This is a genomic window from Rhizobium sp. WSM409 (assembly GCF_057653825.1).
Genome location: NZ_JBYGKP010000003.1, coordinates 168062 through 277752, shown reverse-complemented (window position 1 = coordinate 277752; position 109691 = coordinate 168062). Strand labels below are relative to the sequence as shown.

Here is a 109691-nt window from a genome sequence, read left to right as displayed (position 1 = left end):
GTCGTTCCCACACCGAAAGCTTCCGGCGAGGCGCCGCCGCCGAGTGGCGAGACGTTCGGGTCGACGACTTCGTCGTCCCAGTAGAACATGATGTCGTCGGCGTTGAACGGCGCGCCGTCGGACCATTTGGCGCCTTCGACCAGGTGCATGGTCAGCTTATGGCCGTCTTGCGACCAATCCCAGCTCTTGGCGAGGTTCGGCAGCGGCTCGGTGTCGGAGGCCTGCACCTGGAACAGCGGCGCGGTGCGCGTCAGGCATTCGGAGAGACCGATATCGATGCCGCCCCAGCCCTGCGTCTGGCCGGCGCCATAGTTCCAGCCTTCAGGCCGGCCGCCAATGACGTGACGCATCGTATCGCCGTAGACGCCGATGCCGTCGGGCATATTGCCTGTCTTGAAGACCATCGGCTCCTTCGGCAGGCGATCCTTGACCGGCGGCAGCTTGCCGGTGGCGACGAAATTCTTCGTGACCCAGTCGGGCTCGTGATATTCGGGCAGCGCCTTGAACTCCAGAATGGAGTCGCGCGCCACATAGTTGATCTTGCCTTCGGCCGGAAAGTCCGCCGGCGCCGGCGGAACGGTTGCCTCGGAGGCATATGCATTCAGCGCCGCGGCTGAGACGCTGAGCGCCAGTCCGGCCAGAATGCCTGCGTTACGGAAATTCATCATCGTTTCTCCCTCTTGTTCCGGAGCACGGCTCACGCGGCTCCTTTTTCCTCGAACGACATGAAAGCGGGCCTGACGTCATGGATTTCCCTCCCGGAAACCCATGACGACCCATCTTTCACGAAAATCAGACGGCCTGTTTCAGCGCCGCCTTTTCCGCGCGCAGCTCCTCGATCGAGCGGACGTTGCGGCGTGCGGCCCCCGCCCAGTCGCGGGTCTGCACCTTCGATTTCGACAGCCGCTCCTTGGCGGCCGGCACGGCATGCGCATATTGCGGCAGCCAGCGCGCCTGGGCAACGACCATCTCGTCGACCATCTGCCAGACCTCTTCGGGCGTCGAGACGGCGCCGACCAGCGGGTCGTGCAGCACGGCAAGCTTCAGGAGGTCGATGTCGCCCGATATCGCCGCGTGCACCGACATGCGCTGGACGTTGATCGAGGCGATGCAGGTGGCCGCGCAGGCTTCCGGCAGGGTGACGCCGGAGACCATGTTGATGCCGAAGCGATCGACGAAGCCCGGCGATTCGATGATCGCATCGGACGGCAGGTTGGTGATGACGCCATTGTTCTTGACGTTGAAATGGCCGCGATAGACCCGGTTCGTCTCCAGCGCCTCGAGGATATGGCTGGCATGTTCGTTCGAGCGCTTGGCGGGATCGATCGGCTTTGCGGCGGATTCCAAAAATTGCGGATATTCCGTCTCGAACCAGTTGCGCGTTTCAGTGGAATGGCGGAGATAGCCGCCGGTCTCGCCGTGGATCCAGTCGGACATGTCGATCCAGCGGGTGATTTCGTCCGGCCGCTTGCGATACCAGGGCAGGTATTCCGAGAGATGGCCGTTGCTTTCCGTGGAATAGACGCCGAAACGCTTCAGCACGTCGATGCGCAATTTCTCCTGCTGCGAATAGACCGGATGCGCCTCGAAGGCGGCGATGAGCTCGTCCTTGCCGATCCTGCGGCCGTTGAGGCGCAGGTCGATGAACCAGGTTTGGTGGTTGATGCCGGAGCAAATATAGTCGAGCTCGCTCAGCGACTTGGCGCCGAGCACCTCGGCGATCTGTTCGGCGCCATGCTGGACGCCGTGGCAGAGGCCGACGGTGTCAACCTTGCCATATTCGATCGCCGCCCAGGTGTTCATCGCCATCGGGTTGGCATAGTTCAGGAATTTCGCGCCGGGCTCGGCGACTTCGCGGATATCCTTGCAGAAGTCGAGGATGACCGGGATGTTGCGCTGGCCATAGAGGATGCCGCCGGCACAGATCGTATCGCCGACACACTGGTCGATGCCGTATTTCAGCGGAATTCCGATATCGTCGGCATAGGCCTCGAGCCCACCGACCCGGACGCAGCTGATGATGTAACGCGCGCCTTCCAGCGCCTGGCGCCGGTTGGTGGTCGCCGTCACCTTCGTCGGCAGCCCGTTCGCCTCGACGACGCGGTCGAGGATCGCCTTGATCATTTCGAGATTGTGTTCGCTGAGATCCGTCAGCGCGAATTCGACGTCGCGAAACTCGGGAACGCACAATATATCGGTAAACAGCTTCTTGGTGAAACCGACGCTGCCCGCACCGATGATAGCGATTTTGAAACTCATGATCTTCACCTCGACCCAATCGAATGCTAAGGAAAAGAAGGTTATGGAGGATCAGGCCGCATGCTGACGCATGTGGCTGAAAACACCGTAAAATCTGCCTTTTTCCTCCCGGCCGCTCTATCGGCCGTGGTCTCTTCCTCTTGTCGGCCGGGATTATGCCCGAAATCGACAGGGCGACCAGAGAAGGATTATGCTTTCAGGGGTAATTTTGTGCTGCAGGATTTGATCGCCAACGGACAGTCGATGAGGACGGTTTCGCTACCCCGGGGCCGCCAGCGATTGCACGCCATGCCGACCAGCGCCGGCTATGAAGTGCGCGAGAACGAGAGCTACGACTGGGACGGCCGCCGGCGCGGCCAAACCCCCTTCACCGTGCTGCAGCACACGATCAGCGGCAGCGGCCAGCTGCGCTACCAGCACCGCAATTATCGCCTTCAAGGCGGCGACACGCTGCTCGTTCTCGTGCCGCACAATCATCGCTACTGGCTGGAGAAGGGCGACCGATGGGAATATTTCTGGATCTCGATGAATGGCGAGGAAACGCTGCGCATCCACCAGATGGTACTGTCGACCGCCGGGCCGGTGCTGAAGCTCCAGCCCTCGACCATCGATCATCTCGCCGATTGCAGCCTGCGCCTCGTCAAGGGCGCAACGTCGCCGGGTGCCGCCTCGGCGATTGCCTATGAAGCGGCGATGGCGCTTTACGACGACGTCTTCGGTTCGCCGGCCTTCGCCGCCGAGCTCAGCCTGATGCAGCCGGTGATCGACCATATCAACACCAATCTCGAAAAGTCGCTGCCGGTCAGCGAGCTTGCCGGCATCGTCGGCCTCAGCCGCGCGCATTTCTCGCGCAGCTTTGCCGAGAGCGAGGGTATGCCGCCGGCCGAATTCGTGCTGCAGCAACGCCTGCAGCGCGCCGTCAAGCTTCTGACCAAGGCCGACTTTCTGCCGGTCAAGGAAGTCGCCATCATGTGCGGCTTCGAGGACCCCAACTATTTTTCCAAGGTCTTCCGCCGTGTCTACGGCACAAACCCGACCGAATTCCGCACGACCGGCATGTATGCCAGCATCGGAAAACTGAGATAGCTGCTCGTCCCGATCGGCGGGACCTGGCTTCAGGCCCGGACTTCGAACACCATGTTGAACGGCGTTTCCGTGGCGCGACGGAAATGCGTGAACCCGGCGTCGAGCGCGACCTTTCGAAGCTTCATTTCTCCCGCCTGGGCGCCGAGCCCGAGCCCAACCTCCTGGGAGAGCGATGCCGGCGTGCAGATCATCGTCGACGCGCCGTAATAGACGCGGCCGACCGGATTGAGATTGTCCTTAAGATGGTCATGGGCAAAGGGCTCGACGATGAGCCACGTGCCGTTCGGCCCAAGCGTGTCCTTGACATGCCGGCCGGCGCCGACCGGATCGCCCATGTCGTGAAGGCAATCGAACATGGCGACCATGTCGTAGCCGCGCCCCGGAAATTCCGCCGCCGAGCCCTGCTCGAAGCTCACACGGTCGGAAACACCCGCTTCCTTGGCGGCGGCGTTTGCCCTTTCGATCGACGGGCCGTGATAGTCGAAGCCGGTGAAGCGGGAGGCGGGATAGGCCTGCGCCATCAGGATGGTCGATGCCCCATGACCGCAGCCGACATCGGCGACACTGGCGCCGGCCTTGAGCTTTTCTTCGACCCCGCCAAGGGCCGGAATCCATTCATTGACGAGATGGCTGTTATAGCCCGGACGAAAGAACCGCTCGGTTCCCCGAAACAGGCAGGTGCTGTGCTCATGCCAGCCGAGACCCTTCCCCGTGCGGAAGGCTTCGGCGACCTTGGGCTCGTCCATCCACATGGATTGCACGACCTCGAAGGCGCCGACGAAGAAGGCCGGGCTGTTTTCCTCGCCAAAGACCATCGCCTGCTCCGGCGTCAGGCTGAAACGAGCGGTCTTTTCATCGTAAGCGACATAGTCGGCCGCCGCCTGGGCGCTCAGCCATTCCCTGAGATAGCGCTCCTTGATCCCCGTCTTCTTGGCAAGATCCTGGACGCTCATCGGCGTTCCGTCGGCCATCGCCTTGTAGATTCCGACCTGGTCGCCAAGCACGACCAAGGCCCCTGACATGGCGGCGCCGACGTCCCCAACAAGACGACCGACAAGCGCATCGAGTTTTTGCATATCTGGCTCACGCATTGTTACCTCCCGGGTGCGTGATAAAGGTAAGCTAAATTAGGCTTTAATAATATTCAGTCAATCAACCTTGTCGTTCGATGGACGGGCGTGGAGTACTGAAGGTCGAAAGAATGGCATAGGGGTGCACTTGCGGGCTTCGAAGTCTCCACTCCTACTCACCCCGAGGGTTGCCATGAAGGACGGCAGGGATGCCTTTTGCCACGTGGCGGAAGTTTGATTTCACTTCCACGCAGCCGAGGAGTACCGTGATTGCGCCGATGTTCGATCCACCTCCCCAGTGCCTCTACGCATCACGGCGATGGCCTTCAGGCGCAGGCTGGTAGCAAAAACAGCTAATCGAGCTGTCGAGAAAAGATCTCGCTTTTGGGAATCAGTGCGCAACCTCCCGGCGTTTTTCGAGGGGCTGCCTCCAAGGAGGCATGCAATGACGCTCGCCACATCAACAGTATTCCTGATCGCACTTGGGGCGATCTCCATCTGCACTATCGTTCGAACCGACGCCCATGAAGCGAAGAGCGGCTGGACCTATCCTCCGGCGTGCTGCAAAGCTCAGGGTTTGGTTGGAGATTGTGAGGCCATTCCCGCTCAGGACATCCGTCGAGGGCCCCGCGGGTTTTCCGTCCTCCTGCATGCCGGCGACCACCACCTCGTGACGAAACCACACCTGTTCTTCATTCCGTATGGGGACGAAATTCCCTCCGGCGATGGCCGATATCATATCTGCCTTCATCCGACGGAAAACGACGTGAACTGTTTCTTCTCGCCGCCTGACAGTAGCTAACCACCCTTGCAAGCCAGGGCCGCCGCTAGCTTGCGTGATTCCCGCCTACGAGATGGAAAAGGTAGGCACCTGGAGGCCCGACAAGACGGACTGCTCGCTGCTCTCGCTTGATGACCGGACACGGTCGCGCCACGGGCAATGTGGTAGCGGCCGTTCGTTGACGACGGGCACCATGGGAACATGTTCTATCGAGATCACCATGTAAGAGATGCCGATTTCGCCAGTGCATGCGGCCCGGGCACGTTCTTCTTGATGACGTAATGTGGGCACGTTGTATGGTAAGCCCGGAACGCAGGTCTAAAATCTAATAAAGAAAATAAAACCCGGTCCACGCTGGCGCCGGGCGCTCACCTCGCTTGTATCGAGATTGCGTTTTTAATATAATCTGCCCGAGGCAGAATCACACTTTTGATGCAAGGTTATCGTTTTGTGCCTATCATCCGCTCAATGTCGCGCTGCTCGCGCCCTTTTGGCATGGTCTCAGGACGATCTCTCGTCGGCCTCGAAGGTCGCCAAGGCGACGATCGCTAATTTCGAGGCGGCAAAGCGCTCTCCCTACGAACGAACGCTTCAGGATATGAAGCACGCCCTGGAAGGCGCGGGTGTAATTTTCATCCCCGAAAATGGCGGGGGTGCGGGCGTTCGCCTGGCAAAACGCGCTGATGCCTCGATCGACACGAATGAGACCGAGACGGTTCAATATGAAGAATATCTCGAAAACGACGCACCGCCCGGTGCGGGTGGCTGAATGATGGCAAAAAAAGAAAAGCTCGAACACTCCGAACTGGCGGGAGAATTCACCGACGACGGGATCACCGTGCTCGTCGATATCTTCCGCACATCGGGCAGCAATGAAGACTGGACGATGGAAGTGGTCACGCAAGGGGAAGATCTGATCCGCTGGGACGAGCCATTTCCGACCGACAGGGATGCCTTCGACGAATTCCTGGCCGTCGTCGCCCGCGACGGCATTCGATCGTTTCTCGAGGATGAAGAGCCGTCCGTGCATTGAGGGATATTCCGTGAAGAGCATCAACGATCTGGTCGCATCGGCGAAAACCGTCTGCGATCGATACCGGGCCGGGCGGATGGAGCGCGAGACCGTACGGGAATGGGTTCTCGGACTTGGCGCCTATCCGTCGCCGCATGGAGATCGGGTGCGGGAAGCTGCCGAATGGTTCCGGCTGCACAATCGCGAGCCTGTTTCCGAGGACATCGTGCTGGTCGACATCGACCGGCTTGCAGCTATTTCAGCGCCGTGACCCCGGGGCGTGCGAGCGGATAGGCTGTCTGCAATGGCCAGCCATATCCGATGCTCACCAGTCTTTTTCAGATCGTTCGATGCGGGACGGATCGCCGGGGCGCCGGCGCTGTTTGGCGGTTGCCTCGCCGCCTCGATGCGCACTGGCGCAATTACGCCGTTACTAGGCGGCGTAGGACCACTGACGATCATGAGCCTTATGCATAATACCCTCATCGCAGCTTCCATGCTGAGCGGTCAGGGGGTTCCGCTGCTTCGGCAAATGTGACACCTCTTACGAGGCTGGCATGGCTCCTGCATCTCACGCGCGAAGCGTACGTCAAGCGCGGGTAGGGTATTTTGATTCGTGCGATAAATAGAAGGAACAGCACGTGGCAGCATTTCCGGAAAAGGCAAAGGTCGTCATCATCGGTCTCGGCGGCATCGTCGGCGCCTCCATCGCCCATCATCTCGTCGAGCGGGGATGGGACGATATTGTCGGCATCGATAAGTCGGGCATACCGACCGATATCGGCTCGACAGCCCATGCCTCGGACTTCTGTTACACCACGAGCCACGACTATCTGTCGGTCTGGACGACGCAATATTCGATCGATTTCTACGAGAAGATGGGCCATTACGCCCGCATTGGCGGCCTCGAAGTGGCCCGCACCGGCGACGATGCCTGGATGGAGGAAATCAAGCGCAAGCTATCCTCGGCACGCGCTTTCGGCACCCGCGCTCATTATGTCAGCCCTTCCGAGATCAAGGAGAAGTTCCCGCTGATCGAGGAAGATCAGGTGATGGGCGGCCTTTACGATCCGGATGCCGGCCTCGTCATTCCGCGCTCGCAAACCGTTGCCGGCAAGCTGGTCGATGCCGCCGAAAAGGCCGGCAAGCTTAAGGTGTTCGGCAACACGCCGGCGAAGTCGCTGATCGTCGAAGGCGGTCGCATCAAGGGTGTGGTCACCCATCGCGGCACGATCATGGCCGACCACGTCATCGTCTGTGCCGGCCTCTGGGGGCGCCTGATCGCGGAGATGGTCGGCGAAGACCTGCCGGTCATGCCGGTCGACCACCCGCTCACCTTTTTCGGTCCGTATAACGAATTCGAAGGCACCGGTAAGGAAATCGGCTTCCCGCTGCTGCGCGATCAGGGCAACTCCGCCTATATGCGCGATACCGGCGACCCGGCGACGACGGAGGGCGGCCAGATCGAGTGGGGCTATTACGAAGCCACCAATCCGCGCATGTGCCACCCGCGCGACATTCTCGAAAAACACGAGGCGCGCCTGTCGCCTTCGCAGCGCGACCTCGAGATGGAACAGATCATCGAGCCGCTCGAGCGCGCCATGGAACTGACGCCGATCCTCGGCGAGCTCGGCTATAACGAAGGTCACTCCTTCAACGGCCTGCTGCAAGTATCGGCAGGCGGCGGCGCATCCTGCGGCGAGAGCCAGAAGGTGCGCGGTCTCTGGTACTGCGTTGCCATCTGGGTCAAGGACGGCCCGGGCTACGGCAAGCTGATCGCCGACTGGATGACCGATGGCCGGACTGAAATCGATCACAACAGCATCGACTATGCCCGCTTCTATCCGCATCAGCTGACGGAAGAGTTCATCGAGGGCCGCTGCTACGAAGCCGCCCAGAAGATCTATTTCCCGGCTGTTCACACCCGCGAACCCTATGCATCCGGCCGCAACGCCAAGCGCTCGCCCTTCTACGAGCGCGAAAAGGAGCTCGGCGGCTACTTCATGGAACTCGGCGGCTGGGAGCGTGCGCACGGCTACGCCGCCAACGAGCACCTTCTGGAGAAATACGCCGACCGCGTCCCGGTCCGCGAGAACGAATGGGACAGTCGCCATTTCTGGCGCGTGTCGAATGCCGAGCACCTGGCGATGAGCGAGGATTGCGGCATCGTCAATCTCAGCCACTTCCACATGGTCGATATCGAGGGACCTGACCATGTCGAACTGATGGAATGGCTGTGCGCCGCCAAGATCGGCGGCGATGCAAACATCGGCAAGGGCATTTACACCCACTTTCTCGACGACGAAGGCATGGTGCGCGCTGACTTCACCGTCTTCCGCATGGCCGACCGGTGCCGCCTCGTCAACGGCGCCGATGCCGGCCCGCGCGACCTTCACTACATGAAGCGGGTCGCCGAAGACCGCGGCCTCGACGTGATCATCACCGACGTCTCGGAAAAATTCGTGACGATCGGCATCTGGGGTCCGAACGCGCGCGACACGCTGAAGAAGACTGTCGCCGATCCGGCCGGGCTCGATCAGGAAAACTTCGCCTTCGCGGCGATCAAGCCGATCGAAATCGCCGGCAAGCCCGTCACCGCCTTCCGCATCTCCTATGTCGGCGAGCAGGGCTGGGAACTGCACATGAAGTACGAAGACGGCCTCGCCGTCTGGGACGCGCTGCGCGCGACCGGCGTGATGGCCTTCGGCGTAGAGACCTATGCGAACTCGCGCCGCATGGAAAAGAGCCTGCGCCTGCAGAACGGCGACCTCCTGACCCAGTACAACCTGATCGAAGCCGATCTCGCCCGTCCGAAAGTCAAAGAAGCCGATTTCCGCGGCAAGGCAAAGCACCTGGAATACAAGGCGCGCGAACACCAGCCGGCCATGCTCTGCACGCTTGTGATGACCGAGAATACCGACAAGTCGGGCGTGAAGCGTTATCCCGTCGGCAACATGCCGGTTGTCGATCCCGCCACGGGCGAGGTCCTGGTCGACGAGCTTGGCCGTCGGTCCTACACGACCTCGGTCGCCTACGGCCCGACGGTCGGAAAGAACATTGCGCTAGCCTATCTGCCCTGGTCGCATTGCCAGGTCGGACGCAGGCTAAATGTCGAGTATTTCGCCGAGACTTATCCGGTCGAGGTCGTCGGCGTCGGATACAAGCCGATCTATGACCCAGAAAATCTGAAGCCGCGCACTTAGCAGGCAAGCGCTTGTGGCGCCCCAAGCAATGGGGCGCCATCATCCGATTGCCTTATGCCTTCGGCGTCTAGAGAAGCTTTACCGCCATGTCCGCGGGCAAGCCTCCAGTTCCTGCCGAGTGCCTCGTCGAAATCGACTGGCGAGGCAGTTCGCTTGCCTTGCCCTCGGCCCACATCCCACGCAGCTCGATGTCTCCACTGCGCTTCTACCATTTGGCGGACCAGTCGCGCATCGCTTCGCGGATGACTTGGCTGGCACCGCCTGCGACCGCGTCGCGCAGCAGGTTGGCATGTTGGAGCTACGCTTGTCGGAAGAATTATTGCCCGCCTGACACTCTGCGAAGAATATTTCGACGCAATTTCGCCGACGCTTATCTTCTTGCGCGACGCCAGCCTGCAGCGCGGGCTTCAGCCTCCGAGCAAAACCACCTCTCCCCATACCGAGGGGAAATGTTGGTTTTCTCGTAGTACTCTTGGCCTGGCAGATGGTAGATGCGCTCGTGGCTGCCGATGCTCACATTGCCTTTGATCGTACAGCCGACGCCATGGTTGGCGAATGAAGCACCCGCTGCTTCGACGCCAAGGTATCCGGCGACCCCTGCTCCGATAATCGCGAGATAGAATGCCTCCATCGTGAACCGTGGGCGGGCCCGTTTCTTGGTTGTATATCTGGGCGAAAATGAGCGGTGGGTCGGCATAGGCCATCAAGTGCGAATCCTGCGCACCATCGCAAGCCCTGGTTGAATAGCTGGTTAATCCCTCTCCGCGCAGATCGTTAAAAATGCACCGGTATGGATTGCTTCAAGCAGCCAGTCGAGAGGCAGGCGGTGCCGCTCCCGGCTTCAGCTCGTTAATGGATACACGCATCATCACAGATGTTACATCTTACGAAATCGGTCCCGACGTCACAGGGATGTCACCCAACCGCCGCGTACCCGGCGTTTCGTCAATAAGCGAATCTGATAGATCATGACGCGTGTAGAATTCGATAGTGAGGCATGATGTCGTCCGAAATTCGCTCACCCTTTTCGGCATCATGCTCTGGCAAGTGGACAATCGATGCTTGAAACTCTCACATGGTCCGGAGTGCTTGCCGATCCTGTCGTCCAGGCCGGGACGCTGGCCGTGGTCGGCGCGATCGTCACGCGCATAGCGCTTCGGCCCTTCCCGAGCTGGAGGCTCGCCGGCCAGGTGTTCTTCTTCGCGGCGCTGACCGTCCTGCTGCTCTATCATGACATCGTGCCCTATCAGGTCGGGCCGACAACGGCATCGACCTTCGAACGCGTCTTCATCGCCCTTGCCAAGGTTGTCTGGTGGATCAACGCGGCCTGGGCGTTGATCGCCTTCGTCCGCGTCTTCCTGATCTTCGAGCGCCAACCGCGCGAAGGCCGCCTCGTTCAGGATCTGGTCATCGGCCTGATCTATCTCGGCGCGATCCTCTCGGTGGTCGCCTATGTCTTCAGCTTTCCCGTCGGCACGCTGATCGCCACGTCTGGCGTCCTTGCCGTCATTCTCGGTCTGGCGATGCAGAGCACCCTGAGCGACGTCTTTTCCGGCATAGCGCTCAATCTCGGCCGGCCCTACGCGATCGGCGACTGGATCGTGCTGAATGACGGCGTCGAAGGCCGTGTCGTCGAAACCAACTGGCGCTCCACCCATCTGCTGAACGGCTCGAACGACCTCGTCGTCCTGCCCAACAGTTTTCTGGCCAAGGTCGGGCTGACCAATCTCAGTAGTCCTGACCGCAGTCACGGCGCGACGCTGACGGTCCGCGTCGTGCCGACAATCGGGCCGTCGGCGATCATCGACGTCATGCGCGCCGTGCTCTTGAGCAGCGACTCGATCCTGACTGAGCCGAAACCCGGCGTGCAGATCAAATCACTGACGTCGGACGCAATCGAGGTGGAGCTCTCCTTCCGCGTCCGGGATATCGGCCAGGCGGGGCCGGCGAAAAACGAAATATTCGACCTGATCTACCGCCATGTCAAAGCCGCGGGTCTCACCTTGGCGCGACCGCTCGACGCCGCCGGCCCACCGCCCGAGCAATTGCAGCCCGAGGAGATGGCAAAGCCGCACCGGCCGACGCCGCTCAAGCTTCTCGACGCCATCCCGCTGTTTTCCTCACTGACCGAGGACGAGAAGGAAACGCTCGCAGCCTCGATGACGCGGCGGACCTACAAGAAGGATACCATCCTCATCGAGCAGGGCGATACGGTCGCATCGCTGATGATCGTGCGCAGCGGCGCCCTCGTCGCCACACGGAGGGAAGGCCACAAGGAAATCGAACTCGGCCGGCTGGCGCCGGGCGATTATTTCGGCGAAAGCGGGCTGCTGATTGGCGTCGGCGAGGCCGCCAGCCTGCGGGCGTTGACCTTCGTCGTCGTCTACGAGATTGCCCAGGCAAGCCTGACGCCGCTGCTGCACGACCGGCCCGGCATCGCCGAAGAGCTTGCCGCCACTTTGTCGCGCCGCATCGAAACCGGCCGGCATTCCTTCGCGGCCGACGGCGCCACGCTGAACGGCGGCTCGGTTGGCTCGCTGGTGACGCGCATCCGTCATCTGTTCCAGGTGCCGCAGTAGCGTTCCAGGGCAATGGTCGCGCGAGGCCTTTTACAGCTGGGATCATATCCGCTTCAATGCGAACCCCGAGAATGAGGTACGCTCCGTCCCGGCGAACGAGGAGCTGATGGCTTGCTACGTTTCGCCCAGAGCGGCCCGGCAGGAGGTTGGCAAGGCGCTAGGCGCCTCACTGAGAAAAAGCGGGGACCCCTTCGGTTGGACTCATCTTGAGCGCTCACCCCTTTTAGAAGCCATGGACTATCGGGCTGGTAGTTGACAGGACGTCTATCGCGCAACGCGCTTGTAGAAACAATCAACTCATCATATATGACATTATAAGTAACTTTATCGGCCATATCTGGGATGACTGCCATGGGATCGCCCAAATCGAAACCTGCCCTCCAAAGGCTCGGACACGACGTCCGCGGCGCTCGTTTGCGGCGCAGCATGGCCGTGGTCGATCTGGCGGTGCGGGCGGGCACGTCGCCGAGCACCGTCGCGCGCTTGGAAAAGGGAGATCCTGGTGTCGGGATAGGCACGCTCGCCGATGTTCTCGTTGTGCTTGGCCTCGTCGACCGGTTGGGCGACCTGGTCGACATCCGGAAAGACGATCTGGGTCTGGCGTTGACCGCCGAACGCCAGCCACGTCGCGGACGGTCTTTTGCGACTACGCTGCGCAGGCAGAGGGCCAAGGGTAAGACGGCACAGGAGGATCCGGATGTCGTTGATCCAGACGGCGCTTCATTCTGATGCCTGAGTTCAACGCCCATGTCGTTCTCGGCGAGAGCCTGACACCCGTTGGCCAGTTGCGTATCCGATCCAAGCTCTTGAGGAGGCGCTCCCGCGAGAGAACGACGCGGAAGGCGGACGGCTGAATAGAGGAAAATTGAGGGTCGCCGTGCGACGTTGCTCCGCCGATCGAGGTCCAAAAGGCCTTCTTGAGAGCGCCCGCCAAACTCCGTTCTCACAGTTCGGTGCGGGGTTTGGTCCCGTCACCATTCTGTGGCACACTGACGCCGGCGACAATTGACGGGCTCATCATGACCTCAGAACGTTTCTCCGAGTGCCTGCTGCATATCCGGTGGACGCCAATCAACATTGCCTCGGCACTGCAATGCGAGCTGTCGTGGATTGAATCAATGGAGGCCGGCAACGAAGAAATTCCGAATGTTCTGGCAACGTGGCTCGAAACACTGGCTCAAGCCCACGAAGCGCTTCCGCCTCCAACGACCTATCGCGGTCGAAGAGCATAGGAGTGACCGGCGAGACTGCCTAATGAACCTTAGCTTGCGCACCTCCTCGGCTGGTGACGCGCATCAGCCACCTGTTCAAGGTGCCGCAATAGCGTTCCGAGGCTATTTCCGCTGAAACCTCTTCCGCGCCGCGCGTGCCACGCTCTCGGCGAGGACCATCAGACAGCCGACGAGAAGCAGAGCAGCGCCGAGCAGCGCGTCGACATGCGCGAATTTCACCAGCACGCCGACGGCGGCGATCAATAGCAGCGCCAACAGCGCCAGCGCGCCGTCGTCGATGAACATGCCGAAGAACTCCCTGAAGACGACTTTAAGAATATTCATCATGCGGCGACCTCGGCATGGGTGTTGGAATAGCGGCGCAGCATCCGGACTGCGGCGAAGGAAAAGACGGCGAGCACGGCAAGGATCGCCAGAAGCGAAAGATCGGCGCCCGGCCAGTCGGCGCCAACGCCCTCGCCAATCCAGAATATGCCGAAGGCGCTGAGCAGCAGCCCGACGACGAATTTGAGGCTGTTCTCTGGAACCGCCGAGAGCGGTTTGTGCACGAAGATGCCGATGATCAGCACCAGCAGGCAGGCGGCGGCGGCCCCAAGGCTGGCATAACCCATCATGCCGTGTCCGGCGCCGGTGGCGATGACGATGAACACCACTTCGATCCCCTCGAGCAGAACCGCCTTGAAAGCCGCGATCCCTGCCAGGAAATTGGCACGGCGCTCGGCGGATTGGCGCCGCAGGCTGTCGGTCTCGGCCGCAAAGGCCTTGTCCTCGTCGTGCAGCGCGATGAAGCCCGAGGCCCGCAAGATCGCCTTGCGCAACCAGCGCAGGCCGAAAAGAACGAGCAACGTTCCGATGACGAACTGCATCAGCTCGATCGGAATGAGGCCGAGCAGCGGACCTAGAGCCAGCACGAGAAGAGCGAGAAGGGCGAGTGCAAGACCGGTGCCGATGAAGGCCGGACGCCAGCTCTGCGTGACGCCGACGGCGAGGATGATGGTGAAGGCTTCAACGACCTCGACGAAGGAGCCGAGAAACGCGGCCGTGACCGTCGAGGTGATCGTTGTCAAAGTTGTCATGGTTCTTGTCCGTTATGCCGGCGGAAATCACGTATCAGCCTGAACTGCTGTCTCCTCTTACCGTTTTCCGGCTTCGCCAACATCATCTGGAGCGCGGCTCGGAACGAATCGCTTCGAAATCAGCCAGCAGCCGAGCGCCCAGAGTGCACCGGCGCACCATCCAGCCAAGACGTCCGTGGGATAGTGGACGCCGAGGTAGATCCGGCTCAAACCGATGATGACGGCGAGGAAGACGCCGACGCCCATGACGAAGATCCGCGTCGACCGGTAGCGCTGTGTCCGGGCCAGCAGCGCCCCAAGCGTCAGATAGGTCACCGCCGAGACCATCGCGTGTCCGGAGGGAAAGCTGAGATCGCTCACCTCGACCAGGTGCGGCACGATATCGGGGCGCGGCCGGGCGACGAGGATCTTCAAGAGCGTGCTCGCCAGCCAGCCGGTCAGCACCGAGGAAAAGACGAAGATCGCGATCGGCCAGCGCCGGTCGAGCAGAAGATAGACGGTCACGAGAACCGTCATCAGCGAGAGAACGGTAATGCCGCCGAGGCTGGTTATGTCGCCGATGGCATGCGTCAGCCAGCCGGGTCCGATCGGCACGGCAAGTTCGCCAGGCCGTCGCAACGCCAGCAGGATCGCGTCATCGAAGCGGAACGTCTCGCCCTCAAGAACCTCGCTCGTCAATCGCTGCAGCACGAACAAGCCTCCCGCGATGGATGCCAGCATAATCAGCGTCAGCGGCTCATAGGCCGTTAGCCTCGTCAGAAAACCTCGTCGTTGAACCTCGGTCATGCCGCCGTCGAGCTCCCATTGCATCATGTCGGTCCTCGCGCAAATCGGCAACGCGACCTCGGGATTCAAGGCACCGCTGCATTCGAAACGTCCCTGAAGCACGTTTTTACGCCCGGCGTCGCCGCCGTCCATGATTCATCGACCCTGGCTCGCCCCGCGGCCTAGAAGGCGTCGACGCCTTGGAATGGCGTGAGCGGCACGCTCAACGCGGTGACCGACCTTATCAAGGCCTCATCCTGGTACGCCCATGGACGTGTCCCCGCCTTCGCTACTTATGACGATCCCAGTTTGATGGCTATCGGCGGTCTGAAAGAGGCAAAATGTTTCCATCATTAATCCTTTCGCAATGAGCGCGCATGTCGACGCGAAATGTGCTATGGTCTGTTGGTCGGCACCAAACATCGTTGCCGGCTATCGCCACTGCACATCAACAATGTCAGTGGCTTATGTGCGGTTTTGTCATAAACGCACACTTCCTCGGGACCTCTGGTCAAACCGACGGCCGTCCCGTAGTTTTTCACCACACCCACAGGCGTTTGGCTTGACATCCAAGCTCCCCACGCGGAGCTGCCATGCCCCACTTCGACCAATCGACCGTTGCAAATACCCTGCTGGAAAAGTTGAGCGCGGACCGCTTCGCACGCCTGTCGGAAGGGATGGAGCGCGTCGACCTGCCATTACGGCATGCTCTCGTCGATAACGACGTGCCGACCACGCATGTTTGTTTCCTGGAAAGGGGCCTGGCATCCATGGTTGTCAGCAGCATCGACGAAGAAGTTGTGGAAATTGGCCACATCGGGCGCGAAGGCGCATCCGGCATGCACGTCGTCCTGGCGGTAGAGACCACCCCCACGCGCACGTTCATGCAGGTCGCGGGGTCCGGAATTATGGTGCCGATGGAGACATTTCAGCGCGCGCTCGCCGATGATCCCGAGATGAAGGATTTCTTCCTTCGCTATGTTCACACAACCGTGCTGCAGCTCGCCCATTCGGCGCTCGCCAACGCCCGCTACAATATGCATGAGCGGCTGGCTCGATGGATCCTGATGTGTCACGACCGCCTCGAAGGCAACAACCTGGCAATTACCCATGAATTTCTGGCATTGATGCTTGGTGTCCGGCGTTCGGGCGTCACCAATGAACTACACGTGCTTGAGGGCGTCCAGGCCATCCGGTCGACCCGCGGAAACGTTAGAATTCTGGACAGGGAAAAATTGATCGAAATCGCCGGTGGCTGTTATGGAGTGCCGGAGCGCGAATACGAGAAGTTGCTGGGTCTTCCGCTCGGCGCCAGGTAGATCAGCCCATTGGCTTCACCGCTTCCGCAAAGGGCAACACGAGCAGGATATCGCCTGTTTCGTTTCTGATCTCGACGCTTCTTGACGAAATGTCATATCCAAGCAGCACGGCACTGCTCATCAATGCCCGCGCATCACGCACCGCTTCAACGCGAGCGGCATCCAAATCGGCAAGCTCGGTTCCTTCCCAGTCGTCGAGCGATCCTGCTTCAGACAGAATGTTGAAGTAGAAGCGTGGCATTCGAAATCCTTCAAAGCCCGGAAGGACAAGTCGCCTATCTTGCCGGTCCGCGGCGTTCAGATCAACAGCATTGGGCATGCCTTCGTCATCGGCGCCGATGCCCTTCCGGCCACTGTGCGCAACCGCACTGATGGTTGGCGACGAGGTGCCAATGGATTAAGTTTTCAACGCGAGCTTCAACTCAAGATTAATCTGGAGCGGCGACGCGTAGGAGGATGATATGATCGATCTCAATCTCTCGCTCCAGACGAAAGACGTGAACGTGCTTACGGAGGCGGTTCGAACCTGGTACCGGCATAACCGCGTCACGCCGACGGAACAAGCTACGGAATTGCTCTGTAGCGCGGCTGTCGATCTCTTTAGCCAAGGACATAGGACGCCGGAGGAACTGGTCACGCTGCTGATCATGAAGTTTGACAGCCCTCATTCGCTGAAGATCAACGCGGCGACGTCCACTGCTCATCACTAGCGAATTCGATTTCATCCCTTGGCATGACCGCAGGGCTGCTCCTATCGGATTTTGGAGGCATCGAAATGCTTCAGTCCCTCATTACCTTGTCCGATCAAGACATTGATATCGTCATCACCGCGGTTCGGCGGTGGTGCACGAAGAACCACTGTGAGATCGATAGCAACGAAGGCCGCCGCGCCCTGACCCTTGCCATCGATCTCGTTCAGCACTCCGCTCGAGACACGCTCCTCCAGAACCTAACCGAGCGCCTTGGGCCGCACCCGCCATCGGGGATCGACGCGGAAAGCTCCGGCGCTCACTCGTGGAGGTCAAGCTGAGGGCGGATTTGAAAGGCGAGGATTGAACCTTTCGAGGTTCGGCCGCCATCTCATTTTGGCCTGGCTTCTGTTGCCACTTGAATTTCGCGCGGCCTGCCTCGACGATACCCCGTCCCGCTTCGGCTGAGAGCCTGGATGCGCTACTTGGACATCATCCGGCAGAATGTTTATGAATCATCCGCGGGCAATACATCGGAAGCCCAGATGGCAAGTTGCTGTGTCGACGGGTTGCGCCATGCGCGCGGCGGGCCGGTAGCGGCGGCAATAATTGGGTGCGCAAAGATGTGAACCGCCTTTCATGACCTTGCGTGGAATGCTGATTTGCGGTTGGCGCGGATCATGGCTGTTGGAGAGTTCAGCGCCGACGGGATTCGAGATCGTGCAGCACGGGCTGTCGATCATGCCATGCTCTTGATACCAGTCGGTCGTCCATTCCCAGACATTGCCGGCCATATCGAACAAACCATAGCCGTTGGCCGGAAAACTCCCCACGGGAGATGTCCCCTCGAAACCGTCTTCCCGACTGTTCTGGACGGGAAACTCGCCCTGCCAGGTGTTGGCCATATGCCGGCCGCCGGGTAACATTTCCCCGCCCCAGACATAGTCCGCCGCCTCAAGCCCGCCGCGTGCGGCGAACTCCCATTCCGCTTCGGTCGGCAGTTCCTTGCCGGCCCAGGCCGCATAGGCTTTCGCGTCCTCGAACGCGACGTGGACAACCGGGTGCTCCAATAGCCCCTTGATCGTGCTTGCCGGTCCCCGCGGATGGCGCCAGTTCGCTCCGCGCACATATTTCCACCAGTTGTAGTGGTTCGTGAGATCAACGGGCGACTTCGGCTTGATGAAAACGACCGATGCTGGTGCCAGCATCTCCATGATCGCACCCGGATAATCCGCCGGGTTGGCCGGCCGCTCCGCCGTGGTGACATAGCCGCTCGCCTCGACAAAGGCGGAAAACGCCCAGTTCGTCACCGGGCATGTGTCCATCCAGAAACCGTCGACGCGAACCCTGTGTGCCGGGGCTTCCTCCGCATAGTGGCGATCCGAGCCCATCAGGAAATCGCCGCCGGGGATCCATGACATACCGCCGCTCGGAGGCGCTTTCGCAATCCGTGGTTCCACCATGGCGTCGCCTTGCGTTCGACCTTCACTTATCATTCATTCGCGGAGACCTTCACTCGATCGCCGCCGTGCTGTGTGCCTTCATCAACACGGACGAGAATTCGTCTTCGCCAATCGTTGTTTGCACCTACCGCACCTCGCGATGCTCAAAGAACAGACCCCAAAGCCTTCCTTTGCCGAGCGCCACTCCGAGTTCCCTCGAAGCCAGATAAGGGATCAAGATCAGTAGCATGATCGCGCTCATGGCCAGGAGTTCGGGTAACCTGCCGGCCATACCTGTGATCACAACCGAGAGCGTCCGGCCATGGAGCAACCCAACGACGCACTCTTCGGCGAGCGACATGACGAGGATCAGCGAAAGATAGAGTGCCGCCTTATATGCCACGACACCGACGAGTCTCGAACCGCCGGACCTCTCTCCCAGCCGGATCGTATGACCGAGCAGGATGAACTTTCCGAGAATGAGGGCCTTGAGCGCGGGTATACCGAACACAAGAAATTCCACACCCTGACCACCGAGCACTGCCATCTTGTAGAGGAGGACGGCAGCGAAGCAGACATAGAGATAGGCGCAGAGGAAGGCATACTCCTTTATCTCGTGCCTCGCTCGCTGGAGAATGGTCGTCGCTTGCCTGTTCTCATTCGCGATCATTGATCTTTTCCGATCCGAAAATTAACGGCGCATCCTTGCCTTTCGTCAAAGCGTGATCACTGTCCGCCACCCCGCTGGAGTTTCTCAAGCACATGGTCCATCGAGAAGCTTCCCGGCGCCTGGCGGGGCGGATATTTTACATAGGTTTGAAGATGTTTGGCCACATATGCCTGGGCCGGAACCAGCGCGAAGGCATGTTCTACACGCCATCTTGCATAGTCTCCCGCTGCATGCTGGGCAATTTCGAACGGATCGGCGCGCAGGTCGATTAATTTCGGAAATCTCAGTGTGATCAGAGGATCCTGCCACACGTCCAACCCCTCTGCTCGTTGTTCCATGAACACCAGCTTCCAGCGGTCGTAGCGCAATCCGGCCAGGCTTCCGTCATCAGTCCAGTAAAAATACTCCTTGCGCGCCCCAGGCCCTGTGCCATCAAGCAGTTTGCGTTGATTGTAGCCGTCAAGATGCACGTTGAATGTCTTGCCGGCCGCTTCATAGCCGTTCAGAAGCTTGGCTGCGATGTCCGGCTCGCCGGCTGCCGCAACCAAGGTCGGAAGCCAGTCTTCGTGGGAGACAATCTCGTTGATCTCGGTTCCCGGTTTGACAACGCCCGGCCAGCGCACCATCCCGGGCACGCGGTAGCCCCCCTCCCAATTTGTATTCTTTTCGCCATGGAACGGCGTTGTGCCCCCGTCAGGCCAGGAGAACACCTCTGCACCGTTATCGGTCGTCCAGACAACAATGGTGTTTTCGGCGATTCCAAGATCATCGAGCTGGTCGAGCAGCTGGCCAACCATACCGTCAAATTCGGCCATGCCGTCGGCAACGATCCCCAACCCCGTTTTGCCTTCCGACTCAGCCTTAAGATGCGTGTAGATATGCATCCGGGTCGAGTTGAACCAGCAAAAGAACGGTTTGTCGGCTTTGGCGCTGCGGTCGATGAAGTCCTTGGCAGCGCCTAGGAATTCCTCATCAACGGTTTCCATGCGTTTTCTATTGAGCGGTCCCGTATCCTCAATCGTCTGCTTGCCCACTCTTCCGAAACGCGGATCCTCGGTCGGATCGTCTGTCTCGCTTGCTTTGCATTTCAGCACGCCACGCGGTCCGAATTTTGCGAGAAACTGTGGATCCTTCGGGTAATCGGGGTTCTCCGGTTCTTCTTCGGCATTGAGGTGATAGAGGTTGCCAAAGAATTCATCGAAGCCATGGACCGTTGGCAGAAATTCGTTGCGATCGCCGAGATGGTTCTTGCCGAACTGGCCGGTAACGTACCCTTGTGGCTTGAGCAGTTCGGCGATTGTCGGATCCTTCTCAGACAGACCCTCCTTGGCTCCGGGAAGCCCGACTTTTAGCAGCCCCGTGCGAAAACAGCTTTGGCCTGTGATGAAGGCCGCCCGCCCCGCCGTGCAGGATTGCTGAGCGTAGAGATCGGTGAACATCGCACCTTCGTCGGCGATACGGTCGATATTTGGCGTCTGGTATCCCATCTGCCCGCGATTGTAAGCGCTGGTGTTCCACCAGCCGATGTCATCGCCGAAGATCACAAGGATGTTCGGTTTCTTTGCTCCTGCCTGGGCAAGCGCCGGGATGCTGGCGATCGGACAGAATGCCGTTAAAGCGATTGCCGAACCGCCGGCCAGCAGGATTTGGCGACGGGTGGCGTTGTAACCTTGCCGGTTGCTCTTGCTGCTCATCGTGGCGCTCCCGTTCACGTTATCGGCTGTTTGGCTGCTTCCAAAAATTTAGCGCAAATACGGTCCCGCGCTATTGCACTTAAGGGAGGGTCGGTGTGCTTTGCCCTGAGCAGGGCACTTTAGGCGCCAAGCTGTCAGCCCGCTCAATGGCCGCCTGTAAATTCACGGGCGGCTGCATCATAGATGTCTAAAGATTCAAATTGCAAATTACAAAGATCGGCAATCAACATCGGCAATTTTCTTGATTTTAGCATGTTAACTTATTGATTATAATAGTATTTTATAAATTATAAGGTCGGCAAAGCTGCCGCCGATGCGACGCCGACCGCCGTGCTGGGGAGCGCATGGTCTCCGGCTCTCAGGTCACAATCCCAATGCTTTGTTGATGGCCGCAATCAGCGCGGCTCCGGAAAACTGCTTCTGCAGATAAGCAACGCATCCCACCTTTTCCGCCTCTGCCTTCACGGAGGCGGTTTCCAGTGCCGTGATGAAAATCACTGGAAGGGTCGTCCCGTCGGCCTTCAGCCTGCGTTGCAGATCGATGCCGGACATGCCACCGAGGTCGATATCAAGGACAAGACAGTCTATCGCCGCTTTGGGATCGCGAGCGAGAAAGGCCTCGGCGGATGCAAACTCCATGGCCAGAAAACCGTAGGCGTTGAGCAGCCGCCCCAGGCTGCGCCGCAGGCTTGCGTCATCGTCGACGACAGCGACCGTGCGGCGAAGGTTCTCCACCTCATGCCCCCTCTTTCGAACCTATGAGAGACTAACGGTTGCCGGTCAAATTAGGCCGCTTAGAGGTCGATTGATATTGTCCTAAGGGGAAGGATATCGGATCAACCCGCTGACGATGCCGTATCCTGATCGATGAGACCGATATTCGCGGCGATCGACACGGCCTCGGCCAGCGAACGTACCCCAAGCTTTTCCATGACCTGATGGCGATGCACCTTCACCGTCCGCTCCGAGATGCCGAGCGCATGAGCGATCTGCTTGTTGAGACGGCCGCGAATGAGGAACCGGAACACTTCGGCCTCGCGCGGGCTAAGCCCCGCCACCAGCGACCGCTGGCCCTGGAGACGGTCGTGTTCGGCCCGCTGTCTTTCATATTGGATAAGAGCGCGATCGATCGCCCCCATCAATGTCGCCGCGGTAGAACTTTTCTCCAGAAAATCCTTGGCGCCCGCCTTCATCGCCTCGACGCTTGCCTTGATGTCTCCTTCCCCCGTCAGGAACACGACCGGAAATAGCGGCGCCAGCTCGCACAGCCGGCGTTGGATCTGCAGGCCGGATTGGCCAGGCATCTGGAGGTCGAGAAGAACGCAGCCCGGCTCGCAAGCGGAAAGTCGGGAAAGAAACTGATCTCCGGATTCATAGGCTTCGACCCTAAGGCCGTTTGCGGAAAGCAGCCTTGCGGTCGCCGTCCGGTAGGATTTGTCGTCATCGACGATATGGACAACCGGTTTCATCTCGATTGCTCCTCCCTGTGGGCGAGAGGCAGGGCCACGCGAAAGACCGCGCCTCCCTCGGGGCGGTTGTCGGCACGGATGGTACCGCCATAGGTCTCGAGAATGGCGCGGGCTATGGACAGACCCAGCCCCGTCCCCGCCTGCTTGGTGGTATAGAACGGTTCGAATATGCGGATCAGCCTCTCTTCCGGAATGCCGTCTCCGGTGTCGGAGACCCGCAGCTCCGCCTTCTCGTTCGCCAGTCCCGTCGCGAAGGTAAGAGTTCTCCCGGCCGGAACGGCGTCCAGCATGGCGTCCATCGCGTTGGTCGCCAGATTGAGAATGACCTGCTGCACGTGAACCTTGTCGGCACGCACCGGCAGTTCACCGGGCGGCTGGGTTGAGGTCAGCGTAATTCCGCGCCGTTCCGCCTCGCCGTGAATGATGTGGATTGCGCTCGATGTGACATCGTTCAGATCGAACTCCTGCCAATCGATCTCGCTTCTCTTCTTGAGCAACCCTCTCATCCGGCTGATAATATCGCCTGCGCGTTGATCGTCCTCCTGGATGTCGAGAAGAATCTGCTGGATCAGCCCGTGATCCGGGTTTGCACTCCGCAGCAGCACCGAGGCAGCCTCAGCGTTGTTTCGGATGGCCGATAGCGGCTGGTTCAGTTCGTGAGCGATCGACGAGGATAGTGCGCCGGCCGTCGCGGACTGGTTGAGATGGACAGCTTCAAGCAGGTGAAGCTGCGAGCTGCGCTCGGCGTCGCGGCGGCGCCTCCTCTCGAGCAGAAGCACCGAGATGATGCTGGCCTGCGCCAGCACGAGGCCGCCCCCCGCCACCAACACGATCCAATGTTCCTCCCAGAGACTCCTCTCCTTGTGCATCTGGATCGTGCCCGGCGGCAGATCCTTTTCGGCGAGCCCCCAGCGCTTGAGTTGCCGGGCATCGGCGACATAGGTCTGTGGCGCTTCGAGATCGGATACCGGCTTGCCGGCAATCGCATCGATGACGAGGTCACCGACGGTCCGGCCGAGCGCTTCGAATGTGACGGTATTGCCGCCGACGACGCCATGATCGATGTAGGTCTGATAAGGGCCGTAGACAGGCGCGCTGGCCGTCGACGCGATCTGTCTGATCGCGTCGCGCGGAATGAAGTTGCGCCCTGCCCGATCCTTGAAGACCGTCAATGCCAGGATGATGCTGTCGGGCGGTACGCGGGAAGCACGTTCGACCAATTCGTCGATCGTCAGATCTTCCAGATAGGTCGTCGTATCATAGGATTTGGAGAACTGTTTCAAATCCACGCGGGCCGTCGTCAGCCAGCTCCGGTCGAAGTCGGACGAGCCACCGACGACGTAGAGGTGGCGGGCATCGGGCTGCAGGCCGCGGGCCATCTCAGCCGTCTTCAGAATGTCGAAGGTCGAGAAGGCTCCGATAACGTCATCGGGCAGGTCGATCTTCTCGGCGGTGGCGGTGCCGAAACCGGCGGCGACGATTTTTGCGCCTGGAGCGATCGTGCCGCGGTTCGCGACGAAGAAGCTCGTCGATTCCCGGCCGAGGGCCACGACCACGTCGGGGCGGCGCGCCGCGTATTTCTCGCCCAGATAGCGTGCCATGCGCGCGACGTGGTCAACTTCCGGAAACCGCGAGAGATCCAGGAACTCGGAAAACAGGTCGATCTTGCCGTTTGTCGCCTCCAGCAAACGGCTCCGCAGCGCCTCTCCAGCAGCGGTCGTCGCCGCGATCCTCTCGTCATAGGGATAGAGGACGAGGACGCGGGGAACCCGGTCAATGATGGCGATAGAGGTGTCGGAGGCTGCTGCCTGACGACTGGACACAGTCAGGGCGACGACCGCCAACAAAAAGGCAGCGCAGCATAATCGACCTGACCATTCGCCCAAGCCCATCCGCTTTCCCCCCAAAGCCGGGGGACAATAACAGCTTCCCGCTGCGTCGTCATCTGCGCATCACTACTGTCGATTGCCACACATGAAGATTCCCTAAAGTACAATATCGAGAGAAGGCAGCATTCGCTAGGGTTCAGCACGCCGGGGCAGAGATGCGGCCGGTTTCGCAACCCGCCGGAGACAGTTCCGGCAGGATCTTCGTTTTCAAAGCAGTCTAGTTGAAGCGACGCATGCAATCGCAGGCCTTTGCCGCGAGCGGCTTCGTCATTCAAGAACGTCAACGGAGGGATTTAAAATGAACAGCAGAATCCTTACCCGCTGCATCGGAGCACTGGCTTCATCCACCATTCTTTGGTGTGCGGCCTCGCCCCTGCAAGCGCAGGACTCCCAACGAAAACCCAACATCCTTTTCATCGTTTCGGATGATACCGGCTACGGCGATCTCGGCCCCTATGGCGGAGGTGAAGGTCGCGGGATGCCTACCCCGAACATCGACAAGCTTGCTGAAGACGGCATGACCTTCTTCTCCTTCTACGCCCAGCCGAGTTGCACGCCCGGCCGTGCGGCCATGCAGACGGGGCGAATACCAAACCGCAGCGGCATGACGACTGTCGCCTTTCAAGGTCAGGGCGGTGGCTTGCCCGCGGCCGAATGGACACTTGCATCCGTGCTGAAACGTGGCGGCTATCACACCTATTTCACCGGCAAATGGCATCTCGGCGAAGCGGACTACGCCCTACCGACTGCGCAGGGTTATGATGAGATGCGGTACGCCGGCCTCTACCATTTGAATGCCTATACGTATGCCGATCCCACCTGGTTCCCGGACATGGATCCGAAGCTGCGGGAGATGTTCCAGAAGGTGACTAAGGGGGCTTTGTCCGCCAAGGCAGGAGGACCAGTGACCGAAGAATTCAAGGTCAATGGCCAATACGTCGACACACCCATGATCGACGGTAAGGAGGGCGTTGTCGGCATTCCGTTCTTCGACGGCTACGTCGAGAAAGCGGCACTGGGCTTTCTGGACGAGGCTGCCAAAGCACCGGACGAACCCTTCTTCATCAACGTGAACTTCATGAAGGTCCACCAGCCGAACATGCCGGCCCCGGAGTTCGAGCACAAGTCCATGTCGAAGTCGAAGTATGCGGACTCGATCGTGGAACTCGACACCCGCATTGGCCGAATCATGGACAAATTGCGGGAAACCGGCATGGACCGCAACACGCTGGTTTTCTACACCACCGACAATGGGGCATGGCAGGACGTCTATCCGGACGCCGGATACACCCCGTTCCGCGGAACCAAAGGCACCTTGCGAGAGGGCGGCAACCGTGTTCCTGCGATTGCGGTCTGGCCGGGAAAGATCAAACCCCGCACCAAGAACCACGACATCGTCGGTGGTCTCGATCTGATGGCGACATTCGCCGCCGTCGGCGCGGTTCCGCTACCCGACAAGGATCGCGAAGACAAACCGATCATATTCGATAGCTACGACATGTCGCCGATCTTGCTCGGCACCGGTAAATCGGAACGCAAGTCGTGGTTTTACTTTACTGAAAACGAGCTCTCGCCCGGTGCGATACGCGTCAACAACTACAAGTTCGCCTTTAATATCCGCGGGGATAACGGAGCCTCGACGGGCGGACTGGCGGTCGACACCAACCTCGGCTGGAAGGGTGAGGAGAAGTATGTCGCTACGGTGCCCCAAGTGTTCGATCTGTGGCAGGACCCGCAGGAACGCTACGACATTTTCATGAACAACTTCACCGAGCGGACCTGGATGGGCGTCGTCATGGGCGAAGAATTGAAGAAGATCATGGCCACCTACGTGGAGTACCCACCTCGCAAACCCCAGAGCCTGACCTACAATGGTCCCATCACGCTATCGGACTACAGTCGTTTTCAGTGGATCCGAGAATCGTTGGCGAAGGAAGGCGTGAGCATTCCTATGCCGACCGGAAACTAAGTCTTTGGCAGCCCCGGAGCGATCCGGGGCTGCCGTATAGTTCCGAGTTTTAGATTGCTGCAAGCTAGTCGTGGAGGATTTGCGATGATTTCGGCACGTAATTTCCGGTATTTTTCCCACGGCGTCGCGCTCGCCGCCGCAGTATGGCTTTTTGCCGCGGCGGCGGCGGTCGCTCAGACGGACGCACTGCCTTCGTGGAATGATACTGCGCCGAAGCAAGCGATTATCTCCTTCGTTGAGAAGGTGACAAAACCGGGTTCAGCCGAGTTCGTCCCGGAAGCGGCGCGTATCGCCGTTTTCGACAATGATGGAACCCTGTGGGTCGAGCATCCGATGTATACGCAGCTGGCGTTCGCCCTGGACCGAGTGAAGGGGCTTGCTCCGCAGCATCCGGAATGGAAGCAAACGCAGCCGTTCAAGGCCGTGCTCGAAGGCGATATGAGGACGCTCGCGGCATCCGGCGAAAAGGGCCTCGTCGAGCTTATCATGGCCACGCATGCCGGAATGACCAGCGACGATTTCCAGAAGGTCGTCACTGATTGGCTCGCTTCGGCGCGCGACCCTAAATTCAAGCGGCCATACACCGAACTCGTCTATCAGCCGATGGTCGAGCTTCTCGCCTATCTCCGCGCCAACGGCTTCAAGACCTTCATCGTGTCAGGCGGAGGCATCGAGTTCATGCGGCCATGGGTGGAGAAGGTCTACGGTGTCCCGCCGGAGCAGGTTATCGGCTCGTCGATCAAGACCGAATTCAGGATGCAGGACGACACGCCGACCCTCTTTCGCCTCCCCGAAGTCAATTTCATCGACGACAAGGCCGGTAAACCCGTCGGAATCAACCAGCAGATCGGCCGGCGGCCGATTGCCGCCTTCGGCAATTCCGACGGAGATCTCCAAATGCTGCAATGGACGACCATGGCGGGCGCACCTGCTAGGCTGGGCGTGCTGATCCATCATACCGATGCCGAGCGTGAATACGCCTACGACCGAGATACAGAGTTCGGCCGCCTCGACAAGGCGCTCGATGCAGCCGCGATCACCGGCTGGACCGTCGTCGATATGAAGGCCGACTGGAAGCAGGTCTTCAAGGACTAGGACCGCGCCCTCACGCCAGAGAGTTCAACCTGCGGCGGGACCTTGCAAAACGTCATATGGGAGTGATTGAGTGGCAGCGTCTGTTCGATCAGCAGCGGTGAGAGGAACACACCTCCTGTTCTTCCTGTTGCTCGCCTTTGCCGGTCGCAGCCTTGCGAGTGACGACATTTCGATACCCGCCTCCGATCCGCAGATATCGATCCACGAAGGTTTCGTGGACGAAAGGACGTGCGCATCCTGCCACGCCGATCAGGCGGCGGCTTTTTCGAAATCCCACCATGCAAAGGCCATGGCACTGGCCGACAACGGAACGGTGCGTGGCGATTTCGACAATAGCAGGTTCGAACATGACGGCGTCGTCACGACCTTCACCCGCCGCGCCGGCCGCTTCTTCGTTAACACCGAGGGAGCGGACGGCGGCCAGGCCGAGTTCGAAGTCAAATATACCTTTGCCTACGAACCACTGCAGCAATACCTCGTCGACATTGGAGGAGGGCGGCTGCAGGCTCTCGACATCGCCTGGGATACAGCCAGACGGCAGTGGTTCTGGCTCGGAAACGGCACCCCGGCCAAACCCGGATCGACCTATCATTGGACAGGTCCTTTCTACCGCTGGAACCGCACCTGTATCGATTGCCATTCGACCGATCCCCAAGCGGGGTTTCAACCGCAGACGAACGAATACAAGTCGACCTACGTCGCCACCAGCATCGGCTGTCAATCCTGTCACGGCCCGGGCGCAAAACACGTGGCTTTGGCGCGATCGGGCAACGCATCATCCTCGGTCAAGCCGGATACAGGTCTGCCGAAAGTCGATGCGGGCATCTGTTTGGCCTGCCATGCCAGGCGCACCAAACTGCTGGACGGCTATCAACCGGGAAAGCCCTTTCTTGATTATTTCTCCCCTGCCCTGCTCCGGCAGGATCTTTATTTCCCGGACGGACAGATACTCGACGAGGTCTTCGAATATGGCTCGTTTCAGCAAAGCAAGATGGCCAGGGCGGGCGTGACCTGTCTCGATTGTCATCGGCCGCACGAGGCCGGCCTCAAGGCGGAGGGCAATGCCCTGTGCACGCAATGCCATACCGAGACGAAGCCGGAGCGCTTCGTCAACCAGGATCCGAGCGGGCTGTTCGACACTCCCGCGCACACCCGCCATCAGGCCGGTTCGACTGGAGCACAATGCGCCAACTGCCACATGACCGAACGCACCTACATGAAGGTCGACCCGCGCCGCGACCACTCCTTCGTCATCCCCCGGCCCGACCTGTCGGCAACGCTTGGAACGCCGAATGCATGCACGACCTGCCATGTCGGCAAAACCGATGATTGGGCAGCCGATACGATGGACAAATGGTACGGAACGCAATGGCGCAAACGCGCGTCGATCGCCCATGCCTTCGCCGGAGCTGCGAACCGTGATCAAGCCGCGGCGGAGGCTCTGCGCGCCCTTGTCATTGACCAAAAGCAAGCAGGAATTGTCAGGGGCAGCGCCATCGCCGCAATGAGCCGAACTGGCGGCATCGACGTCACCGCCGACATTCGAACAGCCGCAACCGATGCAGATCCGCTTGTCAGGCTCGGTGCAGCGGAAGCGGCAGGCAATATTCCGCCGGAGCAGAGGCTGGATGCGATCGGCACCCTGCTCGGCGATGAAACGCGTGCGGTGCGCGTTGCTGCCGCCAATGCACTCGCCGGCACTCCTCCGCACCTCTTCGGCAATCAGCAAGGCAATTTCGAAGCCGCTGTCGCGGACCTGCGCGCCTATGTCGAAACGAACGCCGACGTCGCGGAAACACAAAGCAATTATGGCTTCTTCCTGTTCGCCCGGCAGGCGACGGCCGAGGCCGAAGCCGCCTTCCGGCAGGCGATCTCGCTCGACCCGACGCTGGTAACAATGCGCATCAATCTCGCCGAGTTCTACCGCGCCACCGGCCGAAACGAGAGGTCGGAGCAGACTTATGCCGAAGCGATCCAGATGGCGCCCGACCGCGCGGATCTGCGCTACGGACATGCGCTGTCCCTGGTACGCAAGCAGGCATTGCCCGAGGCGATAGCCGAACTCGAAGAAGCGGTGCGGCTCGATCCGCCAAACTCTCGGTACAAAACGACCTTTGCCGTCGCCCTCGATTCCGCTGGCCGAACGGGAGACGCCCTGGACAGGCTTGGTGGCTGGGCCACGGGCGGAGATCCCGACATCATTGGCCTGGCGCTCCAATACAGTCTCAAGCTTCGACGGCTGCCGGAGGCGCTGAAACACGCGGAGGATCTGGCGCGACTGAGACCTCAGGACCCGCAGATTTCAGGCCTCATCGGGCAGCTGAAGCAGGCGATCAACGGGAAATAGGTATTTTAGCTTGTCCAAATCTACTTCTCGCTGCACAGTGCCGACTCGGGACAGCAGTGCCGAGGCGACAAACGGGATCGGGGGATTCTCATGAAGGCCATATACTTGCGTGCCATTCTGTTACTGGCGGGCATTTCTGCAGCGTCGGGCGGCAACGCCGCCGATATCACGCCGCTCACGCCGGAAGCAAAAACAGTCGAGAGCCAGAGCGGCTGGGAATTCACCTTCGCTCCATATTTCTGGGCTGCCGGCTTATCCGGCGACATTGGGCAGTTCGGGCTTCCGGAAGTTCATGTCGACGCGGACTTCGGCGATATCCTCCAGAACCTCGACTTCGCTTTCATGGCGGCAGGCGAAGCAAGATATGATCGCTTCAGCATCGTCGGTGACGTGATCTACACCAAGCTCGGTGCCGACGCCGACACACCTGCCGGCATCCTTGCCGAGAGCGTCGATGTGACGTCGAAGACCTTCGCGGGATTTCTTGGCGTCGGTTACGCCGTGCTCGAAGACCAAAATGGCCATCTCGACGTGGTCGGCGGCATGAAGGTCTGGTCGGCCAAAACCGAGATTTCCTTCAATGGCGGCATTCTGGCCGGAGTGGATGTCGAAGACAGCGCCACATGGGTTGATGCCGTCGCCGGCGTCAGAGGAAACTACTTCTTCACGCCGGAAATCTATCTCACCGGATGGGGTCTGGTGGGTGCCGGCGGCGCCGACCTCGACTGGGACGTGGCATTGGGCCTCGGCTACAAGTTCAACGACAGCATCTCGGCGGTCGCCGGATATCGCGCACTCGGCGTCAATTACGACAATGACGGGTTCGTCTTCGACGTCGTCCAGCAGGGGCCGATCTTCGGGGTCGCCATTCGGTTCTAACGCCCGGACTGGCGAACTTCGTGCTGTTGGCGATTATCCATCCGATATGCTCGCCATTAAAGACCTGATGTTCTCCAGGAGCCGGAACAACGACGTCCCCCAGGAAGCAGAGAGCCGCCGTGAAAAGACAGCGGCTCACAGTTCGGTCTCCAGCAAGGCTCGATCCTGGGGATATCGTTTCACTTCGCAGAACGCAGGGCTGAATTCAATCGGATCATGGAGAACATTGATGACGAACGTCGCTTCTCGGATGGCACTGGTTGTCGCGGCACTCAGTCTCTGGGCAGGTACGGCAAGCGCTCAGTCGAGCGAAGAGCTTGCGAAGAAGTTGTCGAATCCAATCGCCTCGCTGATCAGTGTGCCGTTCCAGTTCAACTACGACCACGGCTATGGTCCCGAAGACGGCGACAAGGCAACGATGAACATCCAGCCTGTCATTCCGTTTTCTCTGAACGAGGACTGGAATCTCATTTCGAGGACCATCCTGCCGGTCACATGGCAGAACGACATCGCCGGACCCTCCGGCACGCAATTCGGCCTCGGCGACACAGTGCAGAGCTTCTTCCTCTCTCCTTCAAAGCCGACCGAGAGTGGCGTGGTCTGGGGTGCAGGACCCGTGTTCCTGCTTCCGACGGGCACGGATGAGCTTCTCGGAAGCGGTAAATGGGGAGCGGGTCCGACCGCGGTCGTCCTCAAGCAGGACGGTCCCTGGACCTACGGCATGCTCGGCAACCATATCTGGTCATTTGCCGGTCAGAGTGATCGTCGGGACGTGAGTTCGACGTTCATGCAACCCTTCATCTCCTACACCACCAAGGACGCCTGGACTTTCTCGCTGAATACCGAGTCCACCTATGACTGGGAAGCAAACGACTGGTCGGTGCCGATCAACTTCGCAGTCGCCAAGCTGATCACCATCGACAAACAGCCAATCAGCCTGACGGCGGGCATACGATATTGGGCGGCTGCTCCAGACAATGGCCCGGAAGGACTGGGCTTCCGCGTCGCGGTCACGTTCCTCTTTCCTAAGTGAATCCGCAGCCGACGACGCGCTCCGCCCAAACGTCTTGGAGCTCGGATCTACCAATCTTCGTGAATATAGGCTTGTCTGGCGTCCATCGCGAAATTTGCTCTAGGGTCAGGACCTATTAATCTGGCATCAACTGCCAACAGCCATTGATTGCGGGATAGGCGACGAACGGCAACTTCCCGCCATTATGAGATTTAGACCAAGGTCTCAAAGCCGCCATAAGCTGCCGTTTGCCAATGATGCTGCGAAGGCTCGACCCCGCCCTAAGCTACGGCCGCTATTTAAGGCGGACACTCGCTCCTTATGTGATGTAATTTATAATAATCTAATGTACAGTAGCGTACCTATCTCGGGCTGTGGTTTAGAGAATTCAACCGAACGTCGCCCCGCAACTGACACGCTAGTGCATGGTTTCTTAAATCGGAATCGATTTAAGAACAAAATTCTACAGAAATTCAAAGCGTTAAAGCCATATTTGCGCGTCTGAAAAGATGTGCGCAGTTGTAGGCTATTTCAACCGATGGAGGATGTCATGCAGCTGACCAGACGCGACTTCACGAGGGCTTCATTGTTAGCGGCAGGTCTTTTGGGACTTCGCTCCACTGGTGCCGCAGCCGACGATGTAACGGCAGAGGAGGCTCGCGCAATCGCCAAGGAGGCTTATATCTACGGCTTCCCAGCGGTGGACAGCTACCGGATCCAATACGCCTATTTCGTCGACGACAAGAACCCGGAATACAAGGCTCCGTGGAACCACCTCAAGAACATCCCCCGCGTCTACACGCCCGCAGATACGGCAATCCAGACGCCCAATTCCGACACGCCCTATTCCTTGATTGGCCTGGACCTGCGCGCTGAACCGATGGTCCTTACTGTGCCAGTGATCGAGAAGGACCGGTATTTCAGCATTCAGCTCATCGACGCTTATACGTTTAACTTCGACTATGCCGGCAGCCGCACGACCGGCAACGACGGCGGCAGCTTCCTGGTCGCGGGCCCAGAGTGGAAAGGCGAGATGCCTGCGGGCATCAAGAATGTGTTTCGCGCGGAGACCGATCTCGTTATTGGGGCTTATCGCACGCAGTTGTTCAACACCGACGACTTGGACAATGTGAAAAAGATCCAGGATGGCTACAAGGCTGAGCCGCTTTCGTCGTTTCTCGGCAAGCCCGCACCTGCGGCCGCTCCCGCAATCGACTTTATCAAGCCGGTTTCGCCGGACGACGAGCGCAAGTCGCTCGAGTTTTTCAACATCCTGAATTTCGTCCTGCGGTTCTGCTCGCTCAATCCATCCGAGACCGAGTTGATGGCGCGTTTTGCCAAGATCGGGATCGGTGCAGGCAAGACAATAGACGTTGCTGCGCTCTCGCCCGGGATGAAGACCGCCATGGAAAAGGGCATGGCCGACGCCTGGGCCGATCTTGGGATATTGAAAAAGCAGATCGACGCCGGCACGGTGACCTCGGGCGATATGTTCGGCACGCGCGAATACCTCAAGAACAACTATCTGTATCGCATGGCGGCGGCCGTTCTCGGAATTTACGGAAATTCAAAGCAGGAGGCGATGTACCCGGTCTACGCCATTGACACTGAGGGGCAGAAGCTCGACGGCGCCAACCGCTACACCGTCCACTTCGCAGCCGACGAGATGCCGCCGGTTCACGCCTTCTGGTCGCTGACGATGTATGATCTCCCGGCGAGCCTGCTGGTCGCCAATCCGATCAACCGATACCTGCTCAACAAGCCGATGCTGCCGCAATTCGTGAAGGATTCCGATGGCGGCTACACCTTCTATGTGCAGAATGGGTCGCCGGGCAAGGACAAGGAGCCGAATTGGCTGCCAGCGCCCAAAGGCCCCTTCTTCGTAGCGATGCGCCTCTACTGGCCAAAAGACGAGGCGCTCGACGGCACGTGGAAACATCCGCCCATGGCCAAGACATCATAGCCAGTCGGTTCAGTTCGCCGCGGCGTTCAGCCGAATCCTATCCGACTCACAGCAAGACGCGGCAAGCAGGAACAGCAGTTGAAACTGCTACAGCGTCCTTGCGTGTCTGAAAAGACCCGCGGCGCTGTAGTAGCAAAAGCTCAACCTTCTTTTGCTATTGCTGGAGCCGATTGCGTTGGAGATGGTTCGGCGATGAAAATTCCGACAGTGATGGTTCTGATGGCGGCCCTGTTGCAGCCGGTCTCTGCCTTCGGCGAGACCGAATGGATGGGCGGCGCAAGACAATGGTCGGTCGGCTTTTCCAACGAGAGCCCGCATCCCTATTGCCGCCTGCTGTGGGACAGCGAGATCGGCAAGACCATGGAATTCCGCCAGAGCGCGACCGAGACATTCTGGCTGGTCGCAAAGACCACATGGGACATTCCGGCCGGCACGAAGACCGAGGTGACGCTGACCGATCGTACGGTGACGAAAGTAATCGCTGCCGATTTCTTCGACAAGAACACGCTTCGCCTCTGGGGCCCGGCCAGCAAGGGGAGCGCCGGGCTGAAGAAGATCATCAAGAATTCCTTTGCCGGAATGCCTGACGTGCAGATCACATTCGCCGGCGACGAAGGCGACTGGATGCTGCCGCTCTCGCGGGTGGAGCAGCTTTACCCGACTTATCTCCAGTGCCTCAAGCGTCTCGAGGCCGGCGAAAAGCCAAAGAAGAATTCAGAAACTCAGCCGTTCTGACAGCCGACTATAGCGGCGGCGCAGTCTCGCGGATCAGGCTGCGGACAGCCTCGATATCGCCGTTGAGTGGCCGTTCGTCACCATAATGGGAAACACGTTCCCGCACGGCTTGATAGACGAGATCCGTGCCTGCGGCTCGCGGCGCCGTCGTCGCCAGGAAATCATGCGCCTGGGCAGCCGCCATCAGCTCGATCGCCAGGATATATTCGGCATTGTCGATGACCGCGAGCAGCTTGCCGGCGGCAGCTGTCGGATGCGCGAGAAAATCTTCCTGCAGGCCGGAGGTCAGCCCGCCGTCCATGGCCGCCGGTGCGGCAAGGCGGCGGTTCTCGTTGCTGAGTGCGGCGGCGGTATACTGAGCAATCATGAAGCCGGAATGGCTGCCGGCATCGCTCGCCAAAAACGGCGGCAGGCCGCTCACCAGCGGATTGACCAGCCGGTCCATGCGCCGCTCGCTGATCGCGCCGATCTGTGCGAGCGCAATCGCCAGGCTATCGGCCGCCTGCCCGAGCGCCGGGGCAACCGCATGGGCCTCGGAGGAGACGATCGGCTGTTCCGGCGTGCCAGAAACAGCCGGATTATCCGTCACCGAGGCAAGCTCCTGGTCGACGACCCGGGCGGAATTGTCGAAGACATCGCGGGCTGCGCCATGGGCATGCGGCACCGAACGAAGGCTGAGCGCATCCTGCGTGCGCCGGCCGAAGCCGGCGGCGACAAGACCGCTGCCCTGAAGCCGCGCGCGCAGGCTCGCTCCGACTTTTTTTATTCCCGCCGATGGGCGCAGCGCCAGCACGGCTTCGTCGAAGGCGCCGATCTGACAGCCCGCCGCTTCCAGCGTCAGGGCCGCGATCGCATCGGCCCAGTCGAGCAGCCGTTCGGCGCGCGATAGCGCGACAGTGGTCAGGCCGGTGGCGCAGGCCGTGCCGTTGACAAGGCTCAAGCCCTCCTTGGCGCCGAGCACCAAGGGCTCGAGGCCGATCGCGGCAAGCGTCTCTCGGCCGCTCATGCGCCGACCATCCAGGTGAGCGCTGCCTTCGCCGATCAGAACAAGGGCAATATGGGCATTGTGGACGAGATAACCGGCAGAGCCCTTGGACGGCACATCCGGTATGCAATCATGTTCCAACAGGGCTGTGAGATGCTCGACGATCTCGCGCCGCACCCCGGAATGGCCATGTGCGAAATTGGCGATCCCAGCGGCGATGATGGCGCGCACCTCGCGGGCGGCAAGCAACGGCCCAACGCCGCAGGCATGGCTGAGCACGATGCTGCGCGACAACAGGCTCTGCGAGGCGCGATCAACCACCGTATCGGCCAGCGCCCCGACGCCGGTGTTGATGCCATAGGCGCGCACACCGGTCTCGACGATGCGCGCAACGATGCGGCTTGCCTGCTCGACACGTGCAAAGGCGGCGGGCGACAGCGCAAGCTCTTCCCCGGCCGCAACGCGCGCGACTTCGCGCCAGGTGAGCCCCGCATCGATGGTGACCGTCATTGACCGCTTCCGAAATGGCCAATGAACTGGCGGAAGGCGGGGGTCGCGCCGCCGGTGAACATTTCCTCCGGCTTGCCGCTGCTTTCGATCAAGCCTTCGCGCATGAAGACGACGCGGTTCGAGACGTTGCGGGCAAAGCTCATCTCATGGGTGACGACGAGCATGGTCATGCCTTCCTCGGCAAGCGAGCGCATGACGCGCAGCACCTCGCCGACGAGCTCCGGATCGAGCGCCGAAGTCGGCTCGTCGAAGAGCATCACCTTCGGCTTCATTGCCAGCGCCCGGGCGATTGCGGCGCGCTGCTGCTGGCCGCCGGAGAGGTGGGCGGGATAGGCGTGGCGCTTGTCGGCGATACCGACCTTTTCGAGCAGCGCTTCGGCCTCGGCGATGCAGTCGGCCCGCGGCCGCTTCAGCACATGGATCGGGCCCTCGATGACGTTCTGCAGGATCGTCATGTGGGACCAGAGATTGAAGGACTGGAACACCATGCCGAGTTCAGAGCGGATATGGTCCACCTGCTTCTGGCTGGCCGGCTTGCTCCGGCCGTTCTTGTGCACCATGCGGATCTCCTCGCCGTCGACCCAGATTTCGCCGTCGCTGGCGGTTTCGAGCATGTTGATGCAGCGCAGAAAGGTCGATTTTCCGGAACCGGAGGCGCCGAGCAGCGAAATCACATCGCCGTCTTCAGCATCGAGGGAAATGCCGCGCAGCACCTCGTGCGTACCGAAGCTCTTGCGGATATTGCGGACCGATAGTCGGGTTACGCCTGGCATGGGTGCTCCAATCGGGTCAAAATGCTTACGCCTTCAGCGCCTGCGGGGCCGCGCGGCGATGTCGCGAGAGCGAATATTCGAGCAGAGCCATGCCCTGCAGGATGATGAAGTTGAGGACGAGATAGATGATCGCCGCACAGAGAAAGACTTCCATCGTGCGGTAGGTCTGCGAGATCAGCCGCTGGGCGACGCCGGTGACCTCCCAGACGGTGACGAGGCTTGCGAGCGCCGTCGACTTCATCATCAGCACGATCTCGGTGGAATAGGCCGGCAACGCGTGGCGAAAAGCGATCGGCGCCAGGATACGGCGGACCAGCAGGAAGCCGGACATGCCGATCGAGCGCGCCGCCTCGATCTCTTTCGGCGAGACGGCGCGAATGCCGCCGCGGAAGATCTCCGCCGTGTAGCCGGCGGTGCAGAGCGCCAGCGACAGCACGGCGCAGACCATCGGCTCGCGCAGGAACGGCCAGAGGAAGGAATAACGGATGAAGCCGAACTGGCCGAGGCCGTAGAATACCAGGAACATCTGGATCAGCAGCGGCGAGCCGCGGAAGATGAAGATGTAACCCTTGGCGAAGCTTGACAGCACCGGGTTGCCGCTGGTCCGCATCCAGACGATGACGAGCGCCAGCAGGCCACCGGTTAGGATCGACAGCGAAAACAGGATGAGCGTCGTCGGTACGGCCTTGAGCAGGGTGACCAAGGTCGAGGCGATGAAGGTGAAATCCATTGTCGCCTCCTTACGCCTGGCCCATGGCGGATGCCGGCATGCTGCGATTGGCGCGGCGCTCCGCCCCGTTGAAGATGCGGTCAGAAAGGCTGGTCAGGAGCAAATAGAGGCAGCCGCCGGCGATGAAGAACAGGAAATATTGCCGCGTCGAGCCCGCCGCCACCTGGCTGGTGCGCATCAGTTCGGCAAGGCCGGTGACGGAGATCAGCGCCGAATCCTTGAGACTGAGCTGCCAGACGTTACCGAGGCCGGGGATGGCGAGGCGAAACACCTGCGGCATGATGATGCGGCGAAGGCGCATGCCGCGATGCATGCCGATCGCCGAGGCTGCCTCGAGCTCGCCCTTGGAGATGGCGAGAAAAGCGCCGCGGAACACCTCCGCCTGATAGGCGCCGGAGATGATGCCGACGGCAAGCGCGCCCGCGATAAAGGAGGGCAGGCCGAGGAAACCTTCGTAACCCATCGCCTGGCCGATCGCGGTGACGGCCGAGGAGCCGCCGAAATAGATGAGATAGATGATCAGCAGCTCGGGCACGCCGCGAAACACAGTCGTATAGACGTTGCCGAGCGTGACGAGGACAAGATTACCGGAGAGTTTTGCCGCAGCGACGATCGCGCCGAGCACGGCGCCGATCGCGAGCGCTGTAGCCGTGACAGCCAGCGTCATCAAGGCAGCGGCAATGAGCAGCGCGCCCCATCCGGTCGAGCCGAAGCCGAGCAGTTCCAAGCTTGCCATATCGTCCGTTCCCCGTCCGTGGCAGTGTTTTGCGGATTGACACCAGAGCATGATGCCGAAAAGTGTGAGCGGCTTTCGGACGACATCATGCTCTAACTCTTTTCTTTAGAACAGGATCAGATTTTAGGCCGGCCGGGCCTGAAAACATCCTGTTCGAGCATGCTGTCTCCGGCGATAAAGCCGGAGACACCTGTATGAGGCCGAAAGGCCGAAACGCTTATTCCTGCGGGCTGACGTCGACCTGGAACCACTTCATCGACAGGTTCTTGACGGTTCCGTCGGCAAGCGTCGACTTGATCGCCTCGTTGAACTTGTCGCGCAGGTCGGTATCGGCCTTGCGGACGCCAAGGCCTTCGCCCTCGCCCCAGATCGAGCCGACGATCTCGGGGCCGGTGAAGTCGAGCGTGTCGTTGGCCGCCTTAAACGCGTTGGCGAAATAGACGGCGTCGTCGAAGCCAAGGTCGATACGGCCGTTCTGCAGGTCGAGGTCGCGGTCGGCGCCGGTCTTGTATTCGCGGATCTCGGCAATATCGCCGAAATTGTCATAGACGAACTTGGCATAGACGGTTGCCGCCTGGATGCCGATCGTCTTGCCCTTGAAGGCGGCCTTCAGCGCGTCGATCTCCTTCACGCCGGTCTGGCCGGGGGTCATCTTGATCGTGGCGCCGGTGCCGGCGGCCTTTGCCAGCGGGCTGTCCTTGGCGGTGGCGAAGGCAGCAGGAGTAGCGGCATAAGGAATGGTGAAACCGATCACCTGCTTGCGCTCCTCGGTGATCGACAGCGCATCCATGATGACGTCGAACTTGCCGGCATTGAGCGCCGGGATCATGCCATCCCAATCGGAGGCGACCAGCGTGCACTCGATCTTGGCGCGCTCGCAGAGCACCTTGGCGAGTTCCGGTTCGAAGCCGCCAAGCGTGCCGTCGGCATTGGTGAGGTTCCAGGGCGCGTAGGCACCTTCAAGTGTAATGGTCGCCTTTGTCCAGTCCTTGGAAAAGGCAGGGGCGGCGAAAGCGGAAAAAGCCGCCACGCCGCAAAACAGGATTGCGCTGAATTTCATTGATGAATTCTCCTCTGGAGTTGAAACAGACCTTGCGGCACCACGGCCGATCTTCGCCGGCTTGCCCTTTCCCGTCCTATTTCTGTTTCAAGGACCGATTGGGAGGTTGTATATGGTACCATATGAGATATTTTGTGTTATGCAAGAGGGAAAGTCGATTTATGTGGCGAATTGCATTCGTGCAAAAGGAATAGGCAATGAAACGTCCCGGCGAGATGAAGCGCGAACTGGCGGAAAATGATAGCACCCCGCTCTATGCCGGCGTCAAGCAGGTGATCCTCGACCGCATCCAGAGCGGCGAGTGGCCGCCGAAATACCGGGTGCCGTCGGAAAACGAGCTGGTCGTCGAACTCGGCGTCAGTAAGATGACCGCCAATCGGGCGCTGCGCGAACTTGCCAATGAGGGCGAACTTGTCCGCATTCAGGGCGTCGGCTCCTTCGTTGCCGAACGCAAGGGCTATTCGGCACTGTTCGAGGTCCGCAACATCGCCGAGGAAATCGCCGAACGCGGTCATGTCCACGAGGCCTCCGTCGTTGTTCTCGCCCAGGAAGCCGCCTCTCCCGAGGTTGCCGACGCGCTCGAACTGCCGATTGGCGCCGCGGTTTTCCACTCGTTGATCGTCCACAGCGAAAACGGTGTTCCCGTGCAGATCGAGGACCGTTTCGTCCATCCGGAGGCCGCGCCTGAATATCTCGACCAGGATTTTTCGACGCTGACGCCGAACGCCTATCTGACTGCCTCAGCCCCGCTCAGCGGCTCCGAGCATGTCGTCGAGGCGGCGATGCCGCAGGCCTGGGAATGCAAGCTCTTGACCATCATGAAGACCGAACCGTGCCTGACGATCCGCCGGCGCACATGGTCGGCGAAACAGGTGGTCTCGACCGCCCGCCTCGTCTATCCCGGCCACCGCTATCGGCTGGAAGCGCGCAGCGGCAAGATGTTCGAGGAATGAAAACGCTCGCGATGTTGTATATGGGACCGCGCAATACCATCGGCGGGAGTGAGGGGTGCGATCAGGTTCGGGAGGAACAACTTCCCGCTTGAGAGGTTAGGGGGGCCTTGTTGATGGAGCAAACGATGCCGAAGTATTTTTTCCACGTCCGCAGGAACGATGTCTTCAATGAAGATCTGGAAGGCATTGACCTAGCCACGCCCGAGCTGGCGTTCGAGGAAGCAACGGCCGCCGCCCGCGAAATCGTCGCGGAAAGGATCCGCATGGGCGATCCCACGGACGGAGACACTTTCGAGATCAGGACCGAAGACGGCTCGTTGGTCGCAACCGTTCCTTTCCGGTCGGCGGTTCAGTTGAACTAGGTCCATCGGCGTCGATGCTGAAAAGCCGCCTTATTGTCAAAATCAGACAGAGCGTGAACTCTCTGAACCATAGGAGTGGCGTCGCGTTGGTCACCAAAGCGGTGCTATCATGACAATAATCAGGCAGAGCGGGACTAAGAATAGGTTGCTGCGCCGGTTTCCGGAGGAAGCCTTCGGGCGTCTGGCGCCGTTCCTGGAACCCGTCGATCTTCCGGTCAAGCACGCGCTCGTGCTGCCGCGCAAGCCGATCGAGCATGTCTGCTTTCTTGAAAGCGGCCTCGCCTCGATGGTTGCGGAAAGCTCGGACGGCAAAAGCGTTGAAATCCGCCACATCGGGCGCGAAGGGATTGCCGGTTATCCCGTTGTGCTGGGCGTCGACCGAACCCCGAACAGTACCTTCATGCAGTTCCGATCCTTGAACACCCAGAGGTGCGGCAACTGCTGCTGCGTTATATTCATACCTGCGAATTGCAGCTTGCCCACAGCGCGCTGGCCGCCGCCAAATTCAACGTACATCAGCGGCTGGCGCGCTGGTTGCTCATGTGTCACGACCGTATCGACGGCAATGATCTGCCACTGACGCACGAATTCCTGGCGCTGATGCTTGGCGTCAGGCGGGCGGGCGTCACCGATGAGCTGCACATCCTTGAGGGCATCTACGCCATCAAATCGACACGCGGCAACGTCCGCATCCTGGATCGCGACATGCTGATCGAAATCGCCGATGGCTGCTACGGGGTGCCGGAGCAGGAGTACGAGCGGCTGATCGAGACGTCGGCGCGGCCGTCGGTACTTCCCGTCCATCCAAACGGAAATCCCCTTCACGGTATGCTTTGAGCAGTCTCCCGCGACCGCGCTGTGCTCGACCATTCGCCTCGATACCGCCGCCGCGGTCAGCTAATGCCGGCAAATTATCACCCAGCCCAGCCAAAGGTTGAGGCGCAAGCCACCCAACAGCGGCCGATCGCGTTCCGGCGGAAAGAACGCATGACTTTGGCCGCCTCCGCGACGTACCACTGATTTTTAGGGGTCCTGCTGATCACATGGCGGACGGTGACGCTGCCGGCGGCCCTCATGCCCAGCAGTTCCGACAGCCGGCCATGGGCGGATCCAGCTGGTTCGTCACCGGGCACCAGCCGGTTGGATCGCGCTCTCTATCACGATGCCGGCGTGAAACGCGCCACCAACGCGTGGCGATCGCCCGGATAGGTGAAGCGCACGTGCGTCACTGGGCCAGCATTGCTCCAGGTGCGGCGTTCGACCACGAGACAGGCGGTATTGCGCGCGATGTCCAGGACTGCGGCCACTTCGGCATTGGCCGAGACGGCATGGATCCGATGTTCGGCCGTGCTCCACGGCACTTGGTTCAGCAGCCAGGGGCCTGGCGCCGTCGTCAGGAAATCGGCATCGGCGGCTTCTGGAACCGTCGCAAGACTGATCAGCCGCTCCTCCAGGCAAAAGGGCCGCGCGCCGGCATTGTGGATGCAGACGACTTCGACGACCGAGGACGCCACAGGCAGTTCCAGCCTTCGACTGTCGTCCACCTTGGCCTTGCGGCTCACCTTCTTCGAAACCGCATAGGAATAGGGCAGGTTCAGCGACCGCACCTCGGCCTTGATATCGTGGATTTCAAGAATGGCCGATTGCGCCTGCGGCTGGGTGACGAAGCTGCCGGACTTCTTGCGGCGCTCGATCAGGCCGGCCTTGGCAAGCTGGGTCAGCACCTTGTTCACCGTCATGCGCGAGCAGTCATACTGCGTGGCGAGATCGACCTCGAAGGGAATGCGGTGCCCCGGCGGCCAATCGCCCGAGACGATACGGCCCTCGATGTCGCTAAGGATGCGCTGGTGCAAGGTGGGATCCTTGCTTTGGTTCATCGCCACGTTCCGTTTGGTCTCCCGCTATCTCTTTGTTTTTACGCAATCCCGGACGCGAACCGCTCCACACTTGCTGGAATTGCTCTAATTCGAATGCCTGGACAGGAAAAGCTCTTTTTCAGTCGGCCAGCAGTTCACCCATCGCAGCGAGGAAGCGCCGGTCGATGGCATCACGCTTGAGATGGCGACCGCCCTCCACCTGCTTGCGGCCATGCGCCCAGACGCAATCGACGGAAATGCCGCCTGCAAACAGCCAGTGATCGAGGATCTGGTCGCCTGCGAGATAAGGAACAGCCGTCGTATCGAGCGAAACGATATCGGCGTGATGGCCCTCAGCAAGACCCGCCGGTGCTTTCAGCGCAGCACCGCCGCCGGCAAACGCATGAGTGAACAGCGAAAGCGCCGTCGATCCGCCGGGTGCCGCGACGACGTTGCGGGCGCGAAGCGCCAGGCGCTGCGAATATTCGAGCTGGCGCAGTTCCTCCGGCACGGAGATCAGCACGTTGGAATCCGAACCGATGCCGTAACGCCCGCCCTCTTCGAGAAAGAGCGGCGCGGCGAAAGCGCCGTCGCCGAGATTGGCTTCGGTAATCGGGCAGAGGCCGGCGATCGCGCCGCTTTTCGCCATCCGCCGCGTTTCGTCCTCGGTCATGTGCGTCGCATGGATCAGGCACCAGCGCTCATCCATAGGCGCATGATCGAGCAGCCATTGCACAGGCCGCGCGCCGGACCAGGCAATGCAGTCCTCGACCTCCTTCACCTGCTCGGCGACATGGATATGGATGGGACCGTCGCCGGCCATCGGCACCAGCCTTGTGAGCTCCTCCGGTGTCGCCGCCCGCAGGCTGTGCGGCGCCAGCCCAAGCTCGGCGCCGTCGAGCCGGCCGGTGACTGCCCGGCATCCCTCCATCAGCCTTTCGAAGCTTTCGAGCGAATTGATGAAACGCCGCTGGCCGTCGATCGGGGCAGCGCCGCCGAAGCCGGAATGGGCATAGAAGACCGGCAGCAGTGTCAGGCCGATACCGGTCTCTTGACTTGCCGCGCCAATGCGTTCGGCAAGCTCGGCGATATTGGCGTAAGTGCCCCCATCCCTGTCGTGGTGGAGATAGTGGAACTCGCCGACGCGGGAAAAACCGGCCTCCAGCATTTCCGCATAAAGCTTGGCCGCGACCGCCTCGACATGATCAGGCGTCATCGCCAGGGCAAACTTGTACATGACCGTGCGCCAGCTCCAGAAGCTGTCATTGGCCGGGCCGCGCACTTCGGCAAGGCCGGCCATCGCCCGCTGGAAGGCGTGGCTATGCAGGTTTGCCATGGCGGGAACGAGGAGAGCATGACACTCGTCGCCGGGCTCGGGAGAAGTGCCGATTTCGACCCGCGTAATGTGCCCGGCCTTAAGCGTCAGCCGCACGTCCTTCTGCCAGCCCTGCGGTGTCAGCGCCGTGTCTGCGTGAAGTGTGGTCATGACCTTGCCTCTCCTCTTGCCGTGCCGCCGATCTTTCTTTTCCAGAAAAGCGCACAAAATTTCTCTTGTCACCTGTCGATTATGTATATACATGTTTCGGCATAAGGAAAGGCGCAAAGCTGATGACCGGGAACATTTTTTCAGAGGAAGCCCCATCTGCCGACACCCGCCTAGTGCTTTGGCGCAATGCGCGGCTGGCCACGCTGGCGCCTGGCAAAGAAGGGCTCGGCATCGTCGAAAAGGGCGCCGTGCTGGTCGAAAACGGCCGCATCGCCTTTGCCGGCGCCGAAAGCGAGCTGCCAGCATCGGCCATCGAACGCTCCGAAATCGTCGATCTCGAAGGCCGCTGGGTAACGCCCGGTCTCGTCGACTGCCACACCCATATCGTCCACGGCGGCAACCGCGCCCGCGAGTTCGAAATGCGCCTTGCAGGCGCGACTTATGAGGAGGTCGCGCGCGCCGGCGGCGGCATCGTCTCCTCGGTGAAGGCGACCAATGCGCTGTCGGTCGAGGAGCTCGTCGCGCAGGCTCTGCCGCGGCTCGACACGCTGCTTGCCGAAGGCGTGACGACGATCGAGGTCAAGTCCGGTTACGGGCTGAACCGGACCGGTGAAGTGAAGATGCTGCAGAGCGCCCGCCTGCTCGGCCATGTCCGTCCGGTCCGCGTCGCCACCAGCTATCTCGGCGCCCATGCGACGCCCGTGGAATATAAGGGGCGCAACGGCGATTATCTCGATGATGTCGTTCTGCCCGGTCTCGACGACATGCATGGCCTCGGTCTTGCCGATGCCGTCGACGGCTTCTGCGAGGGCATCGCTTTTTCGACCACCGAGATCGCCCGCGTCTTCGACAAGGCCAAGGCGCTCGGCCTGCCGGTCAAGCTGCATGCCGAGCAGCTCTCCAATCTTGGCGGCGCCAGGCTCGCCGCGTCATATGGCGCATTGTCGGCCGATCACCTCGAATATCTCGACGAAGATGGCGTGGCGGCGATGGCCGCGGCCGGCACCGTCGCCGTGCTGCTCCCCGGCGCCTTTTACGCCATCCATGAGAAGCAGAAGCCGCCGGTGGAGGCGCTGCGCCGGGCAGGCGTGCCGATCGCGATCGCCACCGATTGCAATCCCGGCACCTCGCCGCTCACCTCGATGTTGCTCACCATGAACATGTCGGCCACGCTTTTCGGCCTCACCGTCGAGGAATGCATCGCCGGCGCCACCCGCGAAGGCGCCCGCGCCCTTGGCCTGCTCGACAAGACGGGAACGCTCGAACCCGGCAAATCCGCCGATCTCGCCGTCTGGAATATCGAAAGCCTCGCCGAGCTCGTCTACCGCATCGGCTTCAATCCGATTCACGCACGCGTCTTCAAGGGCGAAAGGAACGGTCGATGACCATCACGCTCCACCCGGGCTCCGTCTCGCTCAAGGATCTCGAAACCATCTACTGGACCGGCGTGCCGGCAAGGCTCGACCCCGCCTTCGATGCCGGGATCGCCAAGGCCGCTGCCCGTATCGCCGAGATCGCCGCCGGCAACGCGCCGGTCTACGGCATCAATACCGGCTTCGGCAAACTCGCCTCGATCAAGATCGACAGCGCCGATGTGACCACCTTGCAGCGCAATCTTATCCTGTCGCATTGCTGCGGCGTCGGCGCGCCGTTGCCCGACAACATCGTGCGGCTGATCATGGCGCTCAAGCTGGTCTCGCTCGGGCGCGGCGCCTCCGGCGTGCGCCTGGAGCTGGTGCGGCTGATCGAAGGCATGCTGGAAAAGGGCGTCATTCCGCTGATCCCGGAAAAGGGCTCTGTCGGCGCCTCCGGCGATCTTGCTCCGCTTGCCCATATGGCGGCGGTGATGATGGGCGAGGCCGAAGCCTTCTTCGCCGGCGAACGGCTCTCCGGGGCGCAAGCCCTGGAAAGGGCCGGGCTGAAACCGGTGGTGCTCGCCGCCAAGGAGGGCCTGGCGCTGATCAACGGCACCCAGACCTCGACGGCGCTGGCGCTCGCCGGCCTCTTCCGCGCCCATCGCGCCGCGCAGGCAGCTCTCATCACCGGCGCCATGTCCACCGATGCCGCCATGGGCTCTTCGGCGCCCTTCCATCCGGATATTCACACCTTGCGTGGCCATAGGGGCCAGATCGACACGGCGGCGGCACTTCGGGCGCTCCTCGAAAACTCCATCATTCGCCAGAGCCACATCGAGGGCGACGAGCGCGTGCAGGATCCCTATTGCATCCGCTGCCAGCCGCAGGTCGACGGTGCCTGCCTTGATCTGCTGCGCTCGGTTGCCCGCACCCTCGAAATCGAGGCCAACGCGGTCACCGACAATCCGCTGGTGCTTTCGGACAATTCGGTCGTCTCCGGCGGCAATTTCCACGCCGAACCCGTCGCCTTCGCCGCCGACCAGATCGCGCTCGCCGTCTGCGAGATCGGCGCGATTTCGCAGCGCCGCATCGCGCTGCTCGTCGATCCGACCCTCTCCTACGGCCTGCCGGCCTTTCTCGCCAAGAAGCCGGGCCTGAACTCCGGCCTGATGATCGCCGAGGTGACGTCAGCGGCGCTGATGTCCGAAAACAAGCAGATGTCGCACCCGGCCTCGGTCGATTCGACCCCGACCTCGGCCAATCAGGAAGACCATGTCTCGATGGCCTGCCACGGCGCCCGTCGCCTGCTCGCCATGACCGAGAACCTGTTCGGCATCATCGGCATCGAGGCGCTGACCGCCGCCCAAGGCGTCGAACTGCGCGCGCCGCTGTCGACCAGCCCGGAGCTTGGCAAGGCGATCAGTGTCATCCGCACCAAGGTGGCGAGCCTTGACGTTGACCGCTACATGGCAAACGACCTCGCCGCCGCCGCCGAACTGGTGGCGACGGGTGCGCTGAACGCCTCGGTTTCCTCTGGGATCTTGCCGGTTCTGGAGAGCTGAAATGACGATCAAGGAAACAGTCTCCGCCCCGTGCGAAAGTCGCCAAGGCACCTCCCCCGTCATCCTCGGCTTGCCCCATACCGGCACCGAGGTGCCGCCCGAGATCGCCGACCGGCTCAACGACAATGGCAGGATGCTGGCCGACACCGATTGGCACATTGACCAGCTCTATGATGGCCTGCTCGACAATGTCACCACCGTGCGCGCCACCTTCCACCGCTACGTGATCGACGCCAACCGCGATCCGGCCGGCGTCAGCCTCTACCCCGGCCAAAACACCACCGGCCTCGTTCCCCAGACGGATTTCGACGGCAAGGCGATCTGGAAGGAAGGCGCGGCCCCCGACGAGGCCGACATCGCGGCGCGGCTCCGCGACTTTCATGCTCCCTATCATGCCGCACTTGCCGCCGAGATCGAGCGCGTGAGAGCAATCCATGGTGTCGCGATCCTCTACGACTGCCATTCGATCCGCTCGCACATTCCCTTCCTCTTCGAAGGCAAGCTGCCGGATTTCAATATCGGCACCGATATGGGCAAGACGTGCGACAGCGCGATCGAGCAGGCGACGCTTACCGTCGTCGAAGCCGCCGAGGGTTACGACAGCGTGCTCAACGGTCGTTTCAAGGGCGGCTGGACGACACGCCACTATGGTCGGCCCGAAACCGGCGTGCACGCGATCCAGATGGAGCTCGCGCAATCGACGCATCTGCAGAGCGAGGCGGCGCCCTTTGCCTATGACGCCGCCAAGGCGGACAGACTTCGCGTCCATCTCAAGAACATTCTGGTGCGCATCGAACAGATTGCGCCAGGCCTGAAACGATAACGATCTCTCGACAGGGGAACCGCCATGAGCAATCCACGCCACAATATCCGCGAAATCCGCGCGCCCCGCGGCAACGATCTCAATGCCAAGAGCTGGATGACCGAAGCGCCGCTGCGCATGCTGATGAACAATCTCGACCCCGACGTCGCCGAAAATCCGAACGAGCTCGTGGTCTATGGCGGCATCGGGCGCGCCGCCCGCACCTGGGAGGATTTCGATCGCATCGTCGCGACGCTGAAGACGCTGACGGAAGAAGAAACCCTGGTCGTGCAATCCGGCAAGCCGGTCGGCGTGTTCCGCACCCACAAGGATGCGCCGCGCGTGCTGATCGCCAATTCCAACCTCGTGCCGCACTGGGCGACCTGGGATCATTTCAACGAGTTGGATAAGAAGGGCCTTGCCATGTACGGCCAGATGACGGCCGGCTCGTGGATCTATATCGGCACCCAGGGCATCGTGCAGGGCACCTACGAGACCTTCGTCGAGGCCGGCCGCCAGCACTACGGCGGCAATCTCAAGGGCAAATGGATCCTGACCGGCGGCCTCGGCGGCATGGGCGGCGCCCAGCCGCTCGCCGCCGTCATGGCCGGCGCCTGCTGCCTTGCCGTCGAATGCAATCCCGATTCGATCGATTTCCGCCTGCGCACCCGCTATGTCGACGCCAAGGCCGAGACGCTCGATGAAGCGCTCGAGATGATCGACCGCTGGACCAAGGCCGGCGAGGCGAAATCCGTCGGCCTGCTCGGCAATGCTGCCGAAATCCTGCCGGAGATGGTCCGCCGCGGCATCCGCCCCGATATCGTCACCGACCAGACCTCGGCCCACGACCCGATCAACGGCTACCTGCCGAAGGGCTGGACGATGGCCGAATGGAAGGCCAAGCGCGAAAGCGACCCGAAGGCCGTGGAAAAGGCCGCGCGCGCCTCGATGCGCGAGCATGTAGAAGCGATGATCGCCTTCTGGAACGCCGGCGTGCCGACCCTCGATTATGGCAACAATATCCGCCAGGTCGCCAAGGATGAAGGCCTCGAAAACGCCTTTGCTTTCCCGGGCTTCGTGCCGGCCTATATCCGGCCGCTGTTTTGCCGCGGCATCGGCCCCTTCCGCTGGGCGGCCCTTTCCGGCGATCCGGAGGATATCTACAAGACCGATGCCAAGGTGAAGGAGCTGCTGCCTGACAACAAGCACCTGCATCATTGGCTCGACATGGCCAGGGAGCGCATCGCCTTCCAGGGCCTGCCGGCGCGCATCTGCTGGGTGGGCTTGGGCGACCGCCACAAGCTCGGCCTCGCCTTCAACGAGATGGTGAGAACAGGCGAGCTCTCCGCCCCGATCGTCATCGGTCGCGATCATCTGGACTCCGGCTCCGTTGCTTCGCCGAACCGCGAGACCGAAGCGATGAAGGACGGTTCCGACGCCGTCTCCGATTGGCCGCTGCTCAACGCCCTGCTCAACACGGCGTCGGGCGCCACCTGGGTGTCGCTGCATCACGGCGGCGGCGTCGGCATGGGCTTCTCGCAGCATTCCGGCATGGTCATTTGCGCCGATGGCACGGACGATGCCGCAAGACGCCTCGAGCGCGTGCTCTGGAACGACCCGGCGACCGGTGTCATGCGCCACGCCGATGCCGGTTACGAGATCGCCATCGACTGCGCCAAGGAAAAGGGCCTGCGCCTGCCCGGCATTCTCGGGAACTGAGCCCGGTGAGGATCCTGCGCGCCGGCGATCACAAACGCATGCCCTGGAAAAACGGCAAGGGAGAGACGGTGGAGATCGCCGTCTTTCCGCCCGGCGCGTCGATCAATGACTTCGACTGGCGCATCAGCATGGCAACGGTCGCAGAAGACGGTCCGTTTTCGATCTTTCCTGGCATCGACCGCACGCTGGCAATCCTTGATGGCAACGGCATGGTGCTCGATGTCGCAGGCAGCAAGCCCGTGGTTCTGACAATGGCAAGCGATCCGCTGGCCTTCCCGGCGGATATCCCGGTCGCAGCCAGGCTCGAGGACGGAGCCATCACGGATCTCAACGTGATGACGCGCCGCAACGGGCTTACCCATACGCTGATCCGCATCGACGTCGATGGCGGCAAGTCCGTGCCGCTTTCGCCCTCGACATGCCTGTTGCTTTGTCATTTCGGCGCACTCTCATTCCGGCGGGGCGGCGAGACCGGCGCGCTCGCGGCCGGCGATGCGCTACTGATCGAGGACGCGACTGCTACCGTGCTAAAAATCGATGGCGAAGCCACATGTTATCTGGCTTCGATCACCGCAGGCTGATCTTCGAACAACAAGTTGAAAACATTAAATAATCTAGGATTTGGCGGAGCATTGGCATAAACCATCGCCATCTCGGGCCATGGACGTCATTCCTCGTTTCGGTCTAAACTTCGCCCTTGTGATGCGGAAGAAGACCTAGACTGCCCGCAACGTGGCGGGGAGCAAGGGAGCAGGCGTGACGGATCCATACGATATTCTCGGCGTTGAACGCGATGCGGACGAGGCGCAGTTGAAGGCCGCCTATCGGCGCCTGGCAAAAGTTGCCCACCCCGATTCGGGCGGTGATTCGGACGCCTTTGCCCATCTGCAGAAAGCCTATGGGCTGCTTCTCGATCCGGTCCGGCGCAAGGTTTACGACGATACCGGCTACGACGTCGAATTTGCCGATGCGGCCGAATTGCAGGCGCTGGTGATGATCGAGAAGCTCGTCACCGACGCGGTGCTCGACGAGCGCGCGCCAGGAAGTTTCGATCCCGTTGCCGTCATGCAGGACAGCCTTTCCGAAGAACTGCGCAAGGCGCGTTTCAGCAAGAGTGAGCTCGAGCGCCACGCCTCGCGAATCGGCCTGCATCTGGAACGGCTCGAAAAACAGTCAGGCCGCGATGTGCTTGCCCACATGTTCCGCGCCCGCATCGAAGCGATCTCCAAGGCGGTCGCCGAAACCGAGGCGAAGATCAAGGCGACGGAACGCGCCGCCGACATGATCTCCGGCTATGTCTACGACATCGATCCGCCGCCGCTGCCGGATGCCGCCGTCACCAGCATCGAATGGGCCGAGCCCTCAAGAAACCGCTCCACCGGCTGACGGGCTACGACGCGGCTGATCTTAATAAGACAGCTTTGGATACCAGTCGGCCGGCCGGCCTTCGGGCGTCGAATCGATGACGGTCCAGAGCGGCATCAGGTCGGGCGCCCCGCGCGGATCCTCACCGGGATCTGCCGTCACCCCGCCCATCTCCTGGCTCCAGAAATGGCGGATGGTGCCGTCGCGCCGCGTGAAAACGTTGAAGGCCGCGTCGTCGCTGCCATCCTTGCCGATTGCGTGATAGTCGCGGCTGTAGTCGTCCGTCATGTCGGAATAAAGCGGCAGGTGATGCCAGCCACGCTCCTTCTTGAAGGCGAGCAGCTTTTCAATCGGCGAGCGGGCGACGACGGCCAAGGCTGCGCGCTGCTGAATGTCGGGCACCTCGCCGTCCCAGGACGATAGCAGCGAAGTGCACATCGGGCACGGGCGCTCGCGTTGCGGACCGAACATGTAGCTGTAGACGATCAGCGTCTCCTTGTCGGCGAAGAGTTCGCTAAAGGAGATCGGCCCGTCGCTGCCTTCGAAGCGGTAGTCTTTCGTCACCTCGCCGCCCGGCGGCAGCGCCCGGCGCTGTCTTGCCACGCGCTCGATGTGCCGGCGCAATTCGATCTCTTCGGCCAGCAGCGCGTCGCGGGCGCTGCGATACGCCTCGCTCTCATTGGGGAACCGGACGCCGTTCTTGGCCGCAAGCACGGCGGCAGCTACGAGATGCTGATTATCCATGACAATTGCTCCTTCTGTTGCCCGACGACGTGCTGAAGCCACGACCGCGGTGCCAGCACATCGTGATAAGGACGATCGGCCAAGGCGAAAATCGACAGTGCCGACGGAAAATATTCACGGAATGTAGCAAATGCCACAGGTTTCGAAGGCAGAAATAGTTACCTCCAACGCTGTCGAGGGAGTTGGGTTGCACGCAAGCGGCGTTATGGCCCCACCTTCTGGAACAGCGTGTGATTGTTGATGTTGTTGCCGAACGGGGCTTCGACATATGACGATTACATGATTTACACATAGCACCAGTTCAGACGTGCCGGCGCAGCGGTTTAAGGTTTTCACGGAAACTGGACGTCGGCGCGATTGGAGCGCTGTTTCAGCGTCCTGTGGAACTGATATTCGCGTGTAATTCCGCTTCAGGATTTCGACAAAAGCATCGGACATACCGTTCGAATGGAAGCGCAACTCTGTTGCGGCTGCGGATCAAAGCGGAGGGGTCAATGCCTCATCATCGAACTTCCGGATTTCAATTACTCCTAGTCCGGACTTAAGCTTGACCCCCCACGGCCCAATTCGCATTTTTACAATTCGTCCATCGTCATGCGTAATCCAAAAATCCACTTTAGAGACATGCGGTGCCTCATGACGGATAGCTGAATAGTGCTTTGCCGCGAGATCCGGGTGACTTTCATCACCCTTCAATACACAGTCAGTTATTTTTGGACCAAATCGGTCCGCTGGAACCCACTTTGTCTGTGGGTAACGGATCCATTGCTTTCGCGTTGAATCTTTCAGATAATTAGTACCTAACTGGGTTCGCAAATCGGCAATAAACACTAAAGATCCATCGTCCTGCTCGGCATAAGCCGTCACGCTCGACCGCGTAGCGTTCATGGTTGCCGCGTATGCAAGGTTGACGATTTCACAAGATGGGTCTTCGCCATTGTCACTGTTAGCTTCCGCCGGGTGAACTGCGCTAATGACGACCAAGGTCGCTCCCGCCAATCCCATCAAAAGTTCAGCAATGCACTTCATGAATCGCCCCATCTTGACGGCTTCATCATGTACTCAGATGACTCTGATGCAAAGCTAGATGAAGTGCAACGAAGCGGTGTGCCACTTGCACGTAGTCGGGTGGACTTTCGATTTGGTGGCAGCAACTCTGCGCCGTTAGGCGTCGTTCAAGCGGTTTGGGATGAGTTCCGCCTTCGCCCCATGGGTCTCTGTCTGGACATATCCTTCCCTGACATATTTCCCCACGCATTCAGGCATGGCATTCTCCGCGAAATCGCCCGCGGTCCTTGCCACAAAGCCCTGTTGCCTGTTCAGGTCCAGCGTTTTTGCCAGATCATCGAATAAACCTGGCCGGCAAGGACCACGATAAATAGTCGGAACGGGCTGGATGCTTGATTCCTCGAAGCGCGCCAGCGTCGGTATTGGCAGTTCGGCAGTCGCGAGAATGACGCCGCCCCTTAAACCCTATGGTCTACTTCACAAGATGATGTGCCAGTGGATTGCTGAGCACGACGCTCGGTCTCGCGCGCAAATGCGAAAAGACACCGGCAAGCCGTCGCCTCCGTCATGTGAGATGAGATCACCGACCTGTCGAACTGGCGGGGACTCAAACTCGTGCCGGCGGCTGATGGCCTGAAGACAGAACCAGGCCGCCGATAAGGGCGACAATGGCAACCAGGATGACGACTATGGGAAAGGTGGTCCCGATCCCTTGTCTTCATGGTGGATCATTGATCCCTCCTGCGGCCCCCGGCGGCGCAAGGACGCCGCCGGGAAGCGCGTGTTAGGCCTCGATGATGTAGACGATCGTGAGAGCATCGGGATCGACAATAACGATCCGGCCATCCGCAAGGATGAAGAAGCGGTAGCTTTCGTATTGCGGAACGATCTTCACGATGCGTGGCGGCAGCGGTTCGAGACGAACCTTCTTCGGGATCGTCGTTCCAACGGAAACCGTGAAGTTCACTTCCTTCACAGGTTCGACATGAACCTCTTTCACCACCTGGCGAATTTCGGTCTGCTGTTCAACGGAAATGTTGACGTTGGTCTTGGTGTTGGACGTCTGATTGTTCGTCGTGGCGTTGTTGTTGACGTTGGTTTCGGAAGAGCTTTTGTTGGTCGTGGACGTGTTCTGGTCGGTCGACTGCTTGGACGCATCGCCGCTTTGCGTGGTGGCGCCCTTGCCGGTGCCCTCCGCGGGCTTGGTTTCGGCGCTGCTCTTCGTGCCTGCTTTAGCCGAGCCGCTGGTATCGGTGCTGCCGGACTTGGCGGCCGGGGTCTGTTCGGTCGTGGTGCCACCGCTGGCGTCTTGGGATCCGGGCTTGGCTTCCGTCGAAGACTTGCCGGAGGAACTTCCGCTCGTCGAACTATCGGTCGAAGGCTGCTCGGCGCTCTTTTTCATGTCCGAACCCTGGTCCGATTTCTGCTGCGAAGATTGGCCCTTGCCTTGCGGGCAGGCACCCGACGCGTCGGGCGTGCAGTCGGTGCCAGTTCCGGTGGCCTTGGAGCCGGCCTGCGAAGTGGCGTCCGTGCCCGTCTGAGAACCGGACTGAGCCTGGCTGCCGCTCTTGGTGTCCTGCTGGGCTGCTGCTGGCAACGTGGCAAGCGGCGACACGCTGAGTGACAACGCTGCCACGAGCATGGCGAGATGGTTGCTTTTCATGATCAATCTCCAAAGTTTGGGCACGCGATGCCGCCCCGCATTCTCATGCGTCGCATGCTTGCCCTGATTGTTAAGCGGCGGCCAAAGCCGCCCGGAAGGTCACTGAATGACCTGGATGACCTTCCGAGAGGAAGGTTCGACGATCACACGCTGATCGTTAACGATAGCGTATGCGTACTTCGGGTCATCGGGAATGGGCGTGACGACCACGGTTTCCGGCAGAGGCTGTCCGACGACGACTTTCTCCTTCACCACGACGCGCTCGGTCGGGGCGGGAGCCTGTTGAACATAGGTCACCACCTTCTGCGGCGGCGGATCGATGACGCTACCCGCCACACCGCCAACGATGCCGCCGACAGCAGCACCGACCGGGCCGCCGACGACGGCACCCGTTGCGGCACCACCTGCTGCACCTGTCACCGTCGAAGACTGCGCAAAGGCAGAAGTCGATGCCAACAGGATGCTCGCGGCAATTCCTAGTGCCTTGATCTTCATCTGTTTTCCTCCTTGTATGTTTGATTCCGCTGGGGACCAAACCGCAGGATGGAGGAAGTGTTCCAGAAGTAGGACTTCAGACCGGGCCTCCTCAGACCTTGGTCCTAGCCCGCAGAACTCGGCAGCCTGTTGGGTTGGAAAGCGAAGCAGCATCCGGTCCTTGATTGGGGTTCGCTATGTTCTCGGGCGGCATGCCATGGCCGGCTAGAAAGCAGGTGGCAAAAGAGAAGATTCGAGAGGCCCACTCCAAAGACAGTTCGCAGCGCTTTTGCGGGAACAGCAGTTCGAGGTCACTGTCCCTGCCCCAAATTCGACCCCTGCGTGCGAAGCTGCCGATTGCGCCCGGTCGGGATCTGAAGGCGGCGTGAAGCCCGAGGCGCGATACGCGCCAGTCCCAGTCAACGGCAACCGGGACCCCTGGCCACCGGACGCCCGTTTTTAAGCAGAGGCAGCAACCTCGTGATCGGTGTCTGCCCATTCCACATCCAGAGGCGCGCTGATCAGGCAACGCAGGCCACCGTCGTCGTAAGCAAGTTCTGCACGGCCCTTGAGCTGTCCCGAGGACATCGCCTCGATCAAGCGCGACCCGAACCCCCGCCTTAAGGGAGGCTTAACTGGGGGGCCGCCGCTTTCACTCCACAGCAGTATGAGCGACGGGTCGGGTGAACCTTCCAACTTCCATGACACTGCGATTTTTCCGGACTCGGCTGATAAGGCACCGTATTTCGCGGCATTGGTGGCCAGCTCATGTACAATGAGCGCCAGCGCGACCACTGCTTTGGGCGAGATATTGAGATCCGGCCCGCTAATGTCGAGACGCTCCGCCGGATACGCTGACAGCGCCTCGGAAACCACATTTCCAAGGCTTGCCGCCTCCCAATTGCCATGGGTGAGCAAATCATGCGCTCTCGCCAGGCTTTGGAGCCTGGCGTCGAAAGCTGCCCTCGCCGCCTCGGCATCCGGCGCTCCCGCGAATGTCTGACGAGCGATCGCCGCAACCGTCGCCAAGATATTCTTGACCCTATGGTTCAACTCGGCGATCAGAACCTCCTGCACCCGCTCCGCTTCCTTGCGCGCCGTAATATCTCTCGCGATTTTCGAGGCGCCAACGATGCGTCCCTCTGCGTCATAGATCGGAGATACCGTAAGGGAGACGTCCAAGAGTTCTCCGCTCCTATGGCGCCTGATCGTCTCATGGGTCTCGATACGCTCCCCGGCCTTGATGCGCGCGATGATGCGCGCCTCCTCGTCCACGCGATTATCTGGAATAAGAACCGTCACCGACCGGCCGAGAATTTCGCTGGATGAATAGCCGTAGAGCTTTTCGGCTCCATCGTTCCAGTCGGTCACCATCATGGCGAGATCGATACCGAGGATTGCGTCTTCAGAGGAGGAAATGATCGATGCCAGGCGTTTGAGCTTAGCCTCGTAGCCGACCCGACCCGTCGTTTCGCTGACGATGCAAAAGACCGCCAGGACCCTGCCGTTTTCATCGAATACCGGCGAATAGGAAATATCGAAATAAACCGTTTCCGGCTTGTGATGCCTCTCGATATAGAAAGGCCTGTCCTTGGCGAAGACAGTCTCGCCGGTCTCCAAAACCTTGCGCAGCAGCGGCTCCAGATCATCCCACAGCTCGGCCCAGTTTTCCTTTGCCGGCTTTCCCAGCGCCGCCGGATGCTTTGCTCCAATCGTCGGTGCATAGGCGTCATTGTATATGGCGATGAATTCTGGGCCGCAGAACATGACGATCTGGGCACGCGAGGGAAGCGCTATATCAACCGCGCATCTGAGCTGGATCGGCCACGACGAAACCGGCCCGAGGCTGGTGTTTGCCCAATCATAGCGGAGGATGAGCGCGGCCAATTCGCCCTGATGGGGCACAGCGGGATTACTTTCGTGCATGAAACGGGCCTCGGTCTTTTCGTCATTCTTGAAAGTTCGCGGGCGGCAAGTCAACGGTGGAAAGGGAGCAAGACCGGCCAGGAGACATGTCGCTTGACGCGATCGCGGATTGAGATCGACTTAAAAAAAATCGAGGCGAATCCACTAGACTCCGTGGGGGAAAGCGCTAGGTCAAGTCTCCCAAACCTAGATCAACATCGCATGCAGGATACCGATCGATATCACAAAGAGGCTCGCCGCGCCGGCGACCGGCTGATTGCTAGGCACGTGAAGGAAGACCCCTTCGCGGCGGCATTCAAGGCGACGCGCATGCCGATGATCGTCACTGATCCCGCTCAGCATGATAATCCCATCATCTTCTGCAACGCGGCTTTCGAAAAAATGACGGGCTACTCGAATGATGAGCTCATCGGCCGCAACTGCCGCCTGCTCCAGGGGCCGGAGACAGACAGGCGGAGCGTAGGTTACATTCGCGACAGCGTCGCGCGAGGCCAAGACATCTCCGTCGACATCCTCAATTACCGAAAAGACGGCAGCACCTTTTGGAACGCGCTTTTCATCAGTCCGGTGCGCGATGACGAGGGAAGGATCATCTATTTTTTCGCCTCGCAGCTGGATTTCACAACCGTCAAAAGCCGTGAAGCGGAACTTGCATTGGCCCGACATCAAGCGGAAGAGGCAGTTGCAAGGAATATGGCGGAACTGAAATCGGCCCTTTTGGCAAAGACCCTTCTCATCCACGAAGTCGACCATCGGGTCAAAAACAATCTCCTGACCATGGCGTCGATCGTCAAACTGCAGGCGCGGTTCACGCAGGACACGGTCAAGAAGCAGACGCTGATGTCGGTGCTCAACAGGGTAGAAGCACTGAGTACCGTGCAGCGAAAACTTTTCACCCTCGACGACGTTGCCCGATTCGACGTCGCGGACTTCATCCGCGAGCTGGTCACCGACCTTGTCAGCGGCGTCGGACGGAATGACATCCGGCTGACGCTCGACCTAGCGCCGCTCCTCGTTCCGGCCGTCAAGGCGACACCCCTGTCGCTGATCGTCAACGAGCTCGTGGTGGACGCGGTCAACAGGGGTCTCAGCGACGGCGGCGGCGCGATCCACGTCGTCGTAAAACGGATGCACGGCCACTTTGTGATCCGGGTCGAGGACACGACGACTCCCGTCGAGCCGGACGCGGAAGCCGCCGAGTTCGGGCGGCTTCTCCTGGAAGCATCGGCCCGTCAACTCGCAGCCAGTGTCGAACGCAAGATCGAAGGCGACAAGACAGTGGTCGAGGTCATGCTGCTGATCGACGAACATCAGGAGAACGAGAATTGAAAGTCATGATCGTCGAGGACGAGATGCTGCTCGCCATGGAGCTTGAAATCGAGGTGGAAGCAGCCGGACACGAGGTCGCGGGCATCGCGATGAATAGCAGACAAGCGCACGATCTGCTGGCTGCGCAAAAACCGGATTTCGCTTTCGTCGACGTTCAACTGATGGACGGACCGACGGGAATCGAAGTCGGCCGCTCTTTAGCCGCTGCAGGCATTCCCTACGTCTTCGTTACAGGCAACATCAAGCGATTGCCGCCCGATTTCGTGGATGCGCTTGGCGCGATCGAAAAGCCCTACACGATGAACGGCATGAAAAACGCGTTAAATTACATCTCCGCCATCCTATCGGGAAACGAGGGGCCGGACATACCGCCAAATCTCGTGCTGGCCAACGATAGCCAGCCCCAGCCTGTCAACAACTAAACGAGGACCTACCTGGATTCCCGGGGCCCGACATTTGTGCATTGCCGCTGTCTAGGAGGTTAAGCTGCGGGGCAAGACCCCCTCTTTGGCCAGGGGGAGTTCGTCAATGTTTGCGAGAGCCCGTTCCTTGATGAGATACCGCCGAACATTTTCACGAAGGGAGTTCAACGGGAAAATCCCTTGTGCTGCCAGTCGGCGGGCTTTCACCAGCACCTCGTAGGTCATGCCTCGTCTTTCCGCCGGCCATTCATCAAGCAGGTCGAATAAGTCTTCCAGGCTTGCCACTTCCTGAATGTGGTGGCCCCGCTTAACGAAGAGCGGTCTGTCAAACAATGTGCTTGTCATCGCTGTCTCCTTTCTAAGCGTTTTGATCCCGACAATCTGGGAACGGTAAGTTGGATCTTCAAGCCTGAGCCTGGTGTGCCTTGAAGGCAATAAGTTCGCGGCGGCAGCGGGGCGAATCTCCAGAGATGAACCGAATTTCAAGCAAGCAGTCATAGACGAGACGGCGGGGCTTGTGTTCCTCGATGGCAGCCTCTCATTCAGCCTGAGATCGGAAGTCATGAAGATGCTCCGCTCATCAGCCTCATCGACCGAGCCAGGCCTCGCGAGTTCTTCGACACGAATGCCATCAAGCGTCCAGCCATGGGACAAGGCGATGGCGTTGAGTTCGGCGGCCGTCTGCGACAGCGCCACGTAGACGCAGCTTTCGGCCACTTCGACACCGGCGCGCAAAAACCGCGGTGCAGCAGTCGTCTTGCCGGATCCCCGAGCGCCCTGAAGCATATATAATTGGACGCGGGAAGGCCGCTGCGGAGGATTTCATTCAATCCTTATAATCCGGTGTTGACAACAGAGGGAGTTTTTCGTGTGGGCGTGGTCACCTTCCGTAGAATATCCGGGCGGCGCCCGCCGGTGCGGCCACCGACGCGTCAGGGATATGGAACACGCTATGTGGGCTCAGCACTGGTCTCGTTATTAGGCACGGCGCCGAACATCACGTTCGCCGCATCAGGCTTTCAGTGCAGCGCCAAGGGTCTGGCATCGCGGCTGCGTATTCGAAGAGCGTTTGAGGGTTATCGGCGATTTTCAGCGGAGGATGGATCCTTCCCGCCGCCCAAGTGTTACCGTGCTCGAGGCCATGCCAGAGATGCTGGCGGCCGGAACGGAGAGCGTTGAGGTGTCTGATATCGGCGCGGCGGTTCTTGTTGTTGAGGACGAGGTTCTCGTCCGCCTGGCCATCGTGATATCGCTCGAGGATGAGGGGTTCACGGTCTTCGAGGCCTCTGACGCGGACGCTGCGATAGAAATACTGAATGTCCACGCAGAGATCCGGCTGATGTTCACCGATATAGACATGCCAGGATCGATGGATGGTCTTAAACTCGCCGCGGCGGTACGGGACCGATGGCCCCCTGTCAAGATCATCGTGACATCAGGGCACCATGACCTAAGTGACGAGGTCCTGCCAGTCGAAGGCCGGTTCTTCAGCAAGCCATATGATCATAGTCGGGTTGTCGGCACCGTGAGAGAGATGGTCGCCGCCGTCTAAATGCGCGCGAAAACTCAATTGACCCAGATTGATTATTGACTCGCAGGGAGATGAGAACATAATAAGAACATAAGGCGCCGCGGCAGCCATTCTGAAAACCGAAGTACGGAGCACGGATATGCGAGAGCGGCCGATCGGCGAAGCCGTGGAAGACGATGAGCGTGCAAAGGTGATTGCCTACCACAGAGGCGATACGCACGCGGCCATAGACACCCTTCTGGAAGATATCCGTCACCTTCGCCGGCAGTTGGCATTGACCGAAGGCGCCATGAGCCGGGGCATGGCCCGCGGCTGGCGACCGAGCTACCATCGAGACTGATATGCCCAAGATCACCCATGAGCGAAAGCGACTGCGATGGCCGATCCGCGGTGTCGAACCCGAGACCAGGGCTGACACCTATGCTTGACCGTCCCCAACCAACGTCCGTGTCATTCGAAACCGCTCTGCGGGACTGGTGGTCGTCGCAGCCGCGGGCTTTCCGCGAGAGCGTTGGTCTGTCGGCCGCGCGCGCTTGCTTTCGCGCGGGATACACGGCAGGCAAGCAAACGACCGAACGGCGCTTCGTATTCAAAGCCGGCCGCATGCGCATCACTGTCTGGGCAGCGGGCATCATGGAAGCAAAGAAGAAAGCCGAAGCCGAGGCTGATTTCCGCGCGGCCCAGAAGGGGTGGCCGGTCCCGAAAGCCGGCTGGCAACTCCAGGAGGAAAGATAAGCGACACCGACAGACGGCCACTGACGGAAGCGCCGCGAATGCATGTCCACTATTGCGAGGAGAAGGGATGCGCCGAGTGGGGTGGCTGGGGCAACAGTCCTTCTCCGGCCGGGGCGACCCGCTGGTGGTGCTTCGAGCATTTCCCGCACAAGTCATACGAGCAGGAACAGGCACTCGGGCGGAAGCGGGAGGCGGCCGAGCGTGGAGATAGCGTTCAATGGTTGCTGGGCGGATCATCCGCGCATCTTTGACCATCGGCGACGGCGACACGGTAAAATGCGGCGGGCACAACATGCGGTTGCGGGAAAGGCGCTCCCTTCGTTTCTGCCATCGACCCGGCGGAATGTACGCGGAATACTGAAGGAACGGAAGCCGGCACTTGTCACCAAGGAGAGGCCAAAAGAGCTGCTGGCCGAGCGCGGGCTGAAAGTGATGTTCAGCGGCATGGACCCCGCGCATGCAGCGAACCGAGAGGGTTGTGTCACGAAAGGCGCCCGTGAACTCATTTCATTCGGCAGCGAAGCTCAGTGAACGACGGTGATCACCGGAATGCCAGCTTCGTCGGCGGCACGGATCAGCGCTTCTCGTGCGTCCTCGGCCGAGACGTCCCCATGAAGTGCATCCCGGCACGCCCTAATTGCCGTGAGATACTCTTCACCATCGTCGATGGGCCAGCAGGCCGTCAGCATATTGGCGGCCTCCCAAAGGGTTGCGACAAGTTTGTACTTTTCCGGCCCATTCACAACGAGCATCAAGGGACTAAACTCTCCGGATCTGTGCCATTTCATGACGTTAGGTCTCCCCACGATAAACATATTAGTAACCGTGCAAGAACCGTTCCGTGATCCCCTGGCATGCCAAAGCTCGTTTCGCGGGCCGCATAAGTGAGAGGACATAAACGCGCTTCGGGCGCCTTGGCATCGCCAGCGTCAGCTTGGGCCTTGGCAGGGTAAAACTCGCCAGCCTCCTCGCCCGCCATGCTGAAGCCAACAAGGCCGCCGACATGTTCGCGATGAAGTCGAACGCCCCGAATCATTCCGGAACGCCGACATCATCGAAATACCCCTTCATCCAAGAATGACCACGATTGCCCTTCGGACCAGCCCCTGCGCTGCTGCGTCGCCATGTTCACCATCATCAAGGCCGGCACCGATATCTCGATTGGCGAGCCATGGAGCCGCGGATACCATACTGCGTGCAGGATCCTCGGATCGTCTTATTCGTCTCTCCGCAAGAGCGCTGGTTTTTTTGACCTCGGACCCTTGCCGTTCCCTATCGAGGACTCGGTCAGTTCCCGAGCCCGTCGGCGGCGATCGGTTCGCTGCTCGAGAAAAGCATCTCTTCACGCCACCACCTCTTGAATAAATCGAGGGACACGCGAGTTCTCCCGGTTAGCAAGGAGGAAACCATGTCCGTGCCCAACGAGCCCATCGTTCCGCCGCCAGCGCCGCCGATCGGCAATCCCGAACCTGAGCGAGACCCTGGGGAGACTCCGCCGCCTATCGGCCCCGAGCCAGACGACGGCAACGATCCGATGACGCAAGCTCACGCCCAGGAGGCCCAACGACGCCCGACTTGGGGACTGCTCTGCCGCGGCGTTCAGGTGCATGCTGCTGACTGAGATCGTGGACGTGGGAGTGAGTTTCCCGGCCTTGGGTAGATCCGCTTGATCATTGCAGGCATAAGCGGGCGACGCTGCAAATCCAAAATGCTCTTAGAACGCGTTGGCTTCATCGAAGATTGCGTGAACCAGAAGGCCGCGATACCTCATGATACGGGCTGCCTATCCGGTACGCTGCACGCCTCCTGCAACAGCGCGGCTCCAATTCCTTTTCCCAGCCAGTTGCGATCGATAGCCAGACGGCCAGGACTGCCATGGGAACCGGGGTCGGGCACATGTTGCGCCGGATCGCTGCCGGCGCGTCCGCGACCGTCAGCGCTCCCGATGGGCAGTAGTATCCGACGACGCGCTCGCCCATCGCAAACCACATAAGTTCGCGATGCGCTGCTGACCTGATTGGCCCGCGACCGGCGCGCGGCCATTCATCGGGGCGGGTATGGGTATCAGTGGCGTTTTGCTGGTCATGGCCTTCTCCTTCAAGCATTACACCACAAACGCATACGACAATCTGTATCCACTTCTTGCCGTATTGCGGGGTGCCCAAAGGCTCCCTTTCAGCTTCCTTTGGACACGGGCGCTGATCCGAAGTCTGCCCATAGCCATAAAACGCGCCCCCAATGATGTGAAATGAAACGGCTACCAGACGACGTTTTAAACGTTCACGGAAGCAAACTGAGTGCAAGCCTCCATTCAAGATTTCACGATAGCGCCATTCATGGTTGACGATGGCGATCATGATCTGCAAGTCAATTCTGCTTGTCGCGTCTATAGGGCTCATACGCGAGGCGGCAACTATGCGCGTCTTAGGCTTGCATCGGCTACTTATTCTGCGGGCTTAAGAGTAGGCCGCTTTTGGTGGTGTCGACAGACCGGATTTCCGCAAGCTTTTTCGTCACTCGCCGAACAATAGATCTTCGTCGTCGTTAAGCTCCCGAAAGGAGTTTCCGATGTCAAAGACCACAAACGGCCTCAATGACCGCCCGAAGGATTCCACAATCGCCCAGAGCGGTCCCGGCCTTCCGGACGATTCAGGCCAACCCATCGAAGCGACCAACCAGGAAGTGGAACGTGTCCGCGCGAAGTTCGAAGGCGACGCCCGAAAGAAGCTGCAGGCGCAAATCGACGAGCAGGTCGAGAAGCCCCAACGCGGCACCGCATGAGTTCGCCGATGCCCGGAGCGTTCACTTCGATCAGCATATTCGCATTCGATCTCGATGATAGTGGGCAGCCGGTCCGGGCATGGGAAACGGTTTTCCACGGGGAAGAGGCAGGGGCTGTCGAAGAAGCTAGGGAGGCTGCAAGGACGCACGCTGGCGCCCTCGTCGTGAAACGGGAGGGACATCCTGCGGTGGGCGAAGTAGGCGATCCCGTCATACTCTTCCAGACCGGGAAGATCGGCGATTTCAACTAAGCAGGCGTCAAGTCCCGTCGTCACCCGGCCAATCGTTTGCGGGCTCCTGGAGCGGCGTCGTCGTCGGGCGGGTCAGGATCGCGTTCGAGCGCCTCGCGCAGGAGGCCCACCTGCTCAACGATCGCATTGAAGACGTCAAGCCTGCCTCGCGCCGTTCACCACGAAGCCGTCGACGACTCCGGCAGCTTCAGCGGATCCTTCCCTTACCAATCTTCATGGCTCACTTCGTCTTCCTCTTCTTCTTGACGAGCTCGTCCTGAAGCTCGATCCATACTGGGGCGTGATCACTGCTGTGGTCCCAGCCGCGGACGTGCTTGTCGACCTCCGCCTTCGTCAGCCGTCTGGCCGCCTCCGAACTTAGGATAAAGTGGTCGATGCGAAGGCCGGCGTCGCGCGCGAATGCGTTTCGGAAGTAGTCCCAGAACGTGTAGATGCGCTCGCCTGGATGCAGATGGCGAAGCGCGTCAGTCCAACCCTGCCCGACAAGCTTCTTGTAGGCCTCCCGGACCTCGACGCGGAAGAGGGCGTCGTTCGTCCAGCGTTCGGGTTTGTAGACGTCCAACTCGGTGGGCATGACGTTGTAGTCGCCGACGAGCACGACAGGCACCCCGAGCTCGAGCAGTTCGGCCGCGTAGTCGTGGAGACGGCGGAACCAGCGGAGCTTGTAGTCGAATTTCGGACCCGGATATTGGTTTCCGTTCGGCAAGTAGAGGCAACCGACTACGATGCCATCGACGATCGCTTCAATATGGCGGCTGTGCTCGTCCTCCGGCTCGCCGGGCAGACCCTTTCTAGTGAGATGCGGCTCCTTCCCCATGGTGAGGATGGCGACGCCGTTCCAGGACTTCTGGCCCTGCCAGACCGCCCCATAGCCGGCTGCCTCGATCGCTTTGATCGGGAACTTCTCTTGCGGGGCCTTCAGCTCCTGTAGGCAGACGACGTCCGGCTTGGCTTCATCAAGCCACCTCAGCAAGACTTCGAGGCGGCCGTTGACACCATTGACGTTGTAAGTCGCAAGCTTCACGGCTCAGTGCCGGCTTATTTCCGCCTCGACCTTTTTGCGAGAGTTCCCAGCCTTCTCCACGGCCCTATTGACCGTTTCCTTTGGAACGCCTTCCTTTTTCGCCTCGTAGCGAACCTCGTGATCCTGTCCGCCAGCGACCTTCGCGCGATCCTGAGCACGGCCCCTCGAAGTGGTTGCCATTTTCGTATCTCCTGATGATAACGGTCACTGGGAAACGGACACCGATTCAGGAAGTTCCGGCGTTCAGGCTGGTCTCGCCAATGAGCTGCACATTCTCGAGGCATGTATGCCATCGAATCGACACGCGGCAACGTCCACATCCTGGGACCGCGACAAGCTGATCGAGATCGCCGGCGGCTGCCGCCTTCAAATTCTCCGGCAGCTGTGGTCGCCGCGATCCTCTCGTCATGGGGATAAAGAACGAGGAAGCAGAGAACCCGGTCGACGATGGCGATCGAAGTGTCGGAGGCTGCTGCCTTATCGGCCGATATCAGGCAGAACCCCTACAAGGATCCGACCATCGGTGAAGTACGGATCGCCGCCACCGTTGCGACCATCTTTCGTCGCACCGACGCCTGCGCGCTCGTAGGTCATGGAGATCTGCCCGGCGCCCTTGAGGTCGCCGATCACCAGCTCGCGCTCGGCGTCGAGATCGGGTCCGATATGGTGGGTGATCTGCCCGGTGTCGTGGCTGACGCCGACGCCGCGGTCGAAGCTGGCGGAGCCCAGCCACAGCGGCTGGCCGTCGGCGCCGACCGTCGCCGTTTGCCAGAGACGTATGTGGTGGCGCTCGTCCGCGCTTCGCCCGACAGGCTTTTCGAATGCCAGATCCTGTTTCCGACCGTCGAAGAACAGCGGACTGACGGGCGCATCGAGATCCGGACGATCGAGCACCACGCTCAGGCCGATTTCGACCGAAGAGAGTAATGTTACTCTGTCGGCCGGATCCCAGCCCGAGGCGGCGAAGGCCCTGATCACCTGCTGCTTCGGGCCGACGAGCCCGACGTTGATTGGATCGCCCGGAATGTCGTCGCCGGTGGTCGTGACCATCCGGCTGAAATCGGCAACCGTACTCCGGTCACGGAAGATCCAAAGCTCCGGCATCACCAGGTAGCAGACGAGCAGATAGGCCAGGAGGACGGCGGCGAGAACGCCCGCAGCCGACCTCCATCCGCCTCGGCTGTTTCTCCCCAGCCTCATTGCGATATGCCGCTCCGATTTCAGTAGCAGGGCGGATACGGATAGTAGCCGCACGGGGGGTGATAGTAGTATGGCGCGGAGGCCGCCGCGGCACCGATGGCCGCGCCCGTCGCGACCGCGGCGCCGTAGCGGGCCGCCGGGTGCGCATACCAGCCGCCATGGAAGCCGACCGCACCCACGCCAACCACGCCGACGCGCCCCATTCCGGCGCGCGCCACGAACATGTCGATGAAAAGCGAAGCCGGGCCATTGGCCTTTGCGAGTTCGCCCTCGAGAACCTGGACGTCAAAGGTCAGCGTGCCGCCGTCCAGCTTCGGCTTGGTCAGGACCACGACCGCATCTTCGACAGCCGTCCCATCGCTGCTCATGACAGAGATCGTCGCGTTCGGCGGATCGACGGCGAAGCTGTCCTTGCCCTCGTCCCATTCCTTGATGAACTCGGTCGTGAGCACATGTCCGGCCGATCGTACGGGACGGTCGGCGAACACGATGGAATTCGCCGTGATCCCCGTCATCGTCAGCTTGCCGTCGGCCAGCGTCGCCCCGCCGGAATTGAGGACGGCGAGCGACGGCACCATCTTCCCGGCCGCGGTCGCTCCAATGGTCTTGGAAGCGGGTGCCGTGATCGCGTCTTCGGCCAACGTCGCTCCTGCGAACGACACCAGGCAGGCTACGGCGACTGTGCCGATCCGAATATGGCGTTTCATGGAGAATCCTCCTGGTTGCTACTTCACGAGACCGAGGTTGACGAGTTGGACGCGTCGATTGTCGGCGGCCTGCGGATTCGACGGATCCACGGGCCACTCCTCGCCGACGCCGATCGCGAACAAACGGTCCGGGGCGATGGAAAATGTCGTCGACAGCGCCTCCGTGATCGCGTTCGCCCGCTTCTGGCTGAGGTCCAGATTGTGCTTGGCGTCGCCCGTCGAGCTCGTGTGTCCGACGACAAGGAACTTGTAGCGCCGCAGGTTCGGATGATGCAGGGCGTCGGCGATCATGCCGACGGTGCGATAGGATTTCGGTTCGATGGCGATGGAGTCGTTCTCGAAGTCGATCTCGACGATGAGCTGCGACAGCTTCGAAAGCTTCTGCCAGTCGGGAAGCCCGGCGAGGCCCTTGCCTGCACTCGCCGCCGCTTCTTCCATAAGCAATGCGAGGTCAATGGCCGGAGCTCCGCCCTGCAATCTGTCGAGCGTGCGCACCACCTGCGGGCCGCTCAGTTCCTGCGCGAACGGGTGGCCGGCTGCCAGCAGCAGCCCGGCGGCGAACATCGTTGCGAGTCGAAAGCTCTTCATGATCCTGTGTCCCTTCAACATCGTTCACCGCCAGCCGGCGTCGGTGATGGCCTGGCCGCACTGGCCTTCGTTCACGCGCGTCGCCTTGTTCAGGCAGGAAAGAATGTTGCCCTCCCCCACCACGCCGCTGCAGAACTGCGCGACATAGTGCTTGCAGATTGTGGCGAATGACGACTGGGCGGCAAGGCGCTGCCCGATGGACGAGGTGACGCTCGCCAGTGTCGCCGTACAGGTCGGCGAAACTTTCGCGGCATGGGTCTCGAGGCAGTTCTGGATACGGCCGCTTCCAAGGTTCAGGCCCTTGCAGAACTTCTTGATGTCGGATCCGCAGTCGTTGGCGAGCGTGCTCACCGCGTCGGCGAAGCTGATGGTGTCGGCACGGGCCGCACCGCTGAGCGCCAGGAACGCGACCAGCGCCCCTCCTAACAGTCTGGTTCTCGTCGACATGCTTCCCCCCATCGTGAACGATTGATCGTCGGAGAAACTCCCCCGCACGCTTCTGGTGCGCCTTCGGTGGTGAGAAGGGAAGTATGTTACGGTTACACGGACCGTAGGAGACGGCGTTCAACGTGTCGCCGCAACGAGGGATGTGGAAGCTACTGGCCGCGGTCCGGCGGCCCGTCCTCTACGGCCTTTCCGAAGCGATCCAGTTCCAGCGAGTAGCAGAATAGTCCGAACAGCGTCGCCGCCACATACACGCTCTTCACGCACGCCTGAGCGAATGGCGGTAAGGCGTCGAGTTCCGGCAGATGCCTGAAGAAGATGGCCGAGAAGAGCGCGCCGCCGAAGAAGAAGCTGACACGGCTGGCGAAGAAGAGCAGATGCGCCACGAAGACGCTGTGAAACGGCGACGTCACCGGCACCCATTTCAACCGTATCCAGTAGAAGCAATGGAGCAGCGCGGCGCTGGCAACAATCCCGACCTGGTCCGAGAGAGCGAGCGTCCGCCGTTCGCCGAGGTGGGTGACCAAGCCATTAAAGATGGGGAACACAATCCAGAACAGGGTCAGGGCCGCGGCGGTCTGAGCTGCGAGGAGACCCGCGTATATCCATGGTGCCGATGGCGCTGATCTTGACGTCAAGCTCCGCCTCCCTGCAGTCCTGCTGATCCCTGCTATGGCGCACGAGCCAGAAGGCTCAAGGCGGCGCGGCTGATGCCGGCGGCGCACTCATGTTTTCCGGCCGCGCCGATCCGACACACCGGTCGGACCGGCATTGGAGTTCATGGCGTATTTGAGCGTCACTCGACAGGTTCGAACTCGCCTGGCTTCCAGGTCTTGTCGAACCATGGCTCCAAAGGCCCGTAGAGGCGAAGAAGGACGTTCCAACCCTTGCCCGGCACTGTCTGGACCCAGTTGGCCTCATGGCCTTTCGGCGCGGTCGGACCGAACCAGACGTCAACCGACGAGTCCGCGTTGATCACGATGTCCTTCTTGTCGCTGCCGATGCTAGGGAATTGCCGGTCCGTCTGCAACATCGAACGCGTCTGGTTGTCATACGCCACGAACGACCAGAATTCCTTTGCGGGAATGTTTGGCGGCATGTGAATCTTATAAGTCTTGCCGCCGTCGAACGGCTTGCCGTCCTTGTCGGTCGTTGCGCCGGCATATTGCGAACCAATGCCGACGCGCTTTATCGCCATGGCCGGCGTGATGCCCGTCGCGTAGTAGTGGAACAGGACGCGGGCATCGAGATAGCGAACGCCAGGCTGCAGCAGAAACTCGTAGCTCCCGCCGACAAAGCCGGTGAACCAGGCACTGTTCGGATAATAATAGGCATCCTTCATGCGCGTCTTGAAGGTGATGGTGCGCGCCGTCGCATTGCCGACGGCCACGGCTTCGGTGAGGATCTTCTTCATCCGCGCATCCGGCGCGAAGGGCTTGCCCTTTACGATGCCGATGGACGCGAGCTGTCCCAGCACTTCCGGATGATAGGCTTCGTTCGGCTCGTACTGGACGATGTCGTTCACTTCCTCGTAGAAATGGAAATTATTGGCATGGATCGTGTTGAACTCCTTGCCGGAGACGTTGACGATCTTCATCGGCGGCGGATCGCCGGCCTCCGAAAGCGGATAGACCTTGGCGAATTTCCTGGTGTTTTCGACGGCCGTCGTCGTGCTGCCGTTTTCGAGGAAGCCGCGCCAGAAGAACAGGTTCCCATAGGTCGAGGACCGCAATACGTCATAACCTTCGGGAACCACGCCCTCGTAGCCCGGCGGCAACAGCAGGTATTTTCCACCCTTGCCCTTGTCCGGACCGGCATTGCCGACATCGCCGACATATTCGAACCAGTGGTTATCAATCATGCCCAGGATGTTGGGCGGCGTCTCGATGACCAGCGGACCGGCCTTGGTATCCAGCCACATGAGATTGTAGATGCTTTCGGTGTTCCCGGTCAGGAACAGCGAATGCGAATCCATGAGATTTTCGAAGATCAGGATGGTCTGATTGTTGTCGGCGCCCTGGCCGGCCAGTCCAACCCGTAGGGCTTCGACGGAGGCACCCGGCATGGCGTTGAGAAAAGCGTCGACGCCGCGCATGAAATCGAGGTTGTCATAGATCTTTTCCGAAGTGGCGTCGTCCGGAAAGCCGTCGAAGAAATTCAGCTTGCCAATCCTGGTGTCGACGCTCTCCGGCGTGACGATCGAATCGGGTATCGGCGTCGCCATCTTGGTTTTCGGTGCTTCGGCGTACGCCGCCCCCCAGCCCATCAGCAGCACCGCGGCAGTAGCGTAAAACTGTCTCGTCGCGCGTTTCATTTCACTCTCCTTGTCGACCGCCCGTCGGCCGTTCTTCATGAGGTCGCCAATCTGTGTGCATTCGGGCGCGCGCGGCATGACGCGCAGCGAACTCGACCAGGCGATGAAGCCGTTCCGGCAGCGATTGCCGGAAATGATTGCCGCCGCAGTGATAGCCGATCACGGGGGAAACACCCGTATGTTACCGTATCCGCTTGTTCCCCCGGACTATTGGCGTGACCACTTCTGCGACTCGCAGACGACCTTCATCACACAGCCTTTGAGGGTAACCGTGTCGCCGGAGACGCTGATGGTGCCGTCGTAGGTCTTGTTCGCGTCGGGGTCGGTGATCCTGCCGGAATAGCTGCCGCCGTTGCCCTCGAACGCGCCGATCTTCTCGCCGGAATGCTTGCCGCTCTTCAGCGTGATGCAGAAACCGCCGCCGCACGGCTCGATCGCGGCGGTGTCTCCGAGCGTCGTCTTCCAGTTTCCGACGATCGGCTCGGCTGCGCTCGCCAGTCCGGTCGACATCAGCAGCGCTGCGACGGAGACTAGAATGGGCTTCATGGTAAGGTCCTCGCATGGCTGGCCCGCCGCCGGGCCGGTGACCGAATGGACCACACATGCGCTGCCGACCGCAAGAAACTCGCGGTGTGTTACTGTAACCTACATGGTGTCGGCCGGGTTCTGTGCCATCTTCACGGCGACTACGCGGATGTGCGGGAGCCTTCGCCTCGCCTGGGCGGGAGCGATGCAATGCAATATGACACGGAGTTCGCCAAGCGCAGGTTTCCCGAGCAGGCGCTGGAGATCGAAGCGCTCGCCTCCCGCAATGAAAGCTTCCGGGAACTGTGCCACGACTTTTCCATCGCGGACCAGCTCGTGCGGGACTGGGAGTCGTCGACGGCCCCGGGGCAACATGAACGTTACGCCGAGGCGCTCGAACTCATGGATTGGCTCGGCAAGGAAATTCACACCATGCTGGATCTTGCCAAGGTCGTGCCATTCCCTGCAGCCCGATGAAGTCGCGATCTCCCCGTCGTGGTGGCACGGCGGCTACAGGAAAGGAACAACATGCCTCGACTGATGGCGATCATCTTGATCTTCGCGGTCGCCCTGATCGTGGCGGCTTTGACAGCCTGGGGCTCCTTGGCGTTCTGGTATCGCCTGCCCCTGCCCGATGCCGGCCGGGCGATCGGCGCCTGCGTCTTCCTCGCCTTCGGTCTCCTCACAGTAGCGGCGCTTGCCAGCCGGCTGCGCAGGAGAGCCATCCTTTCATTTGCGGTCGCCTTCGCGCTGGTTCTCTTCTGGTGGAGCTCGATCAAGCCGGAAGCCAACGCCGCATGGGCTCCTGACGTCGCCCGCCAGGTCACGGGTCGCATCGACGGAAATTCGCTGACCTTGACCGATGTCCGGGACTTCGAGTGGCGAAGCAACTCCGACTTTACCGAGCGCTGGACGACGCGAACCTACGATGTGAGCAAGGTGAGGACGGTCGACCTGTTCATGTCATACTGGGCGGGGCCGAAGATCGCGCATGTCATCTTCAGCTTCGGCTTCGAAGGCGGCGAACAGCTCGCCTGGTCGATCGAGGTGCGCCACAAGGTCGGCGGCGGGTTTTCTCCCCTTGCCGACCTCTTCAAGAACGACCCGCTGGTGGTTGTTGCCGCGGACGAACGCGACGTCGTCGGCGTCCGTTCCAACGTGCGTGGCGAGGACGTCCAGATCTACCGGCTGAGAGCCAGTCCCGAGCAGGCGCGCAACCTGCTGCTCGAGTACGTCGCCGAGGCCAACGCGCTCGCCCGGACGCCGCGGTTCTACAACTCGATCACGACGAACTGCACGACAACCGTCGCCAAGCTGATGCGGGTCGCTGGAGACAAGGTACCGTTCGACTGGCGACTGATCGTCAATGGTTATCTTCCCGACTACGCCTATGACCGGGGAGCCGTCGACACCTCGATGCCGCTCGACCGCTTGCGGGAGATTGCCAAGATCGATGTGCGGGCGCGGGCGGATGGTTTGTCGCCCGACTTCTCGAAGGCGATCCGTCTCGGCGTGCCCTTCCCGGTCGTCGTCGCTGGGCCGTAGCGTACAGTAACATACGACGGGATACGCACGGGTTGAGGCATGGTCCGTCCTGTCAGGATGTAGCCGGAATGCGGATGGGGGACTGGGCTTGTTTCGTTTGATGACTGCTGGTCCTATCCGGCGACTTCTTCCATGCCTCGCGCTGGTCGTGCTCGCGGGCTGCGGCGGACATCCGAAGAACGTGCTGTTCCCCGTTGCGGACACCGTGCCGGATACCAGTCGCGTCGACATGCTTGTCGCGACCACGCGTGCCCGATCGACTGTTTCCGGCGAGATGTTCACGGGCGAGCGCGCCCGCACGCCGTCCTTCGCACAGATGAGAGTTTCGCTGCCCAAGGTCCGCAACGAGGGCGACGTCGCCTGGCCCAAGAGGCTGCCTTCAAATCCGAAGACCGACTTCGCCACGCTGAAGGCCGACGCGCTTAGTCTCGAAGCGGCGAAAGGCTGGCTGAACGCCTCGGTCAGAAGGAACCGCGACCACAGCGTCCTGGTCTTCATCCACGGCTTCAACAACCGCTTCGAGGACAGTGTCTACCGCTTCGCTCAGATCGTCCACGATTCCAATGTCCGCAGCACGCCGGTCCTTGTGACCTGGCCATCGCGCGGCAGCCTGCTCGCCTATGGTTATGACCGCGAGAGCACCAACTACACGCGCAACGCGCTCGAGACCCTGTTTCAGTATCTCGCCAAAGACGGCACCGTGAAGGAAGTCAACGTGCTGGCCCACTCGATGGGCAACTGGCTGGCGCTGGAAGCGCTCCGGCAGATGGCGATCCGCAACGGCGGTCTCCCGGCAAAGTTCAAGAACGTCATGCTGGCCGCTCCGGACGTCGACGTGGACGTCTTCCGGTCGCAGATCGAGGATATGGGCGACCCCCATCCGCAATTCACGCTTTTCGTCTCGCGCGACGACAAGGCGCTTGCCTTCTCGCGGCGGGTCTGGGGCAACATCCCGCGCCTCGGTTCGATCGATCCGGAAACCGCGCCGTACAAGACCGAACTCGCCGACTACAAGGTATCGGTGATCGATCTGACCAAGATCAAGGTCAGCGACGACCTCAATCACAGCAAGTTCGCGGAATCACCGCAAGTCGTCCAGCTCATCGGCCAGCGGTTGTCCGAAGGGCAGACCCTGACCGACAGCCGGGTCGGCCTTGGCGACACGATCCTTGCGGGGACAACGAACGTGGCGGCGGCGGCCGGAAGCGCCGCGGGCCTCGTACTGACCGCCCCGGTCGCGGTGCTCGACGCCGATACTCGCAGCAACTACGCCAATCATGTCGGCGGTCTGACCGGACAAGACGGCGGGACGCAGAAGATCGCGGTCAAGAACTGCGCGGCGACGCCGGCCGACCCGGCATGCCGGAAGCAGCGATAGGGGTAGGCGCCCGCTTGAGTTCGCCACGCCTGGCACGCTCGTCTTCATATGCCCCTCCAGGCCCTTGTTCATCGCCATCATCGTCCGGTACCGGTTGCCCGGCCCATACGTGATCCGCCTTGAAACTTCTTTCAGGTAGACGAAGGGCTATTGGGGGAATAGGTTGCATAAGGGGATTTGAATACAAGCTTTAACTGTCGCGCATATGTGTGACGAGGGGGAGGATGCAATGCAAACCTCGGTGCCTTTGCCCGACGATCGGGCCGAGCGCCCCTGTCCGACCCATGAGGAGGTCAGGGCGCAGCTTGAACGCATTCTGTCCAGCGGCGAGTTTCCGAGCGCCGGACGTGGCGCTGCCTTCTTGAAATATGTCACCGAGGAGACGCTTGCAGGCCGGGCACCGCGCCTCAAGGCGTATTCGATCGCCATCGAAGTGTTCAACCGAAGCGCGGGCTTCTCTCAGGAAGATCCCGTCGTTCGCATCGAGGCCGGACGTCTGCGCCGGGTCATCGAACGCTACTATCTCGTCGCAGGCCAGCGCGATCCGATCCGCATCGACATCCCCAAGGGCGGTTATGTGCCGACCTTTACGTGGAATGGGGCGCCGATGGAAGCGGCCGGGGATGCGCTGAAGGAAGACGTCTCCGAGCGCCGGGCTTTCGCGTGGCGGCGTCTCGCCTGGCCCGTGCTGGCCGTGCTCGTGGCATTCGTCTTCGCGGGGCTTGGCTTTTACGCCGGCGTTCTGAAGGGGCCGGCACCCGGTCGTTCCGCCGAGCAACTTCCGGGCGAGCCGACCCTTGTGATCGCACCTTTCGCGGACCTCGGCGACGGCCCGCAGGCTGCACGTTATGCAGCCGGACTGACCGAGGAGCTTCTAACCGCCCTTCCCCGCTTCAAGGAGATTACCGTCTTCGGCCGCGAGACATCAAAGGCACTGCCCCCAGGCGTCGAGGCGTCGCAGGTGCGCGAAGGACTTGGCGCCCGTTACCTGGTCGCAGGCGGGGTTCGCGTCGCGGGCGACAAGGTCCGTGTGACCGTGCGCCTCGTCGACACCTCCGACGGATCCATCCTGTGGTCGCAGGACTACGACGAGAACCTGGACACGCACGAGCTCTTCTTCATTCAGGCGGATGTCGCAAGCAAGGTGGCGACGGCGATCGCTCAGCCTTACGGCATCATCGCGAAATCGATAGCGGCCAACCCGCCGCCGGACGATATGAGCGTCCATGACTGCACCCTGCGCTACTACGCATACCGCGAGGAGCTCAATCCGGAAAAGCATCAGGTCGCGCGCGACTGCCTGCAGAACGCCGTGGCGCTTTTCCCCGCCTACGCGACGGCTTGGTCGATGCTCTCGATCATCCAACTCGACGAGGGTCGGTTCGAGTTCAATCCGCAGAGTGACAAGGGTCCCGCGATGGAGCGCGCGCTCAGTTCGGCGCGGCGGGCAGTCTCGCTCGAGCCCGACAACACGCGCGCCCTGCAGGCGCTCATGACGGCCCTGTTCTTCAACAACGAGACGAAAGAGGCGTTCGATGTCGGCGAAGCGGCGCTCGCCGCCAACCCGAACGACACGGAGTTCCTGGGGGAGCTCGGAACGCGTGTCGCATTCTCGGGGCAATGGAAGCGCGGCGGCGAATTGCTGGATCGTGCGATCAAGCTCAATCCGGGCGGCTCTGGATATTACTTCGGGACGCGCGCCCTGATCGCCTGCATGCTCGACGATCACGAGATGGCGGTGCGGCTGATCCGTAAAGCCGACCTGCAGAAATTTCCGCTCTTCCATGGCGTTGCGGCGGTCATCTACTCCGAGGCCGGGCTGTTGGCAGAAGCGAAGCACGAGGGCGAGGTGTTTATGAAAATGCGCCCCGATTATCTGCCCAACATCGTGGCCGAGAATCGGAAGAGAAACCTGCCGCCGAAGGACAGCATGCGCATGATCGCAGCGCTACGACGCGCTGGACTGCCAGTGCCCAGCGCGACTGATATCGAAGCCGAATTCAGGGTCTCCGACGCCTCATATCGCCCGTGAAGGCTGTACGCTACAGTAACATACGTTTCTTCCTCCGGCCCGTTCCGTCATTCTTGCGGCGCATGACCCAGACTGCCTCGCCGCCAGCCTGAGCATCGGATGGAGAGAGAAATGGCAAATGCCGCATCGACCCGCGCCCTGCCGGCGAAGAGGTCCCTGACGCTCGCCGTCGCCGCGGCCCTCGGCGTGGGGGCGCCGGTCTACGGCCAGGGTTCGTGCACCGATCTCGCCAAGAATCTGTCGAATCCCATCGCCTCCCTCATCAGAAAGCTGGTCAAGGTCAACGAACAGCCGATCAGCCTGACGGGCGAGCTTCGAAACTGGGCAGCGTCTCCAGACGACGGCCCCGAAGGGCACGGCGTCCAAGTCGGGCTGACCGTTCCTGTTTCCGAAGTAGGCGCATACCTCCTCATGGTCAGGACTAGGTCGGCTCTGTTCGCTCGATGTCCGCGGCCGCATGACGCTACCCTGTCACCTCAGCGTGCCTGATCGCACGCCGCGAACCGAAAGGACGTTCACATGCTTACGAAACGCGATCTGCTCCGCTCCGCTGCGATGGCCGCACTCGTTGCCGCAACGGCCAAGTCTACCCCGGTGCTTGCGCAGAACAAAGAAGAATGGCCCAGCCTGCTGGAGGCGAAGGATATCGCCGAGGAAGGCTTCATCTACGGCCTGCCGCTCGTGATGAACTATGCGGTCATGAACGAGTTCGCCGTGGACAGGAACTCCGGACAGTTCAAGGCGCCGTTTAACGACATCAACAACATGCATCAGGTCGCCAGCCCGGCGGACACGGCAATCATCACGCCGAACAGTGACACGCCCTACTCGATCCTCTGGCTGGACTTGCGTGCTGAACCGATGGTGATCTCGGTGCCGACGGTCGAAAAGGAACGCTACTACTCGGTCCAGCTTATCGACGGCAACACCTACAATTTCGGTTATATTGGCTCGCGCACCACGGGAACCGAGCCGGGTTCCTATCTCGTCGTCGGACCCGACTGGAAAGGCGCGAAGCCCGACGGCGTCAAGCAGGTCTTCACCTCGAGCACCCCGTTCGTATTCGCCAACTTCCGGACACAGCTTATCGACGCCGACGATATGGCGAATGTGGAAAAGGTGCAGACCGGCTATAAGGCGCAACCGCTTTCGGCCTTCCTCAAGCAACCCGCCCCGCCCGCCGCACCGACGATCGAGTTCCTTCCCGCCACCACCGCCGGCATCAAGAAAAACTTCTTCGAATATCTCGACGTGGCTCTGCAATTCGTCCCGGAGACGTCAAGGGACAAGGTCATCCGTGCGAAGCTTGCAAGGATCGGCATCGGGCCCGGAAAGACCCTCGAATTCAAGGATCTGCCGCTCGAGCATAAGGCCGAGTTGTTGGTCGGCATGAAGCAGGGTGACGACAAGATCGACAAGTGGCTGGCCAGCGGAAACAAGCCCATCAACGGCTGGAACGTCAGCTCGCTGCTTGGTGACGAGGCCTTCTACAACGGCGATTGGTTGCTGCGCTCAGGCGCTGCCAAGGCAGGCCTCTATGGCAACGATGCAGCAGAGGCCATGTACCCCTTCACCCGAACAGATGCGAGCGGAAAGCCGCTCGACGGCAGCAAGCACAAGTACACGATTACCTTCCCGCCGGGCCAGTTGCCGCCAGTGCATTCGTTCTGGTCAGTGACCATGTACGACGGCAAGAGCCAGTTGCTGGTCAAGAACCCGATCAATCGCTACCTCGTCAACTCTCCGATGTTGCCGGGAATGAAGAAGGATGCGGACGGTTCGCTGACGCTGCACATCCAGAAGGACAGCCCCGGAGCGGACAAGGAAGCCAATTGGCTTCCGGCCCCGGACGGCACGATCTATCTCGTGATGCGCCTGTACTGGCCAAAGACGGAGGCGCCTTCGATCCTGCCTGCGGGGAAAGGTACGTGGCAGCCGCCCGGCGTGAAGCGGGTCTCGTAGAAAGCGCTGAACGTCGACTGGAATCTTTCCGCGATCGGCCAGGGTCGACAGGGCGCTCCGCGAGCCGGAGCGCCTTGACCGGCTGGACATCGACATGAAATTGGGCTGTAGACCAGTCCTCGCTTTCGAAAACTAGCCGGAAGGACAAGAGTTTGAAATAGATCGCCGGGCTTTCTGGCCCTAACGATGTTGCCTTTGCTCACGCTCAGGAGGCTCCGCGACCGCAGAAGATCGACGATCTCGTGCGGCTGCCGCAGGAACCGGAGGCTCAACGGTGGTGCGACGTCATGGAATTTGGAAAGGCGAACACCGGGCACCAGCTCATCGGCGTGCCTTCAATGTTCGGCGGCAATGACGATCGTTCGTGCGTTTTCAATCACATCCGCTGGATCGACGCTTTCCCGCGATCCAATTCGTCCAACTCCTTGAGCATTTTGGAGGAATTCGGCTCCTTCAACTGCAATTTATCGACTGAGAGCCTGAGGGGTACGGGACCTTCGCTCAAAGGTAAGCTCGCGAAAAGAACACTGCGGTCGTTAAAAAGGCGACCGCGAGGGTTAGCATCCGGACGACGGGTGATGGCAGCCTTCGTCCGATATGCGCTCCGATCCACCCGCCGATAACGGCTCCAATCGTCATGGGAATGCACTCCTGCCATACGATTGCCCCGGCAAGTACGAAGACGACGACGGCGACGGCGTTGGCGGCAGTGACCATCACCATTCTTGTCGGATTCAGGCTCTTGATGTCCCCGCCCCCGAGCGCGCTCCATGCCGCAAGCATCATGAGACCCACGGCGCCACCAAAATAGCCGCCATAAAGACCGAGAAAGAATTGAACCGTTGCGAATGCCAGAATACTCGGACGTGCCCGCGTCTGCAAATGGGCGCTGAGCCTCGGACCTGCAGCGAGCATCAATGTCGCCACCAGCAAAAGCCATGGCAGGATCCCATCGAAAATCCTCGATGGTGTTAGCAGCAATAGAATGCTGCCGGCCACGCCACCCATCACCGTCACGATGGCAATGGGCATCACCTTGACGCCGCACACACTCCTAACCCCGTCACGATAGACCCACGAGCTCGCCATGCCGCCGGGAAACAAGGCCAGGGTACTTGTCGCGTTTGCGGATACCGACGGCACTCCGACCGATATCAGCGCAGGCAGGGATACGAATGACCCGCCGCCCGCCAACGCATTCATGCTGCCTGCTAACAGGCCAGCAAGGAAAAGAAGCATTGCATCGTACATGTTCAGGTCGCCCTAGCACCCAAGCCTGAGTTCGGCCGAGCCCGTTGTCCAAATACCGCCGTCAAATCGCTGCACGCCGTTGCGCGTCCGGAAGAGCCCACCCCACGACTGCCATTAGCCGTAGTCAAGGAAACGCAATTGAGAGCCATTCATCCGATCACCATAAGCGTAACCGATGCTATCCCGAGGAGGACGCCAACCGCCTGATGCCAGCCGAGCCGCTCGTCGAAAACCAACACGGCGATCGCGTTGATGGCGATGAGCTGCGCAACCGACGACAACGAAATAGCAAGGGAAAGACCGCTTGTCCGCATGAGAGCGATCATCGAAAGATTGCCTAATGTATAGAGGACAAGCGCGGTTGCGAGCAGCCAAAAGTTAGAGTTGCCCACGTATGCGCGCGAAGCAGTCGCTCCCGCCAGGAATAGGCACACGGCTATGAAGAGGATGACGGCAACACGCATCGGTAAACTCCTGCTGACGCGCTTGTCTAACGCCGGGCGAACCATCAGTCCATCAGAGACTATCCCCCGTCCTTGATCTCGGCGTACACCCTGGTTGGTGATCAGTCGACTTACGCCCAACTCGACGCGTTTCGAAGCTCGGGCTTTCCGAGGGTTGCCCTTCAACCGCCACTCTGGCTTTCAAAACATGCCAAAAAACGCGTGGCACGAATTGGCCGGACATATCGTGAAGCAGTGGAGATAGTACTCGGACGATCCCGAGCAGCTTTTGAAATCGGACTTTATGGCGTCAGTCGCCTTGTCGGAGGATTGGGGACGATAGCATCACCGTTCGGATCAGCGAAAACGAATTGCTCAATGGCTTAGAGCCGAAGACGGAGCGTTGACCCTCATGGCCATCAGACCTGAAAACGTCCGGATGAGGTCACCTTCTATGTAACGCTGGCCTCGCCCCTCTGCGTAGAGCAACATCGCCCGTTCGCACAAGACATCGGCTGTCCGTTCATCGAAGGGGACACCATAAAACCGAAACCACATGAGAACGGCATTGAGCAGGATCGCCTCTCCGTCCTGAAGGGCTTCGCTATGGTCTTCATGCGGCGCTGACATGCACATCTCCCCCGTAGTTTCGGAACGAAAGGCCGAACGACAAGTTAATTGGAAAGTTCCGCCCGGAGGGAAAATCATGGCAGCGCATAGGGCTCAATGGAAAGGCCACATCAAGGGCGGGGAAATCACCTGCGGCGTCGGGCTTTATACTGCTGCGTCGACCTCGGATCGCATCTCCTTCCGGACGATCAACAAGGCAACCGGGAACCCCGTACGCCGCGAGTTCGTGGACAGCGAGACGGAGGAGACTGTCGAGCGGGAAAACCAGGTGAAGGGGTTCGAGGTTGAGAACGGCGAATACATCATGATCGACCCGGAAGAGGTGACCGCCGTCATCCCGGATTCCGATAAGATGCTCGAGATCGAAGCGTTCCTTTCCTGCTCCGAGGTCGACGATGTCTATTTCGACAAGCCGTACTATCTTGTACCGACAGACGAAGTCTCAGAAGACGCATTTGCAGGCCTTCGCGATGCCCTAAGCAAGGCCAGCGTCACCGCGATAGCGAGAACGGTTCTCTTTCGACGGATGCGCACCGTTCTTATCCGCGCCCACGGGCGCGGCCTGATCGCGACGACACTCAATTTCGATTACGAGGTGCGGCCGTCCAAGGAGGCATTCAAGGAGGTCCCGGAGATCAAGGTAGAGGGAGAAATGCTCGACCTCGCCAAGCACATCATCGGCACGAAGAAGGGTGATTTCGATCCGGCGACGTTCGATGACCGCTATGAGGCCGCCCTCGCCGATCTGGTGAAAGCGAAGTCGGAGGGCCGCTCACTACCCAAGCCGAAGCCAGTTCAGGTGTCAAAGCCCAACGACCTTCTGAAGGCCCTGCGCGAAAGCGCTGGAATGGGGAACGCCAAGCCCGCTGCCAAATCCAAGACTAAGGCTGCAAACGCGAACGCGAAGAAAAAGACCAAGGCGGCCGCTCCCAAAACAGCTGCCAAGACCACTCACAAAAAAGCCAGCTAGGAAACAACAATGGCACCCCGTCCATACTGGAAAGGCTACCTCAAGCTTTCGCTTGTCACGTGTCCCGTGGCAATGAGCCCGGCGACATCGGAGAGCGAGAAGGTCCGTTTCCACACGCTCAACAAAGAGACCGGCAATCGCGTCCTGTCCCGTTACGTCGATTCCGTGACTGGAAAGCCCGTCAAGGATGAAAACGAAGCCAAAGGCTACGAGCGCGGTGAAAACGACTACGTTCTGCTGACCGACGAAGACCTCGAGTCCATTGATCTGGAGACCGTGCGGACGATCGATATCGAAAAGTTCGTTCCGCGCGAAAGTATCGAGTGGATCTACCTTGAAACACCCCACTACCTCGTTCCTAACGACAAGATCGGCAACGAGGCGTTTGCCGTCATAAGGGATGCGATGAAGGCAGAAAAGGTCCTTGGCGTCTCGAGGGTAGTAATCGGCCGGCGAGAACGTGCGGTGGTCCTAGAACCGCGCGATGAGGGCATCGTTGTCTGGACCCTGCGCTTCGGTGACGAGGTTCGCCCTGAGGAGGAGTACTTCCAGGGGATCGAGAAGAAGGCTGACACCTCGACGGTCGCTGCCATCACCCAAACGATCAAGCGGCGCATGGATAAATGGTCGCCTTCGATGGTCAGCGATCCGATCCAGGAGAGCTTGCTGAAGCTGATAGCGACCAAGAAGAAGGCTCTAAAGCCCTCCAAATCGTCCAAGGCGGCCAACAGTAAAAAAGACGACGACGCGAAGCCATCAAACGTCATCAGCATCATGGACGCCCTCAAGAAGAGCGTCGAAGCCGACCTTAAAGGTCGAAAGAAGGCGGGCCGATAATCCTCCCTGGCTGACGAGCGGTCCCGCTATGTGCAATGACTATGAACAACATATTCGCTGGAAAGAGTACTGCGAGATGATGCAGTCTCTCGCCCTGCGCATTCCGGCGCACCAGTCTGAACTCGATCTACCCACGGCCGATGACATCAAAATCGGTGATATCGCCCCGGTGGTCCGGACATCTGGCGATGAGTTCGAACTCTTCGCCGCCAAGTTCGGGTTTCCGCCGTCTGCCGGACGCAAAGGCGGACCGGTTTTTAATTTCGTCTCGGAAAACCGGGATTTCTCTGAGAGCAAACGCTGCCTCATCCCGGCGTCGGCCTTCTTCGAGTTTACCGGAACGAAATACCCGAAGGCCAAGCACAGGTTTACGCTCGCCGACCGTGCGATATTCGCTATTGCCGGGCTGTGGCGCGAAGGCGAAGGCAATCAGCCGGCGTCGATGACGATGCTCACGACGAAGCCGAGCCCGGATGTCGCGCCAATCCATAATCGACAGGTTGTTATCCTGAAACCTGAAGATTGGAGACACTGGCTGGCGCTGTCGAAACCCCAGGATCAGCTACTCAAGCCGCTGCCTGCGGGAAGTCTCTCGGTGGAGCAGGTGCGAGCTGGAAGCGACTGACGCTCGCCTCACCGAGATGCAGGTGCGCAGCATTGCAATCTCCGAGGCCATCCAGAATGTCGATCCATCGCCAAGCCATTCGCCGATGGTGGCGTGGACGACGGCCTCGCGAACTCCTGGGCCGAGAGTTGACCACTCGATGACGCGGCGAGGCACACCGCAAGTGCGACCCTTCCCAACCCCTTACTCGCAAGGCTCAACCCTTCATCTCGACGGTTTTCGTAAAGCTCTTGATCTCCTCGCGACGGGCCGCATCAACGCCGCCAAAAGAGAAGCCCGAGCACCATGAGGCGGATGCTCCAGGCGCGCTTCAGGACCTTGCGCCAGTTATGGACGAACACGGAGTGGCTCCGGGTTGTGAATTTTCAGCAGAAGTTCGTTGCCAAAATCCGAGGAAGGCCTACTTCCCCGCTTTTGTGGAGGGCAAAATTGCTACAGAGTGAAACACGTAAAGCGCTTATGCTCGCCTTCTTAATTGGCGGCTCCTTTTTGATTGCAATTCGCTATGGCATACATCACGGCTATCTTTCGCCCTGACCGTCAGAGAGAAGCCGCCGCCTTAAACCCGTCGATCTGTTGCGACGGGAAGCCCATGGCAACAAATCCAGCCATCATCGTCGGACTCTTCCCCCAAATCGGTTGCGACTCGCATAGTTCCCACGCTTCCGCCTGCCTCATTGGCCGCCAGATGGTGCTCGGCTTCAGATCGGCTGGATAGGTGGTGATGAAGTTGGACTGCGACACCTTGGCGGCGCTACCCAGTATCCCGATCTCATTCAGCGAGACGTTGTTGCCGTTGTCCATCAGCATAATGCAATGATGTTGGAGGCCGCGATCCCGGTCAGCGCCAAGATGGCGGCGTGAACCGGCTGGATCGTTCCGGCGGGCACGCTCTTGAAGATGACAGGGTCATGTCTCGACGCGGCGCGATAGCAATATCGCCGGCCGTGCCATATAGCGGGCCCGCGCACCGACGATGGCAGTATCGCCCGGCAGCCCGAGAGGCCGGAGCAATCGAGGGATCCAACTAATACTCCCTACTCGGTGCATGCGACGCAGCTTTTGGAAGCATTCACATCTCGCCTTCCCCACCTGGATATGGTTGGAACCGACCCTAGATTTTCTGGTTCGGTTCGGGAGTGGCCACCTTTGGGAGGATGGGATGTTCGTGACGTTGACCGACGGCACGATTACTCGCTGGATTAACATGGACGCCGTGATCCAGATGCGGTTCGATGAGGACAAACATCAAACGGAACTATTTTTGGTCAGAGAGAACGCCAGACTGGTTTTCGTCGATCAGTCTCCGGAAGAAATCCGAACGCTACTGGACGTCGAACTCGAACGGCTATCCCAAATCACAAACTGGACCACGGGCGGCCCAATAGGAAAGTCAAATGGTTGCAGATGACGGGCCATTACCACATACACTTGTAGTTGAAACGCCCTAACCCATTGCAAGGGTACGCGCTACTGCGAGTAAAGGGATGGGAACTCAACCGCTAAAATCATTAGAATCGCTCTCGCAGCGACCGTATTCGCTATGTCAGCAATCGGCGCTTTCGCTCATGGCGGTGAGCCATACGAACCACGAGGCCGGTGACTATCATTGTCACTGAAGCGCTTCACGGTGGCCGAATCACGAGGAGAAAAGTCTTTCAGAAAGCTCAATGGCAACGATGCCGAGCTCGACAGCCACATCGTTATCGTGATCCTCAACAACGGCGTGCGGTGCATCTTCGTGGCCATTCTCCTTCGAAGCGAGCCGGCGCGCTACGATAAGTCGATTGGTTTCAGGAGGCTTGCTGTCGCGTTGCGATTGAAAGCTTCCACTGCGCTCTCCTGGTGAAGCCAAAGGCGAAGTTCTTTATCGCTGTGCCCATTGCGTTGGCGGTAAGCTCCTTTTTGACAATGGTTTTTGCCTTGGGTCTGATGGGAATTGTCAAACATTGTGCCGATTGCGGAGGGTAGCTCTTGAACGTCACCCCAAGTTATTAACCGCCGCGTTATTCCTGCTCCTCCCGCAGCCTCTTATAGGACGCGTGCCGCAGCTTTCCGTCATCCGTCCACGCCCGGTGTTCGATCTCGGCGATCAGCTTCGGCTTCACGAATATCGCTCCCTTGCGCTCGACGGGCGGGCTCCAGCAGGTTTGAATGTCGAGATAAGCATTTTGGATGGATATTCCCGGTGCTCTATAGCGGCTACAATATTCGCTTAAGGAGAAGGGAGTGCACGATGAAAGCGATCACGGTTTCTGGCCTCATTATGCTAGCCTTCGCATCCGGTGCATATGCCGCAACCATGACGGCGGAGCAGTTGAAAAGCGAGTTGGTAGGCCACCCAATTCACTGGAAGTCAAAGACGCAATCGGGCGTCACAACTTATAAACCAGACGGGACGATTGAAGCGACTGTCGACGGGGACAAGGCCACCTACAAGGGGACATGGAGCATCAAAGATAATAAGATGTGCGAGAAGTTCGGTAAGGAAAAATGTGCAACGATCAATTCGCTTGGAGGTAAGAAATACTCCAAGGGGGGCGGGACATTTACTGTGGAATAGCGCCTGTTTTGGTTTCGTCACCAGGCGGCTTATGTGCCGGCTGGCTTGTCGCGCAACGGGAAAGAGCCTGAGCTCAACCAGCGGCGCCTCGATGCTCGCGTGGCCGAGGCTCCAATAGCCGACGCCCTTCTGGATCCACTTCAGCTCGCCGAGCGTGCCGGCGTCCTTGGCGGATGGTGGGAGGTCTGCAGGCGGGCTTATCGGCCGTCTCGCTAGAATATTTCTTATCGATCTCCCTCGGAAACTTGACGCACTTCGGCGCTGCGGTCGTCGGCTTTGCCGATTCCATCTCGCTTGTGGCGGTGACGCTGCTTCGTCAGCCTTGTCAGCAGCAGCAGCGTCGGCGCCACAGAACTTTGCGCGGATTTCGTTGCGCTTCACGTCTTTGGCAGAGCCGTCGGCCTTGGCGGCTTGGTACTTGGTGCTGCACTCCTTCATCGTCAACGTATGCGCCGGCGACGACATGAGGAAAGCAGCGACCACCGAGCCGGCGGCGGAGAGAAGCAGTTTGTGCATAGTGCTTAAATTACTTGGTCGATGCAACGAAACCCATGACACCCTCCCTTGTTCATCTACGGCGCGAACGGTGAAACCCACCGAATGAAGGGATGAACAAAGGCGACACTCGTTTCAGGGCCCCTGCGAAGCGCATGAAAGACGTTGCTTCGGGAGGGATTCGCCACGACCTGGAACCAGAAGGGGCGCAACGACTGGTGTGTTTGAGCGTCCCTCCCTTTCCCCGTTGCCTTTCATCTGAGGTTCAGGATGGATGGCCGAAACTAGTCCACCAGTATTTGTTGATTGGCATCCGGAAAGAGGAGTCCAAGGCATGAAGCTCATGACACTGGCTGCCGCAGCAAGCGTGGCTGCTACCGCGCCGCGCGGCCAGCCTATGGCTATCACAGGGACTGAACATTGTGTGTCGCCGTATTTTTGTAGATTCATCCTTAGATGAGCTGATCGGCCATTTCACCTTTGCTGATCGCGGCGAAGTTGATGGCTTGGATGACCGCTTCCCTCGCTACAACGGCTATCCCAAGGAAGTTTATCCAATCATCATCAGCGGCAGCGCGCAGAAGCCGGGAGCCTCGGCGTCGACTTTTGTGATGGCCGTTTGGGATTTCACACCGTCTTGGATGAAGCCATCCCAACGTAGGCCATCGGCTAATCTGCCGTGCGAAGGCATTGCTGTGAATGCAAAGTTTGGTCTCGCCTATCAGGCGCGCCGATGCCTGATACCTGTCAACGGGTTTCGAGTGGGAGACGTTGGAGACTGGTCGTCGGTCGCAGCCATACGCCATCGCCATGAAGGATGGCTTGCCCTTCGCTCTGGCCGGTATTTCGGAGATCTGGAGCCACCCATCAGGCATCGATATCCTCAACTTCGCCGTCTTGACCTGCGCACCGAACGAGATGATGGCGACGATCCATGATCGTATGCCGGTTATCCTGCATCGGAACGACTATGCCCGCTGGCTATCGACAGAACCAGACCCTGCAGACCTCATGAAGCCCTTTCCGGCCGCACTGATGAGCCAGTGGCCGGTGGCGCGACGGCTGAACAATGACAAAAGAGGCGGGCCAGAGACGATTGCTGCGATAGAGGTTGTCTAAAACGAAAAGGATCACCAAGATGTTTCAAGCGCTAACCTCCCTTTCCGATCACGATATCGAAACTGTGGTCGATGCGGTGACCGAATGGTGTTCGCAACATCATTGCGACATTCAGAGCTGTCGCGGGCAATTCGCCCTCGCTGCGGCTGTCGATGCGCTCCAGAGTTCACCGAATCATGACGCCTTGGTGCATCATCTTTCCGAGAAATTGATGGATAATAAAGAATAGCGTCATTCGAATATGTGAGATCGGACGACCGCCCGGCGCACAGGAGTTCGATTGCTTGGGGTTAGGCAACATCGCCGAGCGGCCGGGCGCACAATACCAAAGACAACTCCAGTGTAAATTCACAAATACTGCCAAAGACGTACACTTAGTTATTACCTCTTCTGCAGCACGCATGTCGAAATAGTAGCGGGTCATGCATCCTCTGCGCAGCCTTAACCTCCTCGAGGCTGAAGGGATTCTGCGTCGACGCCATTCCAAATTGCCGCTTCGGCGGCGCTTGATCGATTCCGCGGAAGCGATGGCGGTATCGTTCGGGGTCACCGCGGCGGCCCGCGAGGCCGGAGCAATCGAAGGGTCCATTGCAGTTTTCCTTGCGAGATCCGTATATAGAACCAGTTTCCGTATATGCAGGAACCTATTGTAAAATTAGGTCGGTTTCCGTATATACAATATCCATGAAGATCACCTACGACGAAGCAAAGCGCCGGACCAATATCGAAAAGCACGGGCTCGACTTTGCCGATCTCGATCTGCTTTTCTTTGCAGGCTCCGTTGTCGTCCCGGCCAAAGGCGAACGCCTCATGGCCATCGGTGTCTTTCGTGATGGCGTGATTGCCGTCGTGTTCGTCACCCTCGGCTCTGAAGCCATTTCGGTAATCTCCATGCGCAAAGCCAGCCGTAAGGAAAGGAGCATCCTATGACCCGCATCGCAGATAGTGTTCTGAAAATCTCCGACGCTGAAGAAGCGAAGATCCAGAGGCAAATCGCCAGCGATCCCGACGCCCCAGAGGCGACGGATGAACAGTTGGCCAAGGCCAAACCTTTTGCCGAAGCCCTTCCCGAGTTGGCCGAGTCCATCAGGAAGAACCTGGGCGGCCGGCCTAAGTCCAATAATCCTAAGGTCGCCGTGAGCATTCGGCTCGATCCAGAAGTCGTCGATGCTTTCAAGGCCAAAGGCGAAGGCTGGCAAAGCCGGATAAATGAGACACTGCGGAAGGCGGTAGGGCTATAGCACTCCGCGGCCGTTTATCATTGCCCCGCAAATGCAGGCTTGAGCTCGGCGCGAAGGGTGGTAATAACCCGTCCTGCTTCTTCCTGGGTGAGGCCACACGGCAAAAGCGATTGATCATCGAGCGCAAGACCGGCTGCGAGATTTTCAGGGAAGGCGACTTCCGCGCCGGCTCTGACAAGAGCCCTGAATCCCAATCATAGGACGTACTGACCAGACAGGGGATGGTCATCTGCTGATCGCTCGCAAACTTCACGATTCGTTCGACGGCGAAGTGCCGATCAAAAGTGATGACGATAAGCCTGGGTTCATGGGGTGGCGTGGCTGGCAACGACCGCGTCAACTTCATCGATACTCCGATTTCGCCGATGCCGCGCGTGCCGCTCTTCAAATGAGCACATTCATTGGCAGCTATCATCTGACTGGCCCCGGCACGGTATTCGCCGCCGCGGCCATCATAGTCACTTCGCTAGCCGGGCTCCTGCTGAGTCGCGGGAAGTTCAATCAGGAATGATGGACTATCATTTTCGTGCGAGCATCGAGTATCTTCCGGCCACTGCTGACCTCATTAGCCGATTTCCTCTTGCTCTTGCCCAGCCAGCAGATCGATGAGCACGGCTGTGCTCGTTATAGGAACATGTCGAGGATGGGCAAGTAGAAGGAACCTGTTCGCAGGTGCGGCAGCTGGGTGCGGCCTGAGAAGGATCCAGCCCGCCAAGGCGATCAGGAGGATCGCGGCGACGGCGAGCGTAGACTCCGACCTTGCGACGGAGCCCTGCGGTTCGCGATCGTGCTCGCCTTCATTTGCCCCACTCTCGATCGATCCGACCCTCTTCAGCTTTGTGGAAGTACTGCGAGCAGACCAGCCATCCTTTCAGAGGCCTCAACAACAATATGCATGCCAGCCCGGTCAGTGGAACCGTCAGGACCAGATGGACCCAGAGGTGAACGTCGAAGGTGAACTGAAGCCATAGAGCAAAGGCAAGCGCGGGAACCGCGACGATGCTCATGGCGAAGAATGCCGGCCCGTCCGCCGGGTCCGCGAAGGAGTAGTCCAAGCCGCAGACTTCACAGGCCGGAGCGAGGGATAGAAGGCCATTGAACAGATGTCCCCGCTGGCAACGTGGGCAACGCCCTTTGATACCAGTTAAAGCGGGGACTGTCGTTTCGTCGTATTCCGTTTTCATCTCCGGATTCCCTCGATCGCGCGGTCAAAGGCGGTTAGTGCCCCCTACTTAGGCGGTAATGTAGAAGCGAACTCTTGGCGGGACGTCGGGTTCCAATCGATCATTTCGTAGAAGGTCTTCGATCCGCCGAGGGTTGCCGGAGAGCTTGCATGGGAACGAACAGCGGAGTCCGCTCGTCTCACTGTGTCGATTGGTTTTGCCAGCGCGCCCTTAATTTTGAGCAATTGGCTAAGCCCACCAACGCTTGAACATCTCCAGGGCATGACCTGTATGTATTTTAGGCACGCTGATTATTTCATCAGCAAACCGCAAAAAGCGGCTTTTTTTGGCAGCTTTTGCGATTCCTTTGGCCGAAATTGAAACCCTCGCCGCATTGCGCAATTTCGCAAGTTTACCTGTAATGCCGGTCAAGCGATCGGGACAATTCACCCTTCGTAACACCGAAAACTTGCATAGCGACCCCTCTGCCGGCCTGCAATCGCGGGAGTGGCGAAGCTGTGCCAGACGCGGAGACGGCAGCCATGTCGAAGTTGAAAACCACCATACTCACGGGCTTCCTCGGAGCCGGTAAGACGACGCTACTCAATCGGATTCTTTCGTTCGAGAGCAGCGAGCGCGTCGCCGTCATCGTCAACGAATACGGAGAAGTGGGCATCGACGGCCAACTTATCGTGCAGACCAACGATCAGATCGTGGAACTGAACAACGGATGCATTTGCTGCACCGTCCGCGACGACCTCATCGCGGCGATTAGAGCCCTGCTTCAGTCGGGCCGCCAGATCGATCGTTTCATCATCGAGACGTCGGGACTAGCCGATCCGGCGCCCGTCATCCAGTCCTTCATCCTCGACGACGTCCTGTCCGCCCGATTGGAACTGGACGCGATCGTCACCGTAGTCGACGCCCGACACATAGAAGGACAACTCGCGCAAGAAGAAGCAGTCGAACAGATCAGCTTTGCCGACGTCCTGCTGCTGAATAAGGTTGATCTCGTCGACGAGGATCATCTTCTACAAGTCGAGCGGGATCTAAGGCGACGAAATCCCCTGGCCCGGATCATCCCGACCAAGGATTGCGGCGTCGCATTTGAAGATGTCGTGGGCATCGGCGCGTTCGACTTGAAGAACGTGCTCGAAATCGATCCGCAGATCCTGGAAGAACAGGAGCACGAGCACGATCAAACTATCGGGTGCGTAGCTTTCCGCGAGCCAGAGCCTCTCGATCCGGTGGCGCTCAATAGCTGGCTGACCCGCCTGGTGCAGGACATCGGAGCCGACCTGTTTCGGATGAAAGGCGTGCTCAGCTTCGCTGGGGAAGCCAGGCGATATGTCTTGCATGGCATCCACATGACCTTGGAAGGCCGGCCGGGAAAGGTCTGGCAACCGTCCGAAGATTCGCTCAAGCGACATCGTCTTCATCGGTCGCAACCTTGACGAGGAGATGCTGCGAGCGGGGTTCGAGCGCTGCATCGTACCACGCCAAGCCCTGGCGTCCTGACCCATTCCCCGCTTTCACACAAGGAGACACGACATGCCCCCTCTCGTAGCAGCAATGATCAGCCTTGGCGTCCTGGGCGCCATAGACACCTATATCACCGCTACCGTCTTTCCTGTTCCGGTGTGGGTGACGTTCATTGCATGGGCGTCTTTTTATGCCTGCGGCGGCGGGCAGCATGGCCTCGTCAAGAGCATCGTGTCCAACTGGACCGGTATCATCATCGCGTCGCTAACGCTGCTGGTGATCCAATACGGACCGCAGCATCCGATCTTTGTCGCCTTACTCGTCGGCCTCGGTACCTCGGCCATGGTGATGGTGTCCTCCATCAAGATACTGAACTTCCCGCCGGCCATCGTATTTGGCTTCGCGTCGTTGGTCGGCACGACGGCCGCCACCAATACATCTGTCGTCACGTCAGGAATGAACCATCCAACCCTCGTCGCCATGGCCGCAATGCTGCTCGGCGGCGCCTTTGGCCTTCTGTCGGAAATCGGCACGTCGCTACTCTCCACCAAGCCCGCCACCGCGTAGCCACACCAATCGCTCAAGAGGAAATTTCGATGAAGCTCCAACACTATCTCGGCGGCCTTGAAGGCCTTGGCCCGGTCAGCACGGAAACACGTGTCTTCGTGGAGACATGGGAGACCCGCATCTTCGGTATCCACACCGCAATGATGGCCCTGTCCTCTCAGCTCTCGCTTCCGGCGACGCCGTCTGCATTCTCAAGCATCTGGACCTGGGCGGACCTGCGCAAGGGTGCGGAATTCTCAACCCCTTCGACTACTTCAAATACCGATACTACGAGAAATGGCTCGGCGGCATTTCCGGCTACTTCATCGACAAGGGCTACATCACCGCCGAGGAACTCGATGCCCTGACGGAGGAATACTACGCTGATCCCTCGATACCCGTGCCGACGGCCGGCGACCAGGCGATCGACGATCGGGTCGTTCAATATCTCGTCGAAGGCGACAGCCCCAAGCGCGAGGCGGAGGTATCCTCCGATTTCACCGTTGGCGACCTCGTCTCGATCAGGAATGTCCCATCGGTCGAGCACACCAGGCTGCCTGGCTTTCTTCGGGGTAAGACGGGAACCGTCGAGACTGTCTACGACGGCGCCTACGTCTACCTCTGTGACACGGGAACGGACGGGATCGGCGCGGCGATGCCGGTCTACTGCATCCGTTTCGAGCCCGAGGAACTCTGGCCCACCAACGCCGAGACGAACTTCAGCCTCTACGCGGATCTCTACGCCCATTACGTGGAATCCCCACGCGCCGTCGCCGCCCAAGCCGCCTGACGCGCAAAGCAATAGGAGAACACTCAGATGATCGACCGCTTCAAATACCGCGAAGATCGCGAAGCCTACAGTGCCGCGCGCGTTAAAGCTCTCGAGGCCCTCCTGATCAAGAAAGGCATCATCACGGACAAGACCGTCGATACCATCCTGGATTTCTTCGAAACGAAGATGGGACCGTTCAACGGCGCCAAGATCGTCGCCCGCGCATGGCTCGACCCCGCCTTCAAGGACCGCCTGGTGGCCAATACCCCCGCAGCGATCGCCGAACTCGAGCTTCCCGAAGGGATGGCGGGCGCGGAGGGCGAACATATGCGCGCAGTCGCCAATTCTGCAGACGTCCACAACCTCATCATATGCACGCTCTGCTCCTGCTACCCTTGGCCAGTCCTGGGGCTGCCGCCGTACTGGTATAAGGATCCGACATTCCGCAGCCGCGCAGCTCGCGAGCCGCGCGCGGTCTTAAACGAGTTCGGTCTGCCCGTGCCGGAGACCATCGAGATCAAAGTCTGGGATTCCAGCGCGCAGATCCGCTGGTTCGTTATCCCGGAACGCCCGCCAGGCACCGAAGGGCTGACGGAGACGGAGCTTGAGGCTCTCGTAACCCCCGAAGCCATGATGGGCGTCGCCATCGCCAAGGCCGCTTGAGGCGGATGCGATGTTGACCCAGTTCGAACATTTCGCGGTTACGGAAATGATGGGGGAGCCCGACAACCCTCCCCGCGCCAACGGTTCCCTCTGCTTCGGTTCTCAATGGGAACGGTCCTCGTTCGGAATGGCGCTTGCCCTCGCAAAGAGCGGCGCCTTCGAATGGGACGATTTCCGAGACGAACTGATCGCGACGATCAAGGATTGGGAAGATGCGCATCCCATCGATCGCTCGAGCTGGAATTACTACGACCAGTTCCTGACAGCCCTTGAGAAGGCCATCGTGAAAGCTGGTGTCGTCGACCCTGAAGAGATCGTGGCCGCTCTGGCGGCCTGATCCCAGTCAAAACTTGCCAAATTGGCGCTCTACTCAAACACTTGAAAGGTATCAGGATGTCAATCTCAGCCTCCACTGCCATCGCGGCGCCAAACCTCACGACGTCGGCCGCGAAACTCCTCCAGGCTGCGACGGCGGTCTTCTTCGGTCTGGTGATCGTGGGATTCGTCGGGTTCTCGCACATCGAAATCGTTCACAACGCAGCGCATGACACCCGTCACGCCAATGCGTTTCCCTGCCACTGAGGTTTAATCTCATGTCGCTGTTTCGCTCGATCGTATTCACGGCGGCCCTTACGGGCGTCATCGTCGGCGGCGCCGTCAGCGCCGCCCAATTCGCTGGAACCAGCCAGTTGATCGCCAAGGCCGAGGTCTATGAAAAGGCGGGCGAAGCCACGGAAACGCCGGAAGTCGTTTCGCCCATGACGACACCGCACCCCCACGAAGCCGATCACGATCACAACGAAGCAGGCTGGGAGCCGTCAGACGGACTGGAGCGGATGACCTTCACGGTTGCAGCAAACATGCTGACCGCGATCGGCTACGCCCTGGTCCTGTGCGGACTTATCGCAATGCGTGGGAAGCCCGTCACCTGGCGCGACGGCTTGCTGTGGGGATTGGCCGGTTTCGCCTGCGTCATGCTCGCGCCTTTGATAGGTCTGCCGCCTGAGTTACCCGGAACGCCTTCCGCGCCCCTGGCCGACCGTCAGCTCTGGTGGATTGGAACCGCGTTGGCTACAGCAGTCGGTATCGGTCTAATTGCTTTCCAGCGAAAGCCATGGGCGGCAGCCGTCGCCATTGCGACCATCGCGGCCCCTCACCTGATCGGCGCTCCGGTCGCACCGGAAGGAATGCACCCGCTGGCCCCGGAGTCCCTCGAGCATCAGTTCGTAGCTGCCGCGGTGATGACGAGCCTCGTCTTCTGGGCTCTGCTTGGGTCCGTGAGCGGGGCGCTTTTCCGTCGATTTGAACGTACCGCATGAGCTCCGGCACGTTTTGGAACGCGGACCTCGACGCGTTGCAGTTCACCGCCTGTAACGGCGGGAACTGCCTCGTTCATCGAAGGGCGTTTCGCGCCGTGCTCCGGAAGTCTCCGCTCATGGAGGACTGTATCGCTTTCTACGCGGTGAACCAGGCGACCCTCCAAGCGGCTGCGACGGAGAAGATCGAAGAACATCGCATAGGCGACGGTCAGAGTTTCCACCTCAACAGCAGGCAGATCAGGCGCTGGCTAGTCATGACGAGACTGGCAGAAATCTTGCATGACCAGACATTGGACGGGCAACTAGGAGCGGAGTAGTCATGCGGATTGTCATCCTCGCGCCGCCAGGCGTGCAGTCGCTGGACATCGTCGGCCCTGCTGAAGTTTTCTGGGAGGCTGCGCGAAGGCTGGGCGACATGAGCGCCTACGATATACAGGTCATGTCAACCGGAGCGCGCTCGATCGCCGGAACCGGTCAGCTGAGGTTCATGGCGGATCGCACCATCTTCGACGAAGATGAGGAGATCGACACGTTGCTGGTCGCCGGAGATCCTGCTTTTCTCGAGATCGATCCAGAAGTCACTGCATGGCTTCGGCGCCGGGTTCCAGGCGTGCGGCGGTTCGGCTCGATCTGCACCGGAGTTTTCCTGCTTGCCGAAGCCGGGCTTCTCGATGGAAAGCGGGTGACGACACACTGGGAATGCGCGGCGAAGTTTAGCCGCGAGTATCCGGCGATCGATCTCGACGCCGATGCCATCTACGTACGGGACGGGTCGCTTATCACCGCCGCCGGTGTCACCGCCGGCATCGATCTCGCCCTTTCGCTTGTTGAAGAGGATCACGGCAAGGACGTAGCAATGATCGTCGCCCGTTACATGGTCATGTTCATGAAAAGACCTGGCGGCCAATCGCAGTTCAGCGCGCACCTTGTCGGGCAGATGTCCGAGACGACGTTGATACAGAAGGCTCAGGAGTTCGTGCTCGCAAATCTGAACGGCAACCTCGACGTCGAGAGTTTGGCGCAAGAGATTGGAATGAGCATCCGTAATTTTGCACGCGTCTTTCGCAAGGAGCTTGGAATCACGCCGGCCGATTTCGTCGCGGCCGCTCGGACGGACGCCGCACGGCGGCTGCTCGAGGACACCGTCCATCCGCTACAGAGGATCGCCACCATCTGCGGGTTCGCAGACGTCAACGCGATGAGGCGGGTCTTTACCAAGACGATCGGCGTGAGCCCGAACGATTATCGAAGCCGTTTCCAGGTATCATCCAAAACCATTTCCCAGCCGGCCTCCGACCGGCGCCCTGCTCGACAAACGATAGCCATGGACCTCGCACTAGCAATCTCGCATCCTCAAGAGGCATCAACGAGCGCAAGCCGACACACTTGAGGCGAGCTCGCCTTCGTCCGGTTCCGTCCGGGCCGATCGAGCTCAAATCCAGGCTGATATTCACGCCGCCGTTGAACATCGACAGGAACCCTTCTGCTTAAGGAGGTTAAGCCCGCAGGCGGCTGCCAGCTTCATCGCGATGAATTCGGCCTTCACCACGCTGTAGGTGTCGTTGATTGCCGGGAGTTTAGCGATGAATTTCTTCGTCCCGTCATTAATCAGCGGAAATTGAGCAGAAAGAGCTCGCAGAGAAGACCGGCTTGAACGTCAACACTATTCGGAACATGGAGAGTTTGGGAAACGGACCGATCGCCGGTCGTGCAGCAAACGTTCAGGTCGTTCAACGCGTCCTCGAAGCAGAGGGGATCGAATTCCTCAACCACGGTCGCCCGGGCGTCCGCGTGGTTGGTAAGGAATCGCATTGTCCTGCACATCGCGGAGCCCCTTGTACGACGCATGCCGCAGCTTCCCGTCATGGGTCCAGGCTCGATATTCAATCTCGGCAACAATCTTCGGATCGACGAAGACTGCATTTCGCTTCCGTCCTGTATCCACAGTAGCCTTGCCAATAATCAGCTTGTCCATCTGCTCCCGGAGCTCGGCGGCGGATCGTTCATTGAAGCCGGTCCCCACTCCTCCGACATAGACGAGGTCGTCTCCTTTGCGCGCGGCGAGCAGCAGCCGGCCGATCCCGGCGCGCGCTACTGTGGATCGCTCATAACCGACGATCACAAAACTGTCGCTCTGGATGCATTTGATCTTCAGCCAGTCTCCAAGCCGGCCGGAACGATAAGGCGCGTCCCGGCGCTTGGCTATGATCCCTTCCAACCCGTGTTCGCAGGCGCTTGCCAGCAGCTGATCGCCGTCGGCCTCGATCTCCTCTGAGAGCCGGATATCTCCCTGCTCGCCGGTTGGCACCAAATCCGCGAGCAGGTGCCGGCGCATGTCGAGTTCGGAATTCCTGAGGTCGTGACCGTCGAAATAGAGCAGATCAAAAGCCATGAAGATGGCGTCGCTTGACCTCTTCTTGCCGCCCCTGCCGCCGAGCGACTGTTGCAGCAGGCCGAAATCCGACCGGCCTTTCTCGTCGAGAACCACAGCCTCGCCGTCGAGGATTGCCGAGCCAACAGGAAGCCATAGGGCCGCTTGTTGGATTGCGGGGAAGCGATGCGTCCAGTCGTGGCCGCCACGCGTCAGGATGCGAATGCCCGTCGGCTCGACATGAACCGAAAGGCGATAGCCATCCCATTTCACTTCGAACGCCCATTGCGGCCCTTTGGGCGGCTTCGGCTTCAGGAGAGCGAGGCATGGATCGATGCGATCCGGCATGGGGTCGAGGGGACGGTTCGGCTGTGCGGGATTTCGTGGCTTGCTCGGCCGGGATCGAACCGACTTGTCAACATCCTGCAGGAGCGGCTTTGGTTTCGGCGGCTTTGTCATGCCGCCATCCCATCAGCAATGCCTTAAAAAGCAATTGCCCAATTCGTGTTATTGACTCCGCCTAAGTCGAGAACATTTTGCGACACGCTCGACGGTCGGAGGCTACCCGGTGCCAGATCAGTATCAACCAAAATACAAATGGCGCGAGACCTGGCCGGGAGAAGGACACCAAGACTTCAGCGGGTTCGACGGCGAGCAGTCCTTCGGCCGAATCCAGTTGGACCAAATGAGCCACGGCAAGATGGGGATGTGGAAGTGGAACATCACCCACATCCCTTGGGTGCGAGAGCATATCGCGTCTCATAGCGGATGGGAGGCAATGTCACGGGAGGCATGCCGGAGGGTCGAGGAGCACTACGAGAAATTGTTGGAATTGCATGGTCGGCCGAAAGGCTGATAAAAATTTTTCGGCATGGGAACTATTGGCTCCGCCGATCGTAAGGAGTCGGGCTGTGCAGAGATTGTTATGGCAGCCACCATACACTTCAATATGCGGTCCGCCGAACCCAAACTAGCCCCGTCCTACCTAAGGCGGGGCTTTTTTGGCCTTCGGCCCATTGGCTTCGACGTTCCAGGAGATGGGCTGAGCGACACCGGCAAGCCGGCGTTCCGCATTCACGGCCGATATTACCTTCAATGATGAGACGTGGACGTTGGCGCGTTTACCTGCAGCGAGTGAGGGCTATCAAACTTCGTGATCAGAAGCGTGACCAACTCCTCGCGCGTCCTGTGTCCTTGATTATAGAGGTCGACCGCCGCGCTGCAAAGCAGCTGCATTGATTGTTCCGTTGGCGCGGCGCGATTGTGCCGGCACCAAATCCGAATGGCATCCGAAAGCACGTTCACGTCGTCCATCTGGAGTGAGAGATTGAAGTCAGCCATATCATTCTCCTTGAGCGTCGCAACAGCTCGCCCGGATCGCGATAAGGAAACGGTAGTGCATTAACCTCCCAAGGCCAACCATCAGTACGGTTGCGGACGGTTGCCGCGAACCTCCGCCAAGTCACCGGCGATCCGCTTCTCTAACTCTTGTACGGAACCGCGCGCGGCGTCGACCTACTGGGGCTTCCACGCGGGACGGTGCTGAAGCTGGGTGCGGACGTCGAACTTGAGGTTACGGGTCTGCGCAACCCGTGCTCCCAGATCGACACGTTCCAGCCGGGGCTGCTCAAAACCGTTGTCAGCAAAGGGCCGAACGGCGAACTCGTCAGGAAGACGGGTGTGATGACGATAGTTCTCAAGGGGGGCGTGGTCGCGCCCGGCGACGCCGTTGTCGTCGAGCTGCCCGTCCCGCCGCTGATTCCGCTTGGGGTCGTTTAACGCCGGGTCTTCGTGTCGTCCCCGACCTCGCGCTCATCCGGCATCCTCGCCTACCGCGTCTGACCTTCGTTCATGTCACCGGGGTCGTAGTTCAGATCCCATTCTTTCACCGGCTTCTTACCTGGCGGCGTCTTGTGCTCCGTCGCATCTTCCGATCCGGTGAGGACTGTCGGCTTGGCACTGGCCACGCCCGTCGCTTTTCTGTCGCCGATCGACTTGGCGAACTGGCCTTTGGCATCCTTCTCGACGTCGGACATCTCACTCGCCTTTCTGCTTCAGCCCGTCCGAGATCTTCTTGACCTCGGGGTCGGCATTGGTCTCGCCATTGGCGTCTTCCGCACGGTCGGGATCGTCCTTGGCGGGCAGATATCCTCGCGGCGTGTTTTCCTGGGGACCTTCCCATCGCGGCGACTGGTCCGTGGTGCCCGGTGCACCGTCCTTCGGCTTGTTCATTCCCATGATGCTTACTCCTTCTGCTAGGTAACCTTCGTCGTCAATGGATGTTCCCTTCTCCTCGTCGCCACGCCGGAACTTTGAGCGCCCACCCAAGGTTCGGTGTCGCGTTCAAACGAGGAGACCATCACCCTCCCTCCACCCGACGGCGAGCCGCGGTAGGTCTCGACGAGAAGGGGCTTCCGATCGCCTCGGTCAACCTGTCGTCGAGGTGACACCGGCGGCCTTATCAAACTTCAGTCGCATCTCCGACGCTGGTTGGGCGCACGGGGCGCCGGATCTCGGGGGCATCGAACGGCTACGACATCCTACGCGAAAAAGCACTTGACCGCATGCAAATCCGGCGCGTCGGGTGCAGTCCATTCTAGCTGAGAAACTCGTCGTTCCAGACCGGCACCGCAACCGTGCGAATCCGCTTCAGCCTGCGGACCTTCAGCGTTCCGTACTCGCTCCCGTGCGGGAAATGTAGCTTCATTTGCAGGTAGTTCTTCTTGCCACAGCCGTCGCACCTGAACTTCTGAAGCAGTCTGTCGAGGGAAAGGTTGCCGCAAAGCTCTTCGATATCCCTAGGGATATAGTTGTGGGTCACCCGGCAGAGATTGCATGTCACCACAAGTATCTGCCCCTGATCCGCGGCGGCCCTCACCGTCCAGAGCCGCAGCCGCTTGACCGGATGGATCTCAGGCATGGTCGGCGACGGGCGTCAACTTCCACCCCGAACCCGGCGGCCGCTTGCCCGCTTTTGCGACCCGGTAATCCAGCTCGATGGCCGCTTCCCTCGCCGCGTCCCTACTGTTGGTCGCCCAGACGGACACGACCAACCTGCCCGCTCGAAGCTTATACTTGTTTTTGGCGGGTCGGGAGCCTACGGCTTGGCCGGCGCGGAAACATCGCCGTGCAAACGCCTCGTCGTTGCTCTCGCGAATAGTCAGCGGAAGCGCAGACCACCAGGCGTCGAAGGCCGATTTCTTTTTTGCGGGTTTCTTGACATTGTCCAACATGGCATCGCTCCGACAAAGAAATGTTCCTTATTTGTTCCAATTCACTCCGGAGTCAATATCTGCACCGTAGCGGTCTACCAAGGAGGGGGGACGAGGAGGTCGGGAAGCGGCAGTCCTTGTCGCCGCCATCATAGAACCGATCGGTCGGCCTGTCAGCGGGCGTCTCAATTCCTCAGGCGCGGGAGAGACCGCTTTTGCGGCTCGACATAAGGAAGAATCATCGCATAGCCGCACATTGCCCGCCCTAGTCTGGCCGTGCCTGCGGATACTGGGCATTCTGTAGCTCCTGCTTGACGTTCCATGCCGATGACGCCGATTGGCACGCCGCTAACAGATCCGCAACTATTGGGCCGTTGGCCGGAACCATCGAGAGCACGGCGGATTTCCTCCTACCGAGGCATGGAGTACAAGCATGGACAAGGACAAGACGGCCCAGGAGGCGATCGAGGAGACAGGGAAGAAGCAGGTCGATGGGCAGGGGCTACCGGCTGCCGGTCCACACGCGACTAAGGAACAGACGGACGAAAGCAAGACGCCTGGCACGGGCGCACTTCCCGACCGTGAAGACGAAAGCGTTTCTCCCGGCGGCGGCTGACCATCGCGCGATGGCGCCGGTGATCCTCCGGAGCCGCCTAGCCTTTCGAAACCCGCATCGCGCCGACACCCCCGTGACGCGCTGCAGACGTCTGCGTTGAGGTTTTGCACCGCTGGCATCGAGCGGACGGAGATCAACAGGGAGTGAAGTCCTTCGACGATCCTGGAGCGAGAACTGGGAGGATTTGCGGCCGATCACCGAAAAGGCAATGTCGGGCGAAACCGTCTACCACGAAGACTTTCCGCTCGAAACCACGCGACACGGGCAGGCTGAAACTGCGTATTTCACCTTCTGCTACAGTCCGATCCGTGATGAGAACGCCAAGGTTCTCGGCATGATCGACACCGTGATGGAGACGACGGAAATCGTGCGAGCGCGCCAGCGCCTTGTGTCGGAGTCCGAGCGCTATCGCCAGATGTTCGAGAACGCGCCGGGTTTCATGGCGATGTTGAGCGGACCGGAACACGTTTTCCAATACGTCAACCTGGCTTACTCGGAGCTGATCGGTTTCCGGGAGGCGGTAGGAAGGACTGTCGCAGAGGTTCTGCCGGAAGCGGTGGAACAGGGCTTCGCCGCGGCTCTGACCGAGATCGGGCAGACCGGAGAACCACATTCCGCACTCGGTGCGCTTCTAACGATCAAAGGGCCGGGCGGCGCCTCTTTCGACAGATATGTCGACTTCGTCTACCAGCCCATAAAAAACGCCTGCGGGGAAGTGACGGACATCTTCGTTTCACAGCCAACGTCTTTGAGCGTGGTGCTTCGTCGTGTGATGATCACACGAGTAACCGCGTAAAAACGCGTTACGCCGCTCAGCCGGCCTTAGTCGATGGATTGCCCCAGGCATGGCGCGGCATTGCCGGACATTGCGGTTTCGGGCGAAACTTCACCAGCACCTCGCGGCCATCAACTGAAGCCTGCGTGCGCTCGAGCGCGTCGCGTTCGGCAACCGCCTGGCGCCAGTGCTCGGCGTCGCGGCCATCAGGCCGGCCCTGTTCCTCCCAAATCGCGTAAGCTCTTTTGCTGATCCATTCGTGGCGTCTGTCGCTCATTTATCCATTCCATTCGATGCTTCGGCAATGCTATCCTGCGGGACCAGTCGGTCCTGCCGAACCCGTAGGCGGCGCTTGGCTGCCATCAGCAAGTCAAGTTCGATCGAGGACGGCCCGAATCGGGCGAACAGGGTTTTTGCCTGCTCGTCCTTCAAGCCATATTTGGTAGCGAATTCATCAAGGGTATAGGAGCGGCCGCGCAGCATTCTGCTCCGGCGCTCCGGTTCACGGATTTGCGTCATTGGTAGTAACCCCAGTGTGTTTTGCAAATGCAAGAACAAATAATGGGGGCGGAAGTTCCGCCAGTTTTCAGCGTTTTTTCGTCCGGTTATGTCGTCATTTGGCTGCTATGTCACAAACGAAAAAAGCGCCCTCCCGATCAAGGAGAGGGCGTTTAGAAGTGGCGTGTGTTGCTATACAGCGAACAGCAATATTGTATCGGCGACGAAATTCGCGATGCTTGCTTAGGGGCTGTTGAGAATCATCTTGAGTTTATGACGGCTGCAGCGAGGTGAATGATTGCGCTGAAACTTTGGTCGGTTTTGTCCGCTCGCATTGCAATGCGTTTGAACTCTTTGAGTTTGCAGAAGAAATTCTCGATGAGGTGCCGCCATTTGTAGATTTCGCTGTCGAGTGGAAGAGGTGCTTTTCGTCGTGGATGCTGGGAGATGACGACCTTAGCTCCACGCTCGTTTAAATCAGCGACGATTTGGTTGCTGTCGAAGGCCTTGTCAGCGATCAGCCCGTCAAAACCAATGCCATCGATGAGCGGAGCAATGCCCACCGTGTCGAAGCGATGACCGGGCAGAAGAACAAAGCGTACGAGATTTCCAAGTGCATCAGTCAACGCAAGGATCTTAGTCGTCATGCCGCCCTTCGAACGACCTATAGCCTGGCTCTGAGTCCCCCTTTTGAGCCCTGTCCGTGGCGGTGGACCTTGTCGATGGTGGCGTCAACCATGGCATATTCCATGTCAGGCTCATCTGAGCAGACCTCAAAAAGCCTTGTGAAAACATCGGCTTTGACCCAATCGCGATACCGTTTGTAGATCGTGTTCCAGTTTCCAAAAACCGTGGGGAGATCCCGCCATGGGCTTCCTGTACGCACAATCCAAAGAATTGCCTCGATGAAGCCCGGTTGTTGCTGCCACTTCGGCCGGGATCAGACGGCTTGCCGTGGCAATGTGGTTCCATTTTCGCCCATTGGGCGTCCGTCAGCACAAATCGTTCCATCTGCAGCTTGAATCACAAACAAGCCCCAGAAGAAACCCTGAACCTCAACAGCCCGTAGCCGGCGGTGTTTGGATGGCGCGAATTAAACAATCCCTGCGACACCATATTCAGGTAATCGCCGTAATGGTCACGAAGTCGATCATGGGAGGATCATTTAACAATACCAAGTCCCTCACCGCCAGACGGATAGTTGCTGCTTCACGTCCGTATCATCGGCAAGGCTACAGGGATCTCCGGTTTGCAACAGGACGTCGCCCCCTCCGGCTTTGGCCGACCGACCAAAGCAGAGTGGTTGAGTGTACCGCACTCGAAAGCGGCATACTGCACGGGTGTCGTGGGTTCAAATCCCACCCTCTGCGCCATTAACCTCATCCAACTATATGCATTTTTTGCGAGTGGATGACGCCTGTTGCTGGCTTCGATCCTGAGAATTGCGCTTAACGCTAACCTAGCCGTCTGAACCGCCGAGATCCTGAGCGAACCGTTCCAGGTCTCGGCACAGCGTGTCCGCGAAAGCGATCGACTGCGACGTATCCGTTGACCGCCGCACGAGCTCTACGACCTCAAGCACAAGGACCTGGGCTTCCCGGCTTGTGATCAGGCCTTTCTTGAGCATGACCTTCGTGTTGGCTATGAAGATCGCGTTAGCAAGGGACAAGGCTGTCACTGCTGTCGCAGTGATCACAGATGCACCGCCATTTGGCGTATTATGGCTCATTGGTAGTCTCCTGGATGCCAGGGAATATAGCCATGGCGTTGCTCGGATGAACAGTAGACGCGTTCGGTAGTGTTTCCTGTCGGCCCGGCCGGAGGCGCGGAGCGCAGCGAAGAGTGCGTGCTGCGCTTCATGAGAGCTCAGAAGTGGAATGCCACCGACGCCGTGCAGAGATTGTTATGGCAGCCTACCATACACTTCAATATGCGGCCCGCCGAAACCGCAGCCCAGTGCGAGGGCAACCGGTTGAGAGCGCTCACCTGCTTTTCGACTTTCGTTAGGTGCCAGAGATCGTCCGCATCAAGGAATGCCACGAATCGACCTGATGACGCCTCGATCCCAGTGTTCCTCGCGGCGGCGACACCGCAGTTGGGGGTAGACAGAAGGCGGATTCGTGAGTCCGACATCGCCATCTGCTCGAGGAGTTTTGCCGTGTGGTCCGTGGAACCGCCGTTGACAACGATAATCTCCAGGGCGTCGTAGGTCTGGCGCACGGCGGACCGAAGCGTGCGCTCAATATAGGTGGAAGCATTGAAGGCTGGGATAACTACTGAGACCAGAGGCCGGTCAGAATGAAACGTGTCGCGTCGATCCTCATCTGAAAGCATTGCAGATCTCTCGCCACGTCATCCAGAAAGCTACTTTCGTACAGGTGAAGGGACTGCTTTTTGATTTCTCCCGTTTCGTACATTCAATTCGGAGCTCGCGACTCCCCGCCGCCGACATTGTTGGAACGCCGTCTGCCAGCCTACGCTCTAACTTTGTTCTGCGGGCGCAAACGGACTTTGATCCGACGTAGACCCTCTACTTTCGTAGAAGAGGGTAGATCTGTCAGCCGCACGTTGGTGAAAAACTGAAGCGTTCGGGCCTGGCGTCAAGATCTGGTCCTTCGACACTTCGTTCACGCTGGTCGCTGCCGGGGAGCGGGCGCGCGATCTCGGTGAGGCATCCGGATCTCGGACCTTAGTTGGGCATGCTTGAGACTGAAGTCCTACACATGGAACGGCTTGTAGCGGGGAGTGTTTTCGATTTGCGACGCCAGAGAGCGCCGCGCCGATTGTAGCCGCCCTGGAGACGAAACATGCGTCTGCTCATCGTTGAAGACGAACCGGGAATCGCTCTGGTGATCGAGGATGTCGCGATCGACGCCGGATTCGAAATCACTGGCATAGCGGGGAACATGTCAGAGGCTCTGGAGCTCGGTTCCGAAGCAGACATCGCCATCATCGACATCCGGCTTGGGGATGGACTGACCGGGCCGTCCATTGCCCGCGCCCTCTTTTCCGGGTTCGGACTTGGTGTGGTGTATTTCACCCTGAACCCCGGCCTTGTCGAAAACCCGGAGGGCCGAGCTGTCGTCACCAAACGGGCGAGCCCCGAAAGAATAGTGGACGCGTTGTCTATGGCAGCCAAGAATGCAAGAAAGCATTGCGTCGCGAGCAGGCCCACCTTCCGCTGAACGCTTGAGGCGCGGTTGATCGGTTTCCTCCACCCGAACCCAATGCTGCCGACACTATTCCTTCGTCGGTCAAAGATGCACCTCCCCACTCCGCAATCATATGAAGCGGCTATGCTCGAATTTTTCAACGAAGGCTCCCCTCGGGGAACTCCCCACGACGCCCAACATGGATCGACATTCACCAGGGAGGTTCTGACCGGATACAGCAACAAACTCCCTGGTGTCCTCTCAACAAGGGTGAGGAAAATTTAAGCGAGATAGCGCCGAGGGAAGAGGGAACGCTCCGATCAGCCCGTCATGAATGGCGGCCACCAAGAAGTTGATGCCCGCGGCAGTCTGCTCCGCAGCCCATGACACATGGCCAAGAGAGCGGAGAAAGGCCCTGCCAATCGCCTCTCTTGAGCTGCTGTCGCGCTGTCATCGTCAAGCGCCTCCGGCCGCGATCAGCGCATCCCGTGCGGCGCGAAAGGCATCCTTCAGCGCTTTTTGACCTTCGAGCCCCTCAAAGGCATAGCTATTGAGAAACTGACGTCCGGCGAACAGGTTGCGGTCCACGGGGCTCAGCTCGGCTTCCGCGCAGACCGCTGGCCAGTTTGCGGCAATCATCGTGACCTGGTTTTCAATCAGCGCGGCAGCTTCCGCCTCTTTCAAGTGATAATCCGGCGCGCTAGCTAGCAAGGTGGCGAGGGTGCTGGCGCGGCCATCGCCCTTGATCAGCATGGCCTGCGTGGCCTCGTTACCCGTGCGTCTCTGGGGGCAGATATCATAGGCCGGCGTCAGAGTGAGCATTCGGCCGTCCCAGAAGGCGGCATGATTGCGGGCATGGTCGTCGGTGTTGCCGCACAGCACGTTGAAGCAAATCCGCCCGTAGAGTTCCTTGAGGGTATCCTTGGGTGCCGTGAAGCGGCGACGGATCAGCTCGGCCAAGTCTTCGTAAGAGGCATAGCGCGCCATCATCTCATCAAGGCCCAGCATGGTCAGGGCCGAGACCATGGCGTGCCTCCTCCAGCCATCCGTTGTGTGCGTGCGGTCAAAGCGCTCGATCAGCAGCAAGTCCTTTTGCGCGGCGCGGGTCATCGCCACGGACGCCGCGTTTAGCCCGCAGGCGGCTGCCAGCTTCATCGCGATGAATTCGGCCTTCACCACGCTGTAGGTGTCGTTGGTTGCCGAGAATTTAGCGATGAATTTCTTCGCCCCGTCATTGATCAGCACCTTGGGGCGCGCGCCGCCGATCGAGGTGCCATGGTTGAGGGCTATTTCGAGCGCCGATGGCAGGGGGACGCCTTTTTCGATGAGGGCGGCAGCTTCCATGAGTTCGTCGAGCGATGCCTGTGCGGCATGGCGGGGGACATACTCAGTTGCCGAGGCCTGAAAATCGAGAGCACCAATCCGGTCGGAGCCGGACTGGAGCAGATAGGTAAGTTCGCTGATCTCAGGCACGCCGGCAGCGTCGGGCTTCTTGCCCGTCAGTCTGTTGATGATAACCCGGCGGCCCCAGGCATCGGGCGAGCAGTCGCGAATGCAGCTCGCCATCGACAGGCCGTTGATCGGCGCGATAATGCCTTCCTGGAGCGGTAACTCCGGCTCATAGACGGAAATGGCGTTTTCGCGGCGGCGGTAACTGGCGCCATAGGTGAAGAGCAGGCGCTCGCCATACTGGTCGAGGCGGCCCGCCACCACCGGTTCCGTTGCCCCCGGCAGCCACATCCAGACAAAGGCTTCCGTGGCGTCCGCCTTAGAAGTCATCATCGACCTCCTTCACCGTGTGGCGGACACTCTTGGGCAGCAGGGCCAGTTTTTCATCGAGACGGGTATTGTGCATCTGGAGACTGCGCTCGTCATAGTCGAACAGGCGCATGCCCACGAGGGACGCTACTTCAAAGACGATGCCGATCTCAGGACCGGGCGCACCTTTTTCGATGCTGGACAATGTCGTCCGGCTGATGCCGGCACGGTCGGCCAGTTCCTGCGCGGTCAGGCCGCGCTCGGCGCGCCCGACGCGGATCAGCTTGCCGAGCATGGCGAGCGCCTGATGCGTCACTCTGGAGTAGCTTCTCTGACGGGGCACTGTTATGACCCATGTTGTTCATCTGAGTGGACAAGAGTTGCTCCCGTCCTTGCGGACATCATGCCATGGCGCTTGGTGTGAAGTCAAGTTTTGTTCATTTAAATGGCCATATCGCCAGTTTGTGTCCAGAATTTTGCGCATGGACGGGTATTAAGCAAGGAGTCTCCCGTGACTCGCAAATACATGCTCACCGAGGCTGGGCTCGATGCTTGGCAGCAACAAGCGGCAAGATGACGTGGCTGGAGGCGCACATGAAAACACCTGATACCGCTGCTCTGCTTGAGGACGCCGCCGACCGGATTGCGGACATCTCCCGGCCGGACTTACAAATCCTGCTTCGTCGCGCCGCGCTCCTATTGCGCAATGCAGGATCGATCACCTTCGAAGATGATACGGACGCAGCTTTGCGAGACCTATCCGGCGAACTCGGCATGACGCGCAACGACACGATCAGGTTTATCGTTCGGGAGTGGATGGAGAAGAACACCTATCTGCCGGTGCGCAGCCTCGACGAGGACGGCGATGTTGATGGGAATGGTTGACGGGCGTTATACTTGACAGAATCCGCCCACCCCCACTACGAAGTGCCCGCCCCCGATCGAGTTTTTCAGGCATTGTTTCGGGGCAAAAGGCTGAACGTAAATGATGTTTAAAAGTTTTGCCGGGGTTGATCTTTTCTTTCGCCTTCAAAATCAGAACTTTATCAAACGATATGAGAGCCATATTAGCGGTCCGCCCCTCGATATGGCTATTTGTCTATGTCGATCTTGTTTCTTTGGCTGACCAGAGGATCCGTACTGGATTACATCGCCCCGCAACTAAGATACATGTTGGTTATTCTACCCAAATACTACTATGAACTGCCATGGCTGGCCGAAAACCATCCAGAACAGGTCGCCCTTTACACATGTCTTTCGTTTTCTCTGATCACCTTTACGGTCGTGAAGACACTATTGTTTTCGGTTTATATAATTTCCTCGCAATTGAGCCGAGAGATTATAGTTGCCGATCTAAAAAACTTTTTTAAAACGGACTTGGTATATTTGCTCACCTTCGTTGTTTTAATTATTCTCATCCCTTTGCCGATCTACGGTGCAGGCGCTTCGACAACAGTTGTCGGAAATGCGTATTCCCTCACCTTTTTCAATATACTTTTTCTAAAGATGCTGAGCGGTGGGATCTCGTCGACCGTTTTGCTAGCCAAGAGAATCAAAAGGCCGAACAGAAGCGATCAAGTGGAAGTTACTAGCAACGACTGAGGGGCTGTTTGCCGAGCGACGAGACGCATTCGACTGGCCGGTGTTGGACCTTAGCGTATGTCGTCCAACTCATAAATCGCCAGTTGATCAGCGGCTTCGCGCGACCCCTTATAAGACGCGTGCCGTAGCTTCCCGTCATGCGTCCAGGCCCGATATTCGATCTCGGCAACCAGCTCCGGACGGACGAAGACGGCATTTCGCTTCCTCCCGGTATCGACAGCGGGCTTGTTGATGATCAGCTTGTCCATCTGCTCCCGGAGCTCCGCGGCGGAACGTTCGTTGAAGCCGGTTCCAACGCCCCCAACGTAGACGAGCTCGTTTCCCTTGCGCGCGGCGAGCAGCAGCCGCCCGATCCCAGCTCGCGCAACTGTGGATCGCTCATAGCCGACGATCACAAAACTGTCGCTCTGGACGCATTTGATTTTCAGCCAGTCGCCGAGCCGGCCGGAGCGATAAGGCACGTTCCGGCGCTTGGCGATGATACCTTCCAATCCGTGTTCGCAGGCGCTTGCCAGCAGCTGATCACCGTCGGCCTCGATCTCCTCCGAGAGCCGGATATTGCCCAGCTCGCAGGCCGGCACTAGATCCTCGAGCAGATGCCGGCGCATGTCGAGTTCGGAAGTTCTGAGGTCGTGACCGTCGAAATAGAGCAGATCGAAGGCCATGAAGATGGCGTCGCTTGACCTCTTCTTGCCGCCCCGCCCGCCCAGCGATTGTTGCAGCAAGCCGAAATCCGACCGGCCCTGCTCGTCGAGAACCACGGCCTCGCCATCTAGGATTGCCGTGCCAACCGGAAGCCACAGGGCCGCTTGTTGAATTGCCGGGAAGCGATCCGTCCAGTCGTGGCCGCCGCGCGTCAGGATGCGAATGCCCGTCGGCTCGATATGCACTGCCAGGCGATAGCCATCCCATTTCACTTCGAAGGCCCATTGCGGCCCTTTGGGCGGCTTCGGCTTCAGGAGAGCAAGGCATGGATCGATGCGATCCGGCATGGGGTCGAGGAGGAGGTTCGGCTGGGCAGGATTTCGCGGCTTGCGCGGCCGCGATCGAACCGGCTTGTCAGCATCCTCCAAGAGCGGCTTTGGTTTTGGCGGCTTTGTCATGCCGCCATCCCATCAGCAATGCCTTAAAAAGCAATTGCCTAATAAGTGTTATTGACATTCGGCTAAGACGAGAAGGGGTCTGAGTAGCAACGGAGCAGATACCTGCATAAGATTTCACGCGCCATGCCCATCGGGGATTGACGGATCGCGCAGCGGTCGGAGTTCCCCACGTGCGACAAATCCGGCAGTGTGGTGCGTATCTACCGACCATGTTGATATGTTTGAGCCCGAGGGCCGACAGTTTATCGGCTATAGGTTTCTGCACGGGTATTTATTATGCGGGCCCTTCTAGCGGCTTTGCGATCGGCTCCACATCAACGCATTAAACCCGGGTTCGTTGGAGCGGAAGCGGCGGCTGGAATCGACCCATTCCTGTCATTCGGAGCCAGTTCGTGGATTCCCGAAAGCTGCCGCTTATCACAACAGAGCGATGCCAACTTCGCGCTACCGGCGCTCTTCCGTGCCCGACAGCCCCTGCGGCGAGGCAGCTTTTCCGCTTATGAGGCTTATGCCGCACTTGGCCTTGGCAGCTTGCCCCGCGCGTTGGAAGAAACGGATTTCCGTGGCGATGCTTTCGCGGAACGGATCGGTTCGGTTGAAGTAGTCGCGGTCGAGACCGAGCTTTGCACCGTCTGCATCGCCCTCGTAATAGGTGCCGAACAAATGATCCCAGATCGGGAAATAGTTGGCGAAATTCTTGTCGTGATGTTCCCGCACTCGGGAGTGATGGATGAAGTGGTCGCGTGGTGACTGGATCACGTATTTGCCAAACCAGCCATGCCAGGGAATGGCACTGTGCTTGACCAGACCAATGGCGCCAAAGGTGATGGTCACGAAGGCGAATTCGGCCGTTGGCAGGCCGATAAGCAGCGCCGGAACGACCATGATGGCCATGTTTATGGCCTTCTCCAGCGGATGCTCCCGCGACGAAGTCAGCGCGTTGAACTCTTCGGCTGCGTGGTGAAATTCGTGCAGCCGCCATAGTACGGGCAGCCGGTGCATCAACCGATGCTGCCAGTAGCTCAAGAAGTCTGACAGCACTAGGAACAAGAGAACATGTGCCCAGCTTGGCAGCCTCCCGGCAAGGTCCAGGTGGGGGGCATCCTGAGCCGCGTGGGTGATGGCATAGGACAAACCAAATGACGCAAGCGCCGCAAATAGCGTAATCATTCCCGTCGCCTGAAGGACGAAATAGACGATATCGGTGATTGTGGATTTGCTGCGTTCGAAGAAAACCCGACGGAATCCGGAATTGCCGAACCCCACATAGGTGAGTTCCACCGCGAAAACCGTCAGAACCAAGCCAATGGAAATGGCGAAACTGAGCGCCATTGCCTCACCATTCAGATAGTAAGTTTTGTAAAAAAAGCCTCCAAGCTTGTGCAGGCAGTATTCGACGACCAGCTCCATGGC

At 59.9% G+C, this 109691-nt stretch carries 118 protein-coding genes and 14 pseudogenes (1 of these 132 cut by a window edge); 68 read left to right on the top strand and 64 right to left on the bottom strand.

All coding sequences use genetic code 11. The features are described from left to right. Together AC25BC_RS29025 and melA are read right to left on the bottom strand one after the other, a co-directional pair. Positions 1-668: the 5' portion of an ABC transporter substrate-binding protein gene (locus tag AC25BC_RS29025; RefSeq protein ID WP_003554134.1), read on the bottom strand. The gene continues 1420 nt to the left of window position 1, outside the view; the window shows 668 of its 2088 coding nt (coding positions 1-668); its start codon is at positions 666-668; its stop codon lies beyond the left edge, outside the window. Between the two features lie 124 nt (positions 669-792). Then, complete coding sequence (gene melA, locus AC25BC_RS29020) at positions 793-2259, bottom strand: alpha-glucosidase/alpha-galactosidase (RefSeq protein ID WP_128438588.1); 1467 nt, start codon at positions 2257-2259, stop codon at positions 793-795. Between the two features lie 60 nt (positions 2260-2319). On the opposite strand from melA, the gene AC25BC_RS29015 reads away from it, so the two are divergent. Then, the gene (locus AC25BC_RS29015; protein WP_206642367.1) at positions 2320-3345 is read left to right on the top strand and encodes an AraC family transcriptional regulator; all 1026 of its coding nucleotides are present in this window, start codon (positions 2320-2322) and stop codon (positions 3343-3345) included. A gap of 29 nt (positions 3346-3374) precedes the next feature. On the opposite strand, the gene AC25BC_RS29010 is transcribed toward AC25BC_RS29015, so the two are convergent. Beyond that, positions 3375-4436 carry a class I SAM-dependent methyltransferase gene (locus AC25BC_RS29010; RefSeq protein WP_128438587.1) on the bottom strand — a complete coding sequence of 354 codons (1062 nt, stop codon included), beginning with the start codon at positions 4434-4436 and terminating at the stop codon, positions 3375-3377. A 424-nt stretch (positions 4437-4860) separates the two neighbouring features. Here AC25BC_RS29010 and AC25BC_RS29005 point away from each other — a divergent pair, with 424 nt between their 5' ends. From AC25BC_RS29005 to AC25BC_RS28980, 6 genes are all read left to right on the top strand, one after another. Further along, a complete protein-coding gene (locus AC25BC_RS29005; RefSeq protein ID WP_003554142.1) occupies positions 4861-5217 on the top strand; it encodes a hypothetical protein in 357 nt (118 codons plus the stop codon). 427 nt (positions 5218-5644) lie between these two features. After that, positions 5645-5965, top strand: coding sequence for a helix-turn-helix domain-containing protein (locus AC25BC_RS29000; RefSeq protein WP_003554144.1), 321 nt, complete (start codon positions 5645-5647; stop codon positions 5963-5965). A 3-nt stretch (positions 5966-5968) separates the two neighbouring features. Further along, positions 5969-6229, top strand: a complete 261-nt coding sequence (locus tag AC25BC_RS28995) for a hypothetical protein (protein WP_003554145.1) — start codon at positions 5969-5971, stop codon at positions 6227-6229. Positions 6230-6239: 10 nt separating this feature from the next. Continuing rightward, the gene (locus AC25BC_RS28990) at positions 6240-6479 is read left to right on the top strand and encodes a hypothetical protein (protein ID WP_003554151.1); all 240 of its coding nucleotides are present in this window, start codon (positions 6240-6242) and stop codon (positions 6477-6479) included. Between the two features lie 33 nt (positions 6480-6512). Next, positions 6513-6746 (top strand): hypothetical protein, encoded by a 234-nt coding sequence (locus AC25BC_RS28985; RefSeq protein ID WP_017996572.1) that lies wholly within the window; start codon positions 6513-6515, stop codon positions 6744-6746. A gap of 103 nt (positions 6747-6849) precedes the next feature. Then, positions 6850-9411 (top strand): GcvT family protein, encoded by a 2562-nt coding sequence (locus AC25BC_RS28980; RefSeq protein ID WP_003554153.1) that lies wholly within the window; start codon positions 6850-6852, stop codon positions 9409-9411. 370 nt (positions 9412-9781) lie between these two features. Here AC25BC_RS28980 and AC25BC_RS28975 read toward each other — a convergent pair whose 3' ends face one another. Then, positions 9782-10108 carry a sunset domain-containing protein gene (locus tag AC25BC_RS28975; RefSeq protein WP_003554156.1) on the bottom strand — a complete coding sequence of 109 codons (327 nt, stop codon included), beginning with the start codon at positions 10106-10108 and terminating at the stop codon, positions 9782-9784. Between the two features lie 361 nt (positions 10109-10469). Between AC25BC_RS28975 and AC25BC_RS28970 the strand changes: the two genes are divergently transcribed. The 3 genes from AC25BC_RS28970 to AC25BC_RS28960 all read left to right on the top strand — a co-directional run bounded on the left by AC25BC_RS28970 (position 10470) and on the right by AC25BC_RS28960 (position 13222). Then, positions 10470-11990 (top strand): mechanosensitive ion channel family protein, encoded by a 1521-nt coding sequence (locus AC25BC_RS28970; RefSeq protein ID WP_003554158.1) that lies wholly within the window; start codon positions 10470-10472, stop codon positions 11988-11990. Between the two features lie 351 nt (positions 11991-12341). After that, the gene (locus AC25BC_RS28965; RefSeq protein ID WP_003554160.1) at positions 12342-12719 is read left to right on the top strand and encodes a helix-turn-helix domain-containing protein; all 378 of its coding nucleotides are present in this window, start codon (positions 12342-12344) and stop codon (positions 12717-12719) included. A 290-nt stretch (positions 12720-13009) separates the two neighbouring features. Beyond that, positions 13010-13222: a hypothetical protein gene (locus AC25BC_RS28960; protein WP_003554164.1), complete on the top strand. Its 213-nt coding sequence runs from the start codon at positions 13010-13012 to the stop codon at positions 13220-13222. Between the two features lie 102 nt (positions 13223-13324). On the opposite strand, the gene AC25BC_RS28955 is transcribed toward AC25BC_RS28960, so the two are convergent. From AC25BC_RS28955 to AC25BC_RS28945, 3 genes are read right to left on the bottom strand one after another with little or no spacing between them, the layout of a single operon-like run. After that, positions 13325-13549, bottom strand: a complete 225-nt coding sequence (locus AC25BC_RS28955; protein ID WP_003554166.1) for a hypothetical protein — start codon at positions 13547-13549, stop codon at positions 13325-13327. Further along, complete coding sequence (locus tag AC25BC_RS28950; RefSeq protein WP_003554168.1) at positions 13546-14298, bottom strand: COG4280 domain-containing protein; 753 nt, start codon at positions 14296-14298, stop codon at positions 13546-13548. Before AC25BC_RS28950 ends, AC25BC_RS28955 begins: the two co-directional genes overlap by 4 nt. A gap of 57 nt (positions 14299-14355) precedes the next feature. After that, entirely contained in the window at positions 14356-15084 is a 729-nt protein-coding gene (locus AC25BC_RS28945) for a phosphatase PAP2 family protein (protein ID WP_041935827.1), read from the bottom strand. A gap of 572 nt (positions 15085-15656) precedes the next feature. On the opposite strand from AC25BC_RS28945, the gene AC25BC_RS28940 reads away from it, so the two are divergent. After that, positions 15657-16382 carry a Crp/Fnr family transcriptional regulator gene (locus AC25BC_RS28940; RefSeq protein ID WP_128438586.1) on the top strand — a complete coding sequence of 242 codons (726 nt, stop codon included), beginning with the start codon at positions 15657-15659 and terminating at the stop codon, positions 16380-16382. 1 nt (position 16383) lies between these two features. Here AC25BC_RS28940 and AC25BC_RS28935 read toward each other — a convergent pair whose 3' ends face one another. Then, a complete protein-coding gene (locus tag AC25BC_RS28935) occupies positions 16384-16623 on the bottom strand; it encodes a DUF6894 family protein (protein ID WP_003554701.1) in 240 nt (79 codons plus the stop codon). Between the two features lie 220 nt (positions 16624-16843). On the opposite strand from AC25BC_RS28935, the gene AC25BC_RS28930 reads away from it, so the two are divergent. Then, positions 16844-17092, top strand: coding sequence for a hypothetical protein (locus AC25BC_RS28930; protein ID WP_003554176.1), 249 nt, complete (start codon positions 16844-16846; stop codon positions 17090-17092). Positions 17093-17157: 65 nt separating this feature from the next. Further along, positions 17158-17412, top strand: a complete 255-nt coding sequence (locus tag AC25BC_RS28925; protein ID WP_003554178.1) for a hypothetical protein — start codon at positions 17158-17160, stop codon at positions 17410-17412. Positions 17413-17586: 174 nt separating this feature from the next. On the opposite strand, the gene AC25BC_RS28920 is transcribed toward AC25BC_RS28925, so the two are convergent. From AC25BC_RS28920 to AC25BC_RS28895, 6 genes are all read right to left on the bottom strand, one after another. Then, on the bottom strand, positions 17587-18492 hold the full coding sequence (locus tag AC25BC_RS28920; protein WP_128438585.1) for a formylglycine-generating enzyme family protein: 906 nt from the start codon (positions 18490-18492) through the stop codon (positions 17587-17589). A 166-nt stretch (positions 18493-18658) separates the two neighbouring features. Continuing rightward, complete coding sequence (locus AC25BC_RS28915) at positions 18659-19183, bottom strand: hypothetical protein (protein WP_128438584.1); 525 nt, start codon at positions 19181-19183, stop codon at positions 18659-18661. Between the two features lie 56 nt (positions 19184-19239). Beyond that, the gene (locus tag AC25BC_RS28910) at positions 19240-20877 is read right to left on the bottom strand and encodes an arylsulfatase (RefSeq protein WP_003554185.1); all 1638 of its coding nucleotides are present in this window, start codon (positions 20875-20877) and stop codon (positions 19240-19242) included. Between the two features lie 363 nt (positions 20878-21240). Next, complete coding sequence (locus AC25BC_RS28905; RefSeq protein ID WP_003554188.1) at positions 21241-21612, bottom strand: response regulator transcription factor; 372 nt, start codon at positions 21610-21612, stop codon at positions 21241-21243. Between the two features lie 101 nt (positions 21613-21713). Continuing rightward, the gene (locus AC25BC_RS28900) at positions 21714-22346 is read right to left on the bottom strand and encodes a response regulator transcription factor (RefSeq protein ID WP_003554191.1); all 633 of its coding nucleotides are present in this window, start codon (positions 22344-22346) and stop codon (positions 21714-21716) included. After that, positions 22343-24238, bottom strand: a complete 1896-nt coding sequence (locus AC25BC_RS28895; RefSeq protein ID WP_128438583.1) for a sensor histidine kinase — start codon at positions 24236-24238, stop codon at positions 22343-22345. Before AC25BC_RS28895 ends, AC25BC_RS28900 begins: the two co-directional genes overlap by 4 nt. A gap of 295 nt (positions 24239-24533) precedes the next feature. Here AC25BC_RS28895 and AC25BC_RS28890 point away from each other — a divergent pair, with 295 nt between their 5' ends. From AC25BC_RS28890 to AC25BC_RS28860, 7 genes are all read left to right on the top strand, one after another. Next, positions 24534-26204, top strand: a complete 1671-nt coding sequence (locus tag AC25BC_RS28890) for an arylsulfatase (RefSeq protein ID WP_003554194.1) — start codon at positions 24534-24536, stop codon at positions 26202-26204. Positions 26205-26288: 84 nt separating this feature from the next. After that, positions 26289-27299 (top strand): HAD family hydrolase, encoded by a 1011-nt coding sequence (locus AC25BC_RS28885; protein WP_128438582.1) that lies wholly within the window; start codon positions 26289-26291, stop codon positions 27297-27299. 70 nt (positions 27300-27369) lie between these two features. Continuing rightward, complete coding sequence (locus tag AC25BC_RS28880) at positions 27370-29646, top strand: tetratricopeptide repeat protein (protein WP_128438581.1); 2277 nt, start codon at positions 27370-27372, stop codon at positions 29644-29646. 90 nt (positions 29647-29736) lie between these two features. Continuing rightward, a complete protein-coding gene (locus AC25BC_RS28875; protein WP_003554199.1) occupies positions 29737-30525 on the top strand; it encodes a DUF481 domain-containing protein in 789 nt (262 codons plus the stop codon). Between the two features lie 229 nt (positions 30526-30754). Continuing rightward, complete coding sequence (locus tag AC25BC_RS28870) at positions 30755-31558, top strand: hypothetical protein (RefSeq protein ID WP_003554202.1); 804 nt, start codon at positions 30755-30757, stop codon at positions 31556-31558. A 529-nt stretch (positions 31559-32087) separates the two neighbouring features. Beyond that, positions 32088-33500 carry a DUF1254 domain-containing protein gene (locus AC25BC_RS28865; RefSeq protein WP_128438580.1) on the top strand — a complete coding sequence of 471 codons (1413 nt, stop codon included), beginning with the start codon at positions 32088-32090 and terminating at the stop codon, positions 33498-33500. 192 nt (positions 33501-33692) lie between these two features. Beyond that, positions 33693-34235 (top strand): hypothetical protein, encoded by a 543-nt coding sequence (locus AC25BC_RS28860; protein WP_012763414.1) that lies wholly within the window; start codon positions 33693-33695, stop codon positions 34233-34235. 7 nt (positions 34236-34242) lie between these two features. Here the strand turns inward: AC25BC_RS28860 and AC25BC_RS28855 are convergent, their stop codons facing one another. The 5 genes from AC25BC_RS28855 to AC25BC_RS28835 all read right to left on the bottom strand — a co-directional run bounded on the left by AC25BC_RS28855 (position 34243) and on the right by AC25BC_RS28835 (position 39029). Beyond that, positions 34243-35730, bottom strand: coding sequence for an HAL/PAL/TAL family ammonia-lyase (locus tag AC25BC_RS28855; protein WP_128438579.1), 1488 nt, complete (start codon positions 35728-35730; stop codon positions 34243-34245). Then, positions 35727-36503, bottom strand: a complete 777-nt coding sequence (locus AC25BC_RS28850; protein WP_003554209.1) for an ABC transporter ATP-binding protein — start codon at positions 36501-36503, stop codon at positions 35727-35729. Before AC25BC_RS28850 ends, AC25BC_RS28855 begins: the two co-directional genes overlap by 4 nt. 25 nt (positions 36504-36528) lie before the next feature. After that, a complete protein-coding gene (locus AC25BC_RS28845) occupies positions 36529-37233 on the bottom strand; it encodes an ABC transporter permease (RefSeq protein ID WP_003554211.1) in 705 nt (234 codons plus the stop codon). 10 nt (positions 37234-37243) lie between these two features. Further along, entirely contained in the window at positions 37244-37969 is a 726-nt protein-coding gene (locus AC25BC_RS28840) for an ABC transporter permease (RefSeq protein WP_128438578.1), read from the bottom strand. Between the two features lie 217 nt (positions 37970-38186). Continuing rightward, on the bottom strand, positions 38187-39029 hold the full coding sequence (locus tag AC25BC_RS28835; protein WP_012763417.1) for a transporter substrate-binding domain-containing protein: 843 nt from the start codon (positions 39027-39029) through the stop codon (positions 38187-38189). Positions 39030-39226: 197 nt separating this feature from the next. Between AC25BC_RS28835 and hutC (AC25BC_RS28830) the strand changes: the two genes are divergently transcribed. The 3 genes and pseudogenes from hutC (AC25BC_RS28830) to AC25BC_RS28820 all read left to right on the top strand — a co-directional run bounded on the left by hutC (AC25BC_RS28830) (position 39227) and on the right by AC25BC_RS28820 (position 41181). Then, entirely contained in the window at positions 39227-39982 is a 756-nt protein-coding gene (gene hutC / locus AC25BC_RS28830; RefSeq protein ID WP_017996595.1) for a histidine utilization transcriptional repressor HutC, read from the top strand. Positions 39983-40107: 125 nt separating this feature from the next. Beyond that, positions 40108-40344, top strand: a complete 237-nt coding sequence (locus AC25BC_RS28825; RefSeq protein ID WP_012763419.1) for a DUF6894 family protein — start codon at positions 40108-40110, stop codon at positions 40342-40344. A 109-nt stretch (positions 40345-40453) separates the two neighbouring features. Beyond that, a pseudogene (locus AC25BC_RS28820) lies at positions 40454-41181 on the top strand (Crp/Fnr family transcriptional regulator). A 320-nt stretch (positions 41182-41501) separates the two neighbouring features. On the opposite strand, the gene hutC (AC25BC_RS28815) reads toward AC25BC_RS28820, so the two are convergent. Both hutC (AC25BC_RS28815) and AC25BC_RS28810 read right to left on the bottom strand, forming a co-directional pair. Next, entirely contained in the window at positions 41502-42221 is a 720-nt protein-coding gene (hutC, locus tag AC25BC_RS28815; protein ID WP_012763422.1) for a histidine utilization transcriptional repressor HutC, read from the bottom strand. A gap of 118 nt (positions 42222-42339) precedes the next feature. Continuing rightward, positions 42340-43686, bottom strand: a complete 1347-nt coding sequence (locus tag AC25BC_RS28810; RefSeq protein WP_128438576.1) for a formimidoylglutamate deiminase — start codon at positions 43684-43686, stop codon at positions 42340-42342. A gap of 122 nt (positions 43687-43808) precedes the next feature. Here AC25BC_RS28810 and hutI point away from each other — a divergent pair, with 122 nt between their 5' ends. The 6 genes from hutI (at position 43809) to AC25BC_RS28780 (ending at position 50510) form a co-directional block, all read left to right on the top strand. Beyond that, positions 43809-45071: an imidazolonepropionase gene (hutI, locus tag AC25BC_RS28805; protein WP_128438575.1), complete on the top strand. Its 1263-nt coding sequence runs from the start codon at positions 43809-43811 to the stop codon at positions 45069-45071. Then, positions 45068-46603, top strand: coding sequence for a histidine ammonia-lyase (gene hutH / locus AC25BC_RS28800; protein ID WP_128438574.1), 1536 nt, complete (start codon positions 45068-45070; stop codon positions 46601-46603). Before hutI ends, hutH begins: the two co-directional genes overlap by 4 nt. A 1-nt stretch (position 46604) precedes the next feature. After that, entirely contained in the window at positions 46605-47426 is an 822-nt protein-coding gene (gene hutG / locus AC25BC_RS28795) for an N-formylglutamate deformylase (RefSeq protein WP_128438573.1), read from the top strand. 24 nt (positions 47427-47450) lie between these two features. Further along, positions 47451-49124 carry a urocanate hydratase gene (hutU, locus tag AC25BC_RS28790; RefSeq protein ID WP_128438572.1) on the top strand — a complete coding sequence of 558 codons (1674 nt, stop codon included), beginning with the start codon at positions 47451-47453 and terminating at the stop codon, positions 49122-49124. A 5-nt stretch (positions 49125-49129) separates the two neighbouring features. Then, positions 49130-49705 (top strand): HutD/Ves family protein, encoded by a 576-nt coding sequence (locus AC25BC_RS28785; RefSeq protein ID WP_128438571.1) that lies wholly within the window; start codon positions 49130-49132, stop codon positions 49703-49705. Between the two features lie 175 nt (positions 49706-49880). Continuing rightward, a complete protein-coding gene (locus AC25BC_RS28780) occupies positions 49881-50510 on the top strand; it encodes a J domain-containing protein (RefSeq protein WP_128438570.1) in 630 nt (209 codons plus the stop codon). Between the two features lie 21 nt (positions 50511-50531). Here AC25BC_RS28780 and AC25BC_RS28775 read toward each other — a convergent pair whose 3' ends face one another. From AC25BC_RS28775 to AC25BC_RS28755, 5 genes are all read right to left on the bottom strand, one after another. Continuing rightward, on the bottom strand, positions 50532-51233 hold the full coding sequence (locus AC25BC_RS28775) for a DUF899 family protein (protein ID WP_128438569.1): 702 nt from the start codon (positions 51231-51233) through the stop codon (positions 50532-50534). 477 nt (positions 51234-51710) lie between these two features. After that, positions 51711-52262 (bottom strand): hypothetical protein, encoded by a 552-nt coding sequence (locus AC25BC_RS28770; protein WP_026157628.1) that lies wholly within the window; start codon positions 52260-52262, stop codon positions 51711-51713. A 763-nt stretch (positions 52263-53025) separates the two neighbouring features. After that, a complete protein-coding gene (locus AC25BC_RS28765; protein WP_003554240.1) occupies positions 53026-53904 on the bottom strand; it encodes a DUF1236 domain-containing protein in 879 nt (292 codons plus the stop codon). Between the two features lie 99 nt (positions 53905-54003). Continuing rightward, on the bottom strand, positions 54004-54399 hold the full coding sequence (locus AC25BC_RS28760) for a DUF1236 domain-containing protein (protein ID WP_003554242.1): 396 nt from the start codon (positions 54397-54399) through the stop codon (positions 54004-54006). A 438-nt stretch (positions 54400-54837) separates the two neighbouring features. Next, positions 54838-56304 carry a PAS domain S-box protein gene (locus AC25BC_RS28755; RefSeq protein WP_012763429.1) on the bottom strand — a complete coding sequence of 489 codons (1467 nt, stop codon included), beginning with the start codon at positions 56302-56304 and terminating at the stop codon, positions 54838-54840. Positions 56305-56505: 201 nt separating this feature from the next. Between AC25BC_RS28755 and AC25BC_RS28750 the strand changes: the two genes are divergently transcribed. Together AC25BC_RS28750 and AC25BC_RS28745 are read left to right on the top strand one after the other, a co-directional pair. Further along, a complete protein-coding gene (locus AC25BC_RS28750) occupies positions 56506-57633 on the top strand; it encodes a PAS domain-containing protein (protein ID WP_017996607.1) in 1128 nt (375 codons plus the stop codon). Next, a complete protein-coding gene (locus AC25BC_RS28745) occupies positions 57630-58055 on the top strand; it encodes a response regulator (protein ID WP_128439021.1) in 426 nt (141 codons plus the stop codon). The genes AC25BC_RS28750 and AC25BC_RS28745 overlap by 4 nt, the downstream gene beginning before the upstream one ends. 51 nt (positions 58056-58106) lie before the next feature. On the opposite strand, the gene AC25BC_RS28740 is transcribed toward AC25BC_RS28745, so the two are convergent. Further along, positions 58107-58400, bottom strand: coding sequence for a DUF982 domain-containing protein (locus AC25BC_RS28740; RefSeq protein WP_128439022.1), 294 nt, complete (start codon positions 58398-58400; stop codon positions 58107-58109). Positions 58401-58464: 64 nt separating this feature from the next. Next, a pseudogene (locus AC25BC_RS28735) lies at positions 58465-58885 on the bottom strand (ATPase domain-containing protein); the annotation flags it as partial. A gap of 79 nt (positions 58886-58964) precedes the next feature. Here AC25BC_RS28735 and AC25BC_RS28730 point away from each other — a divergent pair. From AC25BC_RS28730 to AC25BC_RS28705, 6 genes and pseudogenes are all read left to right on the top strand, one after another. Next, positions 58965-59108 (top strand): annotated as a pseudogene (locus AC25BC_RS28730) (sensor histidine kinase); the annotation flags it as partial. A 97-nt stretch (positions 59109-59205) separates the two neighbouring features. Beyond that, positions 59206-59607, top strand: coding sequence for a response regulator (locus tag AC25BC_RS28725; RefSeq protein ID WP_003554251.1), 402 nt, complete (start codon positions 59206-59208; stop codon positions 59605-59607). A 118-nt stretch (positions 59608-59725) separates the two neighbouring features. Next, positions 59726-59926, top strand: coding sequence for a hypothetical protein (locus AC25BC_RS28720; RefSeq protein ID WP_003554253.1), 201 nt, complete (start codon positions 59726-59728; stop codon positions 59924-59926). Positions 59927-60006: 80 nt separating this feature from the next. Then, positions 60007-60321: a hypothetical protein gene (locus AC25BC_RS28715; RefSeq protein WP_003554255.1), complete on the top strand. Its 315-nt coding sequence runs from the start codon at positions 60007-60009 to the stop codon at positions 60319-60321. 38 nt (positions 60322-60359) lie between these two features. After that, entirely contained in the window at positions 60360-60572 is a 213-nt protein-coding gene (locus AC25BC_RS28710; RefSeq protein ID WP_085989719.1) for a hypothetical protein, read from the top strand. Further along, positions 60523-60852, top strand: coding sequence for a hypothetical protein (locus AC25BC_RS28705; protein WP_164903004.1), 330 nt, complete (start codon positions 60523-60525; stop codon positions 60850-60852). The genes AC25BC_RS28710 and AC25BC_RS28705 overlap by 50 nt, the downstream gene beginning before the upstream one ends. Here AC25BC_RS28705 and AC25BC_RS28700 read toward each other — a convergent pair. Together AC25BC_RS28700 and AC25BC_RS28695 are read right to left on the bottom strand one after the other, a co-directional pair. Further along, on the bottom strand, positions 60846-61109 hold the full coding sequence (locus tag AC25BC_RS28700; RefSeq protein WP_003554259.1) for a DUF982 domain-containing protein: 264 nt from the start codon (positions 61107-61109) through the stop codon (positions 60846-60848). The genes AC25BC_RS28705 and AC25BC_RS28700 overlap by 7 nt on opposite strands. A gap of 929 nt (positions 61110-62038) precedes the next feature. Next, positions 62039-62426: pseudogene (locus tag AC25BC_RS28695) on the bottom strand (GNAT family N-acetyltransferase); the annotation flags it as partial. Between the two features lie 463 nt (positions 62427-62889). On the opposite strand from AC25BC_RS28695, the gene AC25BC_RS28690 reads away from it, so the two are divergent. Then, positions 62890-63102: a hypothetical protein gene (locus tag AC25BC_RS28690; protein WP_128439024.1), complete on the top strand. Its 213-nt coding sequence runs from the start codon at positions 62890-62892 to the stop codon at positions 63100-63102. Positions 63103-63573: 471 nt separating this feature from the next. On the opposite strand, the gene xth is transcribed toward AC25BC_RS28690, so the two are convergent. From xth to AC25BC_RS28645, 9 genes are all read right to left on the bottom strand, one after another. Then, positions 63574-64377: an exodeoxyribonuclease III gene (gene xth / locus AC25BC_RS28685; protein ID WP_128439025.1), complete on the bottom strand. Its 804-nt coding sequence runs from the start codon at positions 64375-64377 to the stop codon at positions 63574-63576. A gap of 3 nt (positions 64378-64380) precedes the next feature. Continuing rightward, positions 64381-64557, bottom strand: a complete 177-nt coding sequence (locus AC25BC_RS28680; RefSeq protein WP_128439026.1) for a DUF3606 domain-containing protein — start codon at positions 64555-64557, stop codon at positions 64381-64383. Between the two features lie 297 nt (positions 64558-64854). Continuing rightward, positions 64855-65577, bottom strand: coding sequence for an LssY C-terminal domain-containing protein (locus AC25BC_RS28675; RefSeq protein ID WP_012763435.1), 723 nt, complete (start codon positions 65575-65577; stop codon positions 64855-64857). A 20-nt stretch (positions 65578-65597) separates the two neighbouring features. Then, the gene (locus tag AC25BC_RS28670; RefSeq protein WP_128439027.1) at positions 65598-66284 is read right to left on the bottom strand and encodes a hypothetical protein; all 687 of its coding nucleotides are present in this window, start codon (positions 66282-66284) and stop codon (positions 65598-65600) included. 18 nt (positions 66285-66302) lie between these two features. Then, positions 66303-66872: an OmpA family protein gene (locus AC25BC_RS28665; RefSeq protein ID WP_128439028.1), complete on the bottom strand. Its 570-nt coding sequence runs from the start codon at positions 66870-66872 to the stop codon at positions 66303-66305. 24 nt (positions 66873-66896) lie between these two features. Continuing rightward, positions 66897-67319, bottom strand: a complete 423-nt coding sequence (locus AC25BC_RS28660) for a cysteine rich repeat-containing protein (protein WP_128439029.1) — start codon at positions 67317-67319, stop codon at positions 66897-66899. Positions 67320-67468: 149 nt separating this feature from the next. Continuing rightward, complete coding sequence (locus tag AC25BC_RS28655; RefSeq protein ID WP_128439030.1) at positions 67469-67954, bottom strand: hypothetical protein; 486 nt, start codon at positions 67952-67954, stop codon at positions 67469-67471. Positions 67955-68112: 158 nt separating this feature from the next. Beyond that, positions 68113-69630: a DUF1254 domain-containing protein gene (locus AC25BC_RS28650; protein ID WP_128405709.1), complete on the bottom strand. Its 1518-nt coding sequence runs from the start codon at positions 69628-69630 to the stop codon at positions 68113-68115. Positions 69631-69837: 207 nt separating this feature from the next. Then, positions 69838-70176 carry a DUF2147 domain-containing protein gene (locus tag AC25BC_RS28645; protein ID WP_128439031.1) on the bottom strand — a complete coding sequence of 113 codons (339 nt, stop codon included), beginning with the start codon at positions 70174-70176 and terminating at the stop codon, positions 69838-69840. 189 nt (positions 70177-70365) lie between these two features. Between AC25BC_RS28645 and AC25BC_RS28640 the strand changes: the two genes are divergently transcribed. From AC25BC_RS28640 to AC25BC_RS28615, 6 genes are all read left to right on the top strand, one after another. After that, on the top strand, positions 70366-70632 hold the full coding sequence (locus tag AC25BC_RS28640; protein WP_012763440.1) for a hypothetical protein: 267 nt from the start codon (positions 70366-70368) through the stop codon (positions 70630-70632). Between the two features lie 51 nt (positions 70633-70683). Beyond that, a complete protein-coding gene (locus tag AC25BC_RS28635) occupies positions 70684-71700 on the top strand; it encodes an Lnb N-terminal periplasmic domain-containing protein (RefSeq protein WP_128439032.1) in 1017 nt (338 codons plus the stop codon). 100 nt (positions 71701-71800) lie between these two features. Further along, positions 71801-73078 carry an alpha/beta hydrolase gene (locus tag AC25BC_RS28630; RefSeq protein WP_012763442.1) on the top strand — a complete coding sequence of 426 codons (1278 nt, stop codon included), beginning with the start codon at positions 71801-71803 and terminating at the stop codon, positions 73076-73078. Between the two features lie 229 nt (positions 73079-73307). After that, positions 73308-75110: an adenylate cyclase gene (locus AC25BC_RS28625; RefSeq protein WP_012763443.1), complete on the top strand. Its 1803-nt coding sequence runs from the start codon at positions 73308-73310 to the stop codon at positions 75108-75110. Between the two features lie 111 nt (positions 75111-75221). Then, complete coding sequence (locus tag AC25BC_RS28620) at positions 75222-75599, top strand: hypothetical protein (protein WP_012763444.1); 378 nt, start codon at positions 75222-75224, stop codon at positions 75597-75599. Positions 75600-75629: 30 nt separating this feature from the next. Further along, positions 75630-77072, top strand: coding sequence for a DUF1254 domain-containing protein (locus AC25BC_RS28615; protein WP_012763445.1), 1443 nt, complete (start codon positions 75630-75632; stop codon positions 77070-77072). Positions 77073-77573: 501 nt separating this feature from the next. Here AC25BC_RS28615 and AC25BC_RS28610 read toward each other — a convergent pair. From AC25BC_RS28610 to AC25BC_RS28600, 3 genes are all read right to left on the bottom strand, one after another. Continuing rightward, the gene (locus tag AC25BC_RS28610) at positions 77574-78323 is read right to left on the bottom strand and encodes a sulfite exporter TauE/SafE family protein (RefSeq protein WP_017996620.1); all 750 of its coding nucleotides are present in this window, start codon (positions 78321-78323) and stop codon (positions 77574-77576) included. Between the two features lie 149 nt (positions 78324-78472). Continuing rightward, on the bottom strand, positions 78473-78787 hold the full coding sequence (locus AC25BC_RS28605; RefSeq protein ID WP_012763447.1) for an EamA family transporter: 315 nt from the start codon (positions 78785-78787) through the stop codon (positions 78473-78475). A gap of 354 nt (positions 78788-79141) precedes the next feature. Continuing rightward, positions 79142-79396 carry a hypothetical protein gene (locus AC25BC_RS28600; RefSeq protein WP_003554299.1) on the bottom strand — a complete coding sequence of 85 codons (255 nt, stop codon included), beginning with the start codon at positions 79394-79396 and terminating at the stop codon, positions 79142-79144. A gap of 76 nt (positions 79397-79472) precedes the next feature. On the opposite strand from AC25BC_RS28600, the gene ku (AC25BC_RS28595) reads away from it, so the two are divergent. The 3 genes from ku (AC25BC_RS28595) to AC25BC_RS28585 are packed head-to-tail and all read left to right on the top strand — an operon-like array spanning position 79473 to position 81828. Next, a complete protein-coding gene (gene ku, locus AC25BC_RS28595; RefSeq protein ID WP_206642385.1) occupies positions 79473-80366 on the top strand; it encodes a non-homologous end joining protein Ku in 894 nt (297 codons plus the stop codon). Positions 80367-80375: 9 nt separating this feature from the next. Further along, complete coding sequence (gene ku, locus AC25BC_RS28590; protein WP_003554302.1) at positions 80376-81203, top strand: non-homologous end joining protein Ku; 828 nt, start codon at positions 80376-80378, stop codon at positions 81201-81203. Positions 81204-81231: 28 nt separating this feature from the next. Next, positions 81232-81828: an SOS response-associated peptidase gene (locus AC25BC_RS28585; protein WP_003554305.1), complete on the top strand. Its 597-nt coding sequence runs from the start codon at positions 81232-81234 to the stop codon at positions 81826-81828. Positions 81829-82368: 540 nt separating this feature from the next. Here the strand turns inward: AC25BC_RS28585 and AC25BC_RS28580 are convergent. Together AC25BC_RS28580 and AC25BC_RS28575 are read right to left on the bottom strand one after the other, a co-directional pair. Further along, complete coding sequence (locus AC25BC_RS28580) at positions 82369-82632, bottom strand: hypothetical protein (RefSeq protein ID WP_128439033.1); 264 nt, start codon at positions 82630-82632, stop codon at positions 82369-82371. After that, positions 82632-82855 (bottom strand): annotated as a pseudogene (locus AC25BC_RS28575) (spike base protein, RCAP_Rcc01079 family). The gene AC25BC_RS28580 and the pseudogene AC25BC_RS28575 overlap by 1 nt, the downstream one beginning before the upstream one ends. 135 nt (positions 82856-82990) lie before the next feature. On the opposite strand from AC25BC_RS28575, the gene AC25BC_RS28570 reads away from it, so the two are divergent. Both AC25BC_RS28570 and AC25BC_RS28565 read left to right on the top strand, forming a co-directional pair. Next, entirely contained in the window at positions 82991-83239 is a 249-nt protein-coding gene (locus AC25BC_RS28570; protein ID WP_128439034.1) for a hypothetical protein, read from the top strand. 198 nt (positions 83240-83437) lie between these two features. Beyond that, the gene (locus tag AC25BC_RS28565) at positions 83438-83677 is read left to right on the top strand and encodes a hypothetical protein (RefSeq protein ID WP_003554314.1); all 240 of its coding nucleotides are present in this window, start codon (positions 83438-83440) and stop codon (positions 83675-83677) included. 157 nt (positions 83678-83834) lie between these two features. Here AC25BC_RS28565 and AC25BC_RS28560 read toward each other — a convergent pair. Beyond that, positions 83835-83954: pseudogene (locus AC25BC_RS28560) on the bottom strand (ATP dependent DNA ligase); the annotation flags it as partial. A gap of 110 nt (positions 83955-84064) precedes the next feature. Here AC25BC_RS28560 and AC25BC_RS28555 point away from each other — a divergent pair. Next, entirely contained in the window at positions 84065-84391 is a 327-nt protein-coding gene (locus AC25BC_RS28555; RefSeq protein WP_003554317.1) for a hypothetical protein, read from the top strand. Between the two features lie 84 nt (positions 84392-84475). On the opposite strand, the pseudogene AC25BC_RS28550 reads toward AC25BC_RS28555, so the two are convergent. Continuing rightward, positions 84476-84907, bottom strand: a pseudogene (locus tag AC25BC_RS28550) (hypothetical protein); the annotation flags it as partial. Positions 84908-85308: 401 nt separating this feature from the next. Between AC25BC_RS28550 and AC25BC_RS28545 the strand changes: the two are divergent. Then, a pseudogene (locus AC25BC_RS28545) lies at positions 85309-86005 on the top strand (SOS response-associated peptidase). Between the two features lie 19 nt (positions 86006-86024). Continuing rightward, positions 86025-86234, top strand: coding sequence for a hypothetical protein (locus tag AC25BC_RS28540; protein ID WP_003554319.1), 210 nt, complete (start codon positions 86025-86027; stop codon positions 86232-86234). A 287-nt stretch (positions 86235-86521) separates the two neighbouring features. Here AC25BC_RS28540 and AC25BC_RS28535 read toward each other — a convergent pair. After that, positions 86522-86594: pseudogene (locus AC25BC_RS28535) on the bottom strand (spike base protein, RCAP_Rcc01079 family); the annotation flags it as partial. 95 nt (positions 86595-86689) lie between these two features. Here AC25BC_RS28535 and AC25BC_RS28530 point away from each other — a divergent pair. Next, entirely contained in the window at positions 86690-86935 is a 246-nt protein-coding gene (locus tag AC25BC_RS28530; protein WP_003554321.1) for a BrnT family toxin, read from the top strand. Beyond that, on the top strand, positions 86932-87246 hold the full coding sequence (locus AC25BC_RS28525) for a BrnA antitoxin family protein (protein ID WP_003554323.1): 315 nt from the start codon (positions 86932-86934) through the stop codon (positions 87244-87246). Before AC25BC_RS28530 ends, AC25BC_RS28525 begins: the two co-directional genes overlap by 4 nt. A 797-nt stretch (positions 87247-88043) precedes the next feature. Here the strand turns inward: AC25BC_RS28525 and AC25BC_RS28520 are convergent. Both AC25BC_RS28520 and AC25BC_RS28515 read right to left on the bottom strand, forming a co-directional pair. Further along, entirely contained in the window at positions 88044-88430 is a 387-nt protein-coding gene (locus tag AC25BC_RS28520; RefSeq protein WP_003554325.1) for a DUF983 domain-containing protein, read from the bottom strand. 228 nt (positions 88431-88658) lie between these two features. Next, positions 88659-88841 carry a hypothetical protein gene (locus tag AC25BC_RS28515; protein ID WP_128405702.1) on the bottom strand — a complete coding sequence of 61 codons (183 nt, stop codon included), beginning with the start codon at positions 88839-88841 and terminating at the stop codon, positions 88659-88661. A gap of 110 nt (positions 88842-88951) precedes the next feature. Here AC25BC_RS28515 and AC25BC_RS28510 point away from each other — a divergent pair. The 8 genes and pseudogenes from AC25BC_RS28510 to AC25BC_RS28475 all read left to right on the top strand — a co-directional run bounded on the left by AC25BC_RS28510 (position 88952) and on the right by AC25BC_RS28475 (position 94581). Then, positions 88952-89927, top strand: a pseudogene (locus AC25BC_RS28510) (CobW family GTP-binding protein). Between the two features lie 33 nt (positions 89928-89960). Then, a complete protein-coding gene (locus AC25BC_RS28505; RefSeq protein WP_003554329.1) occupies positions 89961-90458 on the top strand; it encodes a DUF1097 domain-containing protein in 498 nt (165 codons plus the stop codon). A gap of 29 nt (positions 90459-90487) precedes the next feature. Continuing rightward, positions 90488-91227, top strand: a pseudogene (gene nthB / locus AC25BC_RS28500) (nitrile hydratase subunit beta). A 27-nt stretch (positions 91228-91254) separates the two neighbouring features. Next, complete coding sequence (gene nthA, locus AC25BC_RS28495; protein ID WP_017996632.1) at positions 91255-91872, top strand: nitrile hydratase subunit alpha; 618 nt, start codon at positions 91255-91257, stop codon at positions 91870-91872. A gap of 10 nt (positions 91873-91882) precedes the next feature. Further along, positions 91883-92209 (top strand): nitrile hydratase accessory protein, encoded by a 327-nt coding sequence (locus AC25BC_RS28490; RefSeq protein WP_012763449.1) that lies wholly within the window; start codon positions 91883-91885, stop codon positions 92207-92209. Between the two features lie 56 nt (positions 92210-92265). Continuing rightward, positions 92266-92454, top strand: coding sequence for a CbtB domain-containing protein (locus AC25BC_RS28485; RefSeq protein ID WP_128439037.1), 189 nt, complete (start codon positions 92266-92268; stop codon positions 92452-92454). A gap of 11 nt (positions 92455-92465) precedes the next feature. Continuing rightward, a complete protein-coding gene (locus AC25BC_RS28480; RefSeq protein WP_012763450.1) occupies positions 92466-93191 on the top strand; it encodes a CbtA family protein in 726 nt (241 codons plus the stop codon). Between the two features lie 319 nt (positions 93192-93510). Further along, positions 93511-94581 (top strand): GlxA family transcriptional regulator, encoded by a 1071-nt coding sequence (locus AC25BC_RS28475; protein ID WP_003554342.1) that lies wholly within the window; start codon positions 93511-93513, stop codon positions 94579-94581. A gap of 375 nt (positions 94582-94956) precedes the next feature. Here the strand turns inward: AC25BC_RS28475 and ligD (AC25BC_RS28470) are convergent, their stop codons facing one another. After that, positions 94957-96021 carry a non-homologous end-joining DNA ligase gene (ligD, locus tag AC25BC_RS28470; protein WP_128439038.1) on the bottom strand — a complete coding sequence of 355 codons (1065 nt, stop codon included), beginning with the start codon at positions 96019-96021 and terminating at the stop codon, positions 94957-94959. A gap of 109 nt (positions 96022-96130) precedes the next feature. Between ligD (AC25BC_RS28470) and AC25BC_RS28465 the strand changes: the two genes are divergently transcribed. Beyond that, the gene (locus tag AC25BC_RS28465; RefSeq protein WP_003554348.1) at positions 96131-96418 is read left to right on the top strand and encodes a hypothetical protein; all 288 of its coding nucleotides are present in this window, start codon (positions 96131-96133) and stop codon (positions 96416-96418) included. A gap of 236 nt (positions 96419-96654) precedes the next feature. On the opposite strand, the gene AC25BC_RS28460 is transcribed toward AC25BC_RS28465, so the two are convergent. Beyond that, a complete protein-coding gene (locus AC25BC_RS28460) occupies positions 96655-96903 on the bottom strand; it encodes a hypothetical protein (RefSeq protein ID WP_003554351.1) in 249 nt (82 codons plus the stop codon). Positions 96904-97059: 156 nt separating this feature from the next. Here AC25BC_RS28460 and AC25BC_RS28455 point away from each other — a divergent pair. Beyond that, a pseudogene (locus tag AC25BC_RS28455) lies at positions 97060-97341 on the top strand (MOSC domain-containing protein); the annotation flags it as partial. Positions 97342-97391: 50 nt separating this feature from the next. Here the strand turns inward: AC25BC_RS28455 and AC25BC_RS28450 are convergent. From AC25BC_RS28450 to AC25BC_RS28435, 4 genes are all read right to left on the bottom strand, one after another. Next, positions 97392-97598 (bottom strand): hypothetical protein, encoded by a 207-nt coding sequence (locus AC25BC_RS28450; RefSeq protein ID WP_003554353.1) that lies wholly within the window; start codon positions 97596-97598, stop codon positions 97392-97394. A 1-nt stretch (position 97599) separates the two neighbouring features. Continuing rightward, entirely contained in the window at positions 97600-97800 is a 201-nt protein-coding gene (locus AC25BC_RS28445; RefSeq protein ID WP_003554355.1) for a hypothetical protein, read from the bottom strand. A gap of 358 nt (positions 97801-98158) precedes the next feature. Continuing rightward, a complete protein-coding gene (locus tag AC25BC_RS28440) occupies positions 98159-98482 on the bottom strand; it encodes a hypothetical protein (RefSeq protein WP_003554357.1) in 324 nt (107 codons plus the stop codon). Continuing rightward, a complete protein-coding gene (locus AC25BC_RS28435; protein WP_003554359.1) occupies positions 98475-98795 on the bottom strand; it encodes a hypothetical protein in 321 nt (106 codons plus the stop codon). The genes AC25BC_RS28440 and AC25BC_RS28435 overlap by 8 nt, the downstream gene beginning before the upstream one ends. A 412-nt stretch (positions 98796-99207) precedes the next feature. Between AC25BC_RS28435 and AC25BC_RS28430 the strand changes: the two genes are divergently transcribed. After that, positions 99208-99390 carry a hypothetical protein gene (locus AC25BC_RS28430; protein WP_003554361.1) on the top strand — a complete coding sequence of 61 codons (183 nt, stop codon included), beginning with the start codon at positions 99208-99210 and terminating at the stop codon, positions 99388-99390. 184 nt (positions 99391-99574) lie between these two features. Beyond that, entirely contained in the window at positions 99575-100186 is a 612-nt protein-coding gene (locus AC25BC_RS28425; protein WP_003554362.1) for a PAS domain-containing protein, read from the top strand. A 16-nt stretch (positions 100187-100202) separates the two neighbouring features. Here the strand turns inward: AC25BC_RS28425 and AC25BC_RS28420 are convergent, their stop codons facing one another. The 5 genes and pseudogenes from AC25BC_RS28420 to AC25BC_RS28400 all read right to left on the bottom strand — a co-directional run. Next, positions 100203-100442: a DUF2934 domain-containing protein gene (locus AC25BC_RS28420; protein WP_003554363.1), complete on the bottom strand. Its 240-nt coding sequence runs from the start codon at positions 100440-100442 to the stop codon at positions 100203-100205. Further along, complete coding sequence (locus AC25BC_RS28415) at positions 100439-100684, bottom strand: hypothetical protein (RefSeq protein ID WP_128439039.1); 246 nt, start codon at positions 100682-100684, stop codon at positions 100439-100441. Before AC25BC_RS28415 ends, AC25BC_RS28420 begins: the two co-directional genes overlap by 4 nt. Before the next feature lie 239 nt (positions 100685-100923). Then, positions 100924-101674, bottom strand: a pseudogene (locus AC25BC_RS28410) (IS5 family transposase). Positions 101675-102122: 448 nt separating this feature from the next. Further along, complete coding sequence (locus AC25BC_RS28405; RefSeq protein ID WP_012763454.1) at positions 102123-102392, bottom strand: hypothetical protein; 270 nt, start codon at positions 102390-102392, stop codon at positions 102123-102125. A gap of 215 nt (positions 102393-102607) precedes the next feature. Further along, positions 102608-102997, bottom strand: a pseudogene (locus AC25BC_RS28400) (glycosyltransferase family 2 protein); the annotation flags it as partial. A 473-nt stretch (positions 102998-103470) separates the two neighbouring features. Between AC25BC_RS28400 and AC25BC_RS28395 the strand changes: the two are divergent. Then, positions 103471-103848, top strand: coding sequence for a response regulator (locus tag AC25BC_RS28395; RefSeq protein WP_003554372.1), 378 nt, complete (start codon positions 103471-103473; stop codon positions 103846-103848). Positions 103849-104271: 423 nt separating this feature from the next. On the opposite strand, the gene AC25BC_RS28390 is transcribed toward AC25BC_RS28395, so the two are convergent. Together AC25BC_RS28390 and AC25BC_RS28385 are read right to left on the bottom strand one after the other, a co-directional pair. Then, on the bottom strand, positions 104272-105594 hold the full coding sequence (locus tag AC25BC_RS28390; RefSeq protein ID WP_128439155.1) for a type II toxin-antitoxin system HipA family toxin: 1323 nt from the start codon (positions 105592-105594) through the stop codon (positions 104272-104274). Then, positions 105584-105868, bottom strand: coding sequence for a helix-turn-helix transcriptional regulator (locus AC25BC_RS28385; protein ID WP_003554377.1), 285 nt, complete (start codon positions 105866-105868; stop codon positions 105584-105586). The genes AC25BC_RS28390 and AC25BC_RS28385 overlap by 11 nt, the downstream gene beginning before the upstream one ends. A 299-nt stretch (positions 105869-106167) precedes the next feature. Here AC25BC_RS28385 and AC25BC_RS28380 point away from each other — a divergent pair, with 299 nt between their 5' ends. Next, positions 106168-106458: a hypothetical protein gene (locus tag AC25BC_RS28380; RefSeq protein ID WP_003554378.1), complete on the top strand. Its 291-nt coding sequence runs from the start codon at positions 106168-106170 to the stop codon at positions 106456-106458. Positions 106459-107225: 767 nt separating this feature from the next. Here the strand turns inward: AC25BC_RS28380 and ligD (AC25BC_RS28375) are convergent. Both ligD (AC25BC_RS28375) and AC25BC_RS28370 read right to left on the bottom strand, forming a co-directional pair. Next, entirely contained in the window at positions 107226-108278 is a 1053-nt protein-coding gene (gene ligD / locus AC25BC_RS28375; protein WP_128439040.1) for a non-homologous end-joining DNA ligase, read from the bottom strand. A gap of 444 nt (positions 108279-108722) precedes the next feature. Next, complete coding sequence (locus tag AC25BC_RS28370) at positions 108723-109688, bottom strand: sterol desaturase family protein (protein WP_012763457.1); 966 nt, start codon at positions 109686-109688, stop codon at positions 108723-108725. Between the last annotated feature and the right edge of the window lie 3 nt (positions 109689-109691).

Bases quoted from the DNA above. Each gene is read 5' to 3' on its own strand.
- AC25BC_RS28460 (WP_003554351.1), bottom strand. From the start codon at position 96,903: ATGGCTGACTTCAATCTCTCACTCCAGATGGACGACGTGAACGTGCTT.
- AC25BC_RS28875 (WP_003554199.1), top strand. From the start codon at position 29,737: ATGAAGGCCATATACTTGCGTGCCATTCTGTTACTGGCGGGCATTTCT.
- AC25BC_RS28895 (WP_128438583.1), bottom strand. From the start codon at position 24,238: ATGGGCTTGGGCGAATGGTCAGGTCGATTATGCTGCGCTGCCTTTTTG.
- melA (WP_128438588.1), bottom strand. From the start codon at position 2,259: ATGAGTTTCAAAATCGCTATCATCGGTGCGGGCAGCGTCGGTTTCACC.
- AC25BC_RS28720 (WP_003554253.1), top strand. From the start codon at position 59,726: ATGCGAGAGCGGCCGATCGGCGAAGCCGTGGAAGACGATGAGCGTGCA.
- AC25BC_RS28945 (WP_041935827.1), bottom strand. From the start codon at position 15,084: ATGACCGAGGTTCAACGACGAGGTTTTCTGACGAGGCTAACGGCCTAT.
- AC25BC_RS28630 (WP_012763442.1), top strand. From the start codon at position 71,801: ATGACTGCTGGTCCTATCCGGCGACTTCTTCCATGCCTCGCGCTGGTC.
- AC25BC_RS28965 (WP_003554160.1), top strand. From the start codon at position 12,342: ATGGGATCGCCCAAATCGAAACCTGCCCTCCAAAGGCTCGGACACGAC.
- AC25BC_RS28635 (WP_128439032.1), top strand. From the start codon at position 70,684: ATGCCTCGACTGATGGCGATCATCTTGATCTTCGCGGTCGCCCTGATC.
- AC25BC_RS28585 (WP_003554305.1), top strand. From the start codon at position 81,232: ATGTGCAATGACTATGAACAACATATTCGCTGGAAAGAGTACTGCGAG.
- AC25BC_RS28640 (WP_012763440.1), top strand. From the start codon at position 70,366: ATGCAATATGACACGGAGTTCGCCAAGCGCAGGTTTCCCGAGCAGGCG.
- AC25BC_RS28995 (WP_003554145.1), top strand. From the start codon at position 5,969: ATGGCAAAAAAAGAAAAGCTCGAACACTCCGAACTGGCGGGAGAATTC.
- ku (WP_003554302.1), top strand. From the start codon at position 80,376: ATGGCACCCCGTCCATACTGGAAAGGCTACCTCAAGCTTTCGCTTGTC.
- AC25BC_RS28650 (WP_128405709.1), bottom strand. From the start codon at position 69,630: ATGAAACGCGCGACGAGACAGTTTTACGCTACTGCCGCGGTGCTGCTG.
- AC25BC_RS28975 (WP_003554156.1), bottom strand. From the start codon at position 10,108: ATGCCGACCCACCGCTCATTTTCGCCCAGATATACAACCAAGAAACGG.
- AC25BC_RS28445 (WP_003554355.1), bottom strand. From the start codon at position 97,800: ATGGGAATGAACAAGCCGAAGGACGGTGCACCGGGCACCACGGACCAG.
- AC25BC_RS28665 (WP_128439028.1), bottom strand. From the start codon at position 66,872: ATGAAGAGCTTTCGACTCGCAACGATGTTCGCCGCCGGGCTGCTGCTG.
- AC25BC_RS28985 (WP_017996572.1), top strand. From the start codon at position 6,513: ATGGCCAGCCATATCCGATGCTCACCAGTCTTTTTCAGATCGTTCGAT.
- AC25BC_RS28860 (WP_012763414.1), top strand. From the start codon at position 33,693: ATGAAAATTCCGACAGTGATGGTTCTGATGGCGGCCCTGTTGCAGCCG.
- AC25BC_RS28480 (WP_012763450.1), top strand. From the start codon at position 92,466: ATGTCGCTGTTTCGCTCGATCGTATTCACGGCGGCCCTTACGGGCGTC.
- AC25BC_RS28935 (WP_003554701.1), bottom strand. From the start codon at position 16,623: ATGCCACGCTTCTACTTCAACATTCTGTCTGAAGCAGGATCGCTCGAC.
- AC25BC_RS28890 (WP_003554194.1), top strand. From the start codon at position 24,534: ATGAACAGCAGAATCCTTACCCGCTGCATCGGAGCACTGGCTTCATCC.
- AC25BC_RS28570 (WP_128439034.1), top strand. From the start codon at position 82,991: ATGTTCGTGACGTTGACCGACGGCACGATTACTCGCTGGATTAACATG.
- AC25BC_RS28385 (WP_003554377.1), bottom strand. From the start codon at position 105,868: ATGCTCGGCAAGCTGATCCGCGTCGGGCGCGCCGAGCGCGGCCTGACC.
- AC25BC_RS28915 (WP_128438584.1), bottom strand. From the start codon at position 19,183: ATGATCGCGAATGAGAACAGGCAAGCGACGACCATTCTCCAGCGAGCG.
- AC25BC_RS28840 (WP_128438578.1), bottom strand. From the start codon at position 37,969: ATGGCAAGCTTGGAACTGCTCGGCTTCGGCTCGACCGGATGGGGCGCG.
- AC25BC_RS28700 (WP_003554259.1), bottom strand. From the start codon at position 61,109: ATGAAATGGCACAGATCCGGAGAGTTTAGTCCCTTGATGCTCGTTGTG.
- AC25BC_RS28690 (WP_128439024.1), top strand. From the start codon at position 62,890: ATGTCAAAGACCACAAACGGCCTCAATGACCGCCCGAAGGATTCCACA.
- AC25BC_RS28850 (WP_003554209.1), bottom strand. From the start codon at position 36,503: ATGCCAGGCGTAACCCGACTATCGGTCCGCAATATCCGCAAGAGCTTC.
- AC25BC_RS28775 (WP_128438569.1), bottom strand. From the start codon at position 51,233: ATGGATAATCAGCATCTCGTAGCTGCCGCCGTGCTTGCGGCCAAGAAC.
- AC25BC_RS28925 (WP_003554178.1), top strand. From the start codon at position 17,158: ATGCTTCAGTCCCTCATTACCTTGTCCGATCAAGACATTGATATCGTC.
- AC25BC_RS28370 (WP_012763457.1), bottom strand. From the start codon at position 109,688: ATGGAGCTGGTCGTCGAATACTGCCTGCACAAGCTTGGAGGCTTTTTT.
- AC25BC_RS28600 (WP_003554299.1), bottom strand. From the start codon at position 79,396: ATGTCAGCGCCGCATGAAGACCATAGCGAAGCCCTTCAGGACGGAGAG.
- AC25BC_RS28610 (WP_017996620.1), bottom strand. From the start codon at position 78,323: ATGTACGATGCAATGCTTCTTTTCCTTGCTGGCCTGTTAGCAGGCAGC.
- AC25BC_RS28675 (WP_012763435.1), bottom strand. From the start codon at position 65,577: ATGAGGCTGGGGAGAAACAGCCGAGGCGGATGGAGGTCGGCTGCGGGC.
- AC25BC_RS28435 (WP_003554359.1), bottom strand. From the start codon at position 98,795: ATGTTGGACAATGTCAAGAAACCCGCAAAAAAGAAATCGGCCTTCGAC.
- AC25BC_RS28970 (WP_003554158.1), top strand. From the start codon at position 10,470: ATGCTTGAAACTCTCACATGGTCCGGAGTGCTTGCCGATCCTGTCGTC.
- ligD (WP_128439038.1), bottom strand. From the start codon at position 96,021: ATGACAAAGCCGCCGAAACCAAAGCCGCTCCTGCAGGATGTTGACAAG.
- AC25BC_RS28710 (WP_085989719.1), top strand. From the start codon at position 60,360: ATGCATGTCCACTATTGCGAGGAGAAGGGATGCGCCGAGTGGGGTGGC.
- hutC (WP_017996595.1), top strand. From the start codon at position 39,227: ATGAAACGTCCCGGCGAGATGAAGCGCGAACTGGCGGAAAATGATAGC.
- AC25BC_RS28620 (WP_012763444.1), top strand. From the start codon at position 75,222: ATGGCAAATGCCGCATCGACCCGCGCCCTGCCGGCGAAGAGGTCCCTG.
- AC25BC_RS28725 (WP_003554251.1), top strand. From the start codon at position 59,206: ATGCTGGCGGCCGGAACGGAGAGCGTTGAGGTGTCTGATATCGGCGCG.
- AC25BC_RS28825 (WP_012763419.1), top strand. From the start codon at position 40,108: ATGCCGAAGTATTTTTTCCACGTCCGCAGGAACGATGTCTTCAATGAA.
- AC25BC_RS28960 (WP_003554164.1), top strand. From the start codon at position 13,010: ATGACCTCAGAACGTTTCTCCGAGTGCCTGCTGCATATCCGGTGGACG.
- AC25BC_RS28520 (WP_003554325.1), bottom strand. From the start codon at position 88,430: ATGAAAACGGAATACGACGAAACGACAGTCCCCGCTTTAACTGGTATC.
- AC25BC_RS28530 (WP_003554321.1), top strand. From the start codon at position 86,690: ATGAAGATCACCTACGACGAAGCAAAGCGCCGGACCAATATCGAAAAG.
- ku (WP_206642385.1), top strand. From the start codon at position 79,473: ATGGCAGCGCATAGGGCTCAATGGAAAGGCCACATCAAGGGCGGGGAA.
- AC25BC_RS28540 (WP_003554319.1), top strand. From the start codon at position 86,025: ATGTTTCAAGCGCTAACCTCCCTTTCCGATCACGATATCGAAACTGTG.
- AC25BC_RS28395 (WP_003554372.1), top strand. From the start codon at position 103,471: ATGCGTCTGCTCATCGTTGAAGACGAACCGGGAATCGCTCTGGTGATC.
- AC25BC_RS29010 (WP_128438587.1), bottom strand. From the start codon at position 4,436: ATGCGTGAGCCAGATATGCAAAAACTCGATGCGCTTGTCGGTCGTCTT.
- AC25BC_RS28920 (WP_128438585.1), bottom strand. From the start codon at position 18,492: ATGTCATGGATCCCCGGCGGCGATTTCCTGATGGGCTCGGATCGCCAC.
- AC25BC_RS28740 (WP_128439022.1), bottom strand. From the start codon at position 58,400: ATGACAAGCACATTGTTTGACAGACCGCTCTTCGTTAAGCGGGGCCAC.
- AC25BC_RS28605 (WP_012763447.1), bottom strand. From the start codon at position 78,787: ATGCGTGTTGCCGTCATCCTCTTCATAGCCGTGTGCCTATTCCTGGCG.
- AC25BC_RS28430 (WP_003554361.1), top strand. From the start codon at position 99,208: ATGGACAAGGACAAGACGGCCCAGGAGGCGATCGAGGAGACAGGGAAG.
- AC25BC_RS28870 (WP_003554202.1), top strand. From the start codon at position 30,755: ATGACGAACGTCGCTTCTCGGATGGCACTGGTTGTCGCGGCACTCAGT.
- AC25BC_RS28555 (WP_003554317.1), top strand. From the start codon at position 84,065: ATGAAAGCGATCACGGTTTCTGGCCTCATTATGCTAGCCTTCGCATCC.
- AC25BC_RS28910 (WP_003554185.1), bottom strand. From the start codon at position 20,877: ATGAGCAGCAAGAGCAACCGGCAAGGTTACAACGCCACCCGTCGCCAA.
- AC25BC_RS28390 (WP_128439155.1), bottom strand. From the start codon at position 105,594: ATGACTTCTAAGGCGGACGCCACGGAAGCCTTTGTCTGGATGTGGCTG.
- AC25BC_RS28420 (WP_003554363.1), bottom strand. From the start codon at position 100,442: ATGAGCGACAGACGCCACGAATGGATCAGCAAAAGAGCTTACGCGATT.
- hutU (WP_128438572.1), top strand. From the start codon at position 47,451: ATGAGCAATCCACGCCACAATATCCGCGAAATCCGCGCGCCCCGCGGC.
- AC25BC_RS28475 (WP_003554342.1), top strand. From the start codon at position 93,511: ATGCGGATTGTCATCCTCGCGCCGCCAGGCGTGCAGTCGCTGGACATC.
- AC25BC_RS28715 (WP_003554255.1), top strand. From the start codon at position 60,007: ATGCTTGACCGTCCCCAACCAACGTCCGTGTCATTCGAAACCGCTCTG.
- AC25BC_RS28485 (WP_128439037.1), top strand. From the start codon at position 92,266: ATGTCAATCTCAGCCTCCACTGCCATCGCGGCGCCAAACCTCACGACG.
- AC25BC_RS28450 (WP_003554353.1), bottom strand. From the start codon at position 97,598: ATGTCCGACGTCGAGAAGGATGCCAAAGGCCAGTTCGCCAAGTCGATC.
- AC25BC_RS28580 (WP_128439033.1), bottom strand. From the start codon at position 82,632: ATGGACAACGGCAACAACGTCTCGCTGAATGAGATCGGGATACTGGGT.
- AC25BC_RS28930 (WP_003554176.1), top strand. From the start codon at position 16,844: ATGATCGATCTCAATCTCTCGCTCCAGACGAAAGACGTGAACGTGCTT.
- AC25BC_RS28885 (WP_128438582.1), top strand. From the start codon at position 26,289: ATGATTTCGGCACGTAATTTCCGGTATTTTTCCCACGGCGTCGCGCTC.
- AC25BC_RS29015 (WP_206642367.1), top strand. From the start codon at position 2,320: ATGCTGACGCATGTGGCTGAAAACACCGTAAAATCTGCCTTTTTCCTC.
- AC25BC_RS28405 (WP_012763454.1), bottom strand. From the start codon at position 102,392: ATGAGCCATAATACGCCAAATGGCGGTGCATCTGTGATCACTGCGACA.
- AC25BC_RS28670 (WP_128439027.1), bottom strand. From the start codon at position 66,284: ATGAAACGCCATATTCGGATCGGCACAGTCGCCGTAGCCTGCCTGGTG.
- hutC (WP_012763422.1), bottom strand. From the start codon at position 42,221: ATGAACCAAAGCAAGGATCCCACCTTGCACCAGCGCATCCTTAGCGAC.
- AC25BC_RS28615 (WP_012763445.1), top strand. From the start codon at position 75,630: ATGCTTACGAAACGCGATCTGCTCCGCTCCGCTGCGATGGCCGCACTC.
- AC25BC_RS28755 (WP_012763429.1), bottom strand. From the start codon at position 56,304: ATGCACGAAAGTAATCCCGCTGTGCCCCATCAGGGCGAATTGGCCGCG.
- AC25BC_RS28940 (WP_128438586.1), top strand. From the start codon at position 15,657: ATGCCCCACTTCGACCAATCGACCGTTGCAAATACCCTGCTGGAAAAG.
- AC25BC_RS28845 (WP_003554211.1), bottom strand. From the start codon at position 37,233: ATGGATTTCACCTTCATCGCCTCGACCTTGGTCACCCTGCTCAAGGCC.
- AC25BC_RS28950 (WP_003554168.1), bottom strand. From the start codon at position 14,298: ATGACAACTTTGACAACGATCACCTCGACGGTCACGGCCGCGTTTCTC.
- AC25BC_RS28380 (WP_003554378.1), top strand. From the start codon at position 106,168: ATGAAAACACCTGATACCGCTGCTCTGCTTGAGGACGCCGCCGACCGG.
- AC25BC_RS28955 (WP_003554166.1), bottom strand. From the start codon at position 13,549: ATGATGAATATTCTTAAAGTCGTCTTCAGGGAGTTCTTCGGCATGTTC.
- AC25BC_RS28765 (WP_003554240.1), bottom strand. From the start codon at position 53,904: ATGAAAAGCAACCATCTCGCCATGCTCGTGGCAGCGTTGTCACTCAGC.
- AC25BC_RS28525 (WP_003554323.1), top strand. From the start codon at position 86,932: ATGACCCGCATCGCAGATAGTGTTCTGAAAATCTCCGACGCTGAAGAA.
- AC25BC_RS28750 (WP_017996607.1), top strand. From the start codon at position 56,506: ATGCAGGATACCGATCGATATCACAAAGAGGCTCGCCGCGCCGGCGAC.
- AC25BC_RS28415 (WP_128439039.1), bottom strand. From the start codon at position 100,684: ATGACGCAAATCCGTGAACCGGAGCGCCGGAGCAGAATGCTGCGCGGC.
- AC25BC_RS28660 (WP_128439029.1), bottom strand. From the start codon at position 67,319: ATGTCGACGAGAACCAGACTGTTAGGAGGGGCGCTGGTCGCGTTCCTG.
- AC25BC_RS28855 (WP_128438579.1), bottom strand. From the start codon at position 35,730: ATGACGGTCACCATCGATGCGGGGCTCACCTGGCGCGAAGTCGCGCGC.
- AC25BC_RS28680 (WP_128439026.1), bottom strand. From the start codon at position 64,557: ATGGCAACCACTTCGAGGGGCCGTGCTCAGGATCGCGCGAAGGTCGCT.
- hutI (WP_128438575.1), top strand. From the start codon at position 43,809: ATGACCGGGAACATTTTTTCAGAGGAAGCCCCATCTGCCGACACCCGC.
- AC25BC_RS28900 (WP_003554191.1), bottom strand. From the start codon at position 22,346: ATGAAACCGGTTGTCCATATCGTCGATGACGACAAATCCTACCGGACG.
- nthA (WP_017996632.1), top strand. From the start codon at position 91,255: ATGATCGACCGCTTCAAATACCGCGAAGATCGCGAAGCCTACAGTGCC.
- AC25BC_RS28645 (WP_128439031.1), bottom strand. From the start codon at position 70,176: ATGAAGCCCATTCTAGTCTCCGTCGCAGCGCTGCTGATGTCGACCGGA.
- ligD (WP_128439040.1), bottom strand. From the start codon at position 108,278: ATGACAAAGCCGCCAAAACCAAAGCCGCTCTTGGAGGATGCTGACAAG.
- AC25BC_RS28505 (WP_003554329.1), top strand. From the start codon at position 89,961: ATGCCCCCTCTCGTAGCAGCAATGATCAGCCTTGGCGTCCTGGGCGCC.
- AC25BC_RS28625 (WP_012763443.1), top strand. From the start codon at position 73,308: ATGCAAACCTCGGTGCCTTTGCCCGACGATCGGGCCGAGCGCCCCTGT.
- AC25BC_RS28760 (WP_003554242.1), bottom strand. From the start codon at position 54,399: ATGAAGATCAAGGCACTAGGAATTGCCGCGAGCATCCTGTTGGCATCG.
- AC25BC_RS28835 (WP_012763417.1), bottom strand. From the start codon at position 39,029: ATGAAATTCAGCGCAATCCTGTTTTGCGGCGTGGCGGCTTTTTCCGCT.
- AC25BC_RS29005 (WP_003554142.1), top strand. From the start codon at position 4,861: ATGACGCTCGCCACATCAACAGTATTCCTGATCGCACTTGGGGCGATC.
- AC25BC_RS28810 (WP_128438576.1), bottom strand. From the start codon at position 43,686: ATGACCACACTTCACGCAGACACGGCGCTGACACCGCAGGGCTGGCAG.
- hutG (WP_128438573.1), top strand. From the start codon at position 46,605: ATGACGATCAAGGAAACAGTCTCCGCCCCGTGCGAAAGTCGCCAAGGC.
- AC25BC_RS28490 (WP_012763449.1), top strand. From the start codon at position 91,883: ATGTTGACCCAGTTCGAACATTTCGCGGTTACGGAAATGATGGGGGAG.
- hutH (WP_128438574.1), top strand. From the start codon at position 45,068: ATGACCATCACGCTCCACCCGGGCTCCGTCTCGCTCAAGGATCTCGAA.
- AC25BC_RS28770 (WP_026157628.1), bottom strand. From the start codon at position 52,262: ATGAAGTGCATTGCTGAACTTTTGATGGGATTGGCGGGAGCGACCTTG.
- AC25BC_RS28865 (WP_128438580.1), top strand. From the start codon at position 32,088: ATGCAGCTGACCAGACGCGACTTCACGAGGGCTTCATTGTTAGCGGCA.
- AC25BC_RS28440 (WP_003554357.1), bottom strand. From the start codon at position 98,482: ATGCCTGAGATCCATCCGGTCAAGCGGCTGCGGCTCTGGACGGTGAGG.